This window comes from Aquirufa sp. ROCK-SH2 (genome assembly GCF_054558315.1).
The window spans coordinates 60172-175514 of the sequence record NZ_JBPXKB010000005.1 but is presented as its reverse complement, the minus strand read 5'-3'; the positions used below and the strand labels follow the sequence as shown (position 1 = coordinate 175514).

The following is a 115343-nucleotide window of genomic DNA, read 5'->3' as shown; positions in this document are numbered from 1 at the left end:
CCCCATTCACCTTTGGAAGATTTCGATTTCGATTTCGACTTTTTCTTACCCGGTTTCAATTGTATTTGTTGTTCTTGAATTTGTTTCAAAAGATCAGAAAGTAAAACTGCCAATTTGTTCGTAGATGCCATCGATTCTTGTTGTCGATAGGTCACCATTGGCCACTTTCTTTCTTTCATTGCTGTGGAAGTTTCATCCATTTTTTGCCGCATTGCAGCCGCCTCTTTGGTAATCAATTGCGAAACAGGCATCAAATGTTTGGCTAAACTTTGAAGACTATCTTGCACCAGTCGTGCAGTCTCTCCGAGTCGGATTTGTTCCTGTATCGATTTTCTCAAGGCAGGGTCTTCCGGATTTGAAGCACGAAAAACCTTTAATAAACGCTCTTGCTCAAATGAAATTTGCAAAAGATCTTCCATCATTAAACGTAATTTCGCCAAATCCACATCCAACTCCATGGCATCCTGATTTTCCATTTGAGCTTGCAATTTTTGAGCTAAATCGCTCAGTTTTTTACTTGCTTTCTTCTGCTTTTCATTTGCTTTGGAAGACTCTTTTTGTTGCAGATGCTCTTTTGCTTCATTCATCAATTGGTCGATTTCCTTTTGTAATTCTTGCTCCGTATCCAAAGGTTTTTCATCCGCCAATTCCTCTTTCTCCTTTTCTGCTTCTTTGATATTATTTTGATCTTGTTCAAATTTCTCAAGCAATTCATTTTGCTTGCTGAGTTCATCCAAATCTTTTTTCATCTCAGACAGATTCAATTGTTCTTTGGATAAATTATTTAAATCATCTATGGTTTCATTTACTATTTTTTGAATTTTCAACTCTTGGTAAAATTTCTCCAAACGTTTTAATTCGTTCTCCATGGATTTCCCTTGCTTACGAATTTGATCCAAATGGCTTTTCCATAAACTTGGATTTTCTTTATTAAAATCTTCCATCAATTGATCTTTTTCCTTATCGATGTTAGGATCCCAAAGTTGTTGAATCAGCTTTTGAAGATTTTCCATTTTTTGCTGCCAAACAGGATCTATTTTATGAAAACTCATTTGCTGCCCCATCCATTCGTCATTCAATTTTCTCAAATTTTCTACCGCTTGCTTAAATTCTGCCTCTTTTTTTGCCAATTCTTTCATGGCATTTACATTGACATCCTTACCAAGCAAAACACGCTTATTGATGTCATTCATTTCTTGCTTTAAATCTTGAGCTTTTGAAAGTGCCCGCTGCACTTCCTCCTCTATTCTATCCACTTTTTCAGATGTTTGAGCTAATAAATCTTGCTTAGACGGATATTCCCAAATCGTCTTTTCACTTCTTCCCATTTTCGAACCATGGATTCCATCATTGTCAAAAACCTCAAAATAATACATCAATTGATCCCCTGATTGTAAATTCAATGAATCTAAGCGCCAAATATAATCCATGGAAAAACTTGATTGCTGAACCGGAATCGTAACGGAACGTATATGCTGGAACGTTGCTTTCTTACCATTGCGTTGAATCTGATAATGTAAATTCAATCGCTGGATTCCGTAATCATCTTTTAAATCCAGCTTGATTACTTTAAAACGATAATACAAGGTATCTTCAGTCACCTGCAAATTCACGATCGGCTTTTGATCTGGCACCACTTCTACACTTTGTTGCAAACTTTTCTGCATTGGAAGTTGATTATTGGATGCTAAAACTTGATATTTATCCGAAAGAAAAAACTGTTTTTCTACTCGATAAGATTTAGAAAAAGGAAAATGATTTGCCCAAAGTGTTTCATTTTTATGGGCCAAATAAATACCCAATTTATCAGCATAATATGAGCTCAGATGCCAAGTAACAATCGTGCCCTCCGGAATCGTTAAGTTGGCTAACTGAAATAAATCCTCATCAGCTTTCTTTAGATAAGCAGGAAATTTTAAAGTGATCTTACTGTTGGCAATTCCTGGCCGATGTACTAATTGCAATGAAATAGGTTCAGAAAAATAATTACCTGCTTCAAATTGCAATGTCGTTGAAGTTGAAATGGCAGGAATTATTCCCACAAAATGATGTTCATCTTTAACAAGTTTCATTGGGATTTTCTCCTCGTTCCATAAAATAAAAACTTCATTCGGATGATTTTTTCCATTTAAAAACAACTTGATTTCAGTAGGTTCTCCTGAAATGGCATAAAGTGGGTGATTTTGAACAATGAATTCAAAGGGCAATTCTTTGGAATAATGAAAAGAATAATTCCATAAGCGAAGTGCCGGTTTTTTAAAAACATCTGGAAAGCTGAATTGACCCAGTGCAGCAAGAAATATGAAAAAGCAAAAAGCAAAAAAAGGTTTTTTCAAATCATCCTTTTTCAAATAATTGTTAAACTTAAATTGCGTCAATTGAACTTCCTTTTGTAAAATAGCTGCTGAGATTAAATCATTTTGCGTCCACGAAAGTTGATCATTCAATTGCAAATAGTTCAACAATTCATCGGAATATTCTTGGGGTAATAATTGACCGACTTCTTTGGCGAGATGTTGAAAATCAATAGGACGCAGTTTCCGAATCCATTGATAAAAGGCATGATAGGTAAAAAAAACGAAAATAATTAAAGAGAACCCTGCAAAAACATAAAAAAGTACTTCTCTAATTTGTACTGAAAACCAAGCAAAATATTCGATAAAAATCAATCCAAGAGCAAAGGTAAATACCCACAAAAAAGCTTTTAATAGGCCCAATAGCAACCTATTTGACCATTTCTTGACATGGAATTTATGTAGACGATCAAGGATTTCAGCAGATTGGTTTTTCAATTTTACGAGGTTCACATTTGAAAATACAAATTAATTTTCAAGCCATTGATAGTTTGATCAAGAAAATAAAATTGTAGCTAAGCGCTCATTTTGGTAATTTCGAGAAATATTACAGGTTTATGTCGCAACAATCACAAGAACAATATCAGTTTATAGAACGCATTTTACAAATTCATTTGGGACAATTTGACAAAATTGATGAATTTGAATTCTTCTATGGAGGAAATTTCAACTTGGCTGTTCGAGTAAAACTTAAAAAAGAAGAATTTTTCATTAAATGGAATCAAGGAGAACATCCTGGCCATTTTGAGGCAGAAGCAAAAAATCTCCAATTAATCCACTCTACAAACACGATTTCTGTACCCAAAGTAATAGGCGTAGGAAACTTAGATGAAAAAGAATATCTGATGATGGAATGTATTCCCTCGATTCCCAAAGTTGAAAATTATTGGGCAGATTTCGGAGAAAAATTGGCAGCCTTACATCACTCTAGCCACACCAATGGACATGGTTTAGACTACAATAATTTCATCGGAGCAACAATTCAAATAAACGATTGGAATCCCAATGGGGTTGCATTCTTTTTGGAAAATCGCTTACAAAAACAAGTTGAAAAAGCTGTCTATGATCGAAAAATTGATAAATCATTGGTCGATAAATTTGAACAGATTTTTCAAAAAATTCCCACAATTATTCCTAATGAAAAGTCAGCCTTAATTCATGGCGATTTATGGTCTGGAAATGCAATGGTCAATCAATTAGGACTAGTCACATTAGTGGACCCATCTTGTTACTATGGGCTAAGAGAAGCTGAATTAGCCTTTACAACCATGTTTGGAGGTTTTGAAAAACAATTCTATGAGGCTTATCATACTAATTTTAAGATAGAAAAAGGGTTCCATGAACGCATTCCTCTTTACAATTTATACCCCCTAATGGTCCATGTTAATTCCTTTGGAGAAGGATATTTGGATACAGTGAAAAAGATTTTGGATACCTATCTTTGAACGAAGAGAGAAGAGAGTAACTCTTACCTATTACCTTTTACCTCTTACCTCTTACCTCTTACCTTTTACCTATTACCTAATTACCTCAATCACCTCTCCTACCAAAGCATCTACCTCCTTGGCATTAGGAAAAAAGGCAACCAATTTTCTAAAAATCTCTTCAATAACAGCATCTGGACAAGAAGCTCCACAAGTTAATGCAATACGGACTTTATCTTTTTGAGGGATAAAATTTGAAGTTAATTTTTCCGCTTTTGTACGGTTATCAAAATGTTTAATTTGATTGGAATTGAGCAAATTCTCAGATGAAGTGATGAAATAAGTCGGAAATTTCTCTGCACATAAATCGACTAAATGTGCGGTATTGGACGAATTGTAGCCCCCTGCCACAATAACAAAATCAACATGTTCATTTAATAATGAATACGTTGAACTCTGATTATCATTGGTTGCATAACAAAGCGTATCTCTTGTATCTGCAAAACGGCTTTGTATTTCCTCTTTTTGTAATTGATAAAATTCAACAAAAACCTGCTTCAAAAAATCGGCAATTTCTTGTGTTTCAGTAGCAAGCATGGTCGTCTGATTCACGACACCAATTCGTTCTAAATCAGTTTCAGGATTAAATCCGAGAGAATATTGACCTTCAAATTCTTGATAAAAAGATTCTGCCGATTTCTCTTTACGAATGTAGTCAGCTAGCAATTTTGCCTGCTTTATATCTTTCAAAACCAAGGTAGGTGTTATCGACTGTGAATGAGAAAATGTCGCTTTGGTTTCCTCATGAGAAGGTTTTCCATGCACAATTACAGTGTAATTTTTTTGGCCGATAGAAGCTGCCCTATTCCAAACCTTTTCTACAAATGGACATGTCGTATCGTAGGCATAAGGATTAATTCCAAGACCTTGTAAATGATGTTGAATCTCAAGCGTTGTGCCAAATGCAGGAACAATAACAATATCTTCAGAAGATAATTCTTCCCAATTAACCAACTGATTTCCAGATGTATCTTGAATAAAGCGAACCCCTCGATCCAATAAATCCGCATTTACAGCTGGGTTGTGAATCATTTCAGATAACAAAAATATTCGTTTGTGTGGATTTTCATTTAAAATTCGATAGGCAGTTTCCACCGCATTTTCTACACCATAACAAAAACCAAAATGCCTTGATAATAAGATCTCAATAGGCCCAAAATCAAAAATACTTGGACTGAAATCTTTTTTTAATTTGTCGTTTTTACGTCTAAATTCCTTTATTTGACCAATTAAATTACTTTTAAACAAAGAAGGTATTTCAAAAGACTTCATTTTTCGAATTTTACGTTTTTCTAACTTCGTATTAAAATGATTGGTTAATTTTTTCCCTACTTGAAAAGGCTCCACTTCTTCCATTGCTCAGATGTGTAAACTAAAAATATGAATAACAGTTTCCAAAATTACAATTCTTTTGTCAAACTGCTGATTCATTTTACCCACCAGTAGATAATTATTTATTTAAAAACCTTGAATATTTTGTTTAATCAGTAATCTTATAATATTTTTGTACTGCCTGTATGGTTACGTACCTAATCACCTCAATAATTTAAAATTTATAACAATGGAAAATTCTAATTCAAAATCATTTCTTCGAAAGTTTTTAACGAATCCATTGAATTCATTTGTTCTTCTATTTGTCAGAAACCCCATCAATTTATTATACGCTGGTTTAGCTTTGGTCTTTTGCTTATTCAGCTACCAAAATACCTTTAGCAAAAAACCATTAGAAACAGGATTTTTTTCTGGCCAAATTGAATTTGGACAAAATAGCACTCACCGTTTAGATACTAAAAACATTTCGGCCCAATTGAAAAATGAAATGGGTGAAAAAGTCTTAACACTGAATGCCACAGCAGAGGGTAGTCTAGAATCGATTTACATTAAAATATTCAACTTGAAAGGTGCTGGAACGTATTTTATTCCAGGAGATGGACAGATAGAAAACATCGGCAATTTGATTAAAAATTTAGACCAGTATAAAGATAAAAATAACTTTTACGAGGCGACCTTACCAAACAAAGATGGTATTCAAAATGGAGTTGGCCGTGTCAATATTACCAAATTGACAGATACTGAAATTGAAGGTGATTTAATATTAATCGGAAATAATCCCAAAGGAGAACAAGCCTTGCTTGAATCCGCAAAATTCAAAATATCATTATAAACTACCCCAATTTATGGAATTTGAACCTGCCATAGTTAGCTCAGAGTGGGAGCAAATTCTTGATTTTTTAGAAGGGCAATTGAATAAACGACCTGCCGATTTAGAATCGGTTCTTTTTTTGATTGGAGTTCAAGAGCTTGGGCAGGGTCATGTACATTTCACCAAAGAACAAAAGCAAGATTTAATGCACATTGCCACTTGTAAAGTGTTAAGCTTTAGCGGCATATACGAGCTTGAAGGCTTGGATTCAGAAGGGTGGCCTCACTGGAATTTAGTCCAAAACTTGCCACCACTTGCACTTAAAGAACAAGAAGTGTTAATCAAAGCACATGTGATTCATTATTTCAAAACAGAAGTTTTTGAAAACACGGAAATAATATAAGTAATACTCATGAAATTAATTTCGTACAATGTGAACGGTATTCGGGCAGCTATGCAAAAAGGCTTTACCGACTGGCTCAAAGAAGAGAATCCAGACATTATCTGTTTACAAGAATTAAAAGCAGAAATAGATCAAGTTGATTTGACCGAAATTAAAAATTTAGGTTACGAAGTTTATTGGCATTCCGCACAGAAAAAAGGCTATTCAGGTGTCGCAATTTTCTCAAAATTAAACCCTTTACATGTTGAAATAGGTTGTGGAATTGATAAATATGATGCAGAGGGTCGGGTTATTCGATTAGATTTTGAATCATTCTCCATCATGAGCGTGTATATGCCATCTGGATCAAGTGGCGATGAAAGACAAGCCTTCAAAATGGAATGGCTTGCTGATTTTCAGCAATATGCGCAAGAATTATTAACAAAAATCCCACATTTAATCATTTCAGGCGATTACAACATTTGCCACAAAGCCATTGATATACATAATCCAAAATCCAATGCCAATAGCTCGGGATTCTTGCCTGAAGAAAGAGAATGGATGGAAAATTTCATCAATAGTGGAATGATTGATACTTTTAGACACATCAACCAAGAGCCACATCATTACAGCTGGTGGAGTTATCGCGCGGGCGCAAGAGGCAAAAACTTAGGTTGGCGCATCGACTATCATTTAGCGAGCGAACCGCTAAAAGATAGAATTAAACACGCACAAATTTTGCCAGAGGCAAAACACTCAGATCATTGTCCAATCGTACTAGAAATAAACTAAATTATGCACTTCGAAAAACACGTATTTATTTGTTCCAATGATAAAGATGCTCCTAAAAAATGTTGCGGTTCAGCGCATGGAATGGATCTAGTCAATGCTTTTAAAGCTCAATGGGAGGCTGGTGGTTCAGATAAAAAAATCAGAATTCAAAAAGCAGGATGCTTGGATTTTTGTGGAAAAGGCCCAACGATGGTTGTTTATCCCGAAGGAGTATTTTACGGAAATGTTCAGTTAGACGATGTAAAAGAAATTACAGAATCACATTTAATCAAGGGAGAAATTGTTAGTCGCCTACAAATTGGATAAATTGCAACATGTTATATCGTTTATATCCAACCCTTTTAAATTCGTACACCCTTTATTTGAATCAAGCAAGAGATTCCAATGGTAAACTCATTGTGGATGAAATCGAATTGATAGATCGAATCAATCGTGTAAAAAAGCCGACCACCCAAGCCCAACAAAAGGGAATCGATTTTGAAAAAGCGGTTACTTTGGGACTGAATGAGGAAGCTTTTGCGGAAGGAATTATAGACAAAGCGAGAAATTTATTGCCTGCAAAATACAAAACACAATTGTATTTGGAATCAAGATATAAAAACAGTGTCATATACGGTTACGTAGATGGTGCAGGAGATCAAATTGCCTTTGATTTAAAAAGTACTTCTTTTTATGAACCAGGTAGATTTTCAAAAAATCACCAAAATTTATACTTATTAGGTTTGCAAAAAGTGGGTATAGAGCAACTGGATTATGTCATTACCGATTTCAAAGATGTGTACGTGGAATCCTATCAGCTAAGCTCCTACGATTTCAATCCATTATATGAGCAAATTGAATCCTTTACTCGATTTTTAGACGATCATAAAAAATTCATTTTTGATAAAAAGATTTTTGATCGCAAATCAAACGACAATCAATTATCTATTTTTGATTAATCACATTCAATAATTTCCTGCAATTCTAACAAATGATTGATTTGCCGAGCTGCATGGGAATGTTTTTGTAATGGATTAAAATGTATAGCAGTTATTCCAATTGCTTCAGCACCTTGCACATCGGCAATGGGATGATCTCCTATCATAAATACTTCCTCTGCTCGGCAATTGGCAAATTCCAAAGATTTGGTAAAAAAGAGCGCATCTGGCTTTTTTACTCCCACTTTTTCTGAGGTAATAATTTCCTGAAAATGATGACCGATGCCCGATCCTTCTACTTTTATATATTGAATATCGTCAAAGCCATTGGTCAAAATATACAATGGATATTTATTGGCCAAACGACTAATAATTGCTTCTGCGCCATCCATTAAATGTGATTTCCTGGGGGTTCTAAACAAATATTCCTTTGAAAAATGGACAGAATCCGCTTGAATTGACAAAGCATCAAAAAATTCGGTGAATCTATTTTCTCTTAAATATTTTTGAGAAATGGCCCCAATTTGATATCGATCCCAAAGGCCATCATTGATTTTCTGGAAGGTTTGCCAGGTTCTTTCTTTATCAACTGATTGGTTTTCAAGTTGAAATTCCTCTAACAAGTCAAAAATAACTTCTCTAGAATTTCGATCATGATCCCAAAGGGTATGATCCCAATCAAAAAAAATGGCTTTTGGTTGAAATTTCATTTGACAAAGATAATAATAACTTACCTTTGCGAGGTTAATTATAAATAACGAATGGAGCACCAACTGAAATTAAAAAAACCTTTAGCTTTCTTTGACTTAGAAACGACAGGTATCTTAATCCAAAAAGATCGAATAGTCGAAATTTCTATCGCAAAAGCGAATATAGATGGAAGCGTTGAAATTAAAACTAGAAGGGTAAACCCTGGTATTCCCATTCCCATCGAAGCCTCATTGGTGCATGGAATTTACGATGAGGACGTCAAAGATGAACCCCAATTCAAACAAGTAGCAAAATCATTGAGTCAATTTTTAGATGGTTGCGATTTAGCTGGATTTAATTCCAATCGATTTGATGTGCCGATGTTGGTGGAGGAATTTTTAAGGAACGGTGTTGATTTTGATTTAAAAAATAGAAAGTTAATTGATGCTCAAAGGATTTATCATTTGATGGAGCCGAGAAATTTGACTGCAGCATATAAATTCTATTGTCAAAAAGAATTGATTGGAGCCCATGGAGCAGAAGCAGATGTTTTGGCAACGTTGGAAGTGCTAAATGCACAAATACAAAAATATGAAAAGACCCCTTTGCTAGACGAAAAAGGGCAGGAATATTTCCCTATTAAAAATGACATGAACGCTCTTCATGAGCTAACAGCTTCTAATTCAGTCGATTTTGCTAACCGAATGGCTTACAACAAAGATAAAGTGATTGTCTTTAATTTTGGGAAACATATAGGAAGACCTGTCTTAGATGTCTTAAAATCAGACCCTTCTTATTATGATTGGATTATGAAGGGAGATTTTCCGATGGACACAAAAAGAAAATTAACTGAAATAAAATTGCAAGGTTTTCAGCGTTAATTGATTTTTTTATCGAAAATCTCAGTTTATTTAGTAATTTTGCGCGGCATAAATGCCCTGTTTGTTAAGCGTTTTGTAACGCAAAAAATATGTTTCGACAATAATATGCAGTCAATACCAGAAATTATTCGCACGATTCCTTTAATGCACTACATTATATTAAGCTCTGCTTTATTTTGTATTGGAATTTTAGGTGTACTTACTCGAAGAAATGCCATCATCGTTTTCATGGCCATCGAATTAATGTTAAATGCTGTCAATTTGTTATTAGCGGCGTTTTCATCCTATTATTCAGATCCAGCTGGACAAATTTTTGTATTTTTTATCATGGCAGTAGCTGCTGCGGAAGTAGCAGTAGGTTTAGCGATTATCGTGATGATTTACAGAAATATCCAAAGTATTGACATTGGCGTATTAAACAAAATTAAAAATTAATTTAAGCGGATTCATATCGCATATTAATCTATGTCTTCATTATTATTAATTCCTCTTTTGCCGCTTTTAGGCTTTGCCATAAACGGTTTGTCATTCCCTAAGTTATCCAAACAAATTGCTGGAATCATTAGTACGATTCCACCTTTGGTAGCGTTTGGCTTATCCATTCAATTATTTCTAAATTTTGATGGACAAGCTCAAGTTTATCAATTAGCAGAATGGATTAAAATAGCTGACTTAAGTATCCCATTTGCCTTCCAAATTGATCAACTATCGATTATGATGCTCTTAGTTATCACAGGAGTGGGAACTTTGATTCATATTTACTCGATGGGTTATATGTCGCATGATGAAGGATTGGGCAAATTCTTCGCCTTCTTAAATTTATTCATCTTCTTCATGCTGATTTTGGTTTTAGGAGCCAATTTTACCGTATTGTTCATCGGTTGGGAAGGAGTTGGTTTATGTTCTTATCTGTTAATTGGTTTTTGGAACAAAAAAACAAGTTATGGTAATGCGGCTAGAAAAGCATTTATCATGAATAGAATCGGTGATTTAGGCTTTTTGGTAGGTATATTTTTATTGATTCAAGAATTTGGAACAACTAATTACCAAGATATTTTCGCTGCCATTAAAGCAGGTTCAGGTGCTAATAATTTAGGCTTAATCGCATTTTGCTTATTCATAGGAGCCATGGGTAAATCGGCTCAATTGCCACTTTATACTTGGTTGCCTGATGCCATGGCTGGACCAACGCCTGTATCTGCCTTGATTCACGCAGCAACGATGGTTACAGCGGGTATTTATATGGTCATTCGTGCCAATGCCATTTTTGAATTAAGTCCAGAAGTATTACATTTTGTTGGTTGGATCGGTTTAGCCACTGCCTTGTTAGGTGCTGCCATTGGTTTATTCCAAAATGACATCAAGAAAGTATTAGCCTATTCGACTGTATCTCAATTGGGATATATGTTCATGGGCTTAGGCGCATCGGCCTATTCAGCATCTTTTTTCCATGTTATGACCCATGCATTTTTCAAAGCATTGTTGTTTTTAGGAGCAGGTTCTGTTATTCATGCTATGTCTGATGAACAAGATATTCGAAAAATGGGTGGCTTAAAAAGCAAAATGCCCATTACGTATATTACATTCTTAATCGGTACCATTGCCATAGCAGGTATTCCTCCATTTGCTGGTTTTTTCTCCAAAGATGAAATTTTAGCTCATTTATATCACCACGATTTTGCTATGTGGTGTTTAGCTATTTTAGGTTCAGCCTTAACTTCATTCTATATGTTCAGAGTGTTTATCTTAACATTCTTTGGCGATTTTAGAGGAACGGAAAAACAAGCAAGTCATTTACATGAATCACCGATTTCCATGACTTTACCTTTGGTTGTTTTAGCCATCTTTTCTGCAGCTGGCGGATTAATCAATTTACCAGAATTTGCGGGAGGACATGAATTTTTAGCTCATTGGTTAGCTCCTATCTTGCCAGCTTCAGAGGGTTTAGGAGAAGTTTCTTTCTTAAGTTTGGAAATGGGCGCCCCTCTGTTGGCAGCCTTCCTTCCTGCATTTTTAGCTATCTATCTTTTTGGTATTCAAAAAAGTGTACCAGCTTCAGATCAAGAAATTTCCGGTATTCAGAAAATTGTTTACAATAAATTTTATATCGATGAATTGTATGACATCGTATTCGTCAAGCCAATAAGCATAATGTCTATCTTTTTCCATCAAATTATCGATTTCTTGGTAATTGATTTATTTGTGGAAGGAATCGGACGATTTGTCAAATATTCATCTAGTGAATTCAGAAAAGCACAAACAGGAAATGTAGGTTTTTATTTGTTCATGATAGTTTTGTCTATTTCTGTTATTTTATTTTTTAGTTTAAAGAATTGGATCTTGTAATTTATTCATAGGTATGTATTTACTTTTTATACTTTTTTTCCCGCTTATTTTAGGAGCAATCATATTAATTGCCAAACCTAAAAATGCGTTTTTCATAGCTCTCGGCGGTACCATTATTGAAGCCATTGCAAGTGTGAAAATCCTTTGCGACTTTTCGCAATCCATTAAACCTATCACTTACATTCATTCTTGGATTCCTGATTTCGGATTGAATTTTTCATTGTGGGTAGATGGTATCAATGGAATTTTGATTGGATTATGTGCCTTGATGGTGCCATTTATCATCGCCACTACTGCAAAGACAGAACGTGAAAATAATAGTCAATTCCAAGGATTGATTTTATTGATGCAGTCAGCCCTAATGGGAGCTTTTTTAGCAAAAGATGCCTTCTTGTTTTATTTCTTTTTTGAGGCTTCCTTGTTACCAATCTACTTCTTGGCTGCCATTTATGGGGGTGAGAATAAAAATGCTATTACTTTTAAATTCTTTGTTTATACCTTATTCGGTTCCTTATTTTTATTAATCGGATTGATCTATGTGTATTTAAGAACACCAGGAAATATTCATTCTGCCGATATAATTGACTTATACTCAACGGCAAATGCCTTGAATGCAGGCGAACAGGGTTGGTTATTTTTAGCATTCTTTGTAGCTTTTGCTATTAAAATGCCCATTTTCCCTTTCCATACGTGGCAACCAGATACTTACACAACTTCCCCAGTTCAAGGCACCATGTTGCTTTCGGGTATTATGTTGAAAATGGGTACTTATGGTTTAATTCGTTTAATTCTACCCATGTTCCCATTGGGAATTGCAGAGTGGGGTTATACTGCTTCTGTATTATCCATCATCGGAATCATTTATGGTTCAATCATTGCCATTCAACAAAAAGACGCTAAACGCTTGTTGGCTTATTCTTCTTTTGCACACGTTGGATTAATGGCTGCGGGTATTTTAACGAAAAGCACAGAAGGAATTCAAGGTTCTTTGTACCAAATGCTTTCTCACGGTATCAATATCATCGGATTATTTTTTGTTGTTGAAATCATCGAAAGAAGAACTAAATCTAGGGAAGTTGATCAATTAGGTGGTATCACTTCACATTCATACATCCTAACGGTTGCATTTATTATTCTGAGTTTAGGATCTGTGGCATTACCTCTGACAAATGGATTCATTGGTGAGTTTCTTTTATTGAAAAGTGTTTTCGATTACAATTTAATGTTGGGAATCATTTCTGGAATCACGATTATTTTAGGAGCTGTTTATACCTTGCGATTGATTCAAAAAACAATGTTTGGAAATCAATCGAGAATCACAACAACCTTTGAGGATGTAAGTAGTTCAGAAAAATGGGTATTAATCCCATTAAGTATTTTGGTTATTTTAGGAGGTATTCTCCCCAATTATATTTTAGCCTTCAGTGAGCCCAGCGTTGCATTATTAACGCAATGGTTTAAATAAAGGTGAAATTTTTACAACTGTTTTAAAAGAATTATGACGGCGATCATTGCTTTATCTCTTTTTGGTATTGGTAATTTGTTTTTAGGATTTTGGTTTCCAAGAAAAACACTTCAAATAGTATCTTTATTATTCTTAGCGATCAGTATGGGACTTACCATCTGTGACTGGAACCATGATTACCTTTGGTTCGGGAATATGTTTAAAACAAACAATACAGCCATTAATTTCAGTATCATCATTCAATTAGCGGCATTTCTTGTTATTGCCTTTTCCAATCATTTTGGAAATGATGAAGAACACACACATCCCGCTGAATATTATGCCATTATGCTTTTTTCGGTGGTTGGTGCCATTTTAATGGTTTCATTTGAGCATTTGATGATGCTTTTTGTCGGATTAGAAATTTTATCAGTGGCAATGTATGTCTTAACAGGATCAGACAAACGTAATTTACGATCCAATGAAGCAGCTATTAAATATTTCTTGATGGGTTCATTCGCCACAGGTATTTTACTTTTTGGTATTACCTTGGTTTACGGAGCTACAAAATCCTTTTATTTAGCAAATATCGCTCTTGCAATTACAACCACAGCACCTGAATCGATGCCAGTATTTCTTTACATTGGCGTTATCCTAGTCTTGGTTGGCTTATTATTTAAAGTCTCTGCAGCACCTTTCCACTTCTGGACTCCAGACGTATATGATGGAGCTCCTACCATTTTCACCATGTTTATGTCTACCGTGGTTAAAACGGCCGGTTTTGCAGCATTGTATCATATTATGGGAGGAATGTTTGGAGGTATTTATAGCAAATGGGTACTTATCGTCTATTTTGTAAGTATGTTAACATTGATAATTGGTAATGTAACAGCTGTATATCAACAAAGCGTAAAGAGAATGTTGGCATTTTCGAGTATTTCTCATGCTGGATACATGCTTTTAACAGTATGTGCCAAACAAGCTAGCACGACTTCCAATATTTTGTACTATTCTCTGTCGTATACCTTAGCTACATTAGGAGCATTTGCTGTAGTGAAAATAGTTTCTGAATACCAAACAGGTAGAAATGAAAAGCCAGAAAATTTCAGCTCTTTCAATGGTTTGGCAAAAAATAATCCGGAATTAGCATTTGCATTTACTATCGCACTTTTATCCTTAGCAGGTATCCCATTAACAGCGGGATTTTGGGGTAAATTCTTTGTATTCAATGACGTATTCAACAGAAACATCATTTATCCAGTAGTGATAGCTATTCTGATGTCGGCTGTTGGTATTTACTATTATTTCAAAGGAATTGTAGCAAGTTATTTTAACCAAGGTGATATCGAAAAAATCGAAATACCATTTATTTTCCGAATTGCAATTTGGATAACAACATTAGGAACTTTGATTTTAGGAATCTACCCAACCCTTGTAAAAAATATATTTTAGCAAACCAAAACATTGACTACCTCTAAACTATTTAATAAAAAAGATTTAATTGCCTATTTCTTGATCGCAGGAACAGGTGCATGTGTGCAATTAATTGCAGGAGGTCTCATCAAAGATTGGTTCAAATTACCTTATGAATCAAGTATTTTCCCTGCCTATCTAATTGCTTTGGTGGTTGGATTTGTGCTAACGAAATTATTTGCCTTCAATGCCAGACAATCCAATCAGACCAAAAGAGAAATGATTAAATTTTTAATGGTGGCTCTTTTTTCAGGATTTGTCACTTGGTTTTTTAGTGTAATGCCATATAAATGGATTCATACCAAATACGAAGATTACTTTTTTCAAATACCCTTCGCAGTAAAAAAAATAAATCTAACTCAAATTTCTACAACCATCAATGGTATGGGATTTAGTTTTATCTCAAACTTCGTTTTGCACAAAACTTTCACTTTCAAAAAAAGCGGTTTTTACGACAGATTTAAGAATTTGATCAACTAATCTTATTGAAGATTATTCCTTTTTAGCAAACTATCTTAAATATTACTTAAATTTTCTTAAATTAAAAATGGCGTTTAAAGCCCATTTTGACACAATTGAAAAAAAATATTCCCAATTCTTAAAAAAAACTTAAAAAAATTAAGAAAATAATTGGTAGATATCTTTTTATCTCTTAGTTTTGTAGCTCAAACCTTAAAATATTACAAAAATGAAAAAATTATTCGCTTTAGCATTCGTTGCTGGAATGGTTACTTTGGCTTCTTGTGGAGAGAAAAAAACTGAAGCTGCTGCTGATTCTGTAGCAGTTGATACTGCTGCTGCTGCTGTTGATACAGCTGCTGCTGATACTGCTGCTGCTGATACTGCTGCTGCTAAGTAATTAGTACCAACCGAAAAGAAGGTCCTTCGCATGCGAAGGACTTTTTTTATGCCCAAAAAATGTCGAAAAATAAAAAAATTGGTTCTTTCTTCGAACATTTCCCACCCAAAGTGGCTGAATATTGCTTTCAACTTTGGCACGATTATCCATTTCATTTCATTGTCAGCAAGGCAAGAAACACCAAACTAGGCGATTATCGGTTTTCCCCCTCAAAAGGTCATCAGATTACCGTCAACCATAATCTCAATCCTTACGCTTTTCTAATTACTTACCTTCACGAGGTTGCACACCTATTCACTTACAACCGATTCAAAAACAAAGTAGCACCGCATGGACAAGAATGGAAAAATGCCTTTAAAGAAATTTTTGAGCCTATCTTAGAGGAAGAATTTCTTCCCAATGAACTGATAAAAGTCTTAAAAGCTTATTTGAAAAATCCAACTGCAACCAGCACTGGATATGCACCTTTGGTTGAAATTTTAAAAACCTATGATTTACATCAAAATGACTTGGTGCCAATCAGCTCAATAGAAGAAAATCAATTATTTGGCATTAAAAACTTACAATTCCGAAAAGGTAAACTAAGACGAACTCGTTACATTTGTAAAGAAGTAAATTCAGGGAAACTCTACTTAGTCTCCAAAAATGCACAAGTTAGCCTCATCGATTTTGAAAGGAGTTAAAATTAAATTTGCTACTTTACTTATTTTGCTCGCTTGCGTTCAAATCAATTTCCAATTAACTGCTCAATACAAATCAAATCTAGCTGAGGGTAAATGGATCAAAATTGCCATTTCAGAATCAGGATTCTATCGAATCAATTATGAATGGCTCTTAAAAAACCAAATAGATCCCAATACCATCAATCCCCAAAAAATAGGACTTTATGGAAACTCGGGTGGTTATTTACCTCAACTAAATTCAATTCAAAGGCCTAATGACCTACTAGGATACGTTTCACAATTTATCGGTGAAGATGATGGACATTGGGATAAAAATGATTATCTACTTTTTTATGGACAATCCCCACATAAAACTTACTGGGATACATTGACCAATCGCTTAGAAACTAAAATAAATCCTTACTCGGATTCTACTTATTATTTTATTCGATTGGATGATCCTAAACCCATTCGAATCACAAGCAAAATAGTCAAACAAGGAAGTCCCCCCTATGTAGATTATGGATATTACAGCTTTCATTATGAACAAGAACTCAACAATCTCATTCAATCTGGAAGAGAATGGCTGGGAGAATCATTCAGTAGCAATAGCGAAAAAAAACTAATGTATGAGTTAACTGACTATAAAAAAGACAGTCAGTCTCTGTTATATGGCCGTGTTTACAACGCATCCATCCAAGCTGCAGAGTGGAATTTACAGCTACCAGGCTCCAGTAATAAAAGCATTCAAATCCCAGCCATCAATAATTCAAGGTATGATATAAAAGCACTTCCTGCTGAATTTGCCTATTCCCTTACACCTTTATTAAATACTAATTCATGGGAATGTAAACTTCAATATAAATCAAGTGGCGGATCAGGATATTTGGACAAAATAAGTCTGGTTTATCCAAAATTATTCAATGCAAAAAGTTCGCAATCGAACTACTGGCTTCCTAATCAAGTTGATTCCGTCTTCTCTATCAAAATAATCAACCTTGAAGAGCAGCATCAAATTTGGCAATTAGAAAATGATAGCCAATGGACGAGGTATGAAAATCCGATTGAAAATCCTCAAATAACAAGTAAATCCCAAGCTCAATTATTCATTTTTGATCCTAATAATGCTTCGTCGCCCCAATACTCTGGCATTGTGAAAAATCAAAATTTACATGAATTAAGTGCGAAAAACTTGCTCATTGTCTCCACAGAAATGCTACTTCCCTTAGCACAAAAATATGCTGAATATAAAAATAAGTTCAGCTCTGTCAGTGCAACGGCTGTAAGCACAGAACAAATTTTTAATGAATTTTCAGCAGGTCAAGCGGATATTACAGCCATTCGGGATTTCATTCGACACCTAAAAAAACAAACAAATTCGTCTCTAAAATATCTATTGATATTAGGAGATGCCTCTGTTGATTTCAAAGGAAAAAACTCTGTAACATCTGAAATCGAAAAAAAAGCGATTGTTCCAAGTTACCAAAGTAGAGAATCCTTACATCCCCTGTTAAGTTATGTAAGTGATGATTATTATGGAATACTAGATACTGATGGCGGCGAATTATTAGAAGGAGATCTTGTCAGAGAAGAAAATCTTCAAATAGGCATAGGGCGAATCCCAGCACGAACCTATGAAGAAGCCAACATGTTGATCAACAAATTAATCACTTATCAAGAATCTCAAAAAAAATCACCCATTCAAAACTTTACATTTTCTTGGGTAGCAGATGATGGCGATAATAATTTGCACATTCAGGATGCGGAAGATTTCGAAAAAATTATTCAATCTTCAACTAGCGTATACCCCATCAAAAAATTGTATCTAGATCAATATCCTCAAGAAGTGGCTAATGGATTTTATACTTCGCAAGCAGCAAAAAAAGATGTCATTGAGTTGTTCAACAAAAATGCCGACTTCATTCATTTTATCGGGCATGGAGCAGAAACGGGTTGGACAGATGAAAAAATTTTAACTGTTACAGAGTTAGTAAATCTCAAGAACAGTCAACACCTACCCATGCTTTTAACAGCTACTTGTCAATTTGGCCGCTTTGATGATCCCAATCAAATGTCTGGTGCTGAAATAGCCTTATTATCTAACCAAGGTGGTGCCATTACCCTGATAAGTACATCAAGACCTGTATTTCAAAGTAGTAATTATCTTTTTGGCAAAAAATTCTATGAGAATTTAGTTCAACATCAAACTGAAAATGGCTATCTACTCGGTGACCTGTTCAAAGACACAAAAAACAAAAGTCAGGCGGGAGTGATCAACAGAAATATCATCCTCTTGGGAGATCCAAGTATGGATTTACCTTGGAAACATCAAAAGTCGGCCATTAGTAACAATCAAATAAAACCACAATCAACAGAATTCATCAAAGGATCTATCCCCAATTTAATCCCGATGAATGGCACTGGTGAATTACAAATTTTACAAAAACCTGATAAAAAGAAGACCTTGGGGACGAAAACCCCTATTTATGAATATCAAATAGAGGGGAAGCTATTGCAAAAAGCAAAAATCAGCGTCAAAAATGGGCTATTTCAACTAAATCAACAATACATTCCAGCGATAAAAACAGATTCAGTATTACTAAGATTTTCAGGTACATTTGAAAATGGACTTAAAATCATGGGATCAAAAACGGTTGCTATAGAACTCAACAAAGAAACAATCGATCAAACACCTCCATCGATAAACTTTAAACTATTGAATGAAAAGGATCCGAATCAGGCAAGCCGAAATCCAATTCTTGCAATAAATATTGTGGACGACAAGGCATTAAGTTTTTGGGGTCCCAATGGGGAAACATCTGAAATGGTTATCAATGATACTTTGCAAATAAATACCTTAGATTATTTTAGTAGTGAAATGGATCAGGCAAATTCTGGGCAATTCATTTATCCTTTCAAGCAATTAAAAAATGGTCAATACCATTGTCAATTTATTTGTTGGGACTCCAATTTAAATGTCAGCACCAAGATCTTTGACTTTACGGTTAATGATAATCCTAATTCCAATCAGACAATCAATGTATATCCTAATCCGAGCAACGATCAAATTCATTTCAACTTTGATCTACAAAAGAAATGGACAGATTGTGAATACGAAATAAAATTATATAATATTTTGGGTCAAACCATTTGGGAGGATAAAAAGCAAGTGAATTCGAATGAAACGGGAAAAATAGAAATAGATTTATCTTTGAATGAAAGTGGTATATCCGAAGAACATTCGTTAATTGTATATAGCATTAAAATAATAAATCTTTTAGATCGTTATAAATATCAATTTAGTGGTAAAATAGGTGTCGTAAGATAATTTTTTATAAAACATTTTAATTTTATTGAATATTTTCATTTAAAAATAACTAATTTTGATACTAGCTTTTTAAAGTATAAGACTCTCTAATTTTATAAATATACAATGATGACAAATAATTCATTTTTCCCGAAAGCAGTCCTAACCTTACTTACGGTTTTCATTGGAAATTTTGCTTTTTCTCAAACATTAGTTTCTGGACAACAGAACGACGGAAGAATTCCTACTCCTACGATGTTATTTATGAATGTAACCCCTGATGCAAGATCAGCCGGTATGGGTGATGCAGGTGTTGCTATTTCAGCAGATGTGAATGCCATCTATTGGAATCCAGCTAAATTAGCTACTTCTGAAAAAGACTTAGGATTTGCTATTTCATACACACCTTGGTTAAGAAACTTAGTTTCTGACATGGCTTTATACAATATATCAGGTTTCAAAAAGACAAGCAAAGATCAAGCTTTTGGTTTTTCAATCAATTATTTTGATCAAGGAACTTTCCAAGCAACCAACAGTATTGGACAAAGTAATGGAAATTACAACTCGAAAGAATATGCTATCACAGGTGTTTATTCTAAAAAATTATCGAACTCATTATCGTTAGGTGTTAATTTAAAATACATCAACTCTAACTTATTGGGCAACTTCCAAAGTTCAACAGTTGCAATGAAACCAGCACAAACGGTTGCTGCAGATGTTGCTTTATATTGGAATTCTACCTCAGCTAAAGATTGGAAATACACCTACGGTTTAGTTTTGTCTAACATTTCAGGTAAAGTTTCTTATGGTGGAAATGAAAAGAATTTCATTCCTACTAATCTTCGTTTCGGAGTTGCAACAACCAAAGAAATTTCAGAAGGCAATCGATTAACATTTACAGTAGATCTAAACAAATTAATGGTTCCTACACCAGGTATTTACGATGCTACTACGAAGAAATATACCAAAGGAACAGATCCAAATGATGTAACAGCTATCGGTGGTATTTTCACTTCTTTGTTTGATGCACCAGATGGATTTGGCGAGGAGTTACAAGAAATTTCTACATCATTGGGAGCTGAATATTTAATGAACAATGCATTTGCTTTAAGAGCAGGTTTCTTCAATGAAAGTGCTAATAAGGGTAATCGTAAATATTTCACATTTGGAGTTGGATTCAAATTAGATCAAAAATATGGTTTTGATTTTGCTTACTTAGTACCAACAGGAACAAGTAGCCCATTAGCAAATACTTTAAGAATTTCATTGTTAGCTGCTATTAATAGCAATACAACGAAATAAAAATACCAACTTATTGATTTGACAAATGACATTCCAAAAGAATGTCATTTGTTTTTTAACTATATATTATGCTTAATCGTACGATTGCTCCTGTCTCTTACCCTATTGAACGCATTGATTTCCCCAAATATGATTTAGTTCACTTGGATAATGGAATAAAAGTTTGCCTGATTAATTTAGGAGAACAAGATGTATTTAAATTAGAATTGAATACAGATGCTGGCTCGTTAAATACTTCTATTCCTGGGGTAGCTAGTATGACTGCTCAATTAATGAAAAGAGGCACAAAAACCAGAACAGCAAAAGACATTAATGAATCATTCGATTTTTATGGTGCTTTTTGGGATGTTCAAGCCAATTTCGATTTAGGTACGATTACGATTTATAGCTTAAAGAAACATTTTGAAACACTTATCCATCTTCTTGAAGATATTTTGGTAAACTCTATCTTCCCCGAGAATGAGTTTAAAAAGGAAATGGAGATCGAAGCACAAAGAACCAATTTAAATTGGGAAAAAACATCCTTTGCTGCAAACCAATATTTTCGGAAAGCTATTTTTGGGTCAGATCCATATTCGCGTTTTTCAACAGCTGATAGTCTAAAGAATATCCAAATTGAACATTTAAAATCCTTTTATAAAAAACATTGGTCTAATATCAAACCCTCCATTACCCTATCTGGGAAAGTGGGTGAAATGGAAATCAAGGTTTTAAATCAAACACTTGGGCAATTGAATTTTCAAGAAAGTTCAAGCAAAAACAGTTTTAGTAATTCTTTAACTTCAGAAAAGCGCATACAGCATTCCAAAGAAAATTCAACACAAAGCTCTATTCGCTTTGGTAAAATTGGAATGACTCGGAAAAATCCAGATTATTTTAAATTTACTGTCCTAAATACCATCTTAGGGGGGTATTTTGGATCTAGACTTCAAAAAAATATTCGTGAAGAAAAAGGATTTACGTATGGAATTTCAAGTTCCATGATTCCTATGCAGAGAGCTGGATATTGGGTAGTTGGAACAGATGTAAATAAGGATAAAGCTGAAGAAACCATTTCGGAGATCAGAAAAGAAATAGCTATTTTACAAACTGATTTAGTTTCTGATTCGGAATTAGTATTGGTTAAAAACTATTTAATGGGGAGTTTTACTGGGGAATTAACACAAGCTTTTGATATCGCAGATAAAGTAAAAATTATCCAATTAGAAGGATTAGCCTTGGATTTTTATGATCAATTTCAAGATGAAATTCTTTCATGCAAGGCTCAAGAGTTAAGAGATTTAGCTAATAACTATTTGAGCCTTGATGATATGACCGAGGTGATTGTTGGTTAATATTAAAATCTAGCCAATTCTCTAAATTCATTCATACGCGATTCTAATTCAGCTTCTGTGATTTGCAACAAACGTTCCGTTCCAAATTTCTCAACACAGAAAGAAGCCATTGCAGAGCCATATACCACCGCTTTACGCATGCTTTCAAAAGATATATCGTCAACTTTTGCAAGGTATCCGATGAATCCACCCACAAAAGTGTCACCCGCTCCAGTTGGATCAAAAACATCTTCTAATGGAATAGCTGGACAATAGAACATTTCATTTCCTTGGAATAACAAAGCTCCATTTTCTCCTTTTTTGATAATCAAAGTTTTTGGACCCATCGCCATGATCAATTTAGCAGCAGTTCGCAATGAATATTGCTCTGAAAGTTGGCGCGCTTCTTCATCATTTATACAAAGCACATCTACCATTTTCAATACACTTTTCAAATCGTCCATGGCGACATTCATCCAAAAATTCATGGTATCCATGACAATCAATTTAGGTCGTTTATTCAAACCCTTAATGGCGTCAATCTGAACCTGAGGAGTTAGATTTCCTAACATGAGGTACTCGCAATCTTGATAAGATGTTGGAATAGTAGGTTGAAAATCCGCCAAAACGTTCAATTCAGTTACCAGCGTATCCCTTGAGTTCATATTATTGTGGTACTTACCCGCCCAAAAAAAGGATTTCTCCCCCTTTTTGATTTGAAGACCCTCTAAATTGATATTTTTCGACTCTAATGTCTCAATGTATTCATTGGGAAAATCATCGCCAACTACTGCCACAACATTCACTTTGGGCACAAAAAATGCCGCTGAAAGTGCAATGTAGGTACAAGAACCTCCGATAATTTTATCTGTTTTTCCGTAAGGGGTTTCTAAGGCATCGAACGCAACCGTTCCAATTGATAATAAGCTCATGTTGATAAATTTAGCCAACTTTAGGACAACGACTAAAGGGCTGATTTGGATTAAATAATAAACGATATGTAATATAAGTCTTGTCGTTTGTCGCCCCTAATTGAGACACAAAACGCAACATTTTTGGATTAAAATCACCTACCCAATTCATATCCATAGTGGTATAAGGATAGAATGGATTTTCTCTAGCAGCAGATCTAAAACGCAAAGCAATGGCAGATTCAACCCCTTTCCCTTGATGCTCTGGTACTACACCAAAAATCAGTCCACAAGTACGAGTTAAAGTACCTTTCAATTTTAACAATAAAAATTTGATCATCCCCCAAACATTCAATTTTCCATTCAAATGCTTAACGATTTGATTCAAATCAGGAATCACGATGAAAAATGCCACAGGATCTCCTTCTGAAGTATAAGCAAACCACAAGAGTTGTTCATCCAAAATTGGCTTCATTTGTTTGACCAATTTTTGAGCCTGCTCTGAACTCATTTCTTTCACCCCTGGAAATTTGGCCCAAGCTGCATTGAAAATAATTCTAAAATCCTCGGCATATTGATTCAATTTGGACTTTTCTATGTGCCGAAATTCATAATTGGGATTTTGATATATACGTTCAGCTTTCTCTTCTATCGCTTGAGTTACATTCGCTCCACGAATGGATGAAACAAATACTAATTGCTGGAAATAATCTTTGAAACCATATTTTTCAAAAAACGAGATGTAATATTCCTTGGTCCAAGGCATTTTATAGGTAGGTTCAAATTCCCAACCTTTGATCATCAATCCCCAAAAACTATCTCTCTCCCCAAAATTGATTGGGCCGTCCATGGCTTCAAATCCCTGATTTTTCAACCAATTTTTGCAAGCATCAAATAACATAAATGCGGCCTTCTCATCTTCTATGCACTCAAAAAAGCCCATCCCTCCTGTCAATTGAGTATCTTTTGAAGATTCTTTACCATCATAAAAAGCAGCCACACGGCCGATTACTTCATTGGAATCTGAAAACAATATCCAACGGATTGCATCCCCATGTTTAAAATGTGGATTTTTCTTCGGATCAAAAATGGAATTGATATCATTGTCTAAAGGACGTATCCAATTAGAATCATTCGCATACAACGAAACAGGGAATTCTAAAAAAGCTTTTTGAAGAGATGAATCTGCTCCGACTTCCTTTAAGTACATATTTCTAAATATAAAAAAACAAAGATAATATATTGAAACGAGCTATCCGAAAAAATCATTTTATCAGGGAATAGATAATTGATTCAACATTTTAAATTTTAATTAGTAATTTTAATACCTTTCCCAGATATCTAAAAATCAAGAAGGAATTTATTCTATGCAAGCGCTAAAACTATACAATACACTTAGTAGAGAAAAAGAATTATTTGAACCTGTTAATGCGCCGTACGTTGGCTTATATGTTTGTGGACCAACGGTTTACAATTTTGTTCATTTAGGTAATCTGAGAACTTTTACTTCCTTTGATATTTTACACAGGTATTTAAAGCATATTGGGTATCAAGTTCGATATGTTAGAAATATAACGGATGTTGGCCATTTGGTGGGTGATGGCGATGAAGGCGAAGATAAAATTGGTAAAATGGCCAAGTTGGAAAAATTGGAACCCATGGAAATTGTTCAACGATATACGAATGATTTTCACCAAGTTTTGACCCAATTCAATTTATTGCCACCAAGCATAGAACCTACTGCGACAGGACACATTGTTGAGCAAATTGAAGCTACTCAAACCTTGATTCAAAAAGGATTGGCGTACGAGTCCAACGGATCTGTTTATTTCGACATCGAAAAATACAACAAAGAAGGCGGCGATTATGGAAAACTTTCTGGTAGAGTTTTAGACGATTTATTATCGGAAACGAGAGATTTGGACGGTATAGGCGAAAAAAGAAACCCGCTCGATTTTGCACTTTGGAAAAAAGCATCTCCTGAACACATCATGCGCTGGCCATCTCCTTGGGGATTAGGCTTTCCAGGTTGGCATTTGGAATGTACCTGTATGAGTCACAAATATTTGGGAGATACTTTTGATATTCATGGCGGCGGAATGGATTTGAAATTCCCACACCACGAATGTGAGATCGCACAAGCAAAGGCCACTTATGGACATGCCCCTGCAAAATATTGGATGCATACAAATATGTTGACTGTCAATGGTCAAAAAATGAGTAAATCCTTAGGAAATTCATTTTTACCTGTTGAATTATTTTCTGGGAATCATCCTTTATTAGAACAAGCCTATAGTCCAATGACTGTTCGGTTCTTTATGTTACAATCTCAGTACAGAAGCACCTTGGATTTTTCTAACGATGCGTTAAAAGCGGCTCAGAAGGGATATAAACGAATTGCCAATGGCTTGAAAATCCTAAAAGGGTTAAATTACCCTGCTGATTTAGGCGAAGGAGTGGCAAGTAAGCATGATGAGGAAATTCAGCAAGCAGTGCAAGGTTGTTATGATGGATTAAATGATGATTTGAATACTGCTGTGACGATTGCCAATTTATTTAATTTGCTAAAAAAGATCAACCAATTACATACGGGTCAGGTAACTTTTGACCAAATGAGTAAAAGCGGTTTTGATCAATTAAAAAGCAGTTTCAATGGGATATTAAATGATGTTTTAGGCATCAAAGAAGAAACACCTGAAAACTGGGATGCATTGAGCAAAGGTTTATTGGATCTTTACAAACAATTCAAGGAAAATAGACAATATGATAAAGTAGATGAAATTCGTGCTACTTTCAAGTCTATGGGCTTACTAATTAAAGACATGAAAACAGGTATCGATTGGGGATACGAGGAATAAAACTATGTTACAGAACTTAACTCCGAGTGTAAGAAATTTGATCTTAATCAATGTGGCGGTATTTGTCCTATCAGGACTTTTTATCCCTCAGGAATATCTTACGTTGCATTATTACGAATCGCCAGATTTTAGAATTTATCAATTAGTTACCTATTTATTTGTTCATGCGAACTTCATGCACTTGTTAGGAAACATGTTTGGTTTGTTTATGTTCGGTTCTCTTTTGGAACGAGTTTGGGGTGCCCAGCGATTTATTTTTTTCTACTTCTTTTGTGGAATTGGTGCAGGGCTTTTATACATGGGAATTCAGCATTTTATCGATTATGCAGAATTAAGAAGGGCCACCGAATTAGTTTTATTAGACCCTACTTCAGCCAATTTAGTAGATTATTGGCAACATTATGGAACAATTACGGCTCCACAGGGTTTATTAAACATTGATCTTGTGAAGCAAAATTATACTCAAATCATCAGTACCAGTGTTTTAGGTGGTGCATCTGGAGCTGTTTTTGGAATATTGATGGCATTTGGTTACTTATTTCCAAATTCTGAGATGTTTTTGTTTCCGATTCCAATTCCCATTAAAGCAAAATATTTTGTCAGTGGATATGGTTTGTATGAATTTTATGCAGGCATGCAACAAAATGCAGGTGATAACGTGGCACATTTCGCACATATTGGAGGAATGTTCTTTGCGATTATTTTAATTTTCATTTGGAAGACAAAACGCAATAATTTCTATTAAGATGAAAAGTATTTGGCAAGACATTAAATTGGTTTTTCAACAATCCGATAATGGTTTGATGAAAATTATCATCATTAACGTGGTAATTTTTGTCTTGTTAAATGTAGCTAAAGTCATTTTTTTAATCGCGGACAAAGGAACGATTTTTGATTTCATCTATGAAAATCTAACCTTATCTTCTCAGCCCAAACTAGTCCTTTCAAAACCTTGGACGCTAATGTCCTATTTTTTTGTGCACATGGAATTATTTCATCTATTATTCAATATGATGTTTCTATTCTGGTTTGGACGAATACTAACTGACTACATTGGGCACAAAAAAATTGTTCAATTGTTCTTTTTAGGAGGCTTGGCAGGCGCTGCAGCCTATTTGTTATTATTAAATAGCTTTTCTTATTTTATTGCCAAAGGACCTTCCCTATTAAACGGAGCCTCAGCAGGAGTATTTGCCGTTGTGATAGCTGCTGCCTATTTAAGACCGAAATATGAAGTCTATTTATTTATTTTTGGAGCAGTTCAAATAAAATACATCGCTACATTTTACGTCATTTGGTCTTTCATCGAAACGGTTGGTAGCAATGCAGGAGGAAACATTGCTCATTTAGGAGGAGCCATTATGGGATTTTTGTTTGCATTTAATTTCAATCGAACAAAAAAATTTCTGATAAAAAAAGACTCAAAAATTTATAGTTATGCACAAGTTGTTCATAAAAAAACCAATGAAATTTTGGATTTAAATGACCACTCTGACATACAAGAGGATGAATTGAATCAGATTTTAGATAAAATATCTAAATCAGGATATGATAGTTTATCTAAATATGAAAAAAGAAGACTTTTTAAAGCAAGTCAAAAAAATGACTAAGCTAACAAAACATTTTTACCTTTGTAAAGTTTCTATCAACACATTAAAAAATAATCTATGCAGTTTCAAGCAGGTCCTTTATTGAGTAAGATCCAGAGTCCCAAGGATCTTCGCGGACTTCAAGCTTCACAATTACCCCAAGTTTGCGATGAATTGCGTCAATTTATCATTGATAATGTATCGGTGAATGGGGGGCATTTTGGAGCTTCCTTAGGGGTAACTGAATTAACGGTTGCATTGCATTATGTTTTTAATACACCTGAAGACCAATTAGTTTGGGATGTGGGGCATCAAGCTTATGGGCATAAAATCCTAACGGGTAGACAAGGAAATTTTCATACCAACCGTTTGATCGGAGGAATTAGTGGATTTCCAAAAAGATCTGAAAGTGAATACGATGCTTTTGGAGTGGGACATTCCTCTACCTCTATTTCGGCTGCTTTAGGTATGGCGGTTGCTTCGAGATATAAAAAAGAATTCCAAAAACAACATATTGCTGTTATTGGTGATGGTTCAATGACAGCAGGAATGGCGTTTGAAGCCATGAATCATGCCGGAGATATTCCAAATAACATGATTATCATTTTGAATGATAATTGCATGGCGATCGATCCCAATGTAGGAGCGTTGAAGGAATATTTAACAGACATTACTACTTCACATACCTACAACAAGGTAAAAGATGATATTTGGAACTTATTGGGCAAAATGTCCAAATTTGGCAAATCCGCACAAGAGATTGTTTCCAAAATTGAAAATGGCTTAAAAGCTACTATTTTAAAGCAAAGTAATTTATTTGAATCATTCAATTTAAGGTATTTTGGACCAATAGATGGGCATGACGTAGAATATCTTGCAACCGTTTTGCGAGACTTAAAAGACATTCAAGGGCCTAAAATTTTACATGTTATTACGACCAAAGGAAAAGGATATTCTTTGGCAGAAAAAGATCAAACATTGTGGCATGCCCCTGGTAAATTTGATAAAACGACAGGGGAGATTCAAAAGAAAACATTTGATAATCCACAGCCACCCAAATACCAAGAGGTTTTTGGACATACTTTATTAGAATTAGCGGAAAAAAACCCAAAAATTATGGGTATTACTCCAGCTATGCCTTCGGGATCCTCCATGAATATCATGATGCGGGCGATGCCAGATAGAGCGTTTGATGTGGGTATTGCAGAACAACATGCAGTCACTTTTTCCGCAGGATTAGCTACACAAGGGCTCACCGTATTTTGCAATATTTATAGTTCGTTTATGCAAAGAGGTTATGACCAAGTGGTTCATGATGTTTGTTTGCAAAACCTACCTGTCATTTTCTGTTTAGATAGAGCTGGCCTAGCCGGCGCAGATGGACCTACGCACCATGGAAATTACGATTTTGCATTTATGCGTTGTATTCCCAACATGATTATCATGGCTCCTAAAAATGAACAGGAACTTAGAAATATCATGTATACTGCGTCTCAAGATTCGTTCAAGGAACTAAAACAAGCCATTACCATTCGATATCCAAGAGGCGAGGGTGTGATGCCCGCTTGGAGAACAGATTTTGAATTAATGAAAATTGGTAAAGGGAAGGAAGTCTTAAAAGGTAAAGATATTGCCGTTTTGAGCATTGGCCACATTGGCAATCAAGCTGAAATTGCCTGTTTACAAGCAAGAAAACAAGGTTTAGAACCTGCTCTTTTTGATATGCGATTTGTAAAACCCTTGGATGAAGAGCTTTTACATCACATTTTCCAAAAATTTAATGCAATCATAACAGTAGAGGATGCAGCTATTCAAGGCGGATTCGGATCAGCGGTAGCAGAATTCATGGTTGATAATCATTATACTTCTAAAATAACCCGTTTAGGTATTCCAGATGAAGTAATTGAACATGGGGAACAAATTGAACTTTATCGTGTTTGTGGCATTGATTCTGAGCATATTCTAGAAAAAATTGTACAAATGGCTAAGCCCACCAATGAGGTTGCAGCTACCAAATCTATTCCTTCCTAAGGAGAAATTTTCTTATTTAATCATTTTAGTACTTTTCAAAGAAATAATCCGTACCTTTGCACCTTAATTTCCTGGAGTCTAGGAATTTATTTCATTAAAGAGACTAATTTTTTATGCAAAGCATTCGCAACATTGCCATTATTGCCCACGTTGACCACGGTAAAACTACCCTAGTTGACAAAATCATTCATGCATCCAAGATTTTTAGAGAAAATCAAGAATTTGGAGACTTGATCCTTGATAACAACGATTTAGAGAGAGAAAGAGGGATTACAATCGTTTCAAAAAACGTATCTGTACGATATAACAATGTTAAAATCAACATTATCGATACGCCTGGTCACGCCGACTTTGGCGGTGAGGTAGAGCGTGTGTTGAGAATGGCAGACGGTGTAATTTTATTGGTGGATGCTTTTGAAGGTCCAATGCCACAAACTCGTTTTGTATTATCAAAAGCTATCGCATTAGGATTAAAGCCTATCGTGGTTGTTAATAAAGTAGATAAAGAAAACTGTCGCCCAGACGAAGTTCATGAGCAAGTTTTTGATTTAATGTTCAACTTAGATGCCACGGAAGATCAATTGGATTTCCCATGTGTATATGGTTCTTCAAAACAAGGATGGATGTCTGACGATTGGAAAAAACCAACCGACAACATTATTCCACTGTTAGATGCGATCATCGAGCATATTCCTGCTTCAAAGGTTCAAGAAGGAACTCCTCAAATGCAAATTACTTCTTTGGATTATTCATCTTTCGTAGGTCGTATTGCAATTGGACGTTTAGAGCGTGGAACTTTAGTAGAGGGTATGCAAATTGCACTTTGTAAAGCAGATGGTTCAACGAAAAAAATGCGTATCAAAGAACTTCAAGTGTTTGAAGGTTTAGGAAAAGTAAAAGTTGACAAAGTAGAATGCGGAGAAATTTGTGCCGTAACAGGTATCGAAGATTTCGAAATTGGTGATACCATTGCAGATGCAGAAAATCCAGAGGCTTTAGCGCGTATCGCAATTGATGAGCCGACAATGAATATGTTGTTTACCATCAACAACTCTCCTTTCTTCGGAAAAGAAGGTAAATTGGTAACATCTCGTCACATCCGTGAGCGTTTATTCAAAGAAACAGAGAAAAACTTGGCATTGAAAGTTGTTCCAACAGAAAGCGAAGATAAATTCTTGGTATTCGGCCGTGGTATTCTTCACTTGTCTGTATTAATTGAAACGATGCGTCGTGAAGGTTATGAATTACAAGTAGGACAACCTCAAGTAATTTTCAAACAAGGTGAAAATGGTGAAAAATTAGAGCCAATTGAATCTTTAGTTGTAGATGTACCGGATGAAGTAGCTGGTAAAGTAATCGAATTAGCTACACAAGGAAAAGGTGAATTATTGATTATGGAACCGAAAGGCGACTTGCAACACCTTGAATTTAACATTCCATCACGTGGTTTGATTGGATTACGTTCTAAAGTGTTAACTGCTACTTTTGGAGAAGCTATTATGGCTCACCGTTTCATTTCTTATGAGCCGTTTAAAGGTCCAATTCCAGGACGTATCAATGGATCATTGATTTCAATGAACACAGGTCCAGCTATTCCTTACGCAATTGATAAATTACAAGATAGAGGGGTGTTTTTCATCGATCCAGGTGAAGAAGTATATACAGGAATGGTAGTTGGTGAGCACAATCGTCAAAACGATATCGAAGTAAACTTACAAGCTTCCAAGCAATTGACCAACATGAGAGCATCAGGTACTGACTCCAATGTTAAAATTGCTCCAAAATTAAACTTCTCATTAGAAGAGTGTATGGAATTTATCCAAAAAGATGAATACTTAGAAATCACTCCTAAATCCTTACGTATGCGTAAAATCTTCTTAGATGCTAACGAGCGTAAAAGAAACGAGAAGAAATAAATTATTAGGTAATAGGTAAAAGGTAAGAGGTAAAAGGTAAGAGGTAAGAGGCATTAATTTTCTCTCTTCTCTCCTCTCTTTTCTCTCTTACCTTTTTCAAAAGTATCCAAAGCAATTGTAAACCGATTATTCTCAAGAATGATCGGTTTTATTTTTTTCTGATAATAGGTACTTGGTGTTTTGATAAAATACCATTTAGCAGCTTTCCAAGAAGGTAACCAATACGGGTTTTTCCATTTAATTTTAGCTCCCAAAATCAAATAATCAACTCGCTTCTTATCGGTTTTTTCAGAGGCTTTTTGCAAATAAACAAAGCGTTTTCCTTTCCAAATCCAAGTAAGATTTACATGATCAGGTAGTTCTTTTTTGAGGGTATCTGTCACATGATGATAGGCGCAAAGCGGTGAAAAATGGGCTTGCACCCAAGTAGGATCCCGAATGATATTTTTATTAGCGAACAAAATTGCGCGATTCTTCTTTATGCCAATCCAAACCAATTCGTTCTTGAATTGACTAAAATACACCTCTTCTTGATCTTGGATCTTTTGCGGTATGATTCGAAAATGATTATACAATAGGACAAGCATTAAAACAGCACATAAAATGAGCCATTGAAATCCTCTAAATACAATCCACAATTCAATAAATATCAATAGCATCAAAAAGACAAATATCTCCCAAATTTCTATTTGCAGAAAAGAAATCACGGGATGAAATCCATCAACAACGTAAAACATCACAGCATGAAGCAGATCAAAACTTTTCTCTACCAAAGTACCCACAAAATAGTAGAACGTATAAACCTTTAAATTCCAAAAAATCTCTGCAATCGCAATGAAAAACATGCCAAGACCAAGTGAAATAGAGGATAGTAAAATCAATATGGGATTCAGTAAAAAGAAATAAAAAGGATGCGGTAACTGATGAAAATAATAAATCACCAGCGGCAAAGTGAAAATTTGAGCGGCTATGGCGACAGCGGTTAAGTCCCAAGAATTCTTTGCGAGATAATATACCACTTTGTTTTTGGATGAAATCTGAATCCAGCTAGCAATTTTAGATTGATAGAGGAGTAAACCCAAAACAGCTAAATACGATAATTGAAAACCACTTTGGAATAACATATTGGGGTCAAGCAGTAAAATGATAAAACATGAGACGGCCAATAAATTGAGCGTATTTTGTTGTTGATTGAAAGATTTAGCGAATAACATAAAAGAAAACATCCAAGCTGACCTTAGCACAGGAGCAGAAAATCCAGAAATGCCGGCATATAACCACAAAAATGCCAGCATCAAAATAAAAAAAAGCCATTTCCCCCACTTCCCTTTTTTCATGAGAAAACCCAACATAAAACTTAATCCGAGGTATAAAAGTCCTACATGCAGCCCAGAAACCGACAAAATATGAATTGCACCTAAGGAAGCATAACTCTGCATCGTATCAAAGTCGATATGAGAACGAACTCCTAAAAGCATCGCACAAGCGACTTCTCGATTTCTGGAAGATGTAAATGTTCGAGTAATATGTTTAGCCAGCCCATCTTGGATTGTTTGGAAAAAAACTGAAAAATGGAAACGATTATCACCATTTTCTAAGATAGAAATTTCATGCTCGGGTATGAACACAGAAGCTACAATTCCTTTTCTTTGATAATATTTAGCCCAATTTTGTTCATTAGGAAAAACAGGACCTTTGATTGCTTCCAAAGTAGAAATGGAAATATATGCAGCATCAATCTTTGGCTTAATACATTTCTTTGACAAAAACACCTTGATTTTCTTATGTACTTTTCTCCAACCATTATCGTAGTGAAGTGCAATAATTTCGGCATCAAAAGACCAGGTTTTAGTTTTTGAAATGGGAGTGCTGATGACTTTAAACACAAATGGTTTCGACTCTTTAAGGGGAAAAGAATGCTTATTAAAATTAATTGAATTCAAATAAGACAAAACAATCACAAGGACAAAGAATAATGTAGATTGAAAAGATTTCAGCCTACATAACAAGAAGATGACCCAACCAATTACGATCAAAATTCCATAAAAAAGAGGAATTTCAATGGTGATGTATTCGGAGAACAGAATACCAATGATCCAATAAAGGAGAATCCTTACAAAAGGAAATTTAGAGAAAATAGAATACAATGGTTAGGCGGATTTTGCCTAAAGGTAGAATTTTTTTTGACTAATTAACTGCTCTACATTATCAGGAACTAGATATTTTATGGATTGGCCTGCTTTAATACATTCCCGAATATAGGTCGCTGATATGTACAAAACGGGTGCATTTATTTTCTGAACCTTTTTATGTGTCCACAAATCAGAAGTATGATCGTCCCCTCTTGGGTAGACAATGAGTTGAAAATAATCAAGAATCTTATCAAAGTTTTTCCAACTTTTAAATTGCTCCAAATTATCTCCTCCGATAATCAATGAAAACTCATGTTCAGGATATTTCTCCGACAAATGAATTAACGTATCAATGGTGAAAGACGGTTTGGACAAATTGAACTCTATGTCACAACTCTTGAACTGAAAATTATCTTCAATTGCCCGTTCTACCATATCTAAGCGGTCGAACTCATGCAACAAGGTTTTGCTTTTTTTATGGGGATTTTGTGGAGAAACAACAAACCAAATTTGTTTCATATCAGTTTGATTCAGCACTGCTTGTGCCACAATCAAATGACCATGATGGATGGGATTAAATGAACCAAAAAATAATCCCACTTTCATCCTACTTAGTAAAATTGGTGAATAATTGTTGGGCTTCCTCCACGGCACGATCTAATTCGTCATTGACCAGAATTACATCAAATTTATCTTGAAAAGACCATTCAAATTTCATTTTAAAAATACGTTTAGACAAAGATTCTTCTGTTTCTGTCCCTCTTGCTCTTAATCTTTGTTCCAATATTTCTAAACTTGGCACTTTGACGAAAATAGCCAATGCTTTTTCTTTGTAATAGTTTTTTAGTGCGAGTCCGCCTTTTACATCTACGTCAAAAATAACGTGTTTCCCAGTTGACCAAATTCGCTCAATTTCAGATTTTAAGGTGCCATAATATGCACCTGGATATACTTCTTCCCATTCTACAAATGCTTCTTCATCAATTTTTTGACGAAATTCATCGGGAGTCATGAAATAATAATCTTGTCCGTTTTGCTCAGATCTACCACGTTTATCACGGGTGCAAGCAGATATTGAAAAACCCAAATTAGAATTTCGGGCTAAAAGTTCTTTTACGATTGTTGTTTTACCCGAACCAGAGGGTGCAGAGAATATAATTAATTTACCTTCCAAAACGATTTATGCTATTTATAAGCTAACAAAGTAACGGAATTAAGATGGAAATAAGGATTAAAAGTAAAAAAAGTTTCGCACGGATTTCATCAAACAAAGATTCAGGGCATTTTTTATGGCACTTTTCTTTGATGGCTTTTTTCAAACTCATTTCCAATTCATAACCTTCTTGACAAGGTAAACATTGATCTTTATTTGCTAAAAATGCGGCCTCTTCTTCTGCCGTTGCTTCTTTATCCAAAATCCTTTGGATTAATTTCATGCAATTACTTTGATGCTCACAACTCGTTTTCATTGGTATAATCTTTATATTCAATTGTTTAGGTAACGTAAAGGCAATTATATTAGTTCCATGTTATCTGACATTGTGTCAGAGCCATATCCCCTTTTTTTGGCATAATCCGCCAATGTCTCTTTCAAAACAGCTCTTGCTCTATGTAATCGAGAACGGACAGTTCCAATAGGAATGTTTAATATTTTCCCCATTTCTTCGTAACTAAACTCCTCTAAATCACATAAAATAATGATCATTCTGAAATCTACAGGCAAGGCTTGAATGGCAGCTGTAATCTCATCACCCATCATTTCATTCACCGTTTCCGCATGTAAATCTGCCTGAAAAGCAGGTTCTGGGTCATCCTCTCCCGCATACGACTGTTCAACCCACTCAAATTCTACTTTGGAAGGGCCCCTCGACTTTTTACGATAATCGTTAATGAAATTGTTTTTTAGAATTCTAAACAACCATGCTTTTGCATAGGTTCCTGGCTCGAACGATCCAATGAATCGATAAGCCTTTAAACAAGTATCCTGCACCAAATCATTGGCATCATCCTCATCATTGGTCAATCTTAAAGCAAAGTTGTACATCGCATCAAGATGAGGCATAAATTCCTTTTCAAAAATCTCTTTGGACTTATCTGGAGGAATAACTTTTTCTTCTACTTGGACTTCCATGTGTATGTAGTTAATCACAAAAACTGGTATATTTTTATGAACGAATATTGGCTATCAATTATTTGACCAAAAAAAGAATCTGACAAAAAGGCTTGGTGAGGTAAGAGGTAAGAGGTAAGAGGTAAGAGGTAATAGGTAAGAGGTAATAGGTAAGAGGTAATAGGTAAGAGGTAAGAGGTAAGAGGTAAGAGGAAGTTTCATTCAACTTTAAGTTGAATTTTAGACTTAAAGTAGAAAATGAGCAGTTAAAGTTGAATTTTTTATCAAAAAAGTTATATTTTTTTACAAAATCTCAATAAAATTTGTTTTTATTTTTTTGTTTTAAAATATTTAAATCAAAATCAAACCTAACCTAAATTCTTATGAAAACCAAGCATCTTTTTTCTACTGTTTTAATCAAATCTAGACAATCTCTTCAATTAACTCAACAACAAGTCGCCTCAGCCATCGGCGTTAGCCAAAGTGCCTATAACTATTGGGAATCAGGCAAACATTACCCGAATGCCACAAAAATTTTCCAACTAAGTCAAGTCTTAAAAATTCCCATCGAGGATGTATTTTGCAAATAATTCACTGATAATTTTCTAAAAAAAAGAAGGGTTGGTTTTGATTGGAAAACATTCTTAGCCAACTCTTGGTTTTCAATTTATTCAATTGTTACCTTTGGACTTAAAATAAAAACAATGATTCAACAAATTATACAATACTTTGAACATATACCCAGTAGTCACCGTGCACTTATTTTAGCCGGAGGAATTACCCTATTTTGGTTAATTGAAAGCGCCATACCTTTGGTCAATTTTCATTACAAAAAATGGAAACACGCTAAATTGAATTTCCTTTTTACCTTCACAACGCTTATTATCAATTTCTTTTTTGCCACATTAATTGTCAAAGCAAGTGATTTCACAACGAGTCATCATTTTGGACTTTTACATATTATACAGCTACCTGATTGGGCATTTTTATTGATTGGTTTAATGCTTTTGGATTTAGTTGGCGCCTGGTTTATTCATTTTATTGAACATAAAATCAAGGTCCTTTGGAAATTCCACATCATCCACCATGCAGATACACAGGTTGATACTACAACCGCCAATCGACATCATCCTGGCGAAAGTGTATTTCGTGCTATTTTTACCATCCTTGGTGTACTCATTTGTGGAGCACCGATTTGGTTGGTGATGTTATACCAAAGTTTAAGTGCCGCATTTTCACAATTCAATCACGCCAACATTCGTTTGCCTAAAAAATTAGACAATATGATTAGCTGGTTCATTGTTTCGCCAGATATGCATAAAATACATCACCATTTTGAACGCCCACAAACCGACACGAATTTTGGAAATATCTTTTCCATTTGGGATCGTATTTTTGGAACCTTTGACCAAACCCCGATTGAAAGAATCAAATATGGATTAGATGTAATTGATAATTCAAAAGATGAGGATTTATCCTATCAAATTCGAATTCCATTCGACAAGAGCGTAAAAACCGATTATTAACATGTTTTTATCCATACTATCTTTCTTAAGTTTTTTTGCTGAAAAGCCTCAACAGTTAATGATAGGTTCTTACACCAAGGACAATCCAGGCATTGAAGTATATGATGTTAGCCAGTTGAAAAACATCAAAAAGTCCTATTCCTTACATGTCCCCAATGCATCCTATCAAACATTATCTCCCGATGGGAAATACATGTTTTCAGTAACAGAAAAAGGCCCTGAGGAATCTCGCGTTACCGCTTTTCGAAAAAAGAATGGCCAATTTGAATTGATTAACCAACAATCCACACAGGCGGCAGATCCGTGTTATGTGGTATATCGCCAAGCGAGTCAAACTGTATACACAGCCAATTATTCAGGAGGAAGCGTGAGTGTATTTAAAACCAAAAATGGTGCATTAATGCCATTAGCACAAAAGATACAGTATAGTGGTTCAGGTTCCATTAAGAACAGACAAGAGTCCTCTCATGCACACAAAGTGGTTTTATCCCCAGATCAAAAAGAATTATTTGTAACGGATTTGGGAACTGATAAAATCTATCAACATCAAATATTAGCAGATGGAACTTTGAGTTCACAATTTAAAACCTATTCGGTCAAGCCTGGCAAAGGACCCAGACATTTGATATTTCATCCAAATGGAAAAATCGTATATGTAATCAATGAATTAAATGGCACAGTGGATGTTTTTAGCTACGTTAATCATCAACTCAATGAAATCCAAACCATCCAAGCCGATTTTAGTCCCCAAGACGTAAAAGCAAGTGCGGACATTCATTTATCCAAAGATGCCAAATGGCTAATTTCATCTAATCGGATAACGAGTGATAATTTATCCATTTTCAAGGTTCAAAATGATGGTAAACTCATTTTTGATCATCAAGTAAACGTCGGTGCAAAACCAAGAAATTTCACCTTTGATCCAAGTGGAAAGTATGTGTTTGTAGCGAGCAGTGGAGAAAATAAAGTTCAGGTATTTTCTTTCAACAGTGTCAACGGACAATTAATTGATACAGGTGTGATTATTGAGGTTCAAAATCCAGTTTGTTTGACATTTCTATAAATATTTGATTTTGACAACATACCAAAAATTGGTATTTTTAGAAAAAACAAAAATAATGGCGAAGAACACTTCTATTTTATTGGGCGAATATTTTGACAATTTCATTCAAACACAAATTGCAAGCGGGAGATTTTCTTCAGCAAGTGAAGTAATTAGGACAGCTCTTAGATTATTTGAAAAAGAAGAAAATAAAAAATCCGATTTAATTAAGGAGCTTTTGATTGGAGAAGAATCTGGTTTTATTTTAGATGTAAACCGTGAAGATTATCTGAAAGAAATGAGAGAAAAATACCTAACAAATGAAATTCCAATTAAGTAATTCCAGCAAAAATGATTTAGATACAATTTGGCTTTATACTTTCGAAAACTGGTCCACTAAACAAGCAGAAAAATACATTCATCAAATATTCGATACAATAGAATTTTTATGTACAAATCCTTTCATTGGAACAGATTGCGGCGAATTAAGGATGGGTTATTTTAAATATAGAATCAATTCTCACTATATTTTTTACAAAATTGACAGCTTAAATGATCAAATACAAATCATAAGAATTTTACATAAAAAGATGAATTACGAAAGTTATATGTAGTTCTTACGACAAATTCTTGGAAGGAATTTTTTGCATAATAAATGCCGCTACCAATAAGGGCAGAGAAAATACAACAAAGCGAATAAGTATACTGTAACCTTCATCCGACATAATACCAAAAAGCGTGGGTCCTACTATAGCACCAAATCGACCAATTCCCATGGCTAAACCTACGCCTGTGGATCTCACGTTATCCGAATAGATTCGCGTAGAAGCTGGATAGAAAATATTGAAACCGCCTTGAACAAAAAAGCCAATAAAAAATGTCAAAATAAATCGAGCTAGATAATTCAAATCAAAACTGCCATATAAAACCATCAAAGAAAAGGCCATCAACATAAATACCAACATCACTTTACGAATCCCCCATTTACCAATGCTAAGCCCCATCACGAACACTCCCGTGAATGCCCCTAAATTCAGCGTAGCACCCACATAAGTCGCTAGTTCATAGGGCATTCCAGCCGACTTCGCTAAAGTAGGAACCCAACTCAACACCGTATATAAAGTTAAAAAGCCGAAAAATATTCCTGTCCAGAGTAAAATAGTAGAAGTTCTATATTCGGGAGAAAGCAATATTCGCATGGGTTTAATAGCGATTTCATTGGATTGTTTTTTTTGTAAATAGGCAGGAGATTCTGTCAGGAACAACAAAACAATCACAAACATAACCGCAGAAAATATTCCTGCACAAAGAAATGCGAATCTCCAACCAAACGCTGGTACTACCCAAGCTGCCACAAAACCAGTCAATATCGCTCCCAAAGGCCAACCTGCTTGAACAATTCCTACATTGAAATCCTTTGATTTTTTATTTGAAAATTCAGAGGCGACTGTCGCCAAATTCGGCAAAATCCCTCCTATTCCAAATCCAGTAATAAAGCGATAAATCAACATTTGAGAAAAATTCTCCACGAAATAAACCAAAACCATTCCCAAGCTGATTAAGAACAAAGAGATCAAGAAGATTTTTCTTCGGCCGATGGAATCACCCAAAGGCGCCAACAAAAAACAACCGATGGTCATTCCCGCTAATCCAGAACTAAACACATAACCCATTTCGGCATTGGTTAATTGCCATTCTGCTGTAATTTCAGACGCTGCGAATGAGACCAAAAAAACATCAATACCATCATTGAAATTGAGAATAAAACAAATAGCGACAATTAAAATTTGATGCCAAGACATCGGTTTTTCATCGTTAATGGTCATAAAAGAGGAAGAATCTGAAGACATTTCAATTCAATTTTGTTTCAATGATAATTTTACCTGCGTGCCCTGCAGAGGCTAAATATAAAGCTTCCTGCAATTGCGATAAAGGCATTCTTTTGGTAATGATTAAACTTGGGTTAATGACTTTCGATTTCAATAAATCAATAACACGTAGAAAATCAAAAGGATGATCATAAATGATGGAGCCTTTGATTTGAATTCCTTCCCTCGTAATTTTTAAAGGTTGGTAAGACGCTAACTTTTCAGAAAGTCCCAAAAGAACAATTTCAGAACCTCTTGGTGCAATTTCGGCTGCTAAACTTGCTGTTTTTTCATTTCCAGCGCATTCAAAAATGACTTGAACATCCTTTTGAGTTAAAAAAGTAGTTACTTTTTCTACATCGGAATCAAAAAACTTTTGCGCTCCTAAATCAAGCGCTTTTTGTACTAATTCAGGATTTAGTTCATGAACAAAAACCTGATAACCTAATTGAATAGCCAAATGCGTAAGCAACATTCCAATGGCACCTAAACCTATCACAGCCACGGCATCTCCTGATTTAGCTTGTGAAGAAAAAAGAGCATGGTAAGCTACTGCCATGGGTTCAATACAAACAGCATTGTCATCTGAGATATGATCAGGAATGTCAAAAACAGAACTAGATGGGGCACAAACATATTCAGCAAAACAACCAGGTTCTGTTTGACCAATGATGCGCTTATTCACACAAATATTACCCTTCCCTCTTTTACAATAAGAGCAATGACCACAAACTATATTCGGGTCTACCACCACTCTTTGTCCCAAAACTCGATCACTCACTCCTTCACCAATTTTATCAATAAATCCCAAGGCCTCATGTCCAATGATGGTCGGCTTGGATAATTGACGGTGTCCTTGAAAAAAATGGACATCTGAACCGCAAATTCCTGCCTGCTTGACTTTGATTCTTACCTCGCCCAATTTAGGCTCGGGTAAAATCATTTCTTTGATTTCTATATTTTTGGGACTATTTAATATTCCAATTTCCATGTTCTGTATTAATTAATTTCAGCAACATCATCGATAAAAAAACAATGCTCGTGCTTTTGCATGCCAATTTTGGGATAATATCCTTGTGCTGCCGGTGCGGCCAATAATATCAATTTCGCCCGAGGGAGAAAGAGTTTCACCTCCTTTAAAAGTCGTTTACCAATTCCATGATGCTGGTAGGCTTCATCTACTGCTAAATCGGCCAAATAAGTCGTGTAAACGAAATCGGTCATACAACGTGCTAAGCCAACCAATTTGTCGCCGTCATAAGCTCCAATGTACACATTTGCATGTTCCAACATAGATTCCATCGCCTTAATATCAGACAAGGGACGCCTCACTCCTAAGGTGGATTTATCTAAAATCTGAATCAAATCTTGAACGGATAGTTTGGGATTAATTTGATAAGTAATTTCCATTAGGCAATGAACAAATAGGACTTAAAGGATTAGAATTATCAAATTTAAAAGGTTTTTTTGCTTTTTAAAGCATATTGGCCGTTTTCATTCCTTGAAAGATTATCTTTGCAGTCCAATTTTTAGTCTATACATGCCCAATTTAGAATCGATTTTTTCTGCAATTATCTCAAACACAGAGACTCATGCCAAGTTTTTGAATACCCTTTCCTTCATGGAAAACGTGGGTGCAAGAAAAATCTCGAAATTTGAGCCAAAGGTGGATGTAGGTTTAATGGTCTTAAAACATGCAGCAGAAGAACACCGCCATGCTTTTTATTTAAAAAAGCAAATTACCAAATTGGTAGAAGGTGGTTTCGAAACTTATCAGGATGAGTACTTATTGAGTCCAAAAAGTTCTAAATTTTATCTCGATTTTCTTGATGTTAAAGTCTGCCAATATGCCCAAAAAGTTTTAGGTCTGAAAGGTGCAGATGTCAAATGGGCTGCTTATTTATTGGTCACTTATGCCATTGAAGTTCGGGCGGATGAATTATATCCTATTTACCAAAAAGCATTGACTGCCCAAAAATCCAAAGTTCAGGTTAAATCGATCATTTTAGAGGAAGAAGGTCATTTGGAAGAAATGATCAAACAATTGAAAGCCTTTTCACCTGATTGGGAAACACATGCTCAAAAAGCGATTGAATTTGAAAAGGAATTATTTGAAGTTTGGATTTCTTCGATAGGAAAGATGTAAGAGGTAAGAGGTAAGAGATAATAGGTAAGAGGTAAGAGGTAAGAGGTAATAGGTAAGAGGTAAGAGGTGGCTTTGGTTCTGAAAACTAATAACTAATAATAACTAAAAACTAATTCTATTTTTGATTAAATTCACTTCATCAAGAACTTATCAACATGAAAAAAATCTTACTTCTTTTACTTTTCCCAATTGGTTTATATGCTCAAGATCGCCCGAGTGGTAAATTATGGGCAACTCGATCTGAAGTTATTGCCCAAAATGGCATGGCCTGCACCTCACATCCCCTATCTACTCAAGCCGCTTTGGATGTTTTGAAAGCTGGTGGAAATGCCATTGATGCGGCTATTGCCGCTAATGCGATGGAAGGAGTCGTTGAACCGCATGTCAACGGTATAGGAGGCGATTTATTTGCCATTGTTTGGGATGCTAAAACAAAAAAATTGTATGGATTAAATGGATCAGGAAGGTCTCCTAAATCATTAACTTTAGATGAATTCAAGAAGAGAGGATTGAAACACATTCCAAGTACTGGTCCTTTGCCGGTTAGCGTTCCAGGTTGTGTAGATGCTTGGTTTGAATTACACAAAAAATTTGGCAGTATGCCAATGAATAAAGTCTTGGAAAAAGCAATTTCGTATGCTAAAAATGGCTTTCCTATCCATGAAGAATTCGCCTCCGCTTTACAAAAGGTACCAGCCAATTATGGTAAATTCCCCAATGTTTCAGAACATTACTACCCCAATGGAACTATTCCAGTTCGTGGAGATATCTTCAAAAATCCCAACTTGGCCAATACTTTGGAAAAAATTGCCAAAGGTGGAAAGGATGCCTTTTATAAAGGTGATATCGCAAGAACCATCGATGCTTTCATGAAAAAAAATGGCGGATTTCTTTCTTATGAGGATTTAGCCAGTCATACTTCCACTTGGATTGAACCGGTTTCAGTGAATTACAGAGGCTATGATGTTTGGGAATTACCTCCCAATGGACAAGGCATTGCTGCCTTGCAAATGCTAAATATTTTGGAAGGTTATGACTTTTCTAAAATCAAATTCGGTAGCGCAGAGCATATCCATTTATTTACTGAAGCTAAAAAATTGGTTTTTGAAGACCGTGCCAAATTTTATGCCGATACCGAATTTGCCAAAGTGCCTGTTGCGGGTTTAATCTCTAAAGATTATGCCAATGAGCGCAGAAAATTAATCAAAGACCGAGCTTCCAGACATTATGATGCAGGAAATCCAGCACTAAAAGATGGGGATACAATCTATTTGACCATTGCAGATAAAGAGGGAAATATGGTTTCATTGATCCAAAGCAATTACCGCGGTTTTGGTTCGGGCATGTTGCCAGATGGATTGGGATTTATGTTACAAGATAGAGGAGAGTTATATAGTTTGAAAGAAGGAGAAAATAATACCTACGCACCAGGTAAAAGACCTTTTCACACGATTATACCTGCGTTTATGACCAAAAATGGAGAGCCTATTATGAGTTTCGGTGTAATGGGTGGTGGTTTTCAACCGATGGGTCACGTGCAAATTGTGATGGATGTTGTCGACTTTGGAATGAACATTCAAGAAGCAGGTGATGCACCGAGAATCAATCACGAGGGATCTTCTGAACCAACCGGTGAAGGCATGGAATTAACTGGAGGTACCATCACTTTAGAAAGTGGATATCCCTATGAAGTTATCCGCGAGTTGATGCAAAAAGGTCATCAAGTAGGTTATATGAATGGCGTTTATGGTGGATATCAAGCCATTCGATGGGATCCAGTTAGGAAGGTATATTTTGGTGCTTCGGAATCAAGAAAAGATGGACAAGCTGCAGGTTGGTAATTTATTACTCTCATGAATTGAATAAAATGCAAATCATATCCGCCAACAAAATATTTACCGGTCATGAATGGCTTTATCAGCATGAAATTCATGTTGAAAATGACCGTATTGTAGCTATTCAGCCAGTTAAATCGGAAACAGACATACGATACAATGAAGGATTCATTTGTCCCGGATTCATAGACCTACAAGTGTATGGTGGTGGGGGAATTTTATTTTCCAATCACCATACGGTAGAATCTATTCAAAAAACGTATGAGGAACATCTTGCTACAGGTACTCATTTTTTTCAAATAACGCTAAATTGTTCTCCCAAAGAGTCAATGTGGCTAGCCATTGAGGCTTGTCAAGCCTATTTAGCACAAGGAGGAAAAGGCCTCATTGGATTACACTTGGAGGGTCCTTTTTTCAATCCAATACGAAGAGGAGCACATAAAGAAGAGTTTGTTCAAAAACCTACGATTCCTTTTATTCAGGAAATCATTGATCGAGCAAAATCTTTGCCGATTTACATGACCATTGCACCTGAAATGTTCGAAGAAGATGTGTTGGATTTCATCATCAAAAGTCCCATACTCTTATCTATCGGCCACTCAGATGCGACCCAAGAACAAGTGCAACAGGCTTTTAATAAAGGAATTAATCGAGTAACCCATTTGTTCAACGCACAATCGCAATGGCAAAGTAGAGCTTTAGGAATTGTTGGAACAACCTTCCTCAATGAAGCTTGGGCGAGTATCATTGTAGATGGTTTGCATTGCGATTTCAATTCTGTTCGTTTGGCAAAAGAATTAAAAGGTGATAAATTATTTTTGATTACAGATGCCGTGACAGAGGATTTATCTGGACCTTATCATTTCAAAAAGGTCAATCATAAATTCACCAATGATCAAGGCGTATTATCTGGTTCGGCATTAAGCATGCAAGAGGCAATACAAAATTGTGTAAGCCATGCAGGAATCCCATTGGAAGAAGCGATCCGAATGGCAACGGTATATCCTGCTGAAGTAGCGAATTTATCTCATGAGATAGGGAGTATAGAGGTGGGGAAAAAAGCGGCGATCTTTCTATTTAGTTATTAGTGTTTAGTTATCAGTTATTAGTGTTTAGTTATTAGTTATTTAAATATTCCTTTTTTCTAATAACTAATAACTAAACACTAATAACTAATAACTATAAAGCTCTACCTTCCAAAATCATCTTGTAACCTCACAATATCCTCTTCATCGGAAGGATGATTTACATCTGTATGTTGCCAAATTTCTGCAACAAGGCCCCAATTAGCTAAACCGATAAGGCGGTGCCTTTGACCAATATCTAATTTAATAAAATCGCCATCTTGGTAAATTCCTGGATCAGGTTGTTCGTCTGTCGCAGAAATTGCCACGGCAACTGGGCCTGACACAACCTTCCAAATTTCTGAACGCCGAAAATGGTATTGCCAAGAAAGGCGTTGATTGGGCGCCACCAACAAAAATTTGGGACTTAATTTTTGAGTAATTTGAATCTGCTCAAAACTTAACTCGGAAAAAAATTCTTCGGCAAATCGAGCTGCTTGTCCTTCTGCTAAAACATAGAAACCACCCCAAGGCCGAGAATAATCTTTGGCTACTATTTCATATCCTTTGGAAAGAATATATGCTTCTACTTCTTGAAAAATAGCGGATTTGTCGTTGGGGTTATTTAGCATCGAAATTTTTTTTACAAAAATAAAAAAAGACGGGAGGTTATCCCGTCTCTTTGTGTTAAAACTTATTATATTTATTAGGTTTTAGTTATTAGGTATTAGAATATTAAAACACTAATAACTAAACACTAATAACTAATAACTAATAACTATTTACAGCTTCCAACCTGCTCTGTATTCTCTACGAACAAATTGGTTTGCTGGGTCAAAGTTTGTGATACGCATATTAGCAGCATCCCAAGTCAATTTCTGACGTCCAATGTATTTAGCCGTTCTACCTTCGCCTTCGCGCAACATGTAAGAACGAATCGCCAAATTACCCATTAAAACAGATTCTGTAAATGGCCCTGCATAATCGAATGGAGAACTAACTTCCATTTTGCCGAAACCAGCTTTACATGCTTCTACCCATTGAGTATTGTGTCCAGCATCACCTCTTTCCACGCGTGGAATACTTGCTTTTGGCAATTCCTCTTCTGGAACTTGCTTTCCATTTTTGAATACTTTAGGATACATACCATAAGTACCACAAGTCATGATACCTTTAGTTCCGATCAAAATAACACCATTAGAACCATCTGGATCTCCAATTACTTCTGTGGAAGGAATTCCATCTGGATGAGGTGCACGTAGACCACCGTCGTACCAAGTTAATTTAACAGGTGAATTATTTTTCTTAGATGGACCATAGTTCAAAGTTACCATTGATGAAGGAGGACATCCTTCTGGAATCCACTCTGGTGTCCAATCTTTTAAGAATACAGAACCTACTGAACATTCTACGTCGATTGCATCGCGAATACCTAAAACTTTGAATGGAGGATCTAATAGGTGACATCCCATATCTCCCAAAGCGCCTGTACCATAATCCCACCAACCTCTCCATTTGAACGGAACGAAAGCTGGATTAAACTCGCGATATTTCGCAGGTCCCAACCATAAATCCCAATCTAATTCTTTAGGTACTTCAAATCCAGCAGATGGATAAGCAATTCCTTGTGGCCAAACTGGACGATTAGTCCAAACTTGTACTGTGTGTACTTTACCAATGACACCCCCTTCAAACCATTCTACCATTTTACGAACTCCATCTCCTGAAGAACCTTGGTTACCCATTTGAGTCACCACTTTCATTTCTCTAGCTTTTTCAGCCAAGATTCTTGCCTCGTAAATATCGTGTGTTAAAGGCTTTTGTACATATACGTGCTTGCTACGACGCATCGCTTCCATCGCAATGGTTGCGTGTGTATGGTCAGGAGTAGATACAATAACAGCATCCACATTATTTCCTTCTTTTTCTAAAGCAACACGGAAATCTTTGTAATATTTGGCATTAGGTAATTCACCTCTTGCTTTTGCTGCCTGACGATCATCTACATCGACAATGGCAACGATGTTTTCTGAGCCCTTGTTGTAAGAATTCATAATATCACTGTAGCCTTTTCCGCCACCACCGATACCCATGATATTCAATTTGTCTGAAGGAGCTTTATAACCCTTGCCCAAGACATGGCGAGGAACAATATAAAAACTGGCCGCAGCCACAGAAGCGCTTTTGATAAAATCGCGCCTAGAATTATTACTCATAGCTTTTTGGTTTTTAATGTTTAATATCAAATTCCACCTTTGAGAAAAAGGTAAAAGTAAATTTGCTCAAAATTCTGCAAATGACAAATCAATTTCTTGAAATTTTCATAAAAGATAAGGCATGACAGACTTGAACTAGGTGGATGTCAACAGAATTCAAAAAATCTTAGTGTTTTTTTGAAAGCACTAAATACGGTACAAATTCTTTATTATACAAATTCAAACAACGGAGGTCTGGATAAGAATGATCGCCAACAAATAAAACTTTATCAAACAAAGAATTATCACGATCTAAGTAATTTAGGGTATGCTTAATTGTTACAGTAATTCGATAAAATTGATCAAAAGCATGTAGATTATTATCAAAACTTTTTAACAAAATGGATTTTGCCTTTTGATAATCTTTAAGGTCAACCCGACTCATATCTAAATTAAACGGGGAGTGTGTATTTATCGTTAAACCAAAAGCAAAAACTTTGTGATAATTTTTACTTTCATGCATGATGCTATCCACCATGTCTTCATCAAAAACAGAATAATACCCATTTTCTTGGTTAATTTTCGCCGTTTTATTGTTCAATAATTCTTCCAAATAAAATCGACTTTTGAAATTTAATTTTTTTCGGAATCCTTCTGCATTGCTATGATTGCTTCCATATTGTTTAGAAGCAGGAAAAGAAGCGATGGTATGATATCCTGCCTTTATTTTATTTGTAACTAAATTATATTTGGAAGGCTTAGAAAATTCTAAAAATGCTCGGTAAGATTCTTCATTATCCATGTTTAATAATTCTCTCGCTTCCGCGGAGGCAGTATTTCCATGGAAACAAATTCGTCCAAATTCTACCCGGTAATTAGATGACAAATGAGTATCCTGTAAAATATAATTATTCAAAAAGTCAGTACAAACCGCTTGATTTTGAGGATTCACTAATTCACTCCAGCTTTCCATCAACATCAATAATTCTTTGTTAGTTTGATTATCTCCAAAATATTGAATGCTTGGGCTGATTGCGTTTGATTTACCGCAGGTATAATCTTTAATTGCATTGGCCCCTTGTTTGTAGATGGAATAATCATCAATAAATAAATCCAATTTATTCTCATTTATTCCTTTTAAATAGATATTTGTTTGAAAGCGATGCACCAATTTAACATTCACAATCGTGCGAAAAGCCATTAGAAAAACCAATAAAACAACAAATTCAAAGGAATAATTTAGATGATTCTTAATCAAATTAAACTGAGCTTTTACAATTAAGTAAATGACGAAAACGGCAAAAATTAGATACAAAAAGAAAAAAGCAAATTCTTTCGGTTTTAACCAAATATAGTTAATCCGAGCAACGAAACTGTATATATTAAAGAAGAAAAAATGCGGTAGTAAGGCCAACACAAATGTTGCAATAGAAAGCAATTGAATAATAAAAAACACCCTAAAACTAGGTTTAATAAACAAGAGACCTGTATTCAATAAAAAAAGAAAGGAAACCGATAAATGTATGTTACCATCAACCAATGGAGATTTAATGCAATTTTCTATCAGCAATTGCAATAGAAAATAGACGCCCCAGTTGACTAGGCCTAAATATTTATTCATTCAAAAAGTAAATTAAGAGTAATTTCAAAAGGTTAAATTGGGCAGTTTTAATTTTAGAACATATAGTTTAAAGAGGCTAGGATTTTTGTTATCGACAAAATACCTAATTTTTCCTTTGTATTTCAAGTATTTGATGACAAAATATGATTTTAATTTTTGCAGTGATGCATAAGAAAAGATTAGTTCTTAAATTGCGCATGTCATTTTTTAAAGATAAATTATGACTTATTGAAAACTTACCTTTAAACCAAACATGAAACTCGGATTAGAAACACTCGATTACACCATATTTTTCATCTATTTTGTGGTTGTAGCCACTTATGGCTACTGGATTTATAAAAACAAAGGAAGTAAGTCCGACAACAGTAAAGATTTCTTTCTGGCAGAAGGATCGCTTACTTGGTGGGCCATTGGAGCATCCATCATCGCTTCCAATATTTCAGCGGAACAATTTATCGGAATGAGTGGACAAGCCTTCCAATTAGGTATTGCCATTTCCGTTTATGAGATTTTTGGCGGGGTCGTATTGCTGATTGTAGCTACCTATTTCTTGCCCATGTATCTCAATAACAAGATTTATACCATGCCACAATTTCTCTCCAAGAGATACAATGATAAATTAGCGACCATGATGGCCATTTTTTGGTTGTTTTTATACATTTTCGTGAATTTAACGTCTATCATTTATTTGGGCGGATTGAGTTTAGAAAAAATGACAGGTTTCTCTTTTATGAGCTGTGCTATTTTCTTAACCATCTTTGCGGTTATCATTACTTTGGGAGGAATGAAAGTGATTGGTTATACCGATGTCATTCAAGTAGTTTGTTTGATTTTTGGAGGATTGGCTACTACTTATTTGGCCTTGGAATTATTGTCCAACCGAGTAGGGACAGGCGCAGGAATTTGGGAGGGAGTTTCTTTGATCAAGGAAAAAGCGGATAGCCATTTGCACATGATGTTTAGTCCCAATCAATACCAAGTATATGACGGAAAAGGCGGGTTCATTGATGCCTATAAACAATTACCGGGTATCATGATGTTTGTGATTGGTGGACAATGGATCAACAACTTAAATTATTTTGGTTGTAATCAATACATGACCCAAAGGGCGCTTGGAGCTGATATCAAAACTGCTAGAAATGGAGTTATGTTTGCGGGTTTCTTAAAAATGTTGATGCCTATTATCGTTGTATTGCCAGGTTTGGCGGCTTATGTTATTTTCCAAGAAAATGCAGAACCAGCCATTGTGAATGGAATTACACAAAATGGAATCATCAAGCCAGACAATGCCTACCCTGTTCTTTTAAATTTACTTCCTGTAGGTTTAAAAGGCTTAGCTTTCGCGGCATTGACAGCTGCTATCGTTGCTAGTTTAGCTGGTAAAGCGAATAGTATTTCGACGATTTACATGTTGGATATTCATAAGAAATTTTTCAATCCCAATTTGTCGGAAAAAAACACCGTTTGGGTTGGAAGAATTGCTATTGTGATTGCTTTTGCCATTGCATTGGTCATTAGCCCACAATTGAAAAACTTGGGCCAAGCCTATGAATACATTCAAAAATACACGGGTTATATTTCTCCGGGTATTTTATCTATTTTCTTGTTAGGTTTCTTTTGGAAGAAAAACAGTACTCAAGGTGCCATTGTTGCGGCCGTTTTAAGTATTATTCTTTCCACTTATTTAGAAATTGGTTTCCCAGATATGCCATTCTTGAATCGAATGGGAATTGCATTCTGGATCTGTGTATTGGTTCAAGTTGCCATCAGTTATTTGGTATTAAAAGGAGAAGATCACCCGAATGCCTTTGAAGTAAAAAGAGAATGGTTTAAGGTTTCACGTTCCTTCCAAATTGGCTCCATTGCTATCATTAGTTTCTTTATTTTAATCTATGTTATTTTCTGGTAAAATGAAAATCAAATCTATTTTAACCCTTTTCATAGGACTCTTTCTTGTTAGTGCTTGTGCTCAAAAAGAAAATTCAAAGCCCGGAATCAGTAAAAAGCCTTGGGGCAAGGCTAGTGGCACACAAGTAGATTTATATACCTTGACTAATGCCAACGGCATGACGGTCAAAATATCCAACTATGGCGGAACCATCGTTTCTTGGACAGCGCCAGATAAAAATGGAAAATTCGAGGATATTACTTTAGGATGTGATTCCTTATCGGGATATATCAAAGGCGTGCCTTATTTTGGAGCTTTGGTAGGTAGATATGGTAATCGAATCGCGAAAGGGAAATTTATCTTGGAAGGACAACGTTATACGCTGCCAATCAACAATGGAGAAAACACCTTACATGGTGGATTAAAAGGCTTTGACAAAGTAATTTGGACTGCCAAAGCTGTGGAAGGTGACGAACCTAAATTGGTTTTAAATTATTTATCCAAAGACGGTGAGGAAGGATTTCCAGGCAATTTGCAAGTACAAGTTATCTATACGTTGAAAAAAGACAATGCCTTAGAAATAGATTATTCTGCAACAACAGATAAAAGTACGGTTATCAATTTAACCAATCATGCTTATTTCAACTTATCAGGAAATGCCAAACAATCCATTTTAAACCATGAATTGACGCTCAAGGCAGATAAGTTTTTACCTATCGACAAAGGTTTGATTCCAACAGGCATTTTAAAAGAAGTGAAAGATACGCCATTTGATTTCACAAAGACGCACAAAATTGGTGAGCGGATTAACCAGAAAGACACTCAATTGGAATATGGAAAAGGTTATGACCATTGCTGGATAGCCAAAGATACCAGTGAGATGCATTCTATTGCAGAAGTATATGAGCCTAATTCAGGCAGATTCATGGAAGTGATCAGCTCCGAACCTGCTATTCAATTTTACTCAGGCAATTTTTTGGATGGAAGTGTGAAAGGAAAATCAGGCATCAATTACCAACATCGGACAGGTTTTTGTTTAGAAACAGAACATTATCCAGATTCTCCGAATCATTCTCGTTTTCCTAAAACAGTATTGAAACCTGGTGAAAAATACCATACAACAACCATTTACAAATTCAGCGTTTTATAATTCATTCGTTTACAAAATTTATCATGCACATTTCTTCCCAAGCCTTCGGAACTAGTCGTTCTGGCGAATCAGTTGAACTTTATACCCTTAAAAACCCAAACGGTCTTGAGGTACAAATCATGACTTATGGTTGCATCATTACCAAAATTCTTTGTCCAGATAAAAATGGTCAAATAGAAGATGTGGTTTTGGGATTTGATACCTTGGAAGAATACGAAAAAGATAGCCCATTTTTCGGTGCTGCAGTGGGTCGTTACGCCAACAGAATTGCGAAAGGTAAATTCACTTTGGAAGGCAAAGAATATCAATTAGTTGCTCAAAATAAAGGGAATCATTTACACGGAGGACTAAAAGGCTTTGATAAGGTTGTTTGGAATGTGAAGGACGCTAGTAGCAATGATCATGAAGCCAAATTGGTATTGACCTATCTTTCCAAAGATGGAGAAGAAGGATATCCAGGAAATTTAGATGTTCAATTGACGTATACCTTGAATTCCAACAATGAATTGGATATTCGCTATGAAGCAACAACAGACCAAACAACGATTCTTAATTTAACGCAACATACGTATTTCAATTTAACAGGAAATATCAAAGGTGGCATCCTAGACCATGAAGTACAAATTCATGCTTCTCGATTTGTGCCGGTGGATGAAACGGTAATCCCAACGGGAGAATTATTAGCGGTAAAAGGCAATGCCTTTGATTTCACTCAGCCGAAAAAAATAGGATTAGAAATTGATGTAAATGAAGACCAAATTGCCAAAGGTGGCGGTTATGATCATTGTTATGCCTTCGATAAAGCACCCAATGCCTTTGAATTAGTAGCAAGTGCTCATGAACCTATTTCAGGAAGAAGGTTGGAAGTTCGTACCACAGAACCTGGTATGCAATTTTATACAGGAAACAACTTAGATGGCCGATTAACGGGCAAAATGGGAGTCAATTATACTCGCCGAATTGCCTTTTGTTTTGAAACCCAGCATTTCCCTGATTCCCCCAATCAAGCGCATTTCCCAACAACGGTTTTACGGCCTGGGGAGAAATTTGATTCTAGAACGAATTATAGATTCTTTTAGAAAAGAGGAAAGAGAGAAGAGAGAAGAGAAAAGAGGAAAGAGAAAACATTATTAATTCCTGTTATTCTTTTTTAAAGTATTTATACTTGCGATAATTATATTAATCATTTCGTCTATCTCCTTTAATAAATTTTCGGATTGAATTTGATCTAAAAATTTCAATTCTGTAAGAATTCGTATCCAATATCGGGATTCAAGTGCTTCTTTATTAACAATAGATAACTTAAACAAAAAATCATTTTTTGAAAATCCTCCAATAGCTTCTTCTAGATTCGCGCCAATGGATGTTGAGGATCGTATCAATTGTTTTGTAATGATATATTCATTGTATTTTTTACTAATTTCTCTACCTTGAGCAATGCAATTCAAGGCAAATAAAAATGCTTTTTTTTGAAGAATATTTTCCCTTTTCATAAACGAAAATTTTTCTTCAAAAATGAAAAATTATTGCTGAATGACACAATGAATTATTGATAATATATTCCAATAAACTGATAAATATTCCTCCCTCTTTCCTCTTTCCTCTTTCCTCTTTTCTCTTTAAAGATGGTATAAAAAGAGTGATTAATTAAAACACAAAGACACAAAGTTAAATAAGGACACTAATTTTCTTATTTAACTTTGTGTCTTTGTGTTTTAAGGGTTGATTACTCAGCTTTCTTAGATTTTTTCTCTAATTTTTTGATAGCTTGAGCTCTTTCAGCACCTTCCATTTGCTCTTTTAAAGCAGATAATGCACCGATATCTCCCATAGTAGATTTCTCAGCAGCAACAGTTACTTTTTCAGTAGCTTTAGCCGCTTTCTTCTTCTCTGGTTTTGCGGCAGCAGCAGCTGTTTCTTCTGCTGTAGCTTCAGTGAAAGTACGAGTGTGTGAAAGAATGATCTTACGCTCATCTTTTTGGAACTCAGTTACTACGAAATCCAATGACTCTCCTACTTCTGCAGTCGACTCATCTGCTTTCACTAATTGCTTGAATGGAGCTAATCCTTCAATACCGTATGGTAACTCTAACACAGCCATTTTGTCATTTTTAGAAATAACAGTTGCTTTGTGAGTTGAACCTACTGTGAAAACGCTTTCGAAAGTATCCCAAGGATTCTCTTCTAATTGCTTATGTCCAAGAGCTAAACGACGATTCTCAGCATCTAATTCGATTACGATTACGTCTAAAGCATCTCCAACTTTAACAAACTCAGATGGATGCTTGATTTTCTTAGTCCAAGATAAATCAGAAACGTGAACTAAACCATCAATTCCTTCTTCTAATTCTAAGAATAAACCGAAGTTAGTTAAGTTACGAACTGTTCCTTTATGTTTTGTTCCAACTGCATACTTAGAAAGTAAGTCAGTCTTAGTCCAAGGATCTTCCGTCAATTGCTTAACACCTAATGACATCTTGCGCTCCGCACGATCCAATGTTAATACAACTGCTTCCATCTCATCACCTACTTTTAAGAAATCTTGTGGATTACGTAAATGTTGTGACCAAGACATTTCTGAAACGTGGATTAAACCTTCAACGCCTGGCAATACTTCTAAGAAAGCACCGTAATCAGCAACGTTAACGATTTTACCTTTCACTTTAGAACCAACTTCTACATCAGCAGCTAATGCTTCCCAAGGATGAGCTTGTAATTGCTTCATACCTAAAGAAATACGCTTCTTGTTCTCGTCGAAATCTAAAACTACTACTTGGATTTTTTGATCTAACTTCAACACCTCTTGTGGATGGTTGATACGTCCCCACGAGATATCAGTAATGTGAAGTAAACCATCTACACCACCTAAGTCGATGAACACACCGAAATTAGTCATGTTTTTGATCACACCTTCTAATACTTGACCTTTGTCTAAGTTAGTTAAGATAGTTTGACGTTGCGCCTCAAGATCTTTTTCGATCAATACTTTATGAGAAACAACTACGTTATCATTTGTGTGGTTGATTTTAACCACTTTAACTTCCATATTTTTACCAACAAAAATATCGAAATCACGGATTGGCTTAACATCAATTTGTGAACCTGGCAAGAATGCCTCGATTCCAAAGATATCAACAATTAAACCACCTTTTGTACGACGCTTAACGAAACCGTTGATGATAGTATCTTCTTCTAATGCTCTTTCGATGTTAGTCCAAGCTCCCATTACCTTCGCTAATTTACGAGAAAGAATCAATTGTCCATTTGAATCTTCTTGATTCTCAATGTACACTTCAACTTCGTCTCCTGCTTTCAAATCCGGCATATCGCGGAATTCAGAAGCAGATACTAAACCGTCAGACTTAAATCCGATGTTTACGATAACTTCGCGGTCTGTTTTACTTACAACAATACCTTTTACTACTTCTTTTTCAGTAACTGAATTCAATGTAGCCTCAATAGCGGCTTCCATTTGTGCTTTTTGATCAGCAGAGTAATTTCCACCGAATCCTTTTCCTTCAACTAAATCCCAGTCGAAATCTTTTGGTTGTTTTGACATATTTGTCGCCCGAATTACATCAACATGCTGGGCTAACATGCTGAACTTTAGTTAATAATCAATTTTTATTTGGGGTGCAAAATTAAGAAGAAAAGAGGAAATAGAAAAGAGAAAAGAGAAAAAAATATAGAAGAGAGAAGAGAGAAAAGAGAAGAGAGAAAATATTTCATCTTTTCCCGTTTTCTCTTTCCTCTTTTCCAGTTTTCTCTCTCCTACTCCACTTTCATCACTCCATTCATGATTCTCCAGTGGCCTGGGAAGGTGCATAAGTAAGGATAATTACCTTTGGTGGCTGGTGCTTTGAAGACCACTTTTACCACACCATCAGATTCTACTAAGGTCGTGTAGGCTAGCACTTCTGGCATCGTTGGGACATAATTTTTGGCCAATCCGTCAGCTGCGGTGATCATTTTGTCTGCTGCAGCGCCAATTTTCTCCATGCTTCCCATCGCTCCTAGTACCCAGTTGTGTTGCATGGCATCCACATTTTCAAAAATCAATTCCACTTTCGCTCCTGCAGGTACTGAAAATTCTTTCAAATCATATTTCATGGCCTCACGAACCGTTTTCAAATGAATGCGAACCACATTGGCATCTGCCTTTTTGGTTTCTATCTTCCAAACAGAAGCTAAGCGATCCAAATAATCAGCATCTGCTGGACGAATTTTATCCACCAATTGTTGAATATACGCTTTGGAATCCGCACTTAAAGCGGGATCTTTTCTTGAATTCCAAACTCCTGAAGCTCCTTTCAAAGCAGCACCAAAAACAGGACTCGCTACTTCTTTGATTTTCTTTAAATTTGAAACCAACTCCTCTCCTGACCAAATCGAAGCTCCTCCTCTAAAAATCTTTTCAACTGCATAAATATTCAAATTAGGACCAGCAGCCACATCAATGGCTAGTCTGAATTTATTATTCGTCAAATCCGATTCTCCCAATACCGCATTGCGATCCAATTGAACTTCCATGGCATATTTACCAGAAGCCTCCGCTGTCCAACCTAAATTTCCCACCCAAGGTCCATTGTTCCCTTTGGTGACTGAAACAGTTTCACCCGAAGCAATCCCATCTACGAAAGTATAAGATTCATAATCTGTTCTTCTTCCTTGCCCCTCAATCTTAATCAACATCGGCACGGGAGTTCCTTTCGAGATGGCAACTTTACCCCTATTCTTCACACGAATCGTGAAATTGCTGTATTCGCGTAATTTAAACGTTCCTCTTTGAATCTGAACCTCTTCTACCACTAAATCAACTCCTTCCACCAAGCCATCAGTTTTAGGATTATTCAAATTCTTAACCATTTTTTCAGCGACAACAGCCCCTGGTTGAGCGCCTTCTTTTTCTACAAACTTCATTTTACGTGCATCTCCATGTGCCATCAAATAAGCCGTATACACTTCTGGCAACCAACGATCTTTGTTCTCTTGCTCTTTGGCAATTTTAGCCAACACTGCCGACTCGATTGCAGAACTTGTTGGCATTTCAATGAAGGCTAAAACCGTATTTAATACCACCAATGAATCTTTATCGGCCAACATGTTTTTGCTCAATAAAACATTTGCCCATGCAGCATTTCTTGGCAAAATTTGTACTGCATTCTTACGAACTGCCGCACTTTTATGAGTCAAAGCAGCTGTTAAAGCAAGTTTCACTTTTGCATCTTCCAATACACCTAATCCCTCTAAGGTTCTCAATGCATGGATTGCCGCAGGAGCCAAACCAATTTCATCCGTTTTGGCATTTTGTAAAACTGCCAACAAAGCTGGAACAACCTCTTTATTGCCTCTTTCTACCAATAATCGTTGTGCTTGCAATCTCCAAAACAAATTGGAATTACCTAAAGCAGCCAAGCAGCCTTGCGTTGTAGACAAATCTGGTGCTGAATATTTAGGTGCTTCATTATAGGCCACACGATAAATTCTACCGTGCGTATAATCTCTTAAATCTGTTTGGTAAGCATTTCCTGAACCATTGTCGAATCCTTTAGGAACTGGATTGTGCTGAATGATGAAGGAATACCAATCGGCAATCCATAAAGCACCATCTGGACCTACCTGAGCGAATACAGGTGAAACCCATTCATCCGCACTGGCCAAAAAGTTAAATCCTTCTTTATCATTGAAATCAGTACCTGTTGCCACCATGTTATTTTGATGCACTACGTGGCCCGTTGGCTCAGTTACAAAAGCAATTTTATTCCAATATTTCTTTGGAAAAGCTCTTGCCGAATAAAAATTATGTCCTGCCGCTGCGGTATAACCTCCAAAAACATCCACTTGACGCACACGTTTGGTGATGGTCTTCATGTCTTTGTGCGTATCTGTGCTTTTACTTCCGCTCAACGTATAAGGCGCTTGCCAAATATCTCTGTTAGGAATCGGCATGTACCATCCGTGCGAGTTATTTGCCGTTGAACCAAATACGTCTCCTGCTTCATTGAAATCAAATCCCCAAGTATTGTTAGAAGTATTCGTCATGAATTCCAATTTGGAACCATCCGGTTTGAAACGGAAAAATCCAGAAGAAAATTTAACACTATCTGCTCCTACTTTTCCAACAAATCCTGAATATCCCACTGATCCCCAAATCCAGTTATCGAATCCATAATGCAAATTAGATGGCCCAGCATGCGTGTCATAGGTACCAAAACCCGTGATGATTTTCTTTTTCTCATCTGCAATTCCATCACCATTGGTATCTTTTAACATCAAAATATGCGGAGCTTGCGAAACCACTAAACCTCCATTGGCAAAGACCATTCCCGTTGGGATGCTTAATCCATCTGCAAAACGAGTGAATTTATCTGCCTTTCCGTCGCCATTGGTATCCTCACAACGTAAGATATAATCGCTACCTCCCGACTCCTTGCGCTCGTTGGGATAATCTTTGGTAATTAAGACATATAATAATCCTTTTTCATCCCAAGTCATAGCGATGGGATGCATCACATTGGGTTCTGCGGCGAAAACGGATAAGGTAAAATCAACGGGCACTTGAGTGAATTTAACTGATTCTTCCGGTGTCAAAGGCAATTGTTGTAATTGTGGCCCTTGTCTTTTTTCGTAATTGGGCAATTTAGCCTCTCTAAAATTCAGGTCCGCCAAATTCAATTTTCCGATGAGTGCTCTTTTTTCTGCACCGACAGCATGCAAAATACCTTGGGTAATTAAATGCTGAAACGCTTCTGTATCCCAGGTTCTTTCATCGTGTCCGTAAGCTGTGTAAAACACATTTCCTTTACCATACGTTCGAACCCAAGTATAAGGCTCTAAACTTTGACCCGGCTTGTCGTTCGACTGCTCTTTGCCAATGATTCTCGACTGAATAACCAAATTATCAGCTTGTAATTGGCTATGCAAATAAGTTTCATCGACCGTTTTAATTTCTTGGTATCCCTTTAACACCGGATGATTAGGCAAGTCATTTTTGATGCGAATGGAATCCATTTTATGTCGCCAAAACTGCCCACCCACCATTTTAACAAACTCTTTGGAATTTCTAAAACAGAAAGATGCACAGTGAATAGCTACCAAACCATGACCTGAAGCCACATAATTCAACAAGGCTTTTTCTTGTGTGGCAGGAATAGAATCATGATTGGCAAAAATGATTAAGGCATCAAATTTGTTCAAATATTTTTCATTCAAATCTTTCAAAGATTCGGTATAGGTAATGTTCATTCCCTTGACTCCCACAGCAGATTGCAATGCAGGGTAACGGTCAAAAGGTTTATGATGTCCATTGTCGCCCAAAAACAAGAGTTCTAAACGGCGTTGAGAGAATGCCAAGGTAGGCAATAAAAGCAAAAATAATGCAAGTTTTTTCATAGGTTGAGTATATAAAATGCTCCTCATGGATCATAAGGAGCATTTATTAAATTTAAAATTTAGGAATTTCTATCAAAGCACCGCCTTGTAAAGCTGACTCGTGTGCCAAAATTCCCACAGACGTCCAGTTGGCAGATTGTGGGGCATTTGGAAAAGGATCACGATCGGCAGCGAGCGCTTGTAGGAATTCATTCACCAAATGGGGATGTGAACCCCCGTGGCCTCCACCTTGGGTGAAGGATAAGTGCGTATTGTCTGATTCGTCATAGACACCTTTGGTCGTAAAACGTTGAATTTCTTCAGGCAGGTAATGCGCAAAATCAGGTGTTGGGACTTTTTCTGGAATTTCAGGTTCTGGTTTTTTAGCGGTATGTACCACCAATTCTTCCCCTTCAATCAAAGGCCATTCCACGGATTTTTTAGAACCATACACTTCAAAACTTTCTCTGTATTGGCGAGCCACATCGAACAAAGAGCGATACACATGGGCACTCAAATCCGAATCGCGGAATTTAATATGTGCCGATTCAATAGCAAACGGTGAATTATAATGAGCGATTAATTCTTCACGAATGGTACCTGAACCAAAGCAAGAAACATATTCTGCTTCTAGTCGCAATAATCCAGCCACTGGACCTACGCAATGTGTAGCATAGTGCATGGGAGGCAAGCCAGGCCAATAATCAGGCCAGCCATCCATGTCTTGTTGGTGGGTCGCTTTCAAGAATTGCACCTTCCCTAATTCCCCTTTTTCGTATAATTCTTTGATGTAAAGAAATTCACGTGAATAAACCACGGTTTCCATCATCATGTATTTTTTACCCATTTTTTTACTTGCCTCCACGATAGCCTTGCATTCTTCTACGGAAGTTGCCATAGGAACCGTACAAGCCACATGTTTTCCTGCTAACAGGGCTGCAATGGTTTGTTGAGCATGTAAATGGATAGGGGAATTGATGTGCACAACATCCACCAAAGGATCTTGAATGAGCTCATCAAAGTTGGCATATCTTTTTTCAATTCCATAGGCATCACCGATGGAATTCAGTTTTTCTTCATTTCTCTGGCAAATGGCGTACATATTAGCCAAAGGGTGTTTCAAATAGATAGGGATAAATTCGGCACCAAAACCTAGGCCCACAATGGCCACATTGTATTTCTTCATCGTTTAAATAGGAATTAAAATTCTAATTTATAAAGAAAAGAGGAAAGAGGAAAGAGAAGAGAGAAAAATAGGTAAGAGGTAAGAGGTAAGAGGTAAGAGGTAAGAGGTAAGAGGTAAGAGGTAAGAGGTAAGAGGTAAGAGGTAAGAGGTAAAAGGTAAGAGGTAAGAGGTGGCTTCGAGAGCCTCAGCCACCGGAAAGGTTTCTATTTTCTCTCTTCTACTTCCTCTTTTCTCTTTCCTCTTTTCTCTCTTCACTTTTCCCCAAAAACTCCCCCATGGTGGCATGGTCTTTGGAGTTAATATCTTTTTGTTGAATAACGTTTAGAAGGGTTTTGAATAGAATTTGACAATCTAAGAGAAAGGATTGTCTTTCGACATATTCTACATCATATTCAAATTTTTGTTCCCAAGTGATGGCATTTCGACCATTTACTTGTGCTAAGCCAGTAATTCCTGGCCGAACATTATGCCTTTTGGCTTGCCTTTCAGAATACCTCGGTAAATATTCCATCAACAAAGGCCTAGGGCCCACCAAACTCATTTCTCCTTTCAGGACATTCACCAATTGTAATAATTCATCGATGGACCAAGCTCTAATTTTCTTACCTACTTTGCTTAAGCGAAGGGCATCTGGCAATAGATTCCCATCTGCATCTTTTTGATCTGTCATCGTCTTGAATTTGATGATAGCAAAGGCTTTTCCATGCTTTCCCGGGCGCATTTGCACAAAAAATACTTGCCCCTTATTTACGATAAATAAAAGAACAATCGTTGCTAGAATAATGGGTGAAAGTAACATCAGCAAGACCATTGCTCCGGTGAAATCAAGAAAGGGTTTTAGGAATGATTTGTACAAAGGATGTAAGATGTATGAGGTAAGAGGTAAGAGGTAAGAGGTAAGAGGTAAGAGAGTTATTAGTTATTAGTTATTAGTGCTTTTCTCTTTTCTCTCTTCTCTTTTCTCTCTTCCTTAATCGCTAAACACTTTTTCCAAGCCTGCTTCTATCCTTTCCCATTCATTTTGGGTTAGGTTAGAACCGCTGGGTAAACAAAGTCCATTTTCGAACAAGTGATCTGCGACCCCTGTTAGGAATCTGGGGGATTCCTTAAAAACGGGTTGTTGATGCATGGGTTTCCAAAGTGGACGCGTTTCTATTTGATCCTTCTCCATGCTGATACGAAGCTGCTCCCGACTTATTCCGTTGTTTTTAGCGGGGTCAATGACAATGCTTGTCAACCAGCGATTGGAAAAAAACCCTTGGGGTTCTGATTGGAATTCAACATGATAACCATGTTGATTTTTCTTCTCGAAAAACGATTGATATCTATCAAAGTTGGCTCTTCTTGCTTTCACTCTATCTTCAAGAACTTCCAATTGGCCCACCCCGATTCCAGCACAAATATTAGACATACGGTAATTGTAACCAATGTGCGAATGTTCATAATGAGGCGCAGCATCTCTAGCTTGAGTGGCTAAAAAACGTGCTTTTTCTATGTCCTGTTTTTGATTTGACAAAAGCGCACCACCTCCTGAAGTTGTAATGATTTTATTCCCATTGAAACTATAAATTCCAAAATTCCCAAAAGCACCACAAGCCTTTCCTTGAATGTTGGACCCTAAAGCCTCCGCAGCGTCCTCTATTACAGTAATGTCATATTCCAATGCAATACGCATGATTTCAGGCATATTGGCAGGCATACCATAAAGGTGAACAGGAATGATGGCTTTAGGTTTTTTACCGATGGACGCATAATGCACAATGGCTTTTTCTAAAGCAATGGGGCACATATTCCAAGTGCTAGACTCAGAGTCGATAAAAACAGGAATGGCCTTTTGATAGGCGATGGGATTGGCGGAAGCGGAAAAAGTAAAACTTTGACAAAGGACTATATCACCTTGTTCCACTCCAGCTAAAATAAGTGCTAAATGAATGGCGGCAGTACCGCTCGACAAAGCAGCTACATGCCCCACACCGCTTTTTTTTGCTAGGTTTTCTTCCAACAAATTGACCCATGGCCCCAGAGGAGCCACCCAATTACTTGCAAAAGCCTCCTGAACATATTGCAGTTCATGGGTACCTATATGGGGAGAAGAAAGCCAGATTTTATTAAGAAGCATGCCTAATTAAAATGAAAAAAAAACAATTCTATAAACTGGAATAAAGATGCACTAATTTTTAGACTTTAAATAATTCTTTATTTCTAAAATCAAACTTTTATCTACTCTCTCGTCAATTTTCCTTGCAAATAGAAAAGGTGAATTTTTCATATACTCCCAATCTGACATCCTCCAGGTATATGGACTATTTCCGTCCCTCCTGGACCAATCTATCAATCGCATATTTTGAGAATCAGGAAATTCAATCTCCACTTCGTTTCCTTTAAAAGAAGAATATTTCAACTCAGTTTGTGCAAAAACCTCACTGCAACAAATTGTGTGTTTGTAAGACTGTAATAAGGCAGCTTTTCTTGACAAAAGATGTTCTGCAAATTTTTGAGTGATTGAAATCCATTGAGCTCCATGAAAATAAGTTTCAAATTCTCTTTTTCTTTGAAAACCAATGAGTTTTTGAGCATACATAAATACAATTCTTAAAACTTTATAAATTGCATTGCCCCTGTAATTAAATCCTTCCACAAAAAAATGAAAATATTTCGTTTTCCAATCAGCTACGTATAAATTTTCATTATTATATCCTACATATTCCAGGTTGGTATTCTCAAAAAAAGCATGTATTTCATCTTGCGTTTTGATCGGCATGTCCATTCCTGATAACAAATGTAAATAATGATATTCCCCTTGCTTTATCGAACTCTCGAACAAAATTAACTCTGAAAGCATTTCACTAATTCCTCCCCAATACAAAGGTTTTCTATCATCATTCGATAATATAAATTTTGATTTTTTAGGAATATAATTTAGCTGATCCACTGTCAAATTTGACTTACCGTCAATGAACAAAAATATATCATTTCTATCATCGTCTATTAATTCGAGCAGGATAGAAAGCTGCCATGGATTGTTGTGTGCTATCAAAAGATAAGCATGTTTTTTTATCATAATTCAGAACGAGTTCTGTAAATATAAAAATAAAAATCATGCCACTTACCCTTTTATAAAGGCAATAAAGTCATTTAGAACAGAAATTGTGTGATTAGGCAAAAAACGTACAGGAACGTTCACCTCTTGTGTATGTATATTTTTACCATTGTCCTTCAAGCAAATAGTTTCCCAAGCCAATTCATTCGGACTGATAAAATCTTTCTGAATATTATCAGCAATGTAGTAATAACGAAAATCAGTGTATTTTTTAGAAAAATACAGATAATTAGCGGGGTTAGGCTTTTCACTTCCAAATTCCTCGGAGATAATAATTTCCTTGAAATAAGGCTCGATTCCTAAGGCCATTATTTTATTTCGTTGGGTCTTGGACCGTCCATCTGTTAATAAAGCCAATGTCACATTTTCCATTTCCATCAAAATATCTAACGTCGCTTTAGACGCTTCATCCAATGAAATTTTTGGTATGTGCAACCGATACATTTCAATTAAATCGGTTAATTGTATCGGTAAAGCATATTGATCTAAAAGCTCTTGAAAAACATTTTTTTTCTCATAATAGCCTTTGATCATGCCTTGATAAACGGCATCATCTAGCTGAAATGTATCACAAATAAATTGATAACCCGATTTAAGAAAATCCACTTCTTTATACAATGTATCATCCAAATCAAATACGACTAATATCTTATTTTTATCCATGATAATCTTTTACGATAATTTCATCATCATAGCGAAGCATCAAGGTATTTTCATCCCAATTTTCCGTATATGTGAGAGATTTATTTTCAAAATATTCATCAATAATAAATGCTGCAAAATTAGCGCCTGCATGAAAACTTAGAGGATACCCTCCTCCAAATCTAGGATTAATTTCGATTCCATAAATTTCTCGAGTTTCTAAATTGAGAAATACTTGAATTGTTAGACAACCTTTAGCTCCTTCCAAGTAAAACAATTTATTTTTTATCCAATCTAACACTTCATTTTTTCTGGTCACACCTTTATTAATCTCTCCAGCTCTGACCTGAATTCTTTCTCGGGGCACTGCCATGACTAATTTATGACTCTTGTCATAATATGCGTCAATGGTAAATTCTTGATATAAAGATTTATCAAAGTATTCCATGAATAAATATTCCTCTTCTGAAAAATCAGTCGATTTAAAATCTTTGGAATTCTTAAAAACAAATAAATTTTGACTTAAGCTACCAGAAATCGGCTTTATGAACAAGGGAAATTCAACTGATTTTTTTTCAAAATGTTTGGGGTATTGAATATCCAAATGATCAAATAATGCGTTCGTTCTTTTTTTGTTACGACAACTCTCAATCAAAGCATTTTCCGAAATCACAACTTGAATACCGTTTTTAGCAAATATTCCTAAGCTTTGAGATAATATCAATAATTCAGTATCAATGGTTGGAACAATAATCCCAATTTTATTTTTTGTACATATTTCAATTAATTGTTCAACATAATTCTTTTCCAACACACTGATAACCTGAAATGACTGATCTGAAATCTCACATGCAGGAGAAAGTGTAGGCTGCAAATCCGTGGTATAAACAAGTGATTTAATTCCCTTTGCATTTAATGTTTCTTTAAAAATTCGAACTAAGGAAACTCTCTGACCTGCAGAAGTGATAAGAATATTAGAAGATGTAGACTTAAAAATATGAACACCAAATATGGTTGACAAAATAATTTTAAGATCCATCAACAAATTATTTTCATAAAAATATTGCAAATTAATTCTAACCTTATCAGGAAAAATTACTTCATCATTGTAGGCTTTGGGATTGCTCATTCGAGCAAGCAATTTTTCTTCATTTTTATATTTTAATGTAGCAGGTCCTGTTAACCCTGGTTTCATTTTTAAAATATTTCGCTGTTCTCCAATTAAATTATCCGCATAACCTGGAACATCTGGACGAGGTCCCACAAAACTCATTTCACCTATTAAAATATTCCATAATTCTGGTAATTCATCTAACTTATATTTACGTAGAATTTTACCGATTGAAGTAACACGATCATCTCCAAATATTGAAATACTATTTCCATCATGTTCCAGAACCATAGTCCGAAATTTATACATCATAAATAATTGACCGTATTGACCTACACGTAATTGTGTGAATAGAATTGGACTATTCGGTTCAGAAATTTTAATCAAAAGTCCAATCATCAAAAGTATTGGACTTAGAATAATTAAACCAAAGAAGGCGAATGTATAATCGAAAAGAATTTTAACTATGTGCTTCATTTGACAGATTTAGCAATTCGATCATAATTTATTAAAAGTTGAAGTTTTCTAAAAGGTTCCCAAGCTGGTAATTTATACAAGATTGGTCTAAATATTCTAAGAATTGGCATGATAAAAGCGATTCTTGAAGAATAAATAATGTGAAGATCACAATATGCTTTCCTGTATAAAAATTTCTTCTCTAAAAACCCCTGAAAATTGGTATCATGAAACAAAGACCTACGTCCATCTGATATAAAACCAAATTGAGATTGAGATAAATAATGTCGATTCAATTCATACAACAACCCAAAAACGGGCATATTTTTTAGTTTAGAAGGATCTATTTTAATATCAAACAAATCCACATAATTTGATTTTCTTATGATATGCCCATAACCAATTGGCAAATTATCGGCATCACTAATTAGCCAAATATCAGTAAAAGCAATATTTGACATAATTGTTTCTTTAAATTGATCGTATTTAAATTTGTATGAATAATGGCTGTAAGAATCAATTGTTGTTTGATAGATTTTAAAAAGTATATCCCAATAATCTAAGGGGTTTATTAGAATCAATTGACATCTTTTCAGAGATTGTCTAATTTCATTCCGAACTTTTGTTGGATAGTCATCTAAATTAAGAAGCTGATCGTTAATGATGTACCAAAAATCACTTGGTACTTTTTGATCAAATTGACTCGTATAAGAGGCAAAATATAAGCCTTCTTTATCTAGAAAAGTTTTAACAAGCTGAAAAGAACTCGCTGCTGGGAGAAATAAAATCTCTTCTGGTATTAATGTATTTTTCAACACTTTCCATTTTTGCAGCATATAATTGCTTGTTTTTAAATGATTAGTAGCTAAATTACGATATTTTGAAAATATTTATCTATTATTTTTATCTAACTTTTCAATAATTCGTAGATAGGAATTATATACCAAAAATTTAGACTCTACAAGTTTTTTTGCATTTTGTCCAAACGTTTCAATTTGATTAGGAATAATCAAATTATTAATCGCATTAATCATTTGATTTATGTCACCAGCTAACACTTTATATCCACAATTTGCTAACTCAATCTCATCTCCTACATCTGAATTGGGATCAGTTGCAGCAATCACTGGCTTAGATTTCTCTAAATAAGATAACAATCTGGAAGGAAAATTGGGTATTAGAAAATTTTTATTTAAAAAAATCAACCCAACATCACACGCTTCTAGAATCAAGTCATAATCTGACTTAGGTAACTCCTTGATCAATTTTGCATTTATGGGTCGTTTCGAATCGAACCATTGTTTAATCGAATCAAATTCAGTTCCATTTCCGATTATTAAAAAATAGACATTCTCTGAAATATTAGATTCAATCGTTTCTATCAAAAACTCTATCCCTTGCGGTTTCCCTAAATTACCTCCATAAATAAAGATTTTTTTTTCTTCTGGTAACCCATATTTTTTTCGGATTTCCAATTTATCTAAGCCAGAAATTTTTGAAAAAATCGGGTCTATTGAATTTGGATTAACTTCAATGTTACTTGAATTGAGATAGGGATTGTTAGCCAATAAGTATTTGACGTTCGCATTTGACATACAACCAATCCAATCGGAAACTTCATACAACCTTTTCTCTTTTCTTTTAAAAAATCTGTGCATTAGCCCATCTTTCCTAAGCAAATTCAAATCAATGGCATTTTGAGGAAAGATATCTTTCAATAACAAATAAGAAAGTGCATGATCTCGTTTTTTGAAATACCGAATAACCTTTTCAAAGGTGATGGGTGGTGTAGAATATAAAATCAAATCAAATTTAATATCCTTACAAAATATTTTTGAAGCCAATAAATATTGATATTCTAATGCTAAAGTACCAATGCCTTTTTCTAAAATTGAAGTCTTTTGAATATTAAAACTTTTGACTTGGACAATTTTGGCCCCATTACTATAAATTACCCTAGTTGGTATTTTTTTTCTTCTTTCGACGGGAGTTATAATAGTAACATTATGCCCATGCCGAATAAACTCCCGAATTAAATCTTGATAGATTCCTCTTTGGTTAAGATCGCTAATTTCAACTAATGTTAAAAAAAGTAAATTCATTACTTAGCTTCTTTCTTCCAAACTATGCGATTCACATAATCCGTATAACTCAAAATAATTCTAACCACCTTGTCCGAAACATTTGGCATGGAATAATCAGCAACCTCTCTAAAACTTCTTTCTTCTCCTATTTTTTGTAGGGAAAGCTGTTCCAAACCTTGTAGAATTCGTGTAGGATTCAAACCGACCATCATAACAGATGCTTCTTCCATGGCTTCTGGTCGCTCATGTGCCTCGCGTATGTTTAATGCACGAAAATTCAGAATAGAAGATTCCTCTGAAATAGTTCCACTATCTGACAATACTGCAAATGAATTTACTTGCAAAGCATTGTAATCATTAAATCCCAAAGGCTTTAAAAATTGAATTTCAGGTCGCATGGAAACGTTTTTGGCTTCAATGACATTTCTTGTTCTTGGATGCGTACTAACGATAATTGACAATTGATATTTCTCTGCTATCAGATTTAAACTTTCTAAAAAAGAATGAAAGTTTTTATCGTTGTTAACATTTTCCTCTCGGTGGCAAGAAACCACAAAATACTGACCTTTCTTTAAATGAAGTTTTTCTAAAACAGTAGATTGATGAATCTGATCTGCATAATGAGTTAATACCTCAAACATTGGAGAACCTGTTTTGATGATTCGGTCTGCGGGTAAGCCTTCTCTCAACAAATACTCCCTCGCTATATCGCTGTAAGTTAAATTAATGTCTGAAATATGATCAACTATTTTTCGGTTAGTTTCTTCAGGTACTCGCTGATCAAAACAACGGTTTCCTGCTTCCATGTGAAAAATAGGAATTTGACGTTTTTTAGCGGGAATTGCGCATAAACAACTATTCGTATCTCCTAAAACCAAAAATGCATCGGGTCGAATTTGCTCTAATAAAACATCAATTTTAATTAATATATTACCTATCGTTTCCGTAGCTGTTTTTCCTGCCGCTTCTAAAAAATAATCGGGTTTCCTTATTCCTAAATCTTCAAAGAAAATCTGATTCAATTCGTAATCGTAATTTTGGCCTGTGTGAACGATAATGTGTTCTATTGCTGGTGATGCATCCAATGCTGCCAACACTCTAGACAATCGGATGATTTCTGGCCTTGTCCCTACTACGGTTGTTACTTTTAATTTCATGTTGTTAAAAAATATAAATTATTTCTCGCAGATTTAATTTCTCGGAGATTTTATTTCTCGCAGATTTACGCAGATTAAAATCGCGGATGGTCGCAGATAAAAATTCAAAAATACTCAGCGCTAATCTGCGAAATAAATCTGCGTAAATCTGCGAGAAAAATTCAGTGATAATCTGCGAAAAAAATTCAGCGATAATCTACGAGAAACATCCGCGAAAAATAATCAACTAATTGGCAATTTACACCATTGTCAATTTAATTTCAAAAAGGATATTTATTTTTGAAAAATTCAATACAATGACCGAAAATGAAATCTCCTATCTTGTCCGTGGTGCAATATATAATATTCACAATAATCTTGGACCTGGTTTATTAGAATCAGCTTATGAGGCTGCCTTAGTCTACGAACTCGAAAAAGCTAAATTGTCCGTTCAACCTCAAAAAGGCTTACCTTTTAAATATGAAAAAGTCTATCTTTCTACGGGTTATCGAGTTGATTTACTTGTAGAAAACAAACTAATAGTAGAAATCAAATCAGTTGAAAACCTAATAGATGTTCATTATAAGCAACTATTGACTTATTTAAAATTGTCTGGTTTGAAACTGGGTTTATTGGTTAATTTCAACTGTTCAAATATTAATGAAAATATCAAAAGAGTGGTTTATAATTTGTAAAAATTTATTTCTCGCGGATGTTTGCAGATGTTTCTCGCAGATTTCGCAGATTTAAATCGCGGATGTTCGCAGATAAATATTCAAATCTAATCTGCGAAAAAAAATCAGCGTTCATCTGCGAGAAATAAAATCCGCGAAATCTGCGAGAAATAAAATCTGCGAAAAACATCAGCGTTCATCTGCGAAAAATAAAATCCGCGAAATCTGCGAGAAATAAAATCTGTGAAAAACATCAGCGTTCATCTGCGAGAAATAAAATCAGCGAGAAACAAGAAACATCTACACCACCTCAAAATACGTATCGGGATCACTTTCATCATAAAACTCATTGATCCAAAAATTCGTATATAAAACCTCCTCCCCAATATTTTTAATATTATGTGTATACCAAATAGGCATATCTACATAAGAAGGATTCTCCCCATCCAAATAAAAATCCAATACCTCTGTACTTCCAATTTTTCTAAGTTGAATCAAGGCCTTCCCCTTAATCACTGAAAAACGCTCAATCTTTCTCGTATGAAAATGATTCCCTCGAGTAACCCCAGGAACTGTGGTAGAAAACGAAACTTGGCCTCCCACTTCTAATCGAATAATTTCAACAAAAGAACCTCTTTGGTCCGTATGCTGTATGTATTTCTTCGGAAAATACCCTTCCAATTCCATGAAACTCCGAAACGTATTAAACAATTGAACCTCGAAAATATTGGCAAGTGAAGGGATTTGCCCCTTTTCTAGGTAAATAGTTTGATAAGATTCCAACTTCCTTAATACCTCAGACACTTTGATTTTGACTGATGCTGGCACAACATGTACCTTATCATTCATTCGCTGATCTATGGCACTTATGATCTCTTTCACTAAATCACCTACATAAATCAAATCTACTTCACTATCGGTCAGTATGCTAGGTCTTTCATTGTGCGTTAGTTTATAGCAAAATGTAGAAATAAACGAATTGTAATTTGGTTTCCCAAAAGGTCCAAAAACATTGGGCACCACCATTCCAACCAATTTCCCACCACCACTCTCTGCCCAATGAGCTAATTTTTCTCTTCCTATTTTTTTTGACAAACCATAATCACTCCCATTTTCTTCTTGGGTGGAAGAAGAAAAAATCACTTGAGATTGGGATTGAGTAGCTATCAATGCCTCAATTAATTTATCCGTCAAACCAACATTGGTTGAATAAATTACTTTGGAATCTGGATGGCGATTCATTGCTGCCAAATGCACGATGACATCACATTGCGAAACGAATTTCCTCAATAAATCTTCTTCAAAGAAAAATGACTTATCAAATTCAATGCATTGATATTTTTCTGGTGACAGCTTTAGTGTTTGATAAAGATGGTTCCCGACAAAACCATGCTGCCCTGTAATTCCTATTTTAATCATTTATATGCAGCATTAAACCAATAATTCTTTCACATCTTCGCCAAATACCTCTTTTTTAATGAAAGGTAAATTAGACAAAAGAGCAATCATTTGATCAATATCCAATTGTTCTGTATTGGAAGAATGATAATCTTCTATTTGTGCCATTTTTGTTGCACCTTCAGAAAAATATTGATTATAGTTCAAATCACGATTATCTGCAGGAATTCGATAGAAATCGCCCATATCTTCTGCTTTCAACATTTCTTCTCTGGTGCAAAGCGTCTCATATACTTTTTCACCATGTCTTGTCCCAATGATATGGACAGGATTGTCTGCTTGGCAAATTTTCAACAAAGCTTTAGCTAAATCTCCAATTGTCCCCGCTGGGGCTTTATTGACAAACAAATCTCCAGCATTACCATGTTCAAAAGCGAATAACACTAATTCCACTGCATCTTTTAGAGACATTAAAAAACGCGTCATATTGGGATCGGTGATAGTTAATGCTTGTCCAGACTTAATTTGATTTACAAACAAAGGAATAACAGAACCTCTAGATGCCATCACATTCCCATAACGAGTTAAACAAACGGTTGTTTCTCCAGCATTTCGAGAAGCCGCAACGGCCACTTTTTCCATCAATGCTTTTGATATTCCCATGGCATTGATCGGATACGCTGCTTTGTCGGTACTTAGGCAAATCACCTTTTTCACCTGATGCTTGATAGCAGAATCAATCACATTTTGGGTGCCAAATACATTGGTTTTAGTTGCTTCCAAAGGAAAAAATTCACAGGAAGGGACTTGTTTTAAAGCCGCAGCATGAAAAACATAATCAACACCCTGCATGGCTTTATCCACGCTCGCAATGTCCCTGACATCTCCAATGTAAAATTTCAATTTATCGTTTTTCAACGCAGTACGCATATCATCCTGCTTCTTCTCATCCCGACTAAAAATACGGATTTCTTTGAAATGGTCCGTATCCAAAAATCGGTTTAAAACGGCGTTTCCGAAAGACCCTGTTCCGCCGGTGATAAGGAGTGTTTTATTAATCATTTTTATGTTTAGATAAATATTCGAATGTTAAACTTGCCGTGTTTGACCAATTATAATTTTTCGATAACTTGAAAGATTTATTGGCAAATAATAATCTTTTATCATGTTCATTTAATAATTCCTTTATTGATAAATATATACTTTCTACATCTAATGGATTGAAATAAAAACAAGCATCCTCTAAAACTTCCGGCATAGGTCCCTTATTAGAACTTGCTATAGGTAGTCCGGACGACATTGCCTCCAATAAAATATTTGGCATATTTTCGCAAGAAGAAGCAAAAACAAACGCATCAGCTGAATGATAAAAATGTGAAAGTTCTTCATATGGAATCATTCCCAAATATTTCACTACATTCTTTCGATCATTTTTTAAAACTTTTTGTAATTTATTCAATGATTCAAAATTTGAATTCCCAATTAATTCTAATTCAACAGGATACCCTTCATCTCTAAGTCTAATTACTGCAGTGGCAACATTCCATTGATGCTTATAAACATTAACAATAGAAATGTATAATAATTTAAATGGATTTTCAAATGTGTAATTGGTAATAGCTATTTGTTCTTTAGGATTATTTTGAAATTTAATATTAATTCCATGGGGTATTATTGTATAATTATTAACCGATCTAATTTGACCTAATACACAATTCTTTGCAAAATCAGTCAAAAAGATTAAGCCTTTTGAACGTTTAAATGAATATGATTGAGTCAGATTTAATATATATAACCTTATCCTTGTATTTAAATTCTTAAAACGACGAGCTTCGTTTTTATCAAAAGGCAAAATATTTCTACTCATAGTAACGTAGTTTTCAAATCTTCCCAAAAAGGTTCCTCCTGGTACAAATAATATACTACACATTTCTTCCTTTAAAATTTTAGAAAAGAAAAAATATTGAAAGAAAAATGACCATATAAATGATTTATTCAATAAATAATGTGTTTTTTTTATTAACCAATCCTTATCAGGTATTTTGTTCAATGTACTATTATTGGACCAAATTATCACTTTTTCAAATCCAAAATCAATTGGATTGCCATTTTCTAAAACTTCTTTTAAATGAGTAAGCCCACCACCAGATCTAATATTTGTAGCATCAATACCTAAAATCATTTTAAAAATTTGATATAAAATTAATTGTTAATAGATGTTTTGAATAAATGAATCCATTCTTGAAATATGTTGTTTAAATGAAAAATTTTCATTTGCACATTTTAACGAATTAGATTTCAAAATATCCATTTCCCTAACTGAAATATTGCAAATTTTCTCTAATACTAGAAAAAGAGAATCTGTACTGAAATCTGAAACGACAAAACCATTATACTCATCAATAACATATTCACCAATATCACTTGTATAATTTAAAATAACAGGACAACCCGCCATCATAGATTCAACTAATTTTGTTGGAAAACCAGCTGTATTTTTCCTATTTGGTATTCTTAAGAAGATAGAAAAGTTAGAAGCATTGTAATAAGCTGGGACTAATTTTTGAGGTACTCGTCCACAAAAACAAATATGATTGGGATATAATTGGATCTTATTGTAATTAACATATTTAGAAGTTTCACTTAAACTAACACCCACAATTACAAATTGAAGTTTTAATCCTTTTTCTAAACATAAAATTACGGCGTCAATGATAGTTTCAAGTAGATCTTTTTTCGTGGGGGTTCCTGCATATATAATTCTAACTCCGTCAAAAGTGGGTAAAACTTGCTCTTTAATAGACCATTTTTCATCTGCAGGATCTAAAAGAGGAGGTAAAATGATATTATTTGAATTTCTATAATAGGAATCTAAAAAACTACTTATAACAATTTTATTCCTCACTAGCTTCTGAATAATTTTCATATTTATACCATACAATAAATAGGGTAAGCCATATTTTCCTCCTAAAAACTCATTAGGATCATACCATTCTGTTAAGTCAGAAATAAGTTGAATTTTCCTTTTACGACAGAATTTTAAAATTCGCAATGAAAAATAAAAACTTGGGTTATATGTGATTATGATATCAGGTTTTATGGAGGACGAAAAAATTAACTTAAACGCATTAGTACCCCTAATCAAAAAATTAATAATCCTACTAAATAAATTCCTCTCAACAATGTCTAAGTCGTTGGTAACAACGTATTTAAAACCTTGGTAATAACCAAAATCAGAATCTTCTAAATTTTGACTCAAAACTGGCCCACCAAAACTATAAAAAATCACTTCATAGCCTAATTCACTCAAAATCCTAGCATTATTCAAAACCCTTTCAGAAGATGCATCAACAGCTGGGAAACGAAAAGAACCTGTGTAAATGATTTTTTTCATATTTATCAAAGTATAATAAGTATTATCAACTTAATATACCTGTTCCTTGTAAGTAGTTCTAAATAAGAAAATGATGAATAAGTATTAATCAATATAAATTATTAAACATGGTATAATAACTGCTGTAAGAAAAGTATTGATCTTTAGTGAAGATATAGAAAGAATAAGTTAAATAAAATAAATTAATTAAAATGTATGCATACTTCAATTGACGATTTTTTACTCTAGTATACACTATAATTATAGATAATAAAAAAAATGGTGCAAAATAATGACTCATTCTAAAATTTAATGCGCCTAGCAAAAGTGCCAAAATAAAAAGTAATGAATTTTTAATAATAATAATTTCATGTCTTAACTTAATATATTTAGAAATTAAAAGTGTTAAAATAAGTGTAATAAATACATAAAAATACAAAATAATTGAAGAACTATTTGACATATCTTCTGCTGCTAAAGTGTAAACTGCATATTTGTCAAAATACAAGTTTATTAAAGGAGCAATCGAATTAATTAGAGTTATTTTTGATAAAATAGAAAAACTTAAAGCACTTATAAACCATATTAACTTGGTTTTAAAAGTAAATTTATTTGGATTAGAAATAAAATAGGTCAAAGGCATAAAAATTAAAATCGTTTTATGGAAAAAGGATCCAATAAATATTAATATAAGGTATGCTCCCCACTTTCTATTTAAAATATATGGAATGGAAAGTGATAAAATATTTATGGTTATGGCATTTCTCAAGCTCGACATTTGAAAAAATAACATAAATCCTCCACACATGGCCATTAATATGAATCCGAAAAAGTAATGTTGTGGTAAAATGTATTTGTGGAATAACGTAAAATATGTGTAGCAGGTGAATGCAGATAGAAAAATTATTACAAATCTATAACTAGGCAATATTTTGTTCAAAATTATAAATCCTAACTCAATTTTTTCAGTAAAAGGTAATTCCTCATCTATTGAAATTGTATTACTTAAATTATATATGTCCTCATAAGAATAATAATCACCTGCGAAATCACCTCTTAAGGATAAATAAAGAAAAATAATAAAGAAAGAAAAAATCAATGTCATTTTACTACCTTTTTCCGCTGAAGAAAAAATCAGGTTTAATACAACTAAAACAAAAAACATGCCCCAATAAACAATCATATCACATGAAATTGAATTGCAAAAAATTAGTTAGATAGAAATTTGTTTAATAATTCTTTTGCAATCATTAAAATTAATACATCGAAAATTCCATTAGGCTTTTAAGTAGTGCCATTTAAACTAATTTAAAATTCATTACGTGATTAAACACATATATGAAGTTATTTATAATATACATTACTAAATTTACAATAGGTCAATTTCCTAACTTTAAAACCCATTTAATAGTTTGAATTACATTATGTACCACTTTCATATGGAAATAGGCCCATAAATTTTTTAATCTAAGGCAAATCTTATTTTCTTCAGAAAAAAATATGTAATCATTAGCAAACGGATGTTTACTAAATCCATTCCAAGGTTTTGGAAACGAAGTGTAATGTACAATACTTGGATCTTTTCGAATTTGTTTCAAATCACTCCATTTACCTGAAATACCTAACCAGCCTTTAAGAAAATCAGTTTTGTTAAAGAATATTAAAGGATGGAAAATCAACGTAGTAGCATTCCAATTAGGACTGATGTATTTTGTTTCTTTAAATAATAATGCATTTAAAACATCCTGATCATGAAATAATACACAATCACTATTTTTATTAACATAATCAATACAAATTTTAAGAAAATCAATTTTCCTTAAATATTCCAAGTTAATTAACAAAACACCGGCATTAATATACCCATATCTTGAAGGTATATTTAAACGTAATCTATCAATATCCTCATTGAAAATTTGCCTAACCCCAGCAAGCGCAAAACCTTCTAAATTTACATCCCAAAGATCATGAATGTTATTTCTTATAATTATATCTGAATCAAGGTAGATGACTTTATTTATCGATTTAGGAAGCAACTCTCCTATGAATAGTCTAAGATAAGTTGCTCTTGATATATGACCATTTAAATTATTCTTTGGCATTGGGAAAGTAGCATACATCTCGTTTGAAATTTCTAGAATTTCTATAGATCCACCATAACTCTTTATCCGATCTTTTACGAGCTTCTTAACACTTGAAGAAAGGCCATCTGAAATTAACCAGACTCTTAATCCACTGTTTTTATTAAATAAAGATTTTAACATCACTAAACAATGATGGATAAAATTTTCGTCGGAGGCACAAACTACATCCATATACGTAATTGAAAGCTATAATTATTATTAAATTTCATAAATCTTAAATTGAATTTAATAATTCTAAATAGCCTATCTCCTTTTTATAAAAATAACAAATTAATTTTCCATTAAAAGCAATAGCTTCTACTGGTCTAAATAATGGTGTAAAACCCAATTGGCAAAGTGCATCATATGCAACAAAAATATCATCAACTTCATAACAAATATGATAAGGTACCACACCTGATTTCTTTAAAATTTTATTAACCGATGATAACTCATCCACTGGTTCAACTAATTCTATAGTAGGTTCCCCTATTTTTTTCAAAAAACAAATTTTTACATTTTGTGTAGTATCAGTTATTATTTTGCTTAAGGAATATCCTGCATTATTATAAAATAAAGCAGTTGATTCTATACTATAAGTCACATACCCGATATGATTAAATTTAAAATTAGGCAGCATATATCAAAGTTTTGAAATAATAGAGTCTATCATTTCTCCAATATTTTTCCAGTTTAATATTTCGTTTGAAGAAAATTTTATTTTGAATTTTTTTTCTAAATCAACTATTAACATGATATGTGTTAGGGAATCCCAATCTTCGATATCATTTGAAGCAATTTCTTCAGAAAGAATTATATCATCATTATCTAATACTTCCCTGAATATTTCTTGAATTTGTAATAATATTTGGTTTCGTTCCATTTCTAATTTTTAAATACATTAATAAAACATTCTCTATCTTGATATAACAACACATTTAATGAGAATAGATTTTGATTTTTATTATCTAATTTTTTAAAGCCTAAATTAGTATAATGATCTTTCACTAATTCATTTTTTGGGGTAGCTATATATTCGCCTATTATTTGAGTAAAACCACTGTCTCGTGCATATTTAACTATAGAATTCAGTGTAAAATTCTCCATACTCCGTTTAAGGACACGGCAACTCATTAACCAAGTATTAATAAATAAGGTTTCTTCATTTATTATTTCTAGTATTATCACGGCAATAAGCCCCATATGACCTAACTTATCTGAAAGAGTAAAAGGCATGATTTTGAATTTGTCACTCCTCGCCATCTTTTCTATATCACTTTCATTATAACGTACCGTACGCAAATTAAATTGATTACTTCTTTGTGAAAGTTGTGCTATTCTTGGTATGTTAAATGTATTTATTTCTTCATTTGATGATACCATGTGCAAACTTGAAAGATAATCGGATTCATTAATAAAAAGTGCCTGAATCGAAACCCTCTCCGCTTCTAATTGATATTGCTTGGTTCTATCTGCATCAGTTGTACTAATAGAAATTGTTTCAAATAAATTCAAACTATACAGATATTCCAAATATTCTCCAGGATCTTCAGGAAGCTCAGGAACTACAATGCCTTGTATATTATCCCTAACTAAATTACGCTCGAATGGATTATCATCTAAAAATACCATAGAATCAAACCCAATATTTAAAACTGATTGTATATGACGAATATTATCAGCTTTGTTATTCCAGTTTGCAACAAAAACCGCAACATCTTCTAATTTCAAAATCATATCTGGATGTTTTTCAAAAGGTTCTTTTGCCGTTTTGTCATTATTTTTGGAACAAATTGCAATAATAACTCCTCTATTTTTAAGCTTTTTTATCCATTGCTGAAATTCAGAGAATGCTTTGCCAATACCTAAACCAATCCCTATATTAATATTTTCTAATCCATCATCTCCAATTATACCACCCCAAAGTGTATTATCTAAATCGAGTATTAGACATTTTTTGAATTTACCTTGCGCCGCCAAAATTATGTTCATTACATTAGAAGCAACATAAGGAATGATGTCTAATGACAAAACCATGTCTGCACTAATATAAATTGAAGAGCTAAACATTAAATTTCTTCCAAATTTATTTTGTAAACTTGCTATATCACAAATGAAAATATTTGAATGCAACTTCGCTGCATTCATTAATTCAAAATTAAGTTTTCTAATTTGATAGGAAAATGAACTTTCTACTTTATTCGAGTAGCTGCCATAAACAGAATCGTCAATTTCGGGATAATTAAAATATATTATTGGTGCTTGTATCGAATTAGCTGCTTGAGTTAAAAAATTAATACGTTCATCAGCTAATAAAATCTGTTTTTCAATCGGCGTTTTATTATATTTTGACAATAATTTATGGGTAGATTGAAAAACTACCACAAAATCAGCATTAAAATTATGTAGTTCTGAATTTGGATTAAATATTTGCCCCTCTATCTGATTAAAATCTGCTTCAAATAAGTCGACAAAAAATCCTTTTTCTATACCTAATCCACGAATTGCTATTGCTAGAAACTGAGTAGATGAATCACCTAAAAGAGCAACTTTTATTTTAGATAATTGACTGTAATCTTTCTTTAAATTGTTTTTCAAATCTTTGAAAGATAAATTCATAATAATATAATATTTAGATTAAAGGCTTAGGGTACAATTCGGCTGGGTTTCCAAATGCTATATGATTATCTGGAATATTTTTTGATACTACAGCATTAGCCCCAATTGTCACATTGTTACCAATTTTTTTACACAAAACATAACAACCCGATGAAAGTTCCACATTATCCCCAATTACAACTTTTCTTAATTTAGTGTTTGATGTCCCTAAATTACTGGCGATAACAACCCCAGGTCTAATGGTAAAGTTCTTTCCAATTTCAGCATCCGAAGAAATTAACATATAACCTAAATGGGGGATGCAAAGACCAGGTCCTACCACATTTGGATAAATGTATATTTGCGTTTTATGCATGATTCTATAAAATCGTATTAATTGGATTCTATACAATAAATTTCCCCAAATGGATGAATGAGTATTTTTAAGATACTCAAGTTTTCGTAAATTTTTAATAAATAACCAAATGTACCATCTTTCACTTGAATAAATCCATTCAATAATAGGCTTTGAAAAAGAACCCAATCTTTTTTTGTCTTCTGATAAATAATAATGATAATCTTGTTTATTTTTAATCATAATTCTAGTTCAAAATCTACCAAATCAAGATGATTCTGTTACATAATCTTGTAAATCCAATTTGCTCTATTCTTATAAAATCTTGACAATAAGTAAAATTAAATACATTCATTCACAAGCGAAAGAATACTTTCTTTGATGTTTACACTGTCAAACATTTTTTTTGCAGCTTCACTATAAACGGCGTAGTTACCATCAATTTGTATTAAAGCTTCTCTAATTTCATTAGGGTTATTCATATCGACACAACAACCCGCACGAGCATTCCCAACAGTATAAAATAGGCCTGGAATGTTATTTGCTAACATTGGAACTCCATATCCAGAATATTCCCAAATTTTGTTAGGTGCGCAGTAAATGCCATTCAAATCTTTATATTCATAAGTAACAATACCAATATGTGCATGACTAGTTATGTTTAGATGGAATGGAGGTGGAATAAATCCTATATGGACAATATTGGGGAACTTACTTTTTAGTTCAATTAAATAATTGTCATTACTAACCCCCATAAGTATCAAAACATAATCCGGTAATTTAGTAACTGCCTCGCACAGAGCGTTAAGATTCCTATACTTATTAATATATCCCTGATAAAGAATTATTTTCTTTTTAATAAACTCCTTTATTTGATCTGGTATTTCAACTGAAGTCTGTGGAAGAGTCGCTGGTTTATTTGGAATTATATTTGGAGTCTGCTTTAACTCTAACCAAAAACGCAACATATGGGCTCTATTATACTCAGGAACAATAACCTTATGTGCGAATTGAGCAATAGATTTTATTTTTGTCAAAACTTCAGTCCTTGTGTCATATAATTCATAAATATTAAAAAAATATTTAACACCTTGTATAGGTTTATCCAAAAAAATAGCTGCTTCAGCAGAAGCAATCCAAACTAAGTCAAAACGACTTTTTTTTATTTTAAAAGGCAAACTATATCTAAAAAAATAAATCCTTCTCAACCGTCTTACAGCCCTAAAAAATAAAGAGTTAGAAACTATAGGCTTATTGTAGGCGATAAATTTAATATTTTTATTTTTATACAATTCTTCAATTACATCTTCATGATCTCTAACTATAAATGTTAACTCATAACTACCTATTAATGAATCAATAATCGCCATCAATGGGGGTAAAGAAGATAAATTTTTATCGTGTATAAAAAGTATTTTTTTCAAAACTTAATTAATATAAAGAATTTTTAAATTATTACTGCTGCAGAAATTTATCATTTACAATCCTTTCACAAGCCATTCCATCTCCATATGGATTTAGAGCACGGCTCATCTTTTCGTAATATTCTGGCTGATCCACAAGCTTAGATACCTCAGAAATTATGGTATTATAATTTGTACCAACAAGTTTTACTGTTCCGGCCTCAAGTGCTTCTGGCCTTTCAGTTGTATCACGCATTACTAATACGGGCTTACCTAAACTTGGAGCCTCTTCTTGTATACCTCCACTGTCAGTAAGTAAAATATAACTTTGTTCCATTAAAAAAATAAAACTTAAGTATTCCAAAGGTTCTATAAAAAACATATTCAATAATGAATTTTCTTTACCAAACACTTCATAAATAGGCTTTCGAACATTGGGATTGAGATGCATGGGATATACAAAATCAATATTTGGATATTTATGCGATAAAAATTTAATTGCCTTACAAATATCAATAAATCCTTCTCCAAAATTTTCTCTACGATGTCCTGTAATAAGTATTAATCGACGATTTTCATCTAATCTTGAAGTATCATACCCTGAAGTTTTAATAATACTTTGAAGGTTAAGTGATAAAACCTTATCTCTGTTTATTCTCTCAATTACTAAATATAATGTATCTATAACTGTATTACCTGTAATCGTTATACTACTTTTATCAACCCCTTCTTCTAATAAATTATTTCGACTCAATTTTGTAGGTGAAAAATGATGTGATGCAATTCGACCTGTTAATTGTCGATTCATCTCTTCAGGCCATGGACTATATATATTGTGTGTTCTTAAACCAGCTTCAATATGGGCAACTGGTATTTTTTGGTAAAATGCAGATAAAGCTGCGGCCATTGAAGTCGAAGTATCTCCGTGTACAAAAACAAAATCTGGTTTACACTCTAGTAATACATCGCGCATTCCCAATATAACTCTTGCTGATATATCATAAAGATCTTGGCCCTGTTTCATTATATTTAAGTCAAAATCAGGAACAATTCCAAAAAGGTTTAAAACACTATCTAGCATCTCTCTGTGTTGACCTGTAACGCAGACAAATGTTTCAAATCGATCAAAATTGTCTTTAAAATTTAATACTAGTGGTGCCATTTTTATTGCTTCAGGGCGAGTACCAAAAACTAGTAATATTTTTTTTTTAACTTTCATTTTTTACTTAAAAATTTCAAATTGATAAGAATTTGAACATATTATGGAAACATATTTTAAATTTTACCATTAAATGGAGAATATTTAGTTACTTTTTCAATAATCACATTGATTTTTTTAATTACAAAAAATTCGACTTTCTTCCGCGTAAATTGATCAATAGCAAAAAAATAAGTGCTTAATAGGATACTAGAACTAGAGGTAAAACAAACAAAGAAAAAGCGAATAAAACTCTTTTCTATGGCGTAAAAAACAGATGCTGTAAGCGCTATTGAAACTAACAAAACTTTTAATATTGGAATTATTGTTTTTCCTATAAATTCATTTTTAGATAGATTTATGTATTTGTTTAAAAAATATAAATCAAAATAAAATTCACCGAATGTCCCAAATATATAAACGATAAAAGGAACATAAGATGGGAGTCCTGCTTTTAACAGAAGATAGGAAATGGGAAAAACCATTAACAAAATAGCCCCTCCTGTGAGATTTATATATTTTGTTTTACCTACCGCATGAATCGCCAAAATAAATGGTCTGTTAATACAATATAACAAACTCTGGAAAAGAATTATACGACAAAATAATACAGTTTTTTCAGGAACAATTTTTAACCATAAATACAATATAGTTTCAAGTTCAAAAAAAATTGGTAAACATATAAAAAAAAGCAGTGTAAAAGCAAACTTAGCATTTTGAAAAACTAAATTTTTTAGTTCTTCAATTTTATTTTCTGCGAACAATTTAACAATTTGTGGAGAAACTGCTGACTGGAAATTATTAACAAATGAATTTGCAGAGGAACTTATTTGGTAAGATATAGCTCTTGCTGCATTAACAGAAGGTCCAAAAAAAACATTCAAAAGAATATTTATTCCTTGATTAGCTCCTGTAAAAGCCATAAATCCAAAAATGTTCCAACCAGAAAAACCTATCATAGATTTTAGTAGCTCTTTATCCCAAACAAAATTGAAACTACATTCTAAGTATTTTTTTTTACAGTATTTCCAATAAATCAACAGAACTATACTACTTACGGTAAAAATTAATAAAGAATATGTAATCAGTTTATCATACTTTGATAATAACAAGAAATAAACCAATAACAATTTCAGACAAACATCTAAAATACTGATATAAGCGTATATTTTAAAATCCTCATGTGCTATGATACAAGAATTATAAGGAACTTGTAAAATAGAAATTATACTTGCAAAAACCGAAAACTGATAAACCCATTGAACAGCATCCTTTCTATCAATAGGTATGTTTAATTTATTATTTAAAAACCATAAACCTACAGTTTCCGCTAAAATCAAGATTGTCAAAGCAATTCCAATATGAATAATTATTGATAATGAAAACACATTTTTTAATTCCTTAAATTCATTTTTACCCAAATGAAACGTAATAAACCTTTGTGTTCCAGAAGCCAATGTGCCGTTAAAAAATGCAAACATAATGACTACACCCCCAACTACATTGTAAATTCCAAAATCAATAATCCCTAAAGTATTTAAAACAATCCGAGAAGTAAACAATGATACCGCCATAGTAAAAAACATCCTTATGTATAACATAGATGCATTTTTAACTATTCGTTTATGACCTCCATTTTGCATTTAATTATTCTATAATATTATCTTCTATTCCGATGAATTTACTAATAAATGTTTTAATCATAACTTTCAAAGTACAATCAATACCCTTTCCAAAATCAATATTTTACAAAAAGTTAACAATCAAAATCTTAAAAGTATTCTACCATTAATTTTTTCACAAATCACCTTTCAATTTATAAATCAGAGTAGATTCTTTAGTTAAATTATTTATGTTAAAACTTTTAAAAATATCGTGTCCCACACCTGTAACAATCGCATCAAATTTTGAATCCATCAAGTCTGAGGAAAGATTCAAATTATATTCTCTTTTAACTTCATCAGGATTTGCCCATGGATCATAAATAGTTACATTAATTCCGTATTCCTTAAGTGAATTAATCAAATCTACAATTTTTGTATTTCGGATATCAGGACAATTTTCTTTGAAAGTTATTCCTAACATCAACAGATTTGCACCCTTAATAGAAATACCTTTTTTAATCATCAATTTAATAATTTGAGCAGCTACATATTCAGCCATGCTATCATTAATCCTTCTTCCTGCCAAAATTATTTCAGGATGATAACCTAATTCTTGTGCTTTTTGCGCTAAATAATAAGGATCCACTCCTATGCAATGGCCTCCTACTAAACCTGGTTTAAAGGGTAAGAAATTCCATTTTGTACCTGCCGCAGCCAATACATCATGGGTATTAATTTCCATTAAATTAAATATTTTTGCCAATTCATTCACAAATGCAATGTTGATATCTCTCTGTGCATTTTCTATTACTTTGGCAGCCTCCGCTACTTTAATAGATGGCGCCAAATGTGTTCCTGCTATGATAACACTTTTGTATAATTGATCTATCTTTTCCCCTACTTCTGGCGTAGAGCCAGAGGTTACTTTTAAAATTTTTTCAACCGTATGTTCTTTGTCACCTGGATTTATTCTTTCTGGTGAATACCCCGCAAAAAAATCTTTATTAAAAGTTAAACCTGAAATCTTTTCGAGAACTGGTATGCATTCTTCCTCCGTAGCACCCGGATATACCGTAGATTCATAGATGACGATATCCCCACGTTTCAACACTTTGCCCACGGTTTCACTTGCTTTATATAAGGGTGTTAAATCTGGCCGGTTATGTTTGTCAACGGGAGTGGGTACAGTAATGACAAAAACATTACAATTGGCTAAATCGTCTAGCTGACAGGAATTAAATAATCCATTTTCTGTGGAATTTACAGGTTTAAGAACTTCTAATAATAATTCTTCGCTTACTTCCAACGTGGAATCTTTCCCCTGATTTAATTCTGACACTCTTTTTTGATTGATATCAAAACCAACCACAGGATATTTTGTAGCGAATAATCTTGCCAATGGTAACCCTACATAACCTAATCCAATAATTGCTAATTTATACATCCGTTTTAGATCTATTTAATATTTTGCCAATACCACTGTATCGCCTGTTCGATACCTTCTGCTAATTTATATTTCGGCTGATAACCTAATAGAGATTTTGCTTTTTCTATACTTGCTAAGGAATGAGGTATGTCTCCTTTCCTTTGTGGTCCATGAATAATTTCAACATCCTTGATGGATGAATCAAATGTGGAAAGTGATTTTTTAAGAAGATTCACCAAATCATTCAGGGTTGTTCTGTCACCCACTGCTGTATTAAATACGGTATTCAAAGCAAGCGGATTGCTTGTATTGATAGCCAATTCATTCATCTGAATGACATTGTCTATGTATGTAAAATCCCTGGAATAATTACCGTCTCCATTGATAACAGGACTTTGGTGATTAATTAAAAGCTTGGTAAACAATGGAATAACGGCAGCATAAGCTCCATTGGGATCTTGTCGTCTACCAAATACATTAAAATACCTTAAACCAATTGTTTCTAATCCATAGGTTTTGCTAAAAATATCAGCATATAATTCATTGACATATTTGGTAATCGCATAGGGCGACAAAGGCTTACCAATCTTATCTTCTACTTTTGGGAGACTTTCTGAATCACCATAGGTGGAAGAACTGGCCGCATAAATAAAACGTTTTACTCCTGCATCTTTGGAGGCGACCAACATATTCAAAAAACCAGAAACATTGACATCATTCGAAGTAATGGGATCATTGATAGATCTTGGAACAGACCCCAACGCCGCTTCATGTAAAACATAATCAATTCCTTCAACTGCAGATTTACAATCATCTAGATTTCGAATGTCGCCTTCAATCAATTTGAAATTTGAATTGTCAAAATGTTGACTAATATTATGTCGGTGACCTGTGGCAAAATTATCCAAACAAACAACATTATAGCCTTTGTCTAAAAAATATTCGCACAAATTACTTCCAATAAATCCAGCACCACCGGTAATTAAAATGTTCATTTATTTTGAATTAATATGTTTACTGACAATCTATATTTTATTCCAATCAAAAATTAACTATGTATATATATGGGTTTTATACGCACGACCTTGCGTATCTACACAAAATCATACGCTATACTCTATAAATCACAACATATACACACGACCGTGTGTATCTACATAAAATCATACGTCATACATCTTACATCATACATCATAGCAATTGCATTTTCTTATCCACATCATCCAACATACCCAAAGAATATTCCAATGGAGAAATCAATGCCACACGGATTTTCTTTTGGATGAGGGGTTCTATTTTTTCAACCAATTGATATAAATAACTTTTATCTACATCTCCCACCAAAACCAAATCTACAAAGGAGGTATTTTTGCCCTCAGCCAAATCGCCAGTTAGGTAAACTTGTTCCAAGTTTCCTACTTTTTTCAAAATGTTTTCAATGATTTGATCCAAACCCACAAATTGGAGAATAATGCCCCTCAGTGATTGAAAGAGCGGGTGGGATTGGTTGATGGAATAATTTTTTACTTTGGAATTGTCCGGATCCTCACTGGATTCAATCAATTTTAAGTCGGACAATTTATTTAACTCTAATCGTACCGTATTGGAACTCACGCCTAAATCTCGCTCCAAGCCTCGCAAATAAACTTTGCTGGCAGGATTCAACAACAACTTGGTTAAGAGTTGTACGCGTATTTTACCGGTGAAGAGTTGTTCTAACATTTGGAGAGAGAGGAGAGAAAAGAGAAGAGAGAAAAGTGAAAAGAGAAAACTCTTTTACCTATTACCTATTACCTCTTACCTTTCCACGGCTTCGCCACTCTGACTCACAATAATAGTGAAGCAAAGTGATACAATATTGAGTAGTAAAGATAAATATTTTCACAGAATAATTGTGCTTAGTGGGGATATTTTTTGAGTGAAAATAGGTGAAATGATGTATGATGTAAGTTATAAGTTTTTCTATTAATAGTCTTCCGATAATAAAAAATTATGTATCTGAAAATGCTTTACGCCTTGTATATCCTCTTTCCAAAAATCATCCATGGTAACCACATATTTTGGGTATTGATCCAAAATGGACAACAAAGGATTAAATTCTCGGTTCACTGTTGCTTCACTATCGAGCTTATAAGCCACTTGAATATAGATACGCTTTCCTAGTTTTTCGGCAATAAAATCAATTTCTCTTGTGTCTAACTTTCCGATGTAAACCTGATAATTTCTTCTTTTGAGTTCTAAAAACACCATGTTTTCTAGAATGCCAGATATCTGTCGATCTCTGTACCCCATCGTCGCATACAAGAGGGACACGTCACTTACAAAAAACTTCTCTTGCGTTTTGAGAATTCCCTTGCCCTTGATGTCAAAACGAGATACACGATATAAAATAAACGCACCTTCCAATGCCGACAAATAATTGTATATGGTATTAACATCCGTTTTTCGGGATTGACTTTTAAAATAGTCTGCTATGTTTTTTCCTGAAAATGTATTACCTATATTATCAAAAGCATAACGTAAAACACGCTCCAACAATTCAATATCCCTAATCTTGTAGCGTTGTATGGTATCGCGTAAAAGTACAGATGAATAAATGTCTCTAATTACTTTGTAGCAGGCATCTTCATCATAATTGGATATATGAACCACCGGAAATCCACCTTTACGCAGATAGCTTACGAATTGGTCTTTTGTCGGTAATATAGGTTTTTGAAGGACAGAATTAAAATCTAAATACTCCTTAAAAGACAAGGTATAAATGGGAATTTCGATATATCTCCCTGCTAAATAAGTTGCCAATTCTGAAGATAATAAATGTGAATTAGAACCTGTCAGGTAAACATCTACATTATAGTCCACTAATAAAGAATTGACCACTTTTTCCCACTCATGCACTTCTTGAATTTCGTCTAACAAAACATAAAACTTTTGTTCTTTATTAATTATCGACGCTAAATGCGTATATAATGATTTCGCGTTTTTCAAGTGTTCGGTCGTAAAACTCTCAAAATTAATAGTTACGATAGTCGATTCCGGAATACTTTTTTGTAATAAGACTTCTTTTAATAGTAATAATACCGTGGATTTACCAGACCTACGTATACCTGTTAAAATTTTAACGAACGGTTGGTCTATCCACTGTTGTAATTCATTCAAATAGGAGGGTCGTAAAATCATTTTTTATGCTTTAAAGCACAAATATATTAATATTTATAAAGTTTTTATGCATATATTCATAAAAAATAATAGCACCTTCCATTGTTCTCTCAGAACAGAGCTAAGAGGTAAGAGGTAAGAGGTAAGAGGTAAGAGGTAGTTTTTCTCTTTTCTCTTTTCTCTTTTCCCCATTCTTAATTTTCGTTGGCCGTGCGGACTTGTTTACATTGTTAAAAAATATTTATTAATTCGGATATTTTCCGAATTAATGTATTATATTTGACAAATGGATTATAGGATGGATTTGTCAAAGTATAGCGATCAGCCCATTAGCACCCAAGTACTTCTTGGATTGCTAAAGGGGTATAGTAGACCGTATGACAAGATCATGGAAATGGTCAATCAGGGAATTCTTGTTCAACTGAGAAGAGGGTTATATATGACATCTCCTTTGGTAAGTCCAATAACACCTGAGCCATTTTTAATCGCGAATCATCTTTACGGACCTAGTTATGTATCGCTTGATTCTGTCCTGTTTCATTGGGGATTGATACCCGAACGAGTTTTTGAGATTTCAAGTGTGACGCCTAAAATATCAAAAAAAATGATGGCTCAAAATGTAGTCTATAGTTATACGCATTTACCAATAGACTATTATCAACTGGGCATTCAATCGTTATCCTTGACTGAAAGACAGACGGTATTAATTGCTAGTCCAGAAAAAGCGCTATGCGATAAAGTGATTACGACGGCTGGCATCAATCTTCGAAGTAAACAACAAACTTTGGCGTTTTTGGTTGAGGATTTGCGTATAGAAATTGATCCACTTCGCGAGTTGAACACAATAGAGATGAAAAACTGGTTGCCAGTATGTCCAAAGAGGAAGAGCATTCAACTTTTAATTGAAACAATATCAGCACTATGATCAAGCAATGGATTGAATCGGTTTTCTGAAGATTTAGATTTTTCCCTATTAGAAAAAAAATCAAGCATTTAAGTTAGCTCTATTTTTGGAAGGAGTAAAAATGGAATTTGCTTCGATGGGAATGCAGGTGACTTTTAACAAGAAAATAGAGTGAAGGGCAGAGATTGGCCAGAAACGTCAATCACCAAAAATCAATTATTGGAATTGCTACACGCCAATATCAATTCTACCAAGATTGAAAATGTGAAAGAAGATGTAATTAGGTTTGTCCAAAATCCAAATGAGTTAGATATTTGGTCTAGAGACTATTTCAATTTGCTCGTAGAAAATCTTAAAGTTGATAAATAGGTTTGTGCTGATTGTCAACAGATACCTCTGGCACGCTTTAAACATTAGCTAGCTGACAATCAACAGAAAATACCCTATAATTTTGTGGTCCATGATGAGCACGTTGGCTGAGCGGAGCCGAAGCCAAAAGCGGTATTAATGTATGATGTAGATACGCACTGCCGTTCATATTATAATAATTAAAAGTAGAAAATCGTTGTGTCGTTGTGTTAAAATTTCAATTATTATAACACAAAAGTATCCAACAGTTAGTTTTCTAAACCTCTCAATTTCCTGAATTTTCTTCTGGTTCTTTGGAACAAATAGACAAACAATTGGTTCAAAGGCCAGATATTACGTGATCTGTACTTCAATGGAGTAAAAATATTGGCCATCAAATTCCTTAGGTTTGATGATACAGATTTCCACTCGAAAAAGGTCATAGAAAACTTAACAGCCAAATCCAACAAAATTTCCTCCTTTAGGCCACTCGGATCCTTTGCCATTCTTTCGAAATAAAGGGGCTGAGGAAATTTGTCTTTTCTGGAATACAAACTCCAATCATGGGATACAAATTTCAACACCATTATCTTGTTACAAAATTGAATATTTTTATCCGCAAAAGCTACTCTATTCAAATAGTCCTGATCCACTCCTACTGAGATCGATTCAGGCAAATTCCAAAATCCACATTCCTCTATCAAGCTTTTTTTGTGTAACCAAGAGGAAGGAGGAACATGGCAATTGGTATAGTTTCTTCCATTGGAAGGCGGGCCAACAACCTGATATGCTCCAAGAGGATTAATTAAGGCGGCTAGGCTATGCACTAAATCAGCATCTGTCTCCTCCAAAAAACGTACCAAACTACCCAAATGATTGGGAAACCACAAATCATCATGACCAAGATAGGCAATGTATTTCCCTCGACTTCTTTTTAATCCTTCGTTGTTAGGACCCGTTTGAGAGCCTGAATTCTTAGGCAAATTGAACCAATGCAACCGATCATCTTTCAATTCATCGACAAAACTGCCATAATCCTCAGGACAATGATCTCCAATTACCAAAACCTCAAAGTCTTTAAAATCTTGATTTAATACGCTTTGTATAGCAAAACGCAAGGTAAAAGGGGAATTATATGTTGCAATAATGACGGTTACAAGTGGAGATTTATTATCCATCATTCGAAAAATCAAAAGGAATTAAGTCATTTTTTAGTGGAAGTCTATACTTATCTGGAGATTCTCTATTGTAAGGCTTCGTCGGGAAATTGATGAATTGAGCCTCCTCTGTACCGATGTTTTTTACCGCATGATAGACTCCCATTGGAATCACAATTACTGCTCTATTCCGATCAGAAACCGTAATTTTCATAAAATTTTTATACGTTGGGGAGTCCTCTCTGTTGTCAAAAAATGCCCATAATTGAACACCCCGGTTAACAAAAATCCGGTCGTACTGTAATTTATGAAGCACCCAACCTTTAACTACTTGGGGTCTGATCGTTGCTGCATAGGCGTAGACCATTGGTTCATCATTAATATTCCAACTTGGCCTATAAGCTTCTACAACTTCTCCACGTTCATCTTCAATGGGCGGAGTGCGGTGAATGATGAGCCCTTCTATGTCATCTTGCAATATTTTTCCGTCTAGCGAGATGAGTTGTTTGTCTTTGACTCCAATGGAGTGTTTCATATTTTGAGAATAAATTTAATTGTCGAACTTCTCTAAAATTAGGCAATAAAAAAGAACTTTCATCAAAAAAGAAGATTCAATTGTCTATTATTTTGATCAAAAGATAGTGCTATTGCTTAGGTATATTTAACAGCATTCGTTTAAATCTTGACCAAAATGCAGCTAGCAAAGCTAAAAATACATCGTAGGCCATAATAAACAACCTTTTTTGATGAGATGTAAAGGTTACATACTCTTTTGGTTTTTTACCCAAGGAAGCTTCAATTGAAATTATACTCATAGGATAAAAAGGTGGTATTTTATCTGATAATAGCAGATCCAATTCACGTTGAATACGACGAAAAAGGTACTGTACGGTTACATAATTACCCCATTTATCCATTGAGTTTCTAATCAACTGTTTTGACATTTTATCTTCATGGTTAAAGTGGAGGAAAATGACCAAAGTTATCAGTTGGTTCAGGCTTGCTTTTTCGGGATGTTTAATGAATTCATTTGTGACCAATTTTAGCAGCGTTGGGTCTCCATTGATAGCGTTATGAATTTGGACACCAAAACTGGTAGGTGGCGGGAGTGAAGGTTTCCAAGGATTGGAACTTGGCTTTTGATTTAAGAAATTTGTAACTGCATCTGATGCAAGTGCTAGTATATTCCATCGAGCCATTTCAAGGTGATCAACCGTTGGTAAATGAACAATTGATTGAATGTTATCACTCGATTCCCACTCATTTGTACTTCCAACTCCAAACCAAACATCTGATAAAGGTTCTCTTTGTATATGAAGTGTTGGTGGTGCTTGCTCTGTGGAAACTAGTTCCAATGCCTTTTTGAGTTGATTGTTTCGATAAGGTTTTAAACGATGCAGTGGAATTGCATCAACCATCACTACAAATATGGGAAATTGGACTATTCTTGCCAATAGTCGACTAATTAACCATGCCAAACCGCCGCCGAATGAATACCCAAAAATAATTCGAGGCAAAGGAATCTCTCCTTTCTGAATACCCTCCACCAGTTCATTGGCCACCCTCCACCATCTTTTATTTTGAGACAAAGATCCTTTATTCACTATAAAATCAGCAACCCATATATCATAGTCATCGAAAAGTCCTGCTTGTCTAAATGGAAAAGCATGTGTACTACCCCAATAACCAGGAATACCGAGAGCAATACCTTTAGAAGGTTTTAAACTTGGCAAAAGAAGCCTTACTTGCAATGACTCCCTTATTTTAGGATCAATGGATAATCTCTGAATCCCCAGAAGTTCAGCGAGATTCCCTAAAGTACTTTTAGCTCTAAATTCTTCAATGTCCAGTTTTTTTTCAAAAATTCGTTCTACTTCAACAACTAGGATCATAAAACTAAGGGAATCGCCTCCCAGGGCTAGAAAATCGGCATTCTGTTTGTGCGCACCATTCCACAATATAGAATCCCAAAGTTGGATTAGACGACGATAATTATCTTGATGACCAGTATCAGAATATGTTTCATTATCGAATTGGGGGATCTTGGCCTTAAGTGCAATGTAATCAACTTTGCCACCAGGCATTAAAGGAATTTCTGATAGGCAAATAATACTTCGCGGAATCATAAAATCTGGTAAAATCCCTGAAAGTGCAAGAAGCACATTTTCTGATGTTTGGACAGAATCAGTAGTAATGAATCCAAAAAGCATTATATCTTCTCTGATTTGGCTATCAACAACCACTGCCCCTGTTACTCCAGGCAGATTTCGTAATTGATTTTCTACTTCAGTTAGAAATACGCGATTCCCTCGAACCTTAACCATTCTTTCAGAACGACCCAGGTGAATAAGATTTCCATCAGGCAAACTTCGAACAATATCTCCCGTTGAATAGATTCGCTCTTCCTTGAAATCTTCTGAAAAAAGAAACCGTTCGCCGTTAATAATACCATCTTGCAAATCTCCTAAAGCATGAAATTTAGAACGGATTAACAGTTCTCCAGTGGTATCATCACCTATATCCTCCAATGTCCGAATTGAATACGAACTGAGTGGATAAATTTTCCCAATAGGAACCGTTGATTCCGTAAAATTGATTTTTTCAATAGCACTACTCCAAATGAAAAGTGCACTTTCGGTACTTCCGTAGATATTCTGAATGAGACACTCGGGCTTTAAAACGGAATGAGCAAGCCTAATATCATTCATTAGAAGGGGCTCTCCAGAAAATCGAACAGCATCTAATAGCCGTAATGTTTCCTTCGCTTGCGGCAATGCTGCAAACTTGCGAAACATAGATGGAGTAAACCTTACATGCCTTGCACCAAGTTGATTAATTGCTTGAAGTATTACTGAAAAACCTCTAGCTTTTACATCTTCAAGACAAATAGTGCCTCCTGAAAGTAGAAACACTAATGCATGGTGAAGAAATCCATAATTACCATGTGACCCCGCTATCAATACTTTTGCTGAATCAGGAACCTTCATGAGCTGGATAGATCCGTGAACTTTAACGAGTATTGTTACAGCAGAATAAGTAACTAGCTTGGGTTTTCCTGTTGAACCAGAGGTTGGAAAAATCATCGTTGGTTCAGTCGGACGAAGGCCTGCATCAAGCTTTAATATGCCTTTTCGGCCATCTGAAATCAATATTTTTACATGAGATAAATTCAGTAAAATCAGAGACGTTTTATGGTCCATTAAAACTAATGAACAATTCGCATGCTCAATTATTTCCCTTAGACGTTTGGGAGGATGGTCCGGTTCCAATAAAAGAAAGGGTCTTCCAGAAAGCGCGCAGGCAAACCAAGCTGCGATTGAATCAAAACCAATGGATTGAACAAGCGCAACAGGACCGTAACCATCAGCAAACGCATTAATTTCATCAGCAAGTCCAGCAACTCGGTTAACTAAATCAGTAAAGCTATACGATTGCTCATCGCAAAGCAATGCAACTCTGTTTGGAAATAATTCAGCAATTTTTGCAAGAGAATTTGGTAGCGATTCAACTATTTTTTCTCTGTTGGGAATTGAAAAATCAGATTGATACCAAACTTGTTTCTTACTAATTGTTTTGTCCACTTGATTTTAGCTATTTACTTTTTAGTATCCAAGGCAAACTGTATGGCGCCCATTTGACACCCATTTGTTTTACATTTTCTGATGTAATAAGTTTGGGCTTCAGAGTGTTATTCAAATATTGAAAGCCAAAGCTACCATTCTGAATTCGAATTGCGCCACCTGGAAATGCTCGAAAAGAGAGCATATCTGAGTGAGCAACTTGTCTTAACATTATTGCGTCACTTTCTGTAGCAATTGAGGTAATTAATTGACTCCAAGCTGACTCTGCTAATTGATATAGTCCTGCTCTATATATGGCTTCCTCTTTACTACATCTATGGCCTAAAAAACGCTCAACAATACCATGTTCTTTTTCAGTTAAAATTAAACTCCTAAGTTCTGAATCAAAGCATTGATGAGGTTCAAAACCCTCAAGCTCGGACTGCAATAGTACTTGTATTTGACTAGATGCCCTTAAGAAATCAATCATATTTCTTAGTTGGTATGCATAATTTTCAGTTGCTTCAAGAGGGATTTCATTTACCCAATGTGCTACTCCATTGTTTACGACAATAACAAAATGAATGCCTGGAGAATAAATAGACTTTATTTTCTCATATAATTTCGAAATTTGATACAGGAGCATCATTTCCGTTTGATCGGGTTCAAAAATAAGCGAAAGCTGATTGGGGAAAGACGATGCTCGGTAACCTCCATTATATAAAAGAAAAATTTTGATCGGAACCCCTTTGACTATTTGTCTAACAAGATTTTGTTTCAAAATAGGTAGAACTTGGATTAGATTTTTTTTAGATTGAAAAGTAAACATACGATGGGTTAGTATCGTAACTATTTCATCTGCAAGTAAAAAAGGAGAAGTAAAAGTCGTTTTATTATTTAATAAAGAGGGCCGCGACCAAACCCTTTGCGCTAATTCAATTCGTGTATTTATCCAATCTGATACCCACTCCACAGCCTCATCATCTGCTTTTCTATAACTTTCTTGATTTGAGTTATTTGTGAGGGGCAAAATTAAATTATCCTTCATAAGGATCAAGATACAAATATTCTAAAATTCGACAAACTTATTTTTCAAGATTTAAAATGTTCATTCCCAACAAATGCGCATTGATTAGAAATAAAAATCACGAATCAAGGTTAGCAAGTTTTAAAACGAAAAAAATGTCCTAAAACCTTATAAATTAGTTGCTTATCTGCATCACTAATTGTTAAACAAATACATACTTAGGCAACTCATATTTAAAGAGAAAACACTATTTTTACACAAATAAACTTTCTGCAACCATAAAATCATCACTTTTTTGAATACAAAAAGCCCCCATAACGGACTTATTACTTCTATCAGACATTATGATTCATTAACAAATCATCTTTTGAAGCCTTTCTAATTCGAGATGAAACATCAAAATAATTCGCATATAGCTATTGTATCTACCTGTTTAGATGATTGGGGTGGTAGTGAGGAATTATGGGCATTGAGTATACCCTATTTGCAAAAAGAAGGATTTTCGATATCTGTTTTAAAAGAACGTATCAATTTTACGCACAAAAGAATCGTTCAATTAAAAAGATCCAATGTGGTATTTTATGCGCTGAAAAAAAACTATCATCGAATTTTAATGGGCTTCCTCAATTCTTTTCATAAACTAATAAAACCAAATTACATAGCCCATTTAGATTCTTTTGAAAAATTCATTCAAAAACAAAAGCCAGAATTAGTAATTATTTCGCAAGCCATCAATTTTGATGGTTTACCTTATGGCAACATTTGCTTAAAAAATCAGATTGCCTATGTCATTATTTCCCAAAAAGCGGTTGAATTTTACTGGCCTCACCCCAATGAACGCGAATACATGATAAATGTATTTAAAATGGCAAAAAAATGTTTTTTTGTATCTGAGAAAAATAAAATTTTAACAGAAGAACAGTTTGGTTTCCGTTTTAATAATTCAGAAACAATTACCAATCCAAATAAACTAAGTACGAATTCAATTCCCTATCCAAGCACTGAATTTGGTTTTAAAATAGCTTTAATTGGCCGATTGTTTATCATTGACAAAGGTCAAGATATCCTTTTTAGAATTTTGGCAAAAGAAAAATGGAAAAAAAGAGATCTACATTTGTCGCTCATAGGTTCAGGCCCTGATAAGGAAGGACTTCAAGCATTGGCCCAATTATTAGCTTTAAAAAATATAACGTTTTTAGGCTTTCAAGAAGATATTAAACAAATTTGGTCAGATCATCATGCTTTAGTATTGCCTTCACGAAGCGAAGGTATGCCATTAGTGATTTTAGAAGCGATGGCAGTAGGCAGAACTATTATCGCTACTAGGGCTGGTGGAACAATGGAAATTGTTGAAGATGAAGTGACTGGATTTATCGGTGATGCCACTGAAAGTAGTTTTGAAGAAACATTAGATAGAGCGTGGAAAAAACGACATCAATGGGAATCTATTGGAATGGAAGCCTCTATCTATTTAAAGAAAAAAATAATAATCGATGCAGAAATTACTTTTGCAAAACACATCATTTTATTAATTCATGCATAGCAATCCTTTAATTTCAGTTATTATTCCCACATATAATCGCATCAATGTGGTAGGAAATGCCATAAAAAGTGTACTTAATCAAACCTATTCAAATATAGAACTAATTGTTGTTGATGATGGGTCAACTGATGGGACACAAAAATTAATAGCTACTTTTCCTGAAGTCATTTATATCTCAAAAGCGAATGGAGGCCAAGCATCTGCCCGTAATGTAGGTCTAAAACATGCCAATGGTAAATTTATTGCATCCTTGGATTCGGATGATTTTTGGGAAGAACAGTTTCTGGAAAAAATGATTGCTTCCATCGAAGAACACCAATTAGACTTTGTTTTTGCCAACTGGCAGCAACAACACGATAGAGGAAACTATTTTGAATTTCTTTCAAAATATAAATATCTTCCTTCTCATTTACCTAGAACAGGAAATGTCTGGGTACATTTAGATTCTAATGACTTAAGGCAAATATACCTTGCGGGATGCGCTTCACCTTCTTCTTCTCTATTAATTCGCGCAAAGACTTTAAAGAAAAGAGGATGGAATGAGCAGATGAACATTACTGATGATTGGTGCATGCTTTTAGATATTATCTTCAACGAGCCCACTAGAGCCGCCTACACCACAGAACCTTTATGGATAAAAAATGTATACGGTGACAATATTTACGATGGAAGAAGCAAAGTTCAACTTTTACGATTACTTGTCTTAGATAATTTGAATCTAATAAAAAGAAACAAACCCCTTCTTAGCCCATCAGAAATGAAGGTCTTACAGAAAGAATACATTTTGAATTTAATGAATGTTTCAAAAGAAACTTTCGTAAGGGATAAGGATGTAAAAAAATCACTTTCTTTTATGTTAAGAGCGTTTTCCGATTACCCAAAGTATTCTTTTACCATATTCTGTCAACTAATATGTAAGGTATTACAGAACAAACGTTTACATAAGGCGGATATATCATAATTCATGAAAATTTCTACTCTATTAAGGGCTAATGATTGGTGGGAACCCAAAATGGTTCCATTGCTGATTGTCGGATACATGACAATTATCCATTTAAATGAAAATATAATTAACCACATGGCTTGGCTTTTATTATTAATCTCAGCCATGACTGTTGGTGCTATTTATGTTAGTATTTTGAACGATTATACTGATTTACCCTTCGACTTAGCCAGCAAGAAATCAAATAGACTAGAATCCTTTAGCCCTTTCAAAAGAAAGTTATTATTAACGGTTTCCATATTATTAAGCATAGCCTTTTGTTTCTTTTTTATTGATGACATGCTTTCATTATGTTTTTATTGGTCAGCATATATCGCATTTAGTTTATATTCCATTTCGCCTTTTCGATTTAAAAATAGAGGTATTTTAGGCGTTATAGCAGACGCGAGCGGAGCACATCTACTTACTAGTTTATTCATAGTAACTTCTTTGACACACAAAATGGGAAAAGAATTAGACATTTATTGGTTGTCTATGATAGGATTTTGGGCGTTTTTATATGGACTTCGTGGTATTTTATGTCATCAGTATTTTGACCGAGAAAATGATCTATCCATCAATCAGGCAACCTTTGCAACCGATATTCAGGTATCATCCATTAAACCAGCCGAAAAGGTTATTACACTTTTGGAAATTGGCGTTCTCTTTATTTTGTTATGTACATTAGGTGAATTGCTTCCTTTGATTGCATTAGCGATTTATTTCATCATACTTCTAGGCTACAAAAAACTAAATCAAGAAGTAATTTTTATTCTCATAAATGATAAACCTTGGCATATTTTTTTGAGTGATTATTATCAAATTCTCTTACCATTTTCTCTTATCATTTCTTGTAGCTTTGAAAATCCGACATGTCTCGTTTTAATCATTTTTCATGTTTTATTTTTCCCTCGCAAACTTAAACTATTAGTAAAAAATGTACTTTTAATGATGCGTTTAAAAAGAATTATCTAAGTTTTGAAAATTTCTATTCGCTTTTTTTATTACTGAGTAAATTTTCATATAGTGCCAAGGCCTCTAAACAAAAAGCTGTTGTTAATTCTTCGGATCCCCAACATACATGCTTTTGGGGTCCACTATAATAAAAGGCCCACCTTTTCCAATTTCCACCTTTTGATTGCGTTTTTATTAGATAATTTATTCCATTTTCTACCTCAGGCCCATGGTAGTCTAGATATATTAAAGATGATATGGCGAAAGCTGTTTCTAATTCCGATTCACCAAAAGAGCCATTTTTAAGTTTTTTTGATAAGATTCTATTGGTCAAATCAGGTTGAATTTCTTTCAATTCATTAATTCCTGCTGGAATATTTCTTGAAATAAAATAATAAATGACTAGTGGACTTCGATACCAATAATCACAATCATCCTCCATATTTTCTTTGATAATATGAACTAAATGATGAATAATAGCGTCTGTCTCTTTTCTTTTTCCTAAGTAATATAAGATATTAGCATTAACAACCCCGTCCACACCATATCTTGAACATTCAAACTTCCACCAAAAAATTAGGCTCTTGAATGGTTGCTTTAATTCTTTAAGGACATAATACCAATAAACTAAATTTTTATTCGGTTGAAATCTAAAGGTTATCCAAGTATAAAATAAACCATCCCTTCGACGATTATCCAATATCAATTGATGACTGCGTTCCAACGGAAAATTAAAATTCATCGATTTTAAAAAGCCCGAAACACAAGCTGTATCATCGAGATCGTTTGGGCATACATTTCTCCAACGGTGTAGTAAGGTGTAATGATTCCAAAGCCCCCCTCTATCCATTTGATATTTCAAAAAATTAGCAGTATTCAAGAGAATTTGGCCCACTTTATCCCTCTTTTTTAAGCCTAATAAACAATTTCCAATCTGAGCTGAGGGAAATACAGTACTTTCAGGTAAATTCCAGCTTTGCATAGCGTCATCCCCCGACATGTAAAATAAAAATTCTCCATTGGGTAATTGATGATCCTCCAAATAGGATATGCCTTGCTCAATCGCTTGATTTAATAGGTTTTTCATTTTTGTCTTTTTTCTAATTTCTTATCGATTAAGCCATTCCTTAAAAACACCTGGGGGCTTCTATTTTCTTTGATCGCTAAAATACCGAATAATTTTGCAGATCTATTTGTAAAAAAGGAGTGAGTAGATAATTTTTTAAGTCATCCTTTTTACATTGCGTATTCTATAGATGAAATAGCTCTTTCAAATCTCGAGTTTGCGAAGACGATTTTTGTGAATAAGCCTGCAACAAATCAGCTTTGGTTTGTTGACCAAACTCATTCCAAATTCGAAATGGTGTATTCTAAATAGATTACCCTTTCACGAAAAAATACTTCCCAGGAATCAGACATTAGAGACCCTCTACAAACATGTCAGGCACAATCAAAGTTTTTTTTGATTGTAAATTATCTTTTAGCTAATCCCAACTCAAATCATGAACCTTCGTTTAAACCTCCAAAAAATTATAGACAAATCTAGCTAAAAAGATGCAAGGGCGAAAAAATACTTTTCAAGAAAGTAACTCTCTAATTATTTCTGGTTTGGTTCTTTTCTCTTTTCTACATTTTTAATTCTTAATTTTAAATTCTACATTCAACCTTCTTGCTTAATCGGAAAATTCACCAAAAATTTATGCTCGTGAAAAAAAGTGTATTGATCTCATTCGTCTTTCTTCTACTTTGTAACCCATTATGGGCTCAAAAGTCTAAAGGCAACATGCTCAAAGAAACGCCTGGTGTTGTTTCATTTACGTTTAGAAAAGAATTTGCCAAAGATATGGCCGGCACCTTGAATCTCATTCAATCCATGGGGATCAGGAACATCGAATTTTCCAATTTATTTGGTAAAAGCGCCAAAGAAGTACGAGATATGTTGGATGCGCGTGGGATGGTATGTACCAGTTATGGGGTCAGCTATGATGCATTAAGTAACAAAATGAACACGGTTATTGATGAGGCAAAAACCCTTGGTGCTGCATTTGTCCGCGTGGGAATGATACCTCATAAAGCTCCCTTCAACTTGGAAGCGGCTCAAAAAGCGGTGGCTGATTTCAATAACTTTGGAAAAACTCTCCATCAAAATGGATTGGAATTTTGTTACCACAACCATGGTTATGAATTTTTGCCCTACGAAAATGGCACCTATTTTGATTACCTTATTCAACAAACGGATTCCAAATTTGTGTCCTTTGAAATAGACATTTTATGGGTGCATCAGTTTGGGCAATCACCTGCTGAATTGCTCAAAAAATACCCTAAAAGATTCCGATTGATGCATGTCAAGGATTTAAAAAAGGGTGTTGCAACAGGTCTCGGAGTAGCCACCTCTTCAGAAAACGATGTGACGCTCGGTACAGGACAATTGAACATCCCTGAAATTCTTCAATTGGCTAAAAAAAGCAAAATCAAATACTATTATTTGGAAGATGAAAGTTCTAATGCGCAAAAACAAGTTCCGGATGGATTGAGGTTTGTTAATTAGTGTTTAGTTATTAGGTTTTAGGGATTAGTTATTAGGGTTTAGTGATTAGGGATTATTTGAAATAAGACTGGACCGTAAGTGTTTTCCTCACAATAAAAAACTAATAACTAAAAACTAATACCTAATAACTAACCGAGTCTTGCACAATCGGAAACACCACTTTCGTGCCATTATCGATGTGTAAATTAGGACGGAGTTTTTTGAGTTGAGTGATGCCAGCGTCTGTGACTTTGCTTTGCCAAACATATAAATTCCGCAAGGTTTTTATCTTGGCTAGTTTCAGAATCCCAGCATCCGTCACTGAGGTACCGTAGAGATTCAAGGTTTCTAAATGTGGGGCATTTTGCAAGGCCTCCAAACTCTTGTCCGAAATTTTGGTATGACCTAATTGAAGGTTAATCAATCGAGGAAAATCTGATAAATCGCTAACAAATGCATCTGTTACTTGGGTATTGTTTAATTTCAAAGCAATTAATTGCTCTTTGATGGCATCTAAATCCTTTAATTCTTTATCGCCAATTTTCTTGGCATTGATGGCATTGACTTCCAAAAAGGCTTGGTCTTTGGCAACAGGCAAAACCAATAAATGCAAGTTCAAAAGCGCTTGAATATCGGATTCATCGGCGGCATCAATCTCCTCTTTCAATACCGGTGAAAGGTAAGGCCCTCCCTCTCCTTCGCCAGAACTGTATTTGGCCAAAATACCTTTTACTTTAGCATCTGCACTGAGTGTTTTTACCTTCTTTTTAAAATCCGCACCACCTTGAATCCACCAATGTAAAATGGCTATTTCATCTTCTGTCAAAGGCGTTTTCCCTTTCGGAGGCATGTGATGTTCATCGCTTTCTTCCAACAATAATCGCTTGATCATTTCACTTTTGGCCGGATCTCCCGCTTCAATGATACGTCCGTTTTCTCCTCCCTTCAAAAGGAAATCGGGACTATCCATTCTCAGTTTGCCTTTTTGCTTTTCGGCATTGTGGCATGACCAACATTTTTGTTTTAACATCGGTTGTACCAAATCTTGATAGACCAAGGCTTCATTGATGTTGGCAATTTTAATGGCAGCACCCTTCGTTTCTGAGGAACTTTGTTTTTCAGGTAAACCCAACCATTCTCTGAAAGGAGAAGGCATATTTTGCGTCAAATAATCGGAACCATGGGTTAAATTTCCTCCCAAATGTCCTGTTAATGTCAATAAAATCAAAGCAAGACTCAGTGTTGGAGTAAACAAACGGCGCATGTTGGCATCTTTGGACCAAAATTGAGCGGTATAAGCCAAGATAAATGAAATAACAGCAACAGAAATTCCTAAATATTGATGAAAAAACAAGGTTTCTTCTTCGTATTCACCGGATTGGGAAAGGGCAAAGCCCATGGCACATGAAAAGGCCGCTGTAATCCCTGCCCACAAGAAAAAGGGGGCAAAGGACTTTTGTTTCGCCTCCGCATCCTCCGTTTTGGAGAAAAAATACATCAATCCCACCAGCACCAACATACCAATTGGTAAGTGAACCAACACGGGGTGAAAGTGACCGAAAAATAAAATCAAATCCGAACTCATTAGTTTATTTAATACAAAGACACAAAGTGCCCAATACATGTATTTTACTCATTTCTATTTTTACTTCGACAGGCTCAGTAAACGCTATTTAACACAAAGGCACAAAGTTTCACAAAGGTCTACCGCTTATGGCTTCGGCTCCGCTCAGCCAACGCTATTTGCAACAACGATTTTCTCTCTCCTCTTTTCTCTTTTCTCTTTCCTCTCTTCTTTAAATCCTCTCCAATTTAATCGGATAAGTCTTTTGACTTGCCCATTGTGCGACGTATAGATTATGATCGGCATCTGCATAGACATCGTGCGGGTGGATGAATACTTTGTTTTCATCTTCCTTGTATTGTCTTTGCAAAACGCCATTTTTGTAGATGGGCTCAGAACCGCCTAGGGTTGAAACCGCTTTCATGTCTTTGTCCAAAATTTGTACATAACCTGAACCTGCCCAACTTGCATCTGAACTACGGTAACAAGCAGCTACGATGTTTTCTCCGTGCAATACAGGGCGACAAATAAAAGAACCGGGGTAATGGTAGCGGGTAATGAATTTACCATCTAAGGTATAGCGCTTCAAGCTATTGTTCATGCGGTCTGTAACCAACAATGTCCAATTATTGGCATCGCGTGTATCTACTAAAACACCATGGCAGCAGTTGAATTTATCATCCGCATATTCAGAAGTTTTACCTCCAAAATGACGAATATATCTTCCTTTGGAATCGTATTGAATCACATAATTGGCACCATAACCATCTGCTACATAGATGTCGCCATTTTTAGGATTCACAGCGGTTTCGGTTGGAACGAATTGATTCGGGGAATCGTATACCCCTGTTTCTTTGGGATATTCAATTTTAAAAATTTCTTTTCCTTTCAAATCGGTTTTAATGACTTGATGACGAGCATTATCGCAAATTAACAAAAACTGTTCACCACCCTCGTTCAAGATAGTTAAACCATGTGCGCCCGGATAAGTATGGCCCCATGAATCCAATAATTTTCCTGATTTATCGTAGATCAAGATGTTATTTTTGGTTTCGTTGGTTGCCAAGAACAAACGGCCTTTGGCATCTTCTACCATCTCATGGCAGTCGTTCACTGGATTTTTACCAGCATCTAATACTCCCCAATTGGGAATAACTTTGTATTTGAAATTGTTATGTCCTAAGACAATTTCACCTGGTTTTGGAGCCATTTTTTTCATAGAATTGTTCGATAAAAGGCTAGCGCCTAGCAAAAGAGAACTAGATTTAATAAAGTCACGCCTTGGTAAATGCTCGTTCATAATTTCGTCTTAATTTGAAAATATTTTATATAAAACACCTTATTTTACTCGTTGTGAACTTTGTGTTAACACAAAGACACAAAGTATCTTTTATACATCCATGATCGCCCTCCCCTTCGTTTCAGGAAGATAAATCACACCCACGATCACCGTGATGGCAGCTAAGGTAATAGGATAAAAAATTCCTGAAAAATTAGAATGCGTGATGGCACCTAGCCAAGTAGCGACAAAGGGAGCACAACCCCCGAAAACCCCATTAGCAAAATGGTAGGGAATCGACAAGGACGTATATCTAATTTTGGTTGGAAATAATTCCACTAAAAATGCGGCAATCGGACCATAAGCCATGGCTGCAAAAGTCACCAATAGCATACAAATAAAGGCTAATTGGCATTGGCCATAGAAAGTCAGATGAATCGCATCTTGGATCATTGTTCCTTCTTGTTCAACAATGATCGACATCCAGGCAAACAAGGGATAATAAAAAACAGCTGCTAAAGCCATTCCGCCCAGCATGATTTTCTTTCTCCCTACGCGGTCCGATAGGCTACCAAAAACCACAAAAAGGGGTGTTCCAACCACCAGAGAAGCCGCAATGACTAAATTTGTGGTCGTGAAATCTACCTTCAAGATTTTATTGATGAAAATTTGGGCATAAAATTGACCTGTATGCCAAACCACTCCTTGCCCAACAATGGCACCAAACATGGCAATTAACATCAAACGGCGATTGGCCTTACTTGCAAAAGCTTCACGAAGCGGGTTTTCCGACAAACGACCTTCTTTTCTCAATTTGGCAAATAAAGGCGATTCGTGCATATTTCTACGAATGAAATAAGAAACGATCACCAAAATACCTGAAAGCGCAAAAGGCACTCGCCAACCCCACTCTTTGAACTCGGTTTCGCCGATTAAATTTTGACAAACCAAGACAACAATGATGGATACAAAAAAGCCCAAAGTAGCTGTAGTTTGAATATAAGCCGTATATTTTCCTCGCTGAGCATCCGGTGCGTATTCTGCCACATAAGTCGCAGCGCCACCGTATTCTCCACCAAGGGCCAGACCTTGAATGATTCTTAATAAAAGTAAAATGGCCGGGGCCACCAAACCGATTTTGGAATAACTAGGAATAAAAGCAATGGCAAATGTGGAACCTCCCATGAGGAGAAGCGTCAATAAAAACGTGTATTTCCGACCAATGCGATCCCCTAATCGACCAAAAATTACCCCTCCAAAAGGCCTGGCTACGAAACCAGCACCAAAAGCAGCCAAGGTGGAGATAAAAGCAGCAGTTGGATCTTCTTTGGGAAAAAAGGACAAAGAAATGATGGCTGAAAGACTACCAAAAATATAAAAATCGTACCATTCAATGACTGTTCCAACGGAAGAAGCAAGGATTACTTGCCAAAGTTTTTTAATAGGGATTTTATTATTATCGAATTCGGGATTCGAAGTATTCATAGTTAAATAAGTTTTTGCTTGAAATTAACGACAGGATTTAAAAAATCCTAATATTTATTAAAATTAGCTAAATTAGCTGAAATATTCCTCTAAATCTTTACAAATGCAAGCAAGTTTATTGTCGACCGTCATTTTACCCATCGCTTTGGCCATTATCATGATGGGTTTAGGATTATCCTTACAAATTGAAGATTTCAAGCGCATCATTCGCTATCCCAAGGCCATGATCATTGGGCTTTTATGCCAAATGATTTTGCTACCTGCGCTATGCTTCATCATTGCCAAATGCTTGTTGTTGAGTCCAGAACTATCCGTCGGATTGATGTTAATCGCTGCCGCTCCAGGCGGTCCATCTGCCAATTTATATAGCCACATAGCCAAAGGGGATGTCGCTTTAAATGTTTCCTTAACCGCTTTAAACAGCTTATTATCTATTTTTTCGATCGCCATCATCAGTAATTTTGCCATGCAACAATTCATGGCAACGGATCAGGTAGTGCCATTGCAATTCGGCAAAGTGATGGAAGTTTGTATGATTGTCATAATCCCGATAAGTTTGGGAATGATTATCCGGAATTTTGCCAAAAATATGGCGCAGAAAATGGATAAACCAGTGAAAGTAGGATCCGCACTTTTTTTGGCAACCGCCATTATATTAACAGGATTACAAGAGCGAGATCATATTTTTCATGATTTGGTAGAGGTTGGGTTTGCGGCTCTGCTATTTAATCTGCTTTGTTTGGGATTGGGTTATTGGATTCCAAGATTTTTTCAATTGCCCAAGGCGCAAGCCATTGCAATAGGAATGGAAATTGGTATCCACAATGGCACCTTAGCGATATTCATTGCATTAACAGTAATTGGCAACAGCGCCATGGCTATTCCAGCTGTCATTTACAGTTTCATTATGTTTATCACCGCAGGGATTTTTGGAGCGATAGTGAGAAGTTATTAGTTATTAGGGTTTAGGTGCTAGTTATTAGTTATTAGGGTTTAGTTATTAGTTTAGTAGCTAGTTATTAGGTTTTAGTTATTTGGGAATGGCGTTGGCGGTTCCTATATAAATTTTGATTTATATTTTAGTGAAATTTTATTTGATATTATTAATAACTATTAACTAATAACTAAAACCTAATAACTAAACCCTAATACCTAAAAACTAATAATTTTTATACATTATCAGTTTATTTGATCGAAATTAAATTTTGAAATTACATATTAGTAAAATATTTTAGGTCAATTATAACACCTAATAACTAATAACTAACACCTAATAACTAACACCTAATAACTAACACCTAATAACTAATGAAAAAAGCCAATAATTTAAAAGACAAAAGCTTTCAGTTTGCTTTAGATAGTATCAAATTATGCCTATGGTTACAAAATCGAAAAGAATTTATCATTTCAAAGCAATTATTTAGAAGCAGCACTAGTGTGGGAGCACAAGTAAGAGAAGCTGAATATGCTGAATCAAATGCAGATTTCATCCATAAACTATCAATCGCACAAAAAGAAATTAATGAAAGTATTTATTGGTTAGAAATATTAGAAAAATCTGATTTAATAATAATCTCAGAATTTCATCAAATTCATTTTAATGCAGTTGAAATTTTAAAAATTTTGATAAGTATAATTACTAAACTGAAAAACAAAAAACAAATTCCTAATAACTAATAACTGATAACTAACAACTAATACCTAACAACTACTCTATCGGTTGATTTTTTTCATCCACGATGATAAAAATATCTTCCGTTGGTCTTTTCATGAGGTATTTTTCTCTAGCGTATTTTTCTAGAAGTGCGGGGTTTCCCATCATCACTCTTCTTTCTTTTTCAAGTTCTTTGAGCTTCTGCTGGTAGTATTTTTTTTCCGCTTTTAATTCTCGAAGTTCGTTCCATAGACGAAACTGAACGGTGATATCATTGGAGTCGAGAAACAACATCCAAAATAAAGCAATTGTCGTGGTTATCACGTAGAAACGATTTTTACCCAAGAACAATTGCTTTAATTTATTCATTTTAATCTTAGAAATTTAAACCTGGGAAATAAGCATTAGCGCCTAATTCTTCCTCGATTCTCAATAACTGATTATATTTAGCCATACGGTCAGAACGAGAAGCTGAACCAGTTTTGATTTGACCTGTATTTAAAGCTACAGCTAAATCTGCGATGGTTGCATCTTCAGTTTCACCTGAACGGTGAGACATGATGTTTTTGTATGAATTACGTTTTGCTAAATTAACAGTATCAATAGTTTCAGTCAATGAACCAATTTGGTTAACTTTTACTAATACAGCATTAGCCACACCTTTTTCGATACCTTGTTGTAAACGCTTCACGTTTGTTACGAATAAATCGTCACCTACTAATTGACACTTAGAACCGATCAATTTAGTTTGCTCAGCCCAACCTGCCCAATCGTCTTCTGCCATACCATCTTCAATAGAGATAATTGGATATTTATCTGCCCAAGTCTTCCAGTAAGCAGCCATCTCCATAGAGTTCAATTGCTTTCCGTCTGACTTTTTGAAAGTATAAAGACCTGTTTTCTCATCATAGAATTCAGAAGCAGCTGCATCCATTGCGATGAAAATTTCTTCGCCTGGCTTGTAACCTGCTTTTTCGATCGATTGTAAAACGATTTCGATTGCTTCTTCGTTCGACTTGATGTTAGGTGCAAAACCACCTTCATCACCTACGTTAGTAGAATATCCTTTGCTTTTCAATACACCTTTCAATGCATGGAAAACTTCCGTACCCATACGTAAAGCTTGAGAAAAACTCTCTGCTTTTACAGGCATTACCATGAATTCTTGGAAATCGATTGAGTTGTCCGCATGTGAACCACCGTTTAAGATGTTCATCATTGGAACTGGAAGTGTATTAGCATTCACACCACCGATGTAACGATATAAAGGCAAACCTGCTTCTTGAGCTGCTGCTTTCGCAACTGCCATAGAAACACCTAAAATAGCATTAGCACCTAATTTTCCTTTGTTTGGAGTACCGTCAATTTCGATCATTAAACGGTCGATCATGTTTTGCTCAGAAACTTCTAAGCCCCATAATTCTTCTGCGATACTTGTATTTACATTTTCAACGGCTTTTAACACCCCTTTTCCAACGTAAACCGACTTGTCTTCATCACGTAGTTCTACAGCCTCGTGAATACCTGTTGAAGCTCCAGAAGGAACCGCAGCTCTGCCAAAAGCTCCATCTTCTGTTTTAATATCTACTTCAATGGTTGGATTTCCACGTGAATCTAAAATTTGTCTGGCGTGAACGTACTGTATTGCACTCATCTTCTTATTGTTATTGTGAATAAATTGATTACGAAACTATTTGCTTAAATTGCCTTGCAAAATAACAGAAAAAATAGATAATTTCCTTGCATTTTATTATTAGCAATTTGTTAAATACCTGATTTTAAACCAAATAGTTATGAAAAATTTAAAATTAACAAGCATTCTTACTCTTTTTATCGCTTTTGTTAGTTTTGGCGCACTTGCTCAAGTAGAAGAGGTGGATGGTTTTGAACAAAAATTAAAGTCGACTCCCAATGCCCTTTTGTTAGATGTAAGAACTTCTGGAGAATTCGGCGGGGGGCATTTACCTAATGCTAAAAACATTGATTTTCGTTCTCCCGATTTTGCCACACAAATCAAATCCTTGGACAAAAATAAACCTGTTTTAATTTACTGTTTATCAGGTGGACGTTCAGCACAAGCAGCTGAATTAATGCGCAAAGAAGGATTTACAGTAACAGAAATGAAAGGGGGTTATCTTAAATGGACCACCAAAATGAAGCCTTTGGAGGGTGTTCCGAATGTGAAGCACGATCAAGCTTGGGACAAAAAAGAATTCGATAAAGTCATTGCCAAAGATGAGGCCGTTGTGGTCGATTTTTTTGCTAAATGGTGTGCCCCATGCATCAAAATGATGCCAACTGTGGATAAATTAGCCAAAGATTATGAAGGCAAAGTGACCGTTTTAAAAGTAGAAGCAGATGGCAATCAAGCCATTTTACAAGCTTATGGCATCGATGAGATTCCAGGATTTTTAGTCTTCCAAAAAGGAAAATTAGTATTGAAAACCGCTGGTTTCAGAGTAGAAGCGCAGTTAAAAGAATTGTTTGATACGAGCTTGAAATAAAGCACGAATAGATTAATTGATACCTATTTAATAAGAAAATTTTACAACCTATTTAAGACAAAAGCCTCAAAAAGGCTTAGATTACTATGGAATATCGCAAATTAGGCAAAACCAACGAGCTCATTTCAGTGTTGGGATTTGGCGCCTCTCCTTTGGGTAATGTATTTGACGAAGTCGATGAACAAGAAGGGATTAATACTGTTCATTATGCCATCGATCATGGCGTAAATTTCTTCGATGTATCCCCATTTTACGGCATCACTTTGGCAGAAACTCGCTTGGGAAAAGCGCTGCAAGGCAAAAGAAAAGACGTATTTCTCGCTACCAAATGTGGTAGATACGATTTGCGTTCCTTTGATTTTTCCGCCAAGCGAATTACGGCAAGCATCGATGAATCGCTACAAAGGCTACAAACTGACTATGTGGATTTATTCCAATTGCACGACATTGAATTTGTGTCCAAAGAACAAATCTTGAATGAGGCCATGCCAGCGATTGAAAAAATCAAGGCATCGGGCAAAGCAAGATTCATCGGGATTACAGGATTACCTGTTCGATATTTGGCAGAAATTGCTCGACAAGTAGAATTGGACACTGTTCTTTCTTGGGCCCATTATAATTTACTTCAAGATGAAATCAATGATGAATTGGTGCCCTTGTCGAAAGAAAAAGGATTTGGATTAATGAACGCTGCGCCATTGATGCAGCGCATTTTATCGGATGCCGCGCTTCCTGAATGGCACAATGCCCCGAAAGAAATGTTGGCCATTCAACCTGTATTGTTAGGTATTTGCCAAAAATACCAAGTCCGTTTGAGCGATGTAGCCATGCGTTTTGCGATGGATCATCCTGATATTGCCACAACCATTGTAGGCATGTGTAGAATGAATTCAATTCGGAAAAACATCGAGTCGGTGGAGTTTAAAATTCCACAAGGCCTTTTAGAAGAATTGGCTATCGCCATTGCACCTGTCAAAAACCTCATGTGGTTTGAAGGGCAACCTGAAAACAACATTCCTAGATCAAAAAACTAAGATGAAAGCATTATTTCTTACGGAAATTGGAAAAACAGAAATTCGCGAAATAGCGAAACCCAGCATTGGTCCAGAAGAAGTGTTGGTGAAAATTGGGATGGTGGGATTCTGTGGTGGCGACCTAAACGGTTTCAAAGGACTATTTGAATTACAAGAATATCCCAATGTGTTGGGGCATGAAGTAGGTGGAACCATTGAAGAAATGGGCGCATCCGTTCCTGCGAGTTTTCAGAAAGGTCAATTGGTCACTGTTTATCCTTATCAAAATTGCGGAAAATGCGTTTCTTGTCGCAAAGGACGAAGAAATGCTTGCCAAGACAATAAAACCATGGGCGTTAGACGTCCAGGTGCCATGACGGATTACATTGCGATTCATTGGCGAGATTTATATATCTCTTCCCAACTTACCTTGAAAGAATTAGCTTTGGTAGAACCCTTAACCGTCGGCTTTCATGCCGCCGCCCGAGGGCGAGTTAGTTCGCAAGACATCGTCGCGGTGATCGGTTGCGGTATTGTCGGATTAGGAGCGATTGCTTCTGCCGTTAATCGAGGTGCGGAGGTGATTGCCATAGATATTGATGATTCTAAAATGGATATAGCCCAAAATATTGGGGTAGCACATACCATTAACACATCGCAAGAAGATTTACATGAGGCATTGTCTCGCATCACGAAGGGTGATGGGCCAGATGTCATCATCGAAGCGGTGGGTAATGCGGTAACTTATCGTGCTGCGGTAGAGGAAGTGGCTTATACGGGTAGAGTAGTTTGCATAGGTTATGCCAAATCAGCGGTGGAATTTAACACAGGCATATTTGTTCGCAAGGAAATTGAAATTTTAGGATCCAGAAATTGCACGGATGAATTTCCAGAGGTAATGGATTATTTGGCTACTGGAAAATTCCCCGTGGACCAAGTTGTTTCAAAAATTGTTCCTTTGGAAAAAGCTGGAGAAGCCTTGGCCGATTGGGCGAAGAACCCCAAAGGCATAACAAAAATTATGGTCGACTTTAACATGTAAAAAATGATCCAATCTTGCGCAACTATTGCATTAGTACCTGAAATAAAAACAGGCCCTTGGATTTATTGGCATGATTTACCCACCAGTTTGGCTCATGCCTCCTCTTTGGGATTTGATGCTGTCGAGTTATTTACAGCCTCGCACGATGCTTTGGACATTGAGGAAACAAAAGCCTTGTTAGAAAAATATGCTTTAAAGATCGCCGCAGTTGGAACTGGGGCAGGGAAAGTCATCCATGGATTAACTTTGACCGACCCCAACGAATCCATTCGAAAAAAAGCCATTGAATTTATCCAACAAATGATATCCATGGGAGCGGAATTTCAAGCACCTGCCATCATTGGATCCATGCAAGGTAATGTTGCGGCAGGAATTGAAAGAAAACAGGCCTTGGACTGGTTGGCAGAAGGCCTACGAATTTTGGGAAATCATGCAGGCGCTTTAGGTGTCTCATTAATTTATGAGCCTTTGAATCGATATGAAACCAATTTAATCAATACTTTGGAAGATGGAGTGCTATTTTTGAACCAGCATTCCATCCAACATGTGGGCTTGTTGGCGGATTTATTTCACATGAACATCGAGGAGGAAGATATGGCGGCCAGTATTTTAAAGTGCAAAGATTCCGTCCTGCATGTGCATTTTGCAGATAGTAACAGAAGACCTGTTGGCAATGGCCATTCGGATTTAAAGGAAGTCGCAAAGGCATTAAAGGAAATCAAATATGACAAATTCGTGTCTGCAGAGGCATTTCCTTGGCCAAATTCTCAGGATGCGGCGAGCCAAACCATAAGATCTTTTCAACATTATTTTAAACCCTAAATTATGCAACGATTTTGTTTAGCCTTAGACTTGGTGGATGATCCAGAATTGATCAAAGAATATGAACAATATCATGCACCAGGAAGTGCTTGGCCAGAAGTTACACAGCACGACATAGATGCTGGAATTTTGAATATTGAGATATTCAGAACTGGCAATCGGATGTTTATGATACTAGAAACGGACGATGCTTTTACTTTCGAAAAGAAAGCCGCCTTTGATTCGACCAATCCCAAAATTGCTGAATGGGAAGAACTGATGTGGAAATTCCAACTTCCCTTGCCTTGGGCAAAGAAAGGTGAAAAATGGATTTTGATGGATCGGATTTTCAAATCCTAACCCACAAAGCCCTATTTTCTTTTAAGGAATTTTTAATACCTTAGCAAAGATTTAAACCTATTACCTTGAAAATTATCTTCTATCGCCTGCGAGTAGCTTGCTACTTTGCCTGGCTTTTTGTGTTGATACGTTATTTCAGAATTGTTTCCCCTCAAAAAACATTCATTGGCATTTCAATGGATGGCGATTATGGTGACATTATTGCTTCTGAGCCCATTTTAAGCGCTCTAAAAGAAAAATTTGGTGAGGTCGACATTACTTGGATTGCATCCTCCCAATATCAGCCTTTGCTAGAGTTCCATCCACTGGTTAATCGATTTATCGACTTGAAATTTACCCTTTTAAGTCATTTCTTGATCCAATCTAACCCCTTCCATCATCATTATTCGCTTCATTTAAGTGGGTTCAGAAAAGATTCCACCACCGACACCGTAATTGTCAATCCACGTGCCGATGCCCTTGGAATAAGTTTGTCCAATTACTACCTCAACTACAATTTACTTGAAGTTGCCTCTCAGCTTGCCGATATAGGTTTACTCAAAGAACAGCCCCATTTATATGTAGATCAGGAAGAAATTGAGTTGCCATTCTTGACACCCTATTGGGTGATTCATTGCAAATCAAACATGGGATGGCGCGATTGGACAGATGAAAAATGGGTAAAATTACTGGATTTAATCATCCAAAAATGGGACGTCCATGTACTTGAAATCGGGCGCGTCCATCCCTTGCCTTATCAACACCCCAATTACAAAAGTGTGGTAGGAAAAACATCCGTCATGACCATGATGAAATTGATAAAAAACGCCCAATTTTTCATTGGACTGGACTCTGGTCCTACGCACATGGCCAATGCCTTTGTAATTCCAGGACTGGTTTTATGTGGTGAATTTTCTCATTTCAAAACCTATATGCCCTATTCAGGATTTTACCAAGACCAAGAAAAAACGAAAGTCTTATTTAATACCAAAGGTGCAGCAAATGGATTATCTTTGGAGGAAGTATGGGCAGAGGTTCAACGCTTATACGAATTATCTTATTCTTAGCGCGCATCCAATGAAGAAGAATATCCTTTTATTGAGTTTAGTTTTCTCTTTTGCTTTTTTTTCTTTTCAAAACATCGATTGGCCTGATTATTTAGGAGGTTCAGACAGAAATCACTTTTCTCGACTGGATCAAATCACCAAAGAAAATGTAAAAAATCTAGAAGTAGCTTGGACCTATTCCATGCCTGATTCTGGTCAAATGCAATCCAGCCCTATCATCATCAAAGGAGTTCTTTATGGCATCAGTTCCAGTGTTCAAGCATTTGCTTTGGATGCTGCAACAGGCAAAGAAATTTGGCGCTTTGGCGACCCATTGAAAAATTGGGCAAGTACCAGCAGAGGTGTCAGTTATTGGTCCAATGGTACAGAAGAGCGCATATTATTTACTGCAGGGCCCAATCTGTGGGCATTAAATGCGAAAACAGGACAACCGATTTCATCTTTTGGACAAAATGGGAAAATAGATTTGCACACGGGATTACCCGCCATTGCACAAAACAAATTTGTGATTTCGAATACTCCAGGGACAATTTTTCAAAATTTAATCATCATGCCCGTTCGACTTTCTGAAGGAGCAGATGCAGCACCCGGCGACATTCGAGCTTTTGATGTGATAACAGGTAAATTAGCTTGGACCTTTCATACGATTCCTTACCCAGGCGAATTTGGTTACCAAACTTTTTCCAAAAATGCCTACAAAAATGAATTTGTAGGTGCGGCTAACAACTGGGCTGGAATGGCCGTAGATACCCAAAGAGGGATTTTATTTGTCCCGACAGGATCAGCGGGTTTCGATTTTTGGGGCGGAAATAGAAAAGGAAGTAATTTATTTGCCAATTGCCTCTTGGCGCTGGATGCAAAAACAGGAAAACGTTTGTGGCATTTTCAAACCACCCACCACGACATTTGGGACCGTGATTTACCCGCTCCACCTAATTTGATACAGGTAAAAAAGAATGGAAAAA

The 115343-nt window shown here is 35.1% G+C and carries 104 protein-coding genes (2 of these 104 only partly in view); 49 read left to right on the top strand and 55 right to left on the bottom strand.

The window, feature by feature from the left end; all coding sequences use genetic code 11:
- Window positions 1-2717 carry the 5' portion of an AAA family ATPase gene (locus V7S79_RS11545; protein WP_459490747.1) on the bottom strand. Its footprint begins 478 nt before the window's first position, so only the first 2717 of its 3195 coding nucleotides appear in the window; its start codon is at window positions 2715-2717; the stop codon falls past the left edge of the window.
- A 194-nt stretch (window positions 2718-2911) separates the two neighbouring features.
- Between V7S79_RS11545 and V7S79_RS11540 the strand changes: the two genes are divergently transcribed.
- Window positions 2912-3799 carry a fructosamine kinase family protein gene (locus tag V7S79_RS11540; RefSeq protein WP_459490746.1) on the top strand — a complete coding sequence of 296 codons (888 nt, stop codon included), beginning with the start codon at window positions 2912-2914 and terminating at the stop codon, window positions 3797-3799.
- Window positions 3800-3871: 72 nt separating this feature from the next.
- Here V7S79_RS11540 and V7S79_RS11535 read toward each other — a convergent pair whose 3' ends face one another.
- Window positions 3872-5194, bottom strand: a complete 1323-nt coding sequence (locus V7S79_RS11535; RefSeq protein ID WP_459490745.1) for a 4-hydroxy-3-methylbut-2-enyl diphosphate reductase — start codon at window positions 5192-5194, stop codon at window positions 3872-3874.
- Between the two features lie 205 nt (window positions 5195-5399).
- On the opposite strand from V7S79_RS11535, the gene V7S79_RS11530 reads away from it, so the two are divergent.
- Genes V7S79_RS11530 through V7S79_RS11510 form a run of 5 tightly spaced genes read left to right on the top strand, consistent with a single transcriptional unit; the run spans window position 5400 to window position 8093 of the window.
- Window positions 5400-6002: a hypothetical protein gene (locus V7S79_RS11530; RefSeq protein WP_459490744.1), complete on the top strand. Its 603-nt coding sequence runs from the start codon at window positions 5400-5402 to the stop codon at window positions 6000-6002.
- A gap of 13 nt (window positions 6003-6015) precedes the next feature.
- On the top strand, window positions 6016-6384 hold the full coding sequence (locus V7S79_RS11525) for a hypothetical protein (protein ID WP_459490743.1): 369 nt from the start codon (window positions 6016-6018) through the stop codon (window positions 6382-6384).
- Between the two features lie 9 nt (window positions 6385-6393).
- Entirely contained in the window at window positions 6394-7155 is a 762-nt protein-coding gene (locus V7S79_RS11520) for an exodeoxyribonuclease III (RefSeq protein ID WP_459490742.1), read from the top strand.
- A 3-nt stretch (window positions 7156-7158) separates the two neighbouring features.
- Window positions 7159-7461 carry a (2Fe-2S) ferredoxin domain-containing protein gene (locus tag V7S79_RS11515; RefSeq protein ID WP_459490741.1) on the top strand — a complete coding sequence of 101 codons (303 nt, stop codon included), beginning with the start codon at window positions 7159-7161 and terminating at the stop codon, window positions 7459-7461.
- A gap of 8 nt (window positions 7462-7469) precedes the next feature.
- Entirely contained in the window at window positions 7470-8093 is a 624-nt protein-coding gene (locus V7S79_RS11510; RefSeq protein ID WP_459490740.1) for a hypothetical protein, read from the top strand.
- Here the strand turns inward: V7S79_RS11510 and V7S79_RS11505 are convergent.
- Window positions 8090-8782, bottom strand: coding sequence for a YjjG family noncanonical pyrimidine nucleotidase (locus tag V7S79_RS11505; RefSeq protein ID WP_459490739.1), 693 nt, complete (start codon window positions 8780-8782; stop codon window positions 8090-8092). The two genes, V7S79_RS11510 and V7S79_RS11505, sit on opposite strands and share 4 nt — an antisense overlap.
- A gap of 51 nt (window positions 8783-8833) precedes the next feature.
- On the opposite strand from V7S79_RS11505, the gene V7S79_RS11500 reads away from it, so the two are divergent.
- The 11 genes from V7S79_RS11500 to V7S79_RS11450 all read left to right on the top strand — a co-directional run bounded on the left by V7S79_RS11500 (window position 8834) and on the right by V7S79_RS11450 (window position 22370).
- Window positions 8834-9643 (top strand): exonuclease domain-containing protein, encoded by an 810-nt coding sequence (locus V7S79_RS11500; RefSeq protein WP_459490738.1) that lies wholly within the window; start codon window positions 8834-8836, stop codon window positions 9641-9643.
- A gap of 105 nt (window positions 9644-9748) precedes the next feature.
- On the top strand, window positions 9749-10078 hold the full coding sequence (nuoK, locus tag V7S79_RS11495) for an NADH-quinone oxidoreductase subunit NuoK (RefSeq protein ID WP_459490737.1): 330 nt from the start codon (window positions 9749-9751) through the stop codon (window positions 10076-10078).
- A gap of 30 nt (window positions 10079-10108) precedes the next feature.
- Window positions 10109-11989, top strand: a complete 1881-nt coding sequence (nuoL, locus tag V7S79_RS11490) for an NADH-quinone oxidoreductase subunit L (protein ID WP_459490736.1) — start codon at window positions 10109-10111, stop codon at window positions 11987-11989.
- 13 nt (window positions 11990-12002) lie between these two features.
- Entirely contained in the window at window positions 12003-13454 is a 1452-nt protein-coding gene (locus V7S79_RS11485; RefSeq protein ID WP_459490735.1) for a complex I subunit 4 family protein, read from the top strand.
- Window positions 13455-13487: 33 nt separating this feature from the next.
- Complete coding sequence (locus V7S79_RS11480) at window positions 13488-14885, top strand: NADH-quinone oxidoreductase subunit N (protein ID WP_459490734.1); 1398 nt, start codon at window positions 13488-13490, stop codon at window positions 14883-14885.
- A 12-nt stretch (window positions 14886-14897) separates the two neighbouring features.
- Entirely contained in the window at window positions 14898-15386 is a 489-nt protein-coding gene (locus tag V7S79_RS11475; RefSeq protein WP_459490733.1) for a GtrA family protein, read from the top strand.
- A 208-nt stretch (window positions 15387-15594) separates the two neighbouring features.
- Window positions 15595-15765, top strand: a complete 171-nt coding sequence (locus tag V7S79_RS11470) for a hypothetical protein (RefSeq protein WP_459490732.1) — start codon at window positions 15595-15597, stop codon at window positions 15763-15765.
- Window positions 15766-15824: 59 nt separating this feature from the next.
- Window positions 15825-16448, top strand: a complete 624-nt coding sequence (locus V7S79_RS11465) for a SprT-like domain-containing protein (protein WP_459490731.1) — start codon at window positions 15825-15827, stop codon at window positions 16446-16448.
- Window positions 16411-19755 (top strand): type IX secretion system sortase PorU, encoded by a 3345-nt coding sequence (porU, locus tag V7S79_RS11460; RefSeq protein ID WP_459490730.1) that lies wholly within the window; start codon window positions 16411-16413, stop codon window positions 19753-19755. Before V7S79_RS11465 ends, porU begins: the two co-directional genes overlap by 38 nt.
- 105 nt (window positions 19756-19860) lie before the next feature.
- Window positions 19861-21036: a type IX secretion system outer membrane channel protein PorV gene (gene porV / locus V7S79_RS11455; protein ID WP_459490729.1), complete on the top strand. Its 1176-nt coding sequence runs from the start codon at window positions 19861-19863 to the stop codon at window positions 21034-21036.
- A gap of 68 nt (window positions 21037-21104) precedes the next feature.
- Window positions 21105-22370 (top strand): M16 family metallopeptidase, encoded by a 1266-nt coding sequence (locus V7S79_RS11450; protein ID WP_459490728.1) that lies wholly within the window; start codon window positions 21105-21107, stop codon window positions 22368-22370.
- Window positions 22371-22372: 2 nt separating this feature from the next.
- Here the strand turns inward: V7S79_RS11450 and V7S79_RS11445 are convergent, their stop codons facing one another.
- Both V7S79_RS11445 and V7S79_RS11440 read right to left on the bottom strand, forming a co-directional pair.
- Window positions 22373-23281: a PfkB family carbohydrate kinase gene (locus V7S79_RS11445; RefSeq protein WP_459490727.1), complete on the bottom strand. Its 909-nt coding sequence runs from the start codon at window positions 23279-23281 to the stop codon at window positions 22373-22375.
- 10 nt (window positions 23282-23291) lie between these two features.
- Window positions 23292-24470 carry a hypothetical protein gene (locus V7S79_RS11440; RefSeq protein ID WP_459490726.1) on the bottom strand — a complete coding sequence of 393 codons (1179 nt, stop codon included), beginning with the start codon at window positions 24468-24470 and terminating at the stop codon, window positions 23292-23294.
- 157 nt (window positions 24471-24627) lie between these two features.
- On the opposite strand from V7S79_RS11440, the gene cysS reads away from it, so the two are divergent.
- The 5 genes from cysS to typA all read left to right on the top strand — a co-directional run bounded on the left by cysS (window position 24628) and on the right by typA (window position 31654).
- The gene (gene cysS / locus V7S79_RS11435; RefSeq protein ID WP_459490725.1) at window positions 24628-26118 is read left to right on the top strand and encodes a cysteine--tRNA ligase; all 1491 of its coding nucleotides are present in this window, start codon (window positions 24628-24630) and stop codon (window positions 26116-26118) included.
- 4 nt (window positions 26119-26122) lie between these two features.
- Window positions 26123-26863 (top strand): rhomboid family intramembrane serine protease, encoded by a 741-nt coding sequence (locus tag V7S79_RS11430; RefSeq protein WP_459490724.1) that lies wholly within the window; start codon window positions 26123-26125, stop codon window positions 26861-26863.
- A 1-nt stretch (window position 26864) separates the two neighbouring features.
- Window positions 26865-27728 (top strand): rhomboid family intramembrane serine protease, encoded by an 864-nt coding sequence (locus V7S79_RS11425; RefSeq protein ID WP_459490723.1) that lies wholly within the window; start codon window positions 26865-26867, stop codon window positions 27726-27728.
- 57 nt (window positions 27729-27785) lie between these two features.
- Window positions 27786-29738: a 1-deoxy-D-xylulose-5-phosphate synthase gene (gene dxs / locus V7S79_RS11420; RefSeq protein ID WP_459490722.1), complete on the top strand. Its 1953-nt coding sequence runs from the start codon at window positions 27786-27788 to the stop codon at window positions 29736-29738.
- A gap of 113 nt (window positions 29739-29851) precedes the next feature.
- Complete coding sequence (typA, locus tag V7S79_RS11415) at window positions 29852-31654, top strand: translational GTPase TypA (protein ID WP_459490721.1); 1803 nt, start codon at window positions 29852-29854, stop codon at window positions 31652-31654.
- Between the two features lie 53 nt (window positions 31655-31707).
- On the opposite strand, the gene V7S79_RS11410 is transcribed toward typA, so the two are convergent.
- The 5 genes from V7S79_RS11410 to V7S79_RS11390 are packed head-to-tail and all read right to left on the bottom strand — an operon-like array spanning window position 31708 to window position 35917.
- Window positions 31708-33801, bottom strand: a complete 2094-nt coding sequence (locus V7S79_RS11410) for a ComEC/Rec2 family competence protein (protein ID WP_459490720.1) — start codon at window positions 33799-33801, stop codon at window positions 31708-31710.
- A gap of 18 nt (window positions 33802-33819) precedes the next feature.
- The gene (gene nadD, locus V7S79_RS11405) at window positions 33820-34392 is read right to left on the bottom strand and encodes a nicotinate (nicotinamide) nucleotide adenylyltransferase (protein WP_459490719.1); all 573 of its coding nucleotides are present in this window, start codon (window positions 34390-34392) and stop codon (window positions 33820-33822) included.
- Between the two features lies 1 nt (window position 34393).
- On the bottom strand, window positions 34394-34960 hold the full coding sequence (gmk, locus tag V7S79_RS11400; RefSeq protein ID WP_459490718.1) for a guanylate kinase: 567 nt from the start codon (window positions 34958-34960) through the stop codon (window positions 34394-34396).
- Between the two features lie 22 nt (window positions 34961-34982).
- Entirely contained in the window at window positions 34983-35255 is a 273-nt protein-coding gene (locus V7S79_RS11395; RefSeq protein WP_459490717.1) for a hypothetical protein, read from the bottom strand.
- Window positions 35256-35299: 44 nt separating this feature from the next.
- Window positions 35300-35917, bottom strand: a complete 618-nt coding sequence (locus tag V7S79_RS11390; protein WP_459490716.1) for a sigma-70 family RNA polymerase sigma factor — start codon at window positions 35915-35917, stop codon at window positions 35300-35302.
- 362 nt (window positions 35918-36279) lie between these two features.
- Between V7S79_RS11390 and V7S79_RS11385 the strand changes: the two genes are divergently transcribed.
- The 5 genes from V7S79_RS11385 (at window position 36280) to V7S79_RS11365 (ending at window position 39078) form a co-directional block, all read left to right on the top strand.
- Window positions 36280-36486 carry a helix-turn-helix transcriptional regulator gene (locus V7S79_RS11385; RefSeq protein ID WP_459490715.1) on the top strand — a complete coding sequence of 69 codons (207 nt, stop codon included), beginning with the start codon at window positions 36280-36282 and terminating at the stop codon, window positions 36484-36486.
- A gap of 114 nt (window positions 36487-36600) precedes the next feature.
- Window positions 36601-37422, top strand: a complete 822-nt coding sequence (locus V7S79_RS11380) for a sterol desaturase family protein (protein WP_459490714.1) — start codon at window positions 36601-36603, stop codon at window positions 37420-37422.
- Window position 37423: 1 nt separating this feature from the next.
- Window positions 37424-38485 carry a lactonase family protein gene (locus tag V7S79_RS11375; RefSeq protein WP_459490713.1) on the top strand — a complete coding sequence of 354 codons (1062 nt, stop codon included), beginning with the start codon at window positions 37424-37426 and terminating at the stop codon, window positions 38483-38485.
- Between the two features lie 28 nt (window positions 38486-38513).
- A complete protein-coding gene (locus V7S79_RS11370; protein ID WP_459490712.1) occupies window positions 38514-38804 on the top strand; it encodes a type II toxin-antitoxin system ParD family antitoxin in 291 nt (96 codons plus the stop codon).
- Window positions 38785-39078, top strand: coding sequence for a type II toxin-antitoxin system RelE/ParE family toxin (locus V7S79_RS11365; RefSeq protein WP_459490711.1), 294 nt, complete (start codon window positions 38785-38787; stop codon window positions 39076-39078). Before V7S79_RS11370 ends, V7S79_RS11365 begins: the two co-directional genes overlap by 20 nt.
- A gap of 3 nt (window positions 39079-39081) precedes the next feature.
- On the opposite strand, the gene V7S79_RS11360 is transcribed toward V7S79_RS11365, so the two are convergent.
- The 3 genes from V7S79_RS11360 to V7S79_RS11350 are packed head-to-tail and all read right to left on the bottom strand — an operon-like array spanning window position 39082 to window position 41742.
- Window positions 39082-40314 carry an MFS transporter gene (locus V7S79_RS11360; RefSeq protein ID WP_459490710.1) on the bottom strand — a complete coding sequence of 411 codons (1233 nt, stop codon included), beginning with the start codon at window positions 40312-40314 and terminating at the stop codon, window positions 39082-39084.
- Between the two features lies 1 nt (window position 40315).
- Window positions 40316-41323 carry a zinc-dependent alcohol dehydrogenase gene (locus V7S79_RS11355; RefSeq protein ID WP_459490709.1) on the bottom strand — a complete coding sequence of 336 codons (1008 nt, stop codon included), beginning with the start codon at window positions 41321-41323 and terminating at the stop codon, window positions 40316-40318.
- A gap of 8 nt (window positions 41324-41331) precedes the next feature.
- Complete coding sequence (locus V7S79_RS11350; protein WP_459490708.1) at window positions 41332-41742, bottom strand: GNAT family N-acetyltransferase; 411 nt, start codon at window positions 41740-41742, stop codon at window positions 41332-41334.
- 130 nt (window positions 41743-41872) lie between these two features.
- On the opposite strand from V7S79_RS11350, the gene V7S79_RS11345 reads away from it, so the two are divergent.
- The 3 genes from V7S79_RS11345 to nagA all read left to right on the top strand — a co-directional run bounded on the left by V7S79_RS11345 (window position 41873) and on the right by nagA (window position 45401).
- Complete coding sequence (locus tag V7S79_RS11345; protein WP_459490707.1) at window positions 41873-42478, top strand: hypothetical protein; 606 nt, start codon at window positions 41873-41875, stop codon at window positions 42476-42478.
- A 155-nt stretch (window positions 42479-42633) separates the two neighbouring features.
- Entirely contained in the window at window positions 42634-44319 is a 1686-nt protein-coding gene (ggt, locus tag V7S79_RS11340) for a gamma-glutamyltransferase (RefSeq protein ID WP_459490706.1), read from the top strand.
- 26 nt (window positions 44320-44345) lie between these two features.
- The gene (nagA, locus tag V7S79_RS11335; RefSeq protein WP_459490705.1) at window positions 44346-45401 is read left to right on the top strand and encodes an N-acetylglucosamine-6-phosphate deacetylase; all 1056 of its coding nucleotides are present in this window, start codon (window positions 44346-44348) and stop codon (window positions 45399-45401) included.
- A gap of 101 nt (window positions 45402-45502) precedes the next feature.
- On the opposite strand, the gene V7S79_RS11330 is transcribed toward nagA, so the two are convergent.
- The 3 genes from V7S79_RS11330 to V7S79_RS11320 form a co-directional block, all read right to left on the bottom strand.
- Entirely contained in the window at window positions 45503-46009 is a 507-nt protein-coding gene (locus tag V7S79_RS11330) for a cupin domain-containing protein (RefSeq protein WP_459490704.1), read from the bottom strand.
- Between the two features lie 150 nt (window positions 46010-46159).
- Window positions 46160-47593, bottom strand: a complete 1434-nt coding sequence (locus tag V7S79_RS11325; RefSeq protein WP_459490703.1) for a Gfo/Idh/MocA family protein — start codon at window positions 47591-47593, stop codon at window positions 46160-46162.
- A 166-nt stretch (window positions 47594-47759) separates the two neighbouring features.
- A complete protein-coding gene (locus V7S79_RS11320; RefSeq protein ID WP_459490702.1) occupies window positions 47760-49193 on the bottom strand; it encodes an LTA synthase family protein in 1434 nt (477 codons plus the stop codon).
- Window positions 49194-49446: 253 nt separating this feature from the next.
- On the opposite strand from V7S79_RS11320, the gene V7S79_RS11315 reads away from it, so the two are divergent.
- Genes V7S79_RS11315 through V7S79_RS11305 form a run of 3 tightly spaced genes read left to right on the top strand, consistent with a single transcriptional unit; the run spans window position 49447 to window position 53310 of the window.
- Window positions 49447-51102, top strand: coding sequence for a sodium/sugar symporter (locus tag V7S79_RS11315; RefSeq protein ID WP_459490701.1), 1656 nt, complete (start codon window positions 49447-49449; stop codon window positions 51100-51102).
- A gap of 1 nt (window position 51103) precedes the next feature.
- A complete protein-coding gene (locus V7S79_RS11310) occupies window positions 51104-52231 on the top strand; it encodes an aldose epimerase family protein (protein WP_459490700.1) in 1128 nt (375 codons plus the stop codon).
- A 23-nt stretch (window positions 52232-52254) separates the two neighbouring features.
- The gene (locus V7S79_RS11305) at window positions 52255-53310 is read left to right on the top strand and encodes an aldose epimerase family protein (protein WP_459490699.1); all 1056 of its coding nucleotides are present in this window, start codon (window positions 52255-52257) and stop codon (window positions 53308-53310) included.
- A gap of 51 nt (window positions 53311-53361) precedes the next feature.
- On the opposite strand, the gene V7S79_RS11300 is transcribed toward V7S79_RS11305, so the two are convergent.
- The 12 genes from V7S79_RS11300 to wecB (V7S79_RS11245) form a co-directional block, all read right to left on the bottom strand.
- On the bottom strand, window positions 53362-53724 hold the full coding sequence (locus V7S79_RS11300; RefSeq protein ID WP_459490698.1) for a four helix bundle protein: 363 nt from the start codon (window positions 53722-53724) through the stop codon (window positions 53362-53364).
- A gap of 233 nt (window positions 53725-53957) precedes the next feature.
- Window positions 53958-55790 carry a 30S ribosomal protein S1 gene (rpsA, locus tag V7S79_RS11295; protein ID WP_459490697.1) on the bottom strand — a complete coding sequence of 611 codons (1833 nt, stop codon included), beginning with the start codon at window positions 55788-55790 and terminating at the stop codon, window positions 53958-53960.
- Window positions 55791-56002: 212 nt separating this feature from the next.
- Window positions 56003-59623: a PVC-type heme-binding CxxCH protein gene (locus tag V7S79_RS11290; RefSeq protein WP_459490696.1), complete on the bottom strand. Its 3621-nt coding sequence runs from the start codon at window positions 59621-59623 to the stop codon at window positions 56003-56005.
- A 52-nt stretch (window positions 59624-59675) separates the two neighbouring features.
- Window positions 59676-60788 (bottom strand): Gfo/Idh/MocA family protein, encoded by a 1113-nt coding sequence (locus V7S79_RS11285; protein ID WP_459490695.1) that lies wholly within the window; start codon window positions 60786-60788, stop codon window positions 59676-59678.
- Between the two features lie 217 nt (window positions 60789-61005).
- A complete protein-coding gene (locus tag V7S79_RS11280) occupies window positions 61006-61644 on the bottom strand; it encodes a sugar transferase (RefSeq protein WP_459490694.1) in 639 nt (212 codons plus the stop codon).
- A gap of 114 nt (window positions 61645-61758) precedes the next feature.
- Window positions 61759-62907, bottom strand: coding sequence for a DegT/DnrJ/EryC1/StrS family aminotransferase (locus V7S79_RS11275; protein ID WP_459490693.1), 1149 nt, complete (start codon window positions 62905-62907; stop codon window positions 61759-61761).
- 51 nt (window positions 62908-62958) lie between these two features.
- Window positions 62959-63849 carry a beta-1,6-N-acetylglucosaminyltransferase gene (locus tag V7S79_RS11270; protein ID WP_459490692.1) on the bottom strand — a complete coding sequence of 297 codons (891 nt, stop codon included), beginning with the start codon at window positions 63847-63849 and terminating at the stop codon, window positions 62959-62961.
- Between the two features lie 45 nt (window positions 63850-63894).
- On the bottom strand, window positions 63895-64551 hold the full coding sequence (locus tag V7S79_RS11265; protein ID WP_459490691.1) for an HAD family hydrolase: 657 nt from the start codon (window positions 64549-64551) through the stop codon (window positions 63895-63897).
- Window positions 64544-66118 carry a sugar transferase gene (locus V7S79_RS11260; protein ID WP_459490690.1) on the bottom strand — a complete coding sequence of 525 codons (1575 nt, stop codon included), beginning with the start codon at window positions 66116-66118 and terminating at the stop codon, window positions 64544-64546. The genes V7S79_RS11265 and V7S79_RS11260 overlap by 8 nt, the downstream gene beginning before the upstream one ends.
- The gene (locus tag V7S79_RS11255) at window positions 66115-66933 is read right to left on the bottom strand and encodes a hypothetical protein (RefSeq protein WP_459490689.1); all 819 of its coding nucleotides are present in this window, start codon (window positions 66931-66933) and stop codon (window positions 66115-66117) included. The genes V7S79_RS11260 and V7S79_RS11255 overlap by 4 nt, the downstream gene beginning before the upstream one ends.
- Window positions 66934-66987: 54 nt before the next feature.
- Entirely contained in the window at window positions 66988-68199 is a 1212-nt protein-coding gene (locus tag V7S79_RS11250; RefSeq protein ID WP_459490688.1) for a glycosyltransferase family 4 protein, read from the bottom strand.
- Window positions 68199-69338, bottom strand: coding sequence for a non-hydrolyzing UDP-N-acetylglucosamine 2-epimerase (wecB, locus tag V7S79_RS11245; protein WP_459490687.1), 1140 nt, complete (start codon window positions 69336-69338; stop codon window positions 68199-68201). The genes V7S79_RS11250 and wecB (V7S79_RS11245) overlap by 1 nt, the downstream gene beginning before the upstream one ends.
- 230 nt (window positions 69339-69568) lie before the next feature.
- Here wecB (V7S79_RS11245) and V7S79_RS11240 point away from each other — a divergent pair, with 230 nt between their 5' ends.
- Entirely contained in the window at window positions 69569-70012 is a 444-nt protein-coding gene (locus V7S79_RS11240) for a GxxExxY protein (protein WP_459490686.1), read from the top strand.
- A 279-nt stretch (window positions 70013-70291) separates the two neighbouring features.
- Here V7S79_RS11240 and V7S79_RS11235 read toward each other — a convergent pair whose 3' ends face one another.
- The 17 genes from V7S79_RS11235 to V7S79_RS11155 all read right to left on the bottom strand — a co-directional run bounded on the left by V7S79_RS11235 (window position 70292) and on the right by V7S79_RS11155 (window position 88649).
- The gene (locus V7S79_RS11235) at window positions 70292-71410 is read right to left on the bottom strand and encodes a polysaccharide biosynthesis C-terminal domain-containing protein (RefSeq protein ID WP_459490685.1); all 1119 of its coding nucleotides are present in this window, start codon (window positions 71408-71410) and stop codon (window positions 70292-70294) included.
- A gap of 12 nt (window positions 71411-71422) precedes the next feature.
- On the bottom strand, window positions 71423-72451 hold the full coding sequence (locus V7S79_RS11230) for a polysaccharide biosynthesis protein (protein ID WP_459490684.1): 1029 nt from the start codon (window positions 72449-72451) through the stop codon (window positions 71423-71425).
- Window positions 72444-73571: a glycosyltransferase family 4 protein gene (locus V7S79_RS11225; protein WP_459490683.1), complete on the bottom strand. Its 1128-nt coding sequence runs from the start codon at window positions 73569-73571 to the stop codon at window positions 72444-72446. The genes V7S79_RS11230 and V7S79_RS11225 overlap by 8 nt, the downstream gene beginning before the upstream one ends.
- A gap of 27 nt (window positions 73572-73598) precedes the next feature.
- Window positions 73599-74783 carry a glycosyltransferase gene (locus V7S79_RS11220; RefSeq protein ID WP_459490682.1) on the bottom strand — a complete coding sequence of 395 codons (1185 nt, stop codon included), beginning with the start codon at window positions 74781-74783 and terminating at the stop codon, window positions 73599-73601.
- Window positions 74784-74871: 88 nt separating this feature from the next.
- Entirely contained in the window at window positions 74872-75945 is a 1074-nt protein-coding gene (locus V7S79_RS11215; protein WP_459490681.1) for an EpsG family protein, read from the bottom strand.
- A gap of 196 nt (window positions 75946-76141) precedes the next feature.
- Window positions 76142-77077 carry a glycosyltransferase family 8 protein gene (locus V7S79_RS11210; protein ID WP_459490680.1) on the bottom strand — a complete coding sequence of 312 codons (936 nt, stop codon included), beginning with the start codon at window positions 77075-77077 and terminating at the stop codon, window positions 76142-76144.
- Between the two features lie 43 nt (window positions 77078-77120).
- Complete coding sequence (locus tag V7S79_RS11205) at window positions 77121-77525, bottom strand: VOC family protein (RefSeq protein ID WP_459490679.1); 405 nt, start codon at window positions 77523-77525, stop codon at window positions 77121-77123.
- Between the two features lie 3 nt (window positions 77526-77528).
- A complete protein-coding gene (locus V7S79_RS11200; RefSeq protein WP_459490678.1) occupies window positions 77529-77768 on the bottom strand; it encodes an acyl carrier protein in 240 nt (79 codons plus the stop codon).
- A gap of 2 nt (window positions 77769-77770) precedes the next feature.
- On the bottom strand, window positions 77771-79504 hold the full coding sequence (locus V7S79_RS11195; protein WP_459490677.1) for an HAD-IIIC family phosphatase: 1734 nt from the start codon (window positions 79502-79504) through the stop codon (window positions 77771-77773).
- A gap of 13 nt (window positions 79505-79517) precedes the next feature.
- Window positions 79518-80081 carry an LbetaH domain-containing protein gene (locus V7S79_RS11190; RefSeq protein ID WP_459490676.1) on the bottom strand — a complete coding sequence of 188 codons (564 nt, stop codon included), beginning with the start codon at window positions 80079-80081 and terminating at the stop codon, window positions 79518-79520.
- Window positions 80082-80179: 98 nt separating this feature from the next.
- A complete protein-coding gene (locus tag V7S79_RS11185) occupies window positions 80180-81262 on the bottom strand; it encodes a glycosyltransferase (RefSeq protein WP_459490675.1) in 1083 nt (360 codons plus the stop codon).
- A gap of 31 nt (window positions 81263-81293) precedes the next feature.
- Window positions 81294-82460: a non-hydrolyzing UDP-N-acetylglucosamine 2-epimerase gene (gene wecB, locus V7S79_RS11180; protein ID WP_459490674.1), complete on the bottom strand. Its 1167-nt coding sequence runs from the start codon at window positions 82458-82460 to the stop codon at window positions 81294-81296.
- A gap of 56 nt (window positions 82461-82516) precedes the next feature.
- Window positions 82517-84013 carry an MATE family efflux transporter gene (locus V7S79_RS11175; RefSeq protein ID WP_459490673.1) on the bottom strand — a complete coding sequence of 499 codons (1497 nt, stop codon included), beginning with the start codon at window positions 84011-84013 and terminating at the stop codon, window positions 82517-82519.
- A gap of 223 nt (window positions 84014-84236) precedes the next feature.
- On the bottom strand, window positions 84237-85487 hold the full coding sequence (locus V7S79_RS11170; RefSeq protein ID WP_459490672.1) for a nucleotide sugar dehydrogenase: 1251 nt from the start codon (window positions 85485-85487) through the stop codon (window positions 84237-84239).
- 11 nt (window positions 85488-85498) lie between these two features.
- On the bottom strand, window positions 85499-86464 hold the full coding sequence (locus tag V7S79_RS11165) for an SDR family oxidoreductase (protein ID WP_459490671.1): 966 nt from the start codon (window positions 86462-86464) through the stop codon (window positions 85499-85501).
- A 196-nt stretch (window positions 86465-86660) separates the two neighbouring features.
- Entirely contained in the window at window positions 86661-87191 is a 531-nt protein-coding gene (locus V7S79_RS11160; protein ID WP_459490670.1) for an ArsR family transcriptional regulator, read from the bottom strand.
- 243 nt (window positions 87192-87434) lie between these two features.
- Window positions 87435-88649 carry an ATP-binding protein gene (locus V7S79_RS11155; protein WP_459490669.1) on the bottom strand — a complete coding sequence of 405 codons (1215 nt, stop codon included), beginning with the start codon at window positions 88647-88649 and terminating at the stop codon, window positions 87435-87437.
- A 367-nt stretch (window positions 88650-89016) separates the two neighbouring features.
- Between V7S79_RS11155 and V7S79_RS11150 the strand changes: the two genes are divergently transcribed.
- On the top strand, window positions 89017-89553 hold the full coding sequence (locus V7S79_RS11150) for a type IV toxin-antitoxin system AbiEi family antitoxin domain-containing protein (RefSeq protein WP_459490668.1): 537 nt from the start codon (window positions 89017-89019) through the stop codon (window positions 89551-89553).
- 150 nt (window positions 89554-89703) lie between these two features.
- Complete coding sequence (locus tag V7S79_RS11145; RefSeq protein WP_459490667.1) at window positions 89704-89901, top strand: hypothetical protein; 198 nt, start codon at window positions 89704-89706, stop codon at window positions 89899-89901.
- Between the two features lie 248 nt (window positions 89902-90149).
- Here V7S79_RS11145 and V7S79_RS11140 read toward each other — a convergent pair whose 3' ends face one another.
- The 4 genes from V7S79_RS11140 to V7S79_RS11125 form a co-directional block, all read right to left on the bottom strand.
- Entirely contained in the window at window positions 90150-91061 is a 912-nt protein-coding gene (locus V7S79_RS11140) for a glycosyltransferase family 2 protein (protein WP_459490666.1), read from the bottom strand.
- Window positions 91051-91572: a dTDP-4-dehydrorhamnose 3,5-epimerase family protein gene (locus V7S79_RS11135; protein WP_459490665.1), complete on the bottom strand. Its 522-nt coding sequence runs from the start codon at window positions 91570-91572 to the stop codon at window positions 91051-91053. The genes V7S79_RS11140 and V7S79_RS11135 overlap by 11 nt, the downstream gene beginning before the upstream one ends.
- A 109-nt stretch (window positions 91573-91681) precedes the next feature.
- Window positions 91682-94618, bottom strand: a complete 2937-nt coding sequence (locus tag V7S79_RS11130; RefSeq protein WP_459490664.1) for a non-ribosomal peptide synthetase — start codon at window positions 94616-94618, stop codon at window positions 91682-91684.
- Window positions 94619-94628: 10 nt separating this feature from the next.
- Entirely contained in the window at window positions 94629-95645 is a 1017-nt protein-coding gene (locus tag V7S79_RS11125) for an L-tyrosine/L-tryptophan isonitrile synthase family protein (RefSeq protein ID WP_459490663.1), read from the bottom strand.
- Window positions 95646-96012: 367 nt separating this feature from the next.
- Between V7S79_RS11125 and V7S79_RS11120 the strand changes: the two genes are divergently transcribed.
- From V7S79_RS11120 to V7S79_RS11110, 3 genes are read left to right on the top strand one after another with little or no spacing between them, the layout of a single operon-like run.
- On the top strand, window positions 96013-97167 hold the full coding sequence (locus V7S79_RS11120; RefSeq protein WP_459490662.1) for a glycosyltransferase family 4 protein: 1155 nt from the start codon (window positions 96013-96015) through the stop codon (window positions 97165-97167).
- Window positions 97160-98128, top strand: coding sequence for a glycosyltransferase family 2 protein (locus V7S79_RS11115; protein WP_459490661.1), 969 nt, complete (start codon window positions 97160-97162; stop codon window positions 98126-98128). The genes V7S79_RS11120 and V7S79_RS11115 overlap by 8 nt, the downstream gene beginning before the upstream one ends.
- A gap of 3 nt (window positions 98129-98131) precedes the next feature.
- Window positions 98132-99124: a UbiA prenyltransferase family protein gene (locus V7S79_RS11110; RefSeq protein WP_459490660.1), complete on the top strand. Its 993-nt coding sequence runs from the start codon at window positions 98132-98134 to the stop codon at window positions 99122-99124.
- Between the two features lie 13 nt (window positions 99125-99137).
- Here the strand turns inward: V7S79_RS11110 and V7S79_RS11105 are convergent, their stop codons facing one another.
- Window positions 99138-100190, bottom strand: a complete 1053-nt coding sequence (locus V7S79_RS11105) for a prenyltransferase/squalene oxidase repeat-containing protein (protein ID WP_459490659.1) — start codon at window positions 100188-100190, stop codon at window positions 99138-99140.
- Between the two features lie 696 nt (window positions 100191-100886).
- Between V7S79_RS11105 and V7S79_RS11100 the strand changes: the two genes are divergently transcribed.
- On the top strand, window positions 100887-101651 hold the full coding sequence (locus tag V7S79_RS11100; RefSeq protein WP_459490658.1) for a sugar phosphate isomerase/epimerase family protein: 765 nt from the start codon (window positions 100887-100889) through the stop codon (window positions 101649-101651).
- 121 nt (window positions 101652-101772) lie between these two features.
- On the opposite strand, the gene V7S79_RS11095 is transcribed toward V7S79_RS11100, so the two are convergent.
- From V7S79_RS11095 to V7S79_RS11085, 3 genes are all read right to left on the bottom strand, one after another.
- The gene (locus V7S79_RS11095) at window positions 101773-103215 is read right to left on the bottom strand and encodes a c-type cytochrome domain-containing protein (protein ID WP_459490657.1); all 1443 of its coding nucleotides are present in this window, start codon (window positions 103213-103215) and stop codon (window positions 101773-101775) included.
- Window positions 103216-103426: 211 nt separating this feature from the next.
- Window positions 103427-104494 (bottom strand): NHL repeat-containing protein, encoded by a 1068-nt coding sequence (locus V7S79_RS11090; protein ID WP_459490656.1) that lies wholly within the window; start codon window positions 104492-104494, stop codon window positions 103427-103429.
- A gap of 90 nt (window positions 104495-104584) precedes the next feature.
- Window positions 104585-105958, bottom strand: a complete 1374-nt coding sequence (locus V7S79_RS11085; RefSeq protein WP_459490655.1) for an MFS transporter — start codon at window positions 105956-105958, stop codon at window positions 104585-104587.
- A 103-nt stretch (window positions 105959-106061) separates the two neighbouring features.
- Between V7S79_RS11085 and V7S79_RS11080 the strand changes: the two genes are divergently transcribed.
- The gene (locus V7S79_RS11080) at window positions 106062-106913 is read left to right on the top strand and encodes a bile acid:sodium symporter family protein (RefSeq protein ID WP_459490654.1); all 852 of its coding nucleotides are present in this window, start codon (window positions 106062-106064) and stop codon (window positions 106911-106913) included.
- Window positions 106914-107266: 353 nt separating this feature from the next.
- A complete protein-coding gene (locus V7S79_RS11075) occupies window positions 107267-107635 on the top strand; it encodes a four helix bundle protein (protein WP_459490653.1) in 369 nt (122 codons plus the stop codon).
- 31 nt (window positions 107636-107666) lie between these two features.
- Here the strand turns inward: V7S79_RS11075 and V7S79_RS11070 are convergent, their stop codons facing one another.
- Window positions 107667-107981, bottom strand: coding sequence for an FtsB family cell division protein (locus V7S79_RS11070; protein WP_459490652.1), 315 nt, complete (start codon window positions 107979-107981; stop codon window positions 107667-107669).
- A 7-nt stretch (window positions 107982-107988) separates the two neighbouring features.
- Window positions 107989-109266, bottom strand: coding sequence for a phosphopyruvate hydratase (eno, locus tag V7S79_RS11065; protein WP_459490651.1), 1278 nt, complete (start codon window positions 109264-109266; stop codon window positions 107989-107991).
- Between the two features lie 139 nt (window positions 109267-109405).
- On the opposite strand from eno, the gene V7S79_RS11060 reads away from it, so the two are divergent.
- The 7 genes from V7S79_RS11060 to V7S79_RS11030 form a co-directional block, all read left to right on the top strand.
- Entirely contained in the window at window positions 109406-110116 is a 711-nt protein-coding gene (locus V7S79_RS11060; protein ID WP_459490650.1) for a thioredoxin domain-containing protein, read from the top strand.
- Window positions 110117-110202: 86 nt separating this feature from the next.
- Entirely contained in the window at window positions 110203-111150 is a 948-nt protein-coding gene (locus V7S79_RS11055) for an aldo/keto reductase (RefSeq protein WP_459490649.1), read from the top strand.
- 1 nt (window position 111151) lies between these two features.
- Window positions 111152-112171, top strand: coding sequence for a zinc-binding alcohol dehydrogenase family protein (locus tag V7S79_RS11050; protein WP_459490648.1), 1020 nt, complete (start codon window positions 111152-111154; stop codon window positions 112169-112171).
- A 3-nt stretch (window positions 112172-112174) separates the two neighbouring features.
- Window positions 112175-112993 carry a TIM barrel protein gene (locus V7S79_RS11045; RefSeq protein WP_459490647.1) on the top strand — a complete coding sequence of 273 codons (819 nt, stop codon included), beginning with the start codon at window positions 112175-112177 and terminating at the stop codon, window positions 112991-112993.
- Between the two features lie 3 nt (window positions 112994-112996).
- Window positions 112997-113332, top strand: coding sequence for an L-rhamnose mutarotase (locus tag V7S79_RS11040; protein WP_459490646.1), 336 nt, complete (start codon window positions 112997-112999; stop codon window positions 113330-113332).
- A 65-nt stretch (window positions 113333-113397) separates the two neighbouring features.
- Complete coding sequence (locus V7S79_RS11035; RefSeq protein ID WP_459490645.1) at window positions 113398-114378, top strand: glycosyltransferase family 9 protein; 981 nt, start codon at window positions 113398-113400, stop codon at window positions 114376-114378.
- A 10-nt stretch (window positions 114379-114388) separates the two neighbouring features.
- Window positions 114389-115343 carry the 5' end (the start) of an outer membrane protein assembly factor BamB family protein gene (locus tag V7S79_RS11030; RefSeq protein WP_459490644.1) on the top strand. It continues 1130 nt past the right edge of the window, so 955 of the gene's 2085 nt are visible here — the first part of the coding sequence; the start codon lies at window positions 114389-114391; the stop codon falls past the right edge of the window.

What these genes read in the sequence shown, in the direction of transcription:
- V7S79_RS11540 (WP_459490746.1), top strand. Translation starts at nt 2,912, where the DNA reads ATGTCGCAACAATCACAAGAACAATATCAGTTTATAGAACGCATTTTA.
- V7S79_RS11535 (WP_459490745.1), bottom strand. Translation starts at nt 5,194, where the DNA reads ATGGAAGAAGTGGAGCCTTTTCAAGTAGGGAAAAAATTAACCAATCAT.
- V7S79_RS11530 (WP_459490744.1), top strand. Translation starts at nt 5,400, where the DNA reads ATGGAAAATTCTAATTCAAAATCATTTCTTCGAAAGTTTTTAACGAAT.
- V7S79_RS11525 (WP_459490743.1), top strand. Translation starts at nt 6,016, where the DNA reads ATGGAATTTGAACCTGCCATAGTTAGCTCAGAGTGGGAGCAAATTCTT.
- V7S79_RS11520 (WP_459490742.1), top strand. Translation starts at nt 6,394, where the DNA reads ATGAAATTAATTTCGTACAATGTGAACGGTATTCGGGCAGCTATGCAA.
- V7S79_RS11515 (WP_459490741.1), top strand. Translation starts at nt 7,159, where the DNA reads ATGCACTTCGAAAAACACGTATTTATTTGTTCCAATGATAAAGATGCT.
- V7S79_RS11510 (WP_459490740.1), top strand. Translation starts at nt 7,470, where the DNA reads ATGTTATATCGTTTATATCCAACCCTTTTAAATTCGTACACCCTTTAT.
- V7S79_RS11505 (WP_459490739.1), bottom strand. Translation starts at nt 8,782, where the DNA reads ATGAAATTTCAACCAAAAGCCATTTTTTTTGATTGGGATCATACCCTT.
- V7S79_RS11500 (WP_459490738.1), top strand. Translation starts at nt 8,834, where the DNA reads ATGGAGCACCAACTGAAATTAAAAAAACCTTTAGCTTTCTTTGACTTA.
- nuoK (WP_459490737.1), top strand. Translation starts at nt 9,749, where the DNA reads ATGCAGTCAATACCAGAAATTATTCGCACGATTCCTTTAATGCACTAC.
- nuoL (WP_459490736.1), top strand. Translation starts at nt 10,109, where the DNA reads ATGTCTTCATTATTATTAATTCCTCTTTTGCCGCTTTTAGGCTTTGCC.
- V7S79_RS11485 (WP_459490735.1), top strand. Translation starts at nt 12,003, where the DNA reads ATGTATTTACTTTTTATACTTTTTTTCCCGCTTATTTTAGGAGCAATC.
- V7S79_RS11480 (WP_459490734.1), top strand. Translation starts at nt 13,488, where the DNA reads ATGACGGCGATCATTGCTTTATCTCTTTTTGGTATTGGTAATTTGTTT.
- V7S79_RS11470 (WP_459490732.1), top strand. Translation starts at nt 15,595, where the DNA reads ATGAAAAAATTATTCGCTTTAGCATTCGTTGCTGGAATGGTTACTTTG.
- V7S79_RS11465 (WP_459490731.1), top strand. Translation starts at nt 15,825, where the DNA reads ATGTCGAAAAATAAAAAAATTGGTTCTTTCTTCGAACATTTCCCACCC.
- porU (WP_459490730.1), top strand. Translation starts at nt 16,411, where the DNA reads ATGCACAAGTTAGCCTCATCGATTTTGAAAGGAGTTAAAATTAAATTT.
- porV (WP_459490729.1), top strand. Translation starts at nt 19,861, where the DNA reads ATGATGACAAATAATTCATTTTTCCCGAAAGCAGTCCTAACCTTACTT.
- V7S79_RS11450 (WP_459490728.1), top strand. Translation starts at nt 21,105, where the DNA reads ATGCTTAATCGTACGATTGCTCCTGTCTCTTACCCTATTGAACGCATT.
- V7S79_RS11445 (WP_459490727.1), bottom strand. Translation starts at nt 23,281, where the DNA reads ATGAGCTTATTATCAATTGGAACGGTTGCGTTCGATGCCTTAGAAACC.
- V7S79_RS11440 (WP_459490726.1), bottom strand. Translation starts at nt 24,470, where the DNA reads ATGTACTTAAAGGAAGTCGGAGCAGATTCATCTCTTCAAAAAGCTTTT.
- cysS (WP_459490725.1), top strand. Translation starts at nt 24,628, where the DNA reads ATGCAAGCGCTAAAACTATACAATACACTTAGTAGAGAAAAAGAATTA.
- V7S79_RS11430 (WP_459490724.1), top strand. Translation starts at nt 26,123, where the DNA reads ATGTTACAGAACTTAACTCCGAGTGTAAGAAATTTGATCTTAATCAAT.
- V7S79_RS11425 (WP_459490723.1), top strand. Translation starts at nt 26,865, where the DNA reads ATGAAAAGTATTTGGCAAGACATTAAATTGGTTTTTCAACAATCCGAT.
- dxs (WP_459490722.1), top strand. Translation starts at nt 27,786, where the DNA reads ATGCAGTTTCAAGCAGGTCCTTTATTGAGTAAGATCCAGAGTCCCAAG.
- typA (WP_459490721.1), top strand. Translation starts at nt 29,852, where the DNA reads ATGCAAAGCATTCGCAACATTGCCATTATTGCCCACGTTGACCACGGT.
- nadD (WP_459490719.1), bottom strand. Translation starts at nt 34,392, where the DNA reads ATGAAAGTGGGATTATTTTTTGGTTCATTTAATCCCATCCATCATGGT.
- V7S79_RS11395 (WP_459490717.1), bottom strand. Translation starts at nt 35,255, where the DNA reads ATGAAAACGAGTTGTGAGCATCAAAGTAATTGCATGAAATTAATCCAA.
- V7S79_RS11390 (WP_459490716.1), bottom strand. Translation starts at nt 35,917, where the DNA reads ATGGAAGTCCAAGTAGAAGAAAAAGTTATTCCTCCAGATAAGTCCAAA.
- V7S79_RS11385 (WP_459490715.1), top strand. Translation starts at nt 36,280, where the DNA reads ATGAAAACCAAGCATCTTTTTTCTACTGTTTTAATCAAATCTAGACAA.
- V7S79_RS11380 (WP_459490714.1), top strand. Translation starts at nt 36,601, where the DNA reads ATGATTCAACAAATTATACAATACTTTGAACATATACCCAGTAGTCAC.
- V7S79_RS11375 (WP_459490713.1), top strand. Translation starts at nt 37,424, where the DNA reads ATGTTTTTATCCATACTATCTTTCTTAAGTTTTTTTGCTGAAAAGCCT.
- V7S79_RS11365 (WP_459490711.1), top strand. Translation starts at nt 38,785, where the DNA reads ATGAAATTCCAATTAAGTAATTCCAGCAAAAATGATTTAGATACAATT.
- V7S79_RS11360 (WP_459490710.1), bottom strand. Translation starts at nt 40,314, where the DNA reads ATGTCTTCAGATTCTTCCTCTTTTATGACCATTAACGATGAAAAACCG.
- V7S79_RS11355 (WP_459490709.1), bottom strand. Translation starts at nt 41,323, where the DNA reads ATGGAAATTGGAATATTAAATAGTCCCAAAAATATAGAAATCAAAGAA.
- V7S79_RS11350 (WP_459490708.1), bottom strand. Translation starts at nt 41,742, where the DNA reads ATGGAAATTACTTATCAAATTAATCCCAAACTATCCGTTCAAGATTTG.
- V7S79_RS11345 (WP_459490707.1), top strand. Translation starts at nt 41,873, where the DNA reads ATGCCCAATTTAGAATCGATTTTTTCTGCAATTATCTCAAACACAGAG.
- ggt (WP_459490706.1), top strand. Translation starts at nt 42,634, where the DNA reads ATGAAAAAAATCTTACTTCTTTTACTTTTCCCAATTGGTTTATATGCT.
- nagA (WP_459490705.1), top strand. Translation starts at nt 44,346, where the DNA reads ATGCAAATCATATCCGCCAACAAAATATTTACCGGTCATGAATGGCTT.
- V7S79_RS11330 (WP_459490704.1), bottom strand. Translation starts at nt 46,009, where the DNA reads ATGCTAAATAACCCCAACGACAAATCCGCTATTTTTCAAGAAGTAGAA.
- V7S79_RS11325 (WP_459490703.1), bottom strand. Translation starts at nt 47,593, where the DNA reads ATGAGTAATAATTCTAGGCGCGATTTTATCAAAAGCGCTTCTGTGGCT.
- V7S79_RS11320 (WP_459490702.1), bottom strand. Translation starts at nt 49,193, where the DNA reads ATGAATAAATATTTAGGCCTAGTCAACTGGGGCGTCTATTTTCTATTG.
- V7S79_RS11315 (WP_459490701.1), top strand. Translation starts at nt 49,447, where the DNA reads ATGAAACTCGGATTAGAAACACTCGATTACACCATATTTTTCATCTAT.
- V7S79_RS11310 (WP_459490700.1), top strand. Translation starts at nt 51,104, where the DNA reads ATGAAAATCAAATCTATTTTAACCCTTTTCATAGGACTCTTTCTTGTT.
- V7S79_RS11305 (WP_459490699.1), top strand. Translation starts at nt 52,255, where the DNA reads ATGCACATTTCTTCCCAAGCCTTCGGAACTAGTCGTTCTGGCGAATCA.
- V7S79_RS11300 (WP_459490698.1), bottom strand. Translation starts at nt 53,724, where the DNA reads ATGAAAAGGGAAAATATTCTTCAAAAAAAAGCATTTTTATTTGCCTTG.
- rpsA (WP_459490697.1), bottom strand. Translation starts at nt 55,790, where the DNA reads ATGTCAAAACAACCAAAAGATTTCGACTGGGATTTAGTTGAAGGAAAA.
- V7S79_RS11290 (WP_459490696.1), bottom strand. Translation starts at nt 59,623, where the DNA reads ATGAAAAAACTTGCATTATTTTTGCTTTTATTGCCTACCTTGGCATTC.
- V7S79_RS11285 (WP_459490695.1), bottom strand. Translation starts at nt 60,788, where the DNA reads ATGAAGAAATACAATGTGGCCATTGTGGGCCTAGGTTTTGGTGCCGAA.
- V7S79_RS11275 (WP_459490693.1), bottom strand. Translation starts at nt 62,907, where the DNA reads ATGCTTCTTAATAAAATCTGGCTTTCTTCTCCCCATATAGGTACCCAT.
- V7S79_RS11270 (WP_459490692.1), bottom strand. Translation starts at nt 63,849, where the DNA reads ATGATAAAAAAACATGCTTATCTTTTGATAGCACACAACAATCCATGG.
- V7S79_RS11265 (WP_459490691.1), bottom strand. Translation starts at nt 64,551, where the DNA reads ATGGATAAAAATAAGATATTAGTCGTATTTGATTTGGATGATACATTG.
- V7S79_RS11260 (WP_459490690.1), bottom strand. Translation starts at nt 66,118, where the DNA reads ATGAAGCACATAGTTAAAATTCTTTTCGATTATACATTCGCCTTCTTT.
- V7S79_RS11255 (WP_459490689.1), bottom strand. Translation starts at nt 66,933, where the DNA reads ATGCTGCAAAAATGGAAAGTGTTGAAAAATACATTAATACCAGAAGAG.
- V7S79_RS11250 (WP_459490688.1), bottom strand. Translation starts at nt 68,199, where the DNA reads ATGAATTTACTTTTTTTAACATTAGTTGAAATTAGCGATCTTAACCAA.
- wecB (WP_459490687.1), bottom strand. Translation starts at nt 69,338, where the DNA reads ATGAAATTAAAAGTAACAACCGTAGTAGGGACAAGGCCAGAAATCATC.
- V7S79_RS11235 (WP_459490685.1), bottom strand. Translation starts at nt 71,410, where the DNA reads ATGATTAAAATAGGAATTACAGGGCAGCATGGTTTTGTCGGGAACCAT.
- V7S79_RS11230 (WP_459490684.1), bottom strand. Translation starts at nt 72,451, where the DNA reads ATGATTAATAAAACACTCCTTATCACCGGCGGAACAGGGTCTTTCGGA.
- V7S79_RS11225 (WP_459490683.1), bottom strand. Translation starts at nt 73,571, where the DNA reads ATGATTTTAGGTATTGATGCTACAAATATTAGATCTGGTGGTGGGCTT.
- V7S79_RS11220 (WP_459490682.1), bottom strand. Translation starts at nt 74,783, where the DNA reads ATGAAAAAAATCATTTACACAGGTTCTTTTCGTTTCCCAGCTGTTGAT.
- V7S79_RS11215 (WP_459490681.1), bottom strand. Translation starts at nt 75,945, where the DNA reads ATGATTGTTTATTGGGGCATGTTTTTTGTTTTAGTTGTATTAAACCTG.
- V7S79_RS11210 (WP_459490680.1), bottom strand. Translation starts at nt 77,077, where the DNA reads ATGGATGTAGTTTGTGCCTCCGACGAAAATTTTATCCATCATTGTTTA.
- V7S79_RS11205 (WP_459490679.1), bottom strand. Translation starts at nt 77,525, where the DNA reads ATGCTGCCTAATTTTAAATTTAATCATATCGGGTATGTGACTTATAGT.
- V7S79_RS11200 (WP_459490678.1), bottom strand. Translation starts at nt 77,768, where the DNA reads ATGGAACGAAACCAAATATTATTACAAATTCAAGAAATATTCAGGGAA.
- V7S79_RS11195 (WP_459490677.1), bottom strand. Translation starts at nt 79,504, where the DNA reads ATGAATTTATCTTTCAAAGATTTGAAAAACAATTTAAAGAAAGATTAC.
- V7S79_RS11190 (WP_459490676.1), bottom strand. Translation starts at nt 80,081, where the DNA reads ATGATTAAAAATAAACAAGATTATCATTATTATTTATCAGAAGACAAA.
- wecB (WP_459490674.1), bottom strand. Translation starts at nt 82,460, where the DNA reads ATGAAAGTTAAAAAAAAAATATTACTAGTTTTTGGTACTCGCCCTGAA.
- V7S79_RS11175 (WP_459490673.1), bottom strand. Translation starts at nt 84,013, where the DNA reads ATGGCGGTATCATTGTTTACTTCTCGGATTGTTTTAAATACTTTAGGG.
- V7S79_RS11170 (WP_459490672.1), bottom strand. Translation starts at nt 85,487, where the DNA reads ATGTATAAATTAGCAATTATTGGATTAGGTTATGTAGGGTTACCATTG.
- V7S79_RS11165 (WP_459490671.1), bottom strand. Translation starts at nt 86,464, where the DNA reads ATGAACATTTTAATTACCGGTGGTGCTGGATTTATTGGAAGTAATTTG.
- V7S79_RS11160 (WP_459490670.1), bottom strand. Translation starts at nt 87,191, where the DNA reads ATGTTAGAACAACTCTTCACCGGTAAAATACGCGTACAACTCTTAACC.
- V7S79_RS11155 (WP_459490669.1), bottom strand. Translation starts at nt 88,649, where the DNA reads ATGATTTTACGACCCTCCTATTTGAATGAATTACAACAGTGGATAGAC.
- V7S79_RS11150 (WP_459490668.1), top strand. Translation starts at nt 89,017, where the DNA reads ATGGAAATGGTCAATCAGGGAATTCTTGTTCAACTGAGAAGAGGGTTA.
- V7S79_RS11140 (WP_459490666.1), bottom strand. Translation starts at nt 91,061, where the DNA reads ATGATGGATAATAAATCTCCACTTGTAACCGTCATTATTGCAACATAT.
- V7S79_RS11135 (WP_459490665.1), bottom strand. Translation starts at nt 91,572, where the DNA reads ATGAAACACTCCATTGGAGTCAAAGACAAACAACTCATCTCGCTAGAC.
- V7S79_RS11125 (WP_459490663.1), bottom strand. Translation starts at nt 95,645, where the DNA reads ATGAAGGATAATTTAATTTTGCCCCTCACAAATAACTCAAATCAAGAA.
- V7S79_RS11120 (WP_459490662.1), top strand. Translation starts at nt 96,013, where the DNA reads ATGAAACATCAAAATAATTCGCATATAGCTATTGTATCTACCTGTTTA.
- V7S79_RS11115 (WP_459490661.1), top strand. Translation starts at nt 97,160, where the DNA reads ATGCATAGCAATCCTTTAATTTCAGTTATTATTCCCACATATAATCGC.
- V7S79_RS11110 (WP_459490660.1), top strand. Translation starts at nt 98,132, where the DNA reads ATGAAAATTTCTACTCTATTAAGGGCTAATGATTGGTGGGAACCCAAA.
- V7S79_RS11105 (WP_459490659.1), bottom strand. Translation starts at nt 100,190, where the DNA reads ATGAAAAACCTATTAAATCAAGCGATTGAGCAAGGCATATCCTATTTG.
- V7S79_RS11100 (WP_459490658.1), top strand. Translation starts at nt 100,887, where the DNA reads ATGCTCAAAGAAACGCCTGGTGTTGTTTCATTTACGTTTAGAAAAGAA.
- V7S79_RS11095 (WP_459490657.1), bottom strand. Translation starts at nt 103,215, where the DNA reads ATGAGTTCGGATTTGATTTTATTTTTCGGTCACTTTCACCCCGTGTTG.
- V7S79_RS11090 (WP_459490656.1), bottom strand. Translation starts at nt 104,494, where the DNA reads ATGAACGAGCATTTACCAAGGCGTGACTTTATTAAATCTAGTTCTCTT.
- V7S79_RS11085 (WP_459490655.1), bottom strand. Translation starts at nt 105,958, where the DNA reads ATGAATACTTCGAATCCCGAATTCGATAATAATAAAATCCCTATTAAA.
- V7S79_RS11080 (WP_459490654.1), top strand. Translation starts at nt 106,062, where the DNA reads ATGCAAGCAAGTTTATTGTCGACCGTCATTTTACCCATCGCTTTGGCC.
- V7S79_RS11075 (WP_459490653.1), top strand. Translation starts at nt 107,267, where the DNA reads ATGAAAAAAGCCAATAATTTAAAAGACAAAAGCTTTCAGTTTGCTTTA.
- V7S79_RS11070 (WP_459490652.1), bottom strand. Translation starts at nt 107,981, where the DNA reads ATGAATAAATTAAAGCAATTGTTCTTGGGTAAAAATCGTTTCTACGTG.
- eno (WP_459490651.1), bottom strand. Translation starts at nt 109,266, where the DNA reads ATGAGTGCAATACAGTACGTTCACGCCAGACAAATTTTAGATTCACGT.
- V7S79_RS11060 (WP_459490650.1), top strand. Translation starts at nt 109,406, where the DNA reads ATGAAAAATTTAAAATTAACAAGCATTCTTACTCTTTTTATCGCTTTT.
- V7S79_RS11055 (WP_459490649.1), top strand. Translation starts at nt 110,203, where the DNA reads ATGGAATATCGCAAATTAGGCAAAACCAACGAGCTCATTTCAGTGTTG.
- V7S79_RS11050 (WP_459490648.1), top strand. Translation starts at nt 111,152, where the DNA reads ATGAAAGCATTATTTCTTACGGAAATTGGAAAAACAGAAATTCGCGAA.
- V7S79_RS11045 (WP_459490647.1), top strand. Translation starts at nt 112,175, where the DNA reads ATGATCCAATCTTGCGCAACTATTGCATTAGTACCTGAAATAAAAACA.
- V7S79_RS11040 (WP_459490646.1), top strand. Translation starts at nt 112,997, where the DNA reads ATGCAACGATTTTGTTTAGCCTTAGACTTGGTGGATGATCCAGAATTG.